This window comes from Streptomyces sp. JHA26 (assembly GCF_002005565.1).
Lineage (GTDB): Bacteria > Actinomycetota > Actinomycetes > Streptomycetales > Streptomycetaceae > Streptomyces.
Window position 1 is genome coordinate 57,672 of sequence record NZ_BDJC01000001.1, and the last position, 112,765, is coordinate 170,436.

Genomic DNA, 112,765 nt, shown 5'->3' on the forward strand with positions numbered 1-112,765 from the left:
CGGGTGACCGGCTTCTCGCCGGGCCGCCTCCTGGACCCCTGGGACGTCGGACTGCTCGCCCGGTACGGGGTGCGGGAGGAGGACTTCGACCCCGCCCTGTGGAAGCGCGCCGTCATCGACGGCAAGCTCTACGCCCTGCCCCTCGACATCCACGTCCAGCTCTGCTTCTACCGCAAGGACGTGCTGAGGAAGGCGGGACTGCTCGGGGACGACGGCCGGATGGTCCCGGTGACCTCCACCGAGGAGTGGTTCGAGGTCCTGAAGGAGGCCGGGAAGGCCACCGCGAAGGGACTGCAGACCATCGGCCTGTGGCACAGCGACCAGAACTTCCAGTGGTGGTTCTTCGTCGCCTTCTACACCCAGCTCGGCGGCACCTGGTTCGACGACGCCGACACCGAGGTCACCTTCGACACCGACAAGGCCGTGCGGGTCCTGGAGTTCCTGCGGCGGCACGTCGCCGAGGGCTACGCCAACCCCTCCTACGGCGGCACCGCGGGTGCCGAACAGTTCGTCAACGGCTCCCCCTTCGCCTGGGAGGGCAACTGGTCCGTGCCGGTCTTCGACACCGCGAAGCTCGACTACGGCGCCACCCCGCTGCCGCCCGTCTTCGGCACGCGGGCCACCCACGCCGAGTCCCACTCCTTCGTCCTGCCGCACCAGGCCGACCGCGGCGGCGCCGCCAACGAGGGCGCGCACCGGCTCGCCGCCTACGTCGTCCGGCACGCCCGGCAGTGGGCGGCCGGCGGGCACATCCCCGCCCACACCCCGACCCTGTCCACGGCCGCGTACCGGAAGCTGCAGCCGCAGAACGAGTACGTCTCGGCCATGGACCACCAGGCCACCGAGCCCAAGGTGTGGTTCGCCGGGTCCACCGGCATCCTCGCCCAGCGCGTCGGACCCATCGTCGTCTCCTCGACCACGGGTTCCGCGAAGCCCGAGGCCGCCGCCCGCCGGATGAAGAGCACGCTCACCGAACTGCTCGCCATGAAGAACCCCATGGACGGCCGCACCGCCGCACAGGGAAAGGCCGGCGCATGACCACCACCAGCGCTGAGACGATCATCCGCCCGGCACGTGCGAAGACCATCGCCGACAGCGTCGGCGTCCGCCGCGGGCAGGGCTTCCAGCACGGCGGCTGGTTCGTCGCCCCGTTCCTCGCGCTCTTCGCGCTCTTCGTGATCTGGCCGCTGCTGCGCGGCCTCTACCTCAGCTTCACCGACGCCGACATCTCCGGCGACGGCGCGGACCTCGTCGGCCTGGACAACTACCGCGAGGCCCTGAAGGACCCCCTGATGTGGGACTCGCTCGGCCACAGCGCGTACTTCACGCTGCTCGTCGTGCCCTGCATCACGGTCCTCGCCTTCTTCCTGGCGATGCTCGCCCACCACATCGAGCGCGGTAAGTGGCTGTGGCGGCTGTGCTTCTTCCTGCCGTTCCTGCTGCCGTCCACCGTCGCCGCCAACCTGTGGCAGTGGCTGTTCAACCCCGGCACCGGCATGGTCAACCACGTCCTCGGCCTCGACACGCCCTGGCTGACCGACAAGTCGTACGCCATGCTCGCGATCGTCATCACCACCCTGTGGTGGACCGTCGGCTTCAGCTTCCTGCTCTACCTCGCCGCCCTCCAGGGCATCCCCGCCCACCTCTACGAGGCCGCCAGGCTCGACGGCGCGAACGCCTGGCACCGCACGGTCCACATCACCCTGCCGATGCTGCGCAACATCACCGGGCTCGTCGTCGCCCTGCAGATCCTCGCCTCGCTCCAGGTCTTCGACCAGGCCGTCGTGATGCAGGACTTCGGCCCCGGCCCCGAGGAATCGACCCGCACCTTCGTGCAGTACACCCTCGAACAGGGCTTCACCAGCTACCGCGTGGGCTACGCCTCCGCGATCTCCGTCATCTTCTTCGTGATCATCGCGGCCGTCGCCCTCGCGCGGATGTGGCTGCTGCGCAACCGTGAGGAGGACGGCCGATGACCACCGCCGCGGCACCGGTACGGACCGAGGCCCGCAGGGCCTGGACGACCGGTCAGATCGTGCTCACCCTCCTCGGCGCGGCCGTCTCCGCGGTGTTCCTGGCGCCGCTGGCCTGGGCGCTGTTCACCTCCCTGAAGTCGGAGACCGAGGCCGTCGAGGTACCGCCGCACTGGCTCCCGGAGGCCTGGACCGGCCAGGCCTGGACGGCCGTGTTCGAGAACGGCGACATCACCGACTGGTTCGTCAACTCCCTGGTCGTCTCCGTGTGCGTGACGACGATCGTGCTGCTGGTGAGCGCCCTGGCCGGATACGGTTTCGCCCGCACGGAGTTCCGGGGCAAGGGCTTCCTGATGGGCCTGGTGATGGCGGGCCTCATGATCTCCCCGGCCGTGCTCGGAGTGCCCCTGTTCACCACGGTCCAGCAGATGGGGATGGTCGACACCTACTGGGGCATGATCCTGCCGCAGTGCGCGCCCGCCGCGATGGTCTACATCCTCTACAAGTTCTTCCAGGGCGTCCCGCGCGAACTGGAGGAGGCCGCCTTCATCGACGGCGCGGGCCGCTGGCGCGTCTTCTTCACGATCATCGTTCCGCTCTCGCGCCCCTCCCTGGCGGCGGTCGGCATCTTCACCTTCATCAGCTCGTGGAACAACTTCCTGTGGCCGTACATGGTGACCAACAACCCCGACCTGATGACCATGCCGAACGGCATCGCGACCGTCATGAACTCCTACGGCATCCAGTGGGCCCAGCTCATGGCCGGCGGTCTCCTGGCGGGCCTGCCGCTGATCGTCGTCTTCGTCTTCTTCCAGCGCCAGATCGTGGCGGGCGTCGCCCACACCGGCCTGGCCGGCCAGTGACGAAGCCGGCCACCACGCACCCGCACCCGCACCCGAGAACGCAGCGAAAGGAACCCATGCGCACCGCCCGTTTCACCCTGGACCCCGCCTTCACCGTAGGTGAGGTGAACCCCCGTCTCTTCGGCTCGTTCGTGGAACACCTGGGCCGCTGCGTGTACACCGGCGTCTTCGAGCCGGACCACCCCACCGCGGACGAGGCCGGCCTCCGGCAGGACGTCCTCGACCTCGTCAGGGAACTCGGCGTCACCACCGTCCGCTACCCCGGCGGCAACTTCGTCTCCGGCTACAGGTGGGAGGACTCCGTCGGCCCCGTCGAGGACCGCCCCCGCCGCCTCGACCTCGCCTGGCGCTCCACCGAGACCAACCGCTTCGGCCTCTCCGAGTACATCGCGTTCCTGAGGAAGATCGGCCCCCGGGCCGAGCCCATGATGGCCGTCAACCTCGGCACCCGGGGCGTCGCCGAGGCCCTGGAGCTCCAGGAGTACGCCAACCACCCCTCCGGCACCGCCCTGTCGGACCTGCGCGTCGAACACGGCGACAAGGACCCGTTCGGCATCCGCCTGTGGTGCCTCGGCAACGAGATGGACGGCCCCTGGCAGACCGGCCACAAGACCGCCGAGGAGTACGGCCGGATCGCCGCCGAGACCGCCCGCGCCATGCGCCAGATCGACCCCGGTGTCGAGCTCGTCGCCTGCGGATCCTCCAGCCAGTCCATGGAGACCTTCGCCGAGTGGGAGACGACGGTCCTGAAGGAGACGTACGACCTGGTCGACCACATCTCCCTGCACGCCTACTACGAGCCGCTCGACGGCGACGTCGACTCCTTCCTCGCCTCCGCCGTCGACATGGAGTCCTTCATCGAGAACGTGGTCGCCACCTGCGACCACGTCGGCGCCCGCCTGAAGTCGAAGAAGAGGATCAACCTCTCCTTCGACGAGTGGAACGTCTGGTACATGGCCAAGACCCAGGCCGAGGTGAGCGCCCTGGACTGGCCCGAGGCACCCCGCCTCCTGGAGGACAACTACAGCGTCATGGACGCGGTCGTCTTCGGCTCGCTCCTGATCGCCCTGCTCCGGCACGCCGACCGCGTCACCGTCGCCTGCCTCGCCCAGCTCGTCAACGTCATCGCCCCGATCATGACCGAGCCCGGCGGTCCGGCCTGGCGGCAGACGACGTTCTTCCCGTTCGCCCAGGCCTCGAGGTACGGCCGCGGCGAGGTGCTCGACGTCCGCGTGGACTCGCCGACGTACGAGACGAAGAGGTACGGCGAGGCCGACCTGCTGCACGCCACCGCCGTGCGCGCCGGGGACGGCACCGTGACCGTCTTCGCCGTCAACCGCTCCCGCACCGAGCCGCTGCCGCTCGACGTCGCCCTGAACGGCCTCGACCTGAGCGAGGTCGTGGAGCACAGCGCCCTCGCGGACGCCGACCCCGACGCCCGCAACACGCTCGCCGAGCCCGAGCGGGTCGTCCCGCACCCGGTCGACGGCACGGCCCTGGAGGACGGCCGGCTCACCGCCGTCCTGGAGCCGCTGTCCTGGAACGTGATCCGGCTCGGCTGAGCCGGCGTCAGGTCTCCCGGCAGCCGGGGGAGACGACCGGTTCCACCGGCACCCCTCCGGCCGCGCCGCCCAGCACGGTGAGCCGCACCGACCCCGGCCCCGCCGGGATGCCGCCGCCGGCCAGCACCGCCAGCGCGAGGGTGTTGGCGGCGGCACGCGTGCGCAGGACGCCGTTCGGCAGGACCAGCGTGTGCTGCGTGCCCGCCGCGCCGTTGACGTACTCGCCCATGTTCCAGCCGTTCAGGAAGACCTGGACGCGGTAGTCGCGGTCCGGGTCGTCGTCGAGGGTGAGCCCGATCGAGGCGTCGACGTCCGGCGGAACGTCCAGCCGGAACGTCGTCCGGTACCACGTGACGCCCTGCCGGCGGTGCGCGCGGGGGAAGGTCACGGACTCCCAGTCGCCGTCGTCGTACCCGGGCAGGTGCCAGCCCTTCCGTTCCCCGTACAGCCCGCCGTTGTTGAGCGGTCCGCGCACGGGGTCGGAGGCCGTCGCGCCCCGCAACCGCCAGTGCACCTCCGGCGAGGTGCCCCCGAAGGAGGCCGACACGAGCCCCCGGGCCGCCCGGTGGTCGTCCTCGCCGTGCTGCGTGCGCCGGACCAGGACGGACAGGACGGGGGAGTCCGGCCGCCCCTCGCGCAGCCGCCTCCGCAGCCCCTGCGGCAGACGGAAGCCGGCCGTGGCGGTCCACGTGCCCTTCCCCGTCTCCCGGTCCACGTGGTGGGTGCCCAGCGGCTCCCCGTCCAGCCAGGCCATGAGCATCCCCCGCGCGCCCGTGCCGTACGTGAGGGAGACGGACTCCAGACCGGCGGCGCCGGTGAGCCGGCCCCGGTACCAGACGTCGCCGTAGTGGAAGCCGTAGTCGTCGGCGAAGAGCACGGGCTGCTCGTCGGGCACGGGCGTCGGGCCGGCCGACGTCCTGCGGTCGGCGACCGTCCAGTCGGAGTCGTCGTGACCGGGCAGGGCCTCCGGGTTCTCGTCCCGGCACCGCCAGCCGTCGAGCACGGGCGGCACCAGTTCCGGCACGCCCGGCAGCGGCTGCCTCGACCGCAGGCTCCGGGCCCGGCTGACCGACGTGGGGACCGGGCGGCCGTTCCAGGTGACACCGGTGATGCCGCGCGGCGCCCACACCTCCAGCCCGTGCGCGTCGACCGTGTCGCCGGTCAGCCGCACCGTGTCGCCGTCCAGGGCGGCGTCGCGCAGCAGCGCCGGGCCGTACACGAGTCCCTTGCCCGACGGCGTCTCGTACGGCCACAGCCGCAGGGAGACGGCGTCGTCGGCGAAGAGCAGCAGCAGCGTGCGGTCGGAGCCGGCGCCGCGCACCCGCACCCGGGTCAGGCCGCCCGCCCCGAGCGGCGCCGTCACGTGCAACTGGTCCTTGTCGTACGCCCAGGCGGCCTCCTCGTCCAGCCGGGTGGGCCACGGCTCGTCGGGGCAGTCCAGCACGAGGTGGGCCATCTCGCCGGTCCGGCCCACGAAGGCGGCGATGTCCAGCCGCCCGACGCTCAGGGTCAGCATGGGCTGCACGGTGGCGTGGGCCAGCTTCCGTCCCCCGCCCAGGTCGAGCCCGGCGGCGAGCAGCCTGGCGTCCCGCGCGGGCACGGTGACCGGCACGTCCGTCCCGGCCATCGGCAGCGTGGACGTCACGTCCTCGGCGGTGTCGTTGCGCAGGACGTACACATGGGCGCCGGTGTCCGGGTTGGTCAGGTGCCGCACCTGGATCCGGGCGTCGCCGGCCCGGACCCCGGGTGCCGCGTCCAGCCGCGCCACGTCGGGGACGTGGCGCAGGAGGTGGCCGATCTGGTGGAGCGGGGCGAGCTTGCCGGTGGGCCTGCGCGCCTCGTCGATCGCCGCCGCGGGGTCGTACGTGGGCGCGGGCGCCGACGGCGCGGCCAGCCAGCCCCACGAGGTGCCGCCGAACACCGGGCCGGCGCCGTGCAGCGTGATGCCGTCGGCGAGGTGGGCGAGATGGACCCGCCGCGCCTCGGCCGCGTCCGCGGTCCGGTGCACCACCCCCCGGGCGAGCGGGGTGCCGTCGTGGAGGAAGGGCACGTCGATGCCGTCCGCGCGGATCCTCCGCCGCAGGCGGGCCGAGGTGCCGGGCCGCGGGGCGCCGAGCCGGTAGAGCAGGACGGTGCCGGTGCCCCGCGTGTACTGGTGCCGGGCGGCGACGGCGTCGACGCGGGCCAGCCACTCCTCGGCGTGCCGGAGGTACGCCGGACCGGTGGCGCGGGCCGCGTCCCCGGCCGCCGTCAGCCAGCCCGGCAGCCCGCCGGCGTCGACGTCCGCGTCGATGTGCGGGCCCGGCCGCAGGACGACGTACAGACCGGTCTCGGCGGCCGTGCGCAGGAACAGGTCCAGGTCCCGGACGCCGGTGAAGTCGTAGCGGCCCGGGGCGGGGGAGTGCTGGTTCCAGGCGACGGGCACGTCGACCGCGTTGAAGCCGTACGCCCGCATCTTCTGCAGCACGTCCCGCCACAGGGACGGGCTCGGCAGCCGGAAGGGGTGCAGTTCGCCGGCCCACAGCGCGAGGCGCCTGCCGTCGACCAGCAGGGAGTACCGGTCGAGGGCGACCCGGTGGCGCACCCCGTCGGCGCGGGGCGGTGCGGGCGGCGGCCCGGTCGGTACGGGGCCGGGGGCGCCGGAGGCCTGCACCGTCCCGCCGCTCATGCTGCCGCCGAGGGCGAGACCGAGGACGGTGGTGCCCGCGAGGGCGCTGAAAACTCGTCTGCTGAGCTCCAAGGGAGCCTCTCCTGTTGCCTGTACCGCTGGTGCCGGTGCGTCCGCCGGGACACCTGTGCCGGGCCCATTGTCCACAACGCCCCGCACCATGGGCGTATGAGGATCTCGGCACGGGCGGACTGCGCGGTACGGGCGGTTCTGGAACTCGCCGTCCGGCAGGGCGAGAGCCCCGTGAAGGCGGAGGCGGTCGCCACCGCCCAGGACATCCCGCACAAGTTCCTGGAGGGCATCCTCGGAGACCTGCGCCGGGGCGGCATCGTGCGGAGCCGGCGCGGCGGGGGCGGCGGGTACCTGCTGGCGCGAGGCGTCCGCGGTCACGGTCGCGGACGTGATCCGGGCGGTGGACGGCCCGATCGTCTCGGTGCGCGGCGAGCGGCCGACGGGCCTCGTGCACACGGGCACGGCGGGGCCCCTGCCGCCCCTGTGGGTGGCGCTGCGCGCCAACGTCCGCCGGATCCTGGAGGGCGTGACCATCGCGGACCTGGCGGCGGACGCGCTGCCGGAGCCGGTGCGGAAGCCGGCGGCGGAACCGGCGGCGTGGGAGAACCCGTAGGCCCGTGACGGGCCCCGCTTTTGGCCGGAGTTCCCCCTGTCCGGGACGAACGGGTTCCGCTTACGATGCGACCGCCCTGTGGATGACATGTGCACGACTATTCACATGGCACGCACATTCAACCAGTTCCCGTTCCGCTTCCACCCCCCACCGACCGGATGGGAGACCCATGGCCACCGGCCTGCTCCTGAGCGGCACGATCGCCGCGCTCCTCACCTCCGCGCTGCCCGCGCAGCACCAGCCCTCCGGCGGGTTCGACGACCCGCCCCCGGACAAGATCGTCATCAAGGTCGCCACGGTGAACGGCTCCGGCTGCCCCCAGGGCACGGCCGCCGTCGCCGTCTCCGAGGACAACACGGCCTTCACCGTCACCTACAGCGAGTACCTGGCCCAGGCCGGCGGCGACTCGGCGCCCACCGCGTACCGCAGGAACTGCCAGCTCAACCTGCTCGTCCACGTCCCGCAGGGCTTCACCTACGCCGTCGCGAGCGCGGACTACCGCGGTTTCGCCGCGCTCCAGCCGGGCGCCAGGGGCACCCAGCGGGCCTCGTACTACTTCCAGGGCTCCCCGAACACGGAGTACCGCGCCCACCCGTTCAACGGTCCCTACGACGACAACTGGCAGGCCACCGACTCCACCGACTGGGCCCAACTGGTCTGGGCACCCTGCGGGGTCCAGCGCAACTTCAACATCAACACGGAGCTGCGGGTGAGCGCCGGGACGGACCCGGACCAGGTCAGCTTCATGACGATGGACTCGACCGACGGCGGCATCAGCACCGTCTACCACCTGGCGTGGAAGGAGTGCCCGGAGTCCTGACCCCGGCGCCGTCAGGGGTCACGTCCCGCCCGGCCGGCACAGCAGGGGCTCGTCCGGTTCCGCGCGGGGGTGGTGGCCCTCGGAGCGGATGACGTCCTTGCCGACCTCGTCGGCGAGGTGGCGCGGGAGCCCCCGGCGATCGAGTCCGCCGGGGGCTCCCCGTACGGATACGCGCCCTCGTCGGCGCCCTCGAGGGTCGCCGGGTAGCCGTGATGCGGACCGGCCGCACGTCGTCGCGGGGGTGGCGAGCAGCGGCCTGCCGCCCAGCACCTGCTTCTGGAGCGCGGTCCGGGACCGCCGGCCGGCCGGGCGCCCGTCGAGGGCGTCGGGGGTCAGCCCGTGCGGCCCATGTCCGCTGCGTCCGGCCAGGCCCGCGGTCCCGGGCGACCCGTCGCCGGTACCGGGTCCAGGCCGTCGGTGCCCCGGACCTGGGCGGCCGTGAGGCCCCCGCGGGCCGGGACACCGGGCGGGGTGGGACCGGTGGGCACCGGATACCCGACCGACGCGGCAGCCGGGGCCTGGGCCGGAACCGGGACGGGCGCGGGCTGCGGGGCCGGTGCCGGGTGGGGGACCGGCCCCGGCCCGGGATACGGCACCGGCTGGGGCACCGGCGCGGGGCCGGGCGCGGCGGCCGCCGCCGGAGCGACCGGCACCGCGGCGGGGAGCGGCATGCCGGTGCCGGTGCCGGTGCCGGGGGCCGGAGCGGCGGCGAGCCCGGGGGCACCGGCACCGGTGGTCCGTGCGGTGATCGCGCGCATCCCGGAACCGTTGGTCTCGTACACCAGGCGGTCCACCGCCGCCGTGCCCGAGCTGTAGTCGGCCCCGGTGGCCGGCTCGGGCACGGCGGCTCCCCTCCCGGCCCCGTAGAGCACCTGTTCCAGACCGGACACCAGGCGACGCACGTCCACCTGGGGGCGCACCACGAGACGCAGGAAGCGGCTGGACGAACCGATCTTGTTGCCGCACTCGCGGACCAGGACCCGGTGCTCGGCGAGCATGCGGTCGCGCACGACGGTGCCCTCCGCGCCCACGGGGAGGCGGACGAAGAGGAAGTTGCCCTGGGAGGGGTAGACGGTCAGGCCGGGCAGCGCGGACAGTTGGGCGGCCATCTCCAGGCGGTCGCGGCGCACCTGGTGCAGGCTCTGCGCGTACTCGGGGCCGTGGTCGCGCAGCATGAACACCACGTGTTCCGCGAAGGAGTTGAGGTTCCACTTGGGCAGCATGGAGCGCACCCGGCCCGCCAGCGCCGGGTTGGCGACGAGGTAGCCGAAGCGGATGCCGTGCAGTCCGAAGTTCTTGCCGAGGCTGCGCAGCACCACGACGTTGGGGCGCAGCATCGCCTCCTGGACGACGCTGGGTTCGGCCTCCGCGTCGGCGAACTCCAGGAAGGACTCGTCGACCACGACGAGGTCCCGGTCGGCCATGGCGTCCATGAACTGCACCAGCGCCTGCTTGTGCAGGTAGCCGCCGTCGGGGTTGTTGGGGTTGCAGACCACCACGGTCCGGGTGCCCCTGGTCCGGACGAACTCGGCGTACCGGGCGAGGTCGAGGGCGAAGCCGCCGGCCTCCTGGAGCGGGAACATGTCGACCCGCTTGCCGGTCTCCATGGGCTGGTCGGTCCAGCGGCCGAAGGTGGGGACGGGGACGGCGAGGGACTCCCGGACCAGCAGGTGGTCGATCCAGGTGATCAGCTCCGTGGAGCCGTTGCCCATCGCCACGCACTGCGGCGGGAGTCGGAGCAGGCTGCACAGTTCGGCGGTGATGGTGTCGGCGCCGCTCGGGTAGTACGTGATGATGTCGCGCAGCCGGCCGGCCATCTCCTCGAACATCGCCGGGGTGGGGAAGTACGGGTTGCAGGGGATGCAGAAGTCCACCGGACCGGCGCCCGCCGCCTCGCCGCTCTCCCGCGTCAGCGCCGCCATCGAGGGGCTGTGCGCCGCGGTGCTGCGGAACAACGAGGTGACGTTGCCGGACAAGGAGACCTCCGTGAGTGGGCGGCCCGTGCGGGGGACACGGGCCGCCCAGGTATACGGAGGCGGACGGGGCACCGTTCAACACGTGTGAAGAAAGTGTGCCCGTGTGCTGTCGTCGGCTACGCGTCGAACGAGTGCACCGTCGTCGTCCGGTACGTCTCGCCGGGCCGCAGCACGGTCGACGGGAACGAGGGGTGGTTGGGCGAGTCCGGGAAGTGCTGGGTCTCCAGGCACAGGGCGTCGCCCTGGCGGTAGAGGGAGCCGCCGGTGCCGGTCAGGGTGCCGTCGAGGAAGTTGCCCGAGTAGAACTGCAGGCCGGGCTGGTCGGTGGCGATGCGCAGGGTGCGGCCGGAGGCGTGGTCGCGCAGGGTGGCGATGTGCTCGGGGCGGTCGGTGATGCCCTTGTCGAGCACCCAGTTGTGGTCGAATCCCTTGGCGGTGACCAGCTGCGGGTGGGCGTCGCGGATGTCCCGGCCGATCGGCTTGGCGCGGCGGAAGTCGAACGGGGTGCCCGCGACCTTCGCCAGCTCGCCGGTGGGGATCAGTCCCGCGTCGGTGGGCGTGAACCGGGAGGCGGCGATCGACAGCTCGTGGTCCTCGATGGTGCCGCTGCCCTCGCCGGCCAGGTTCCAGTAGACGTGGCTGGTGAGGTTGACGACGGTGGCCCTGTCGGTGGTCGCCTCGTAGTCGATGCGCCAGTCGCCGCGCCGGGTGAGGGTGTACGTCACCTTCGCCTTCAGCGTGCCCGGGTAGCCCATCTCGCCGTCGACGCTGGTGTAGTGCAGGACCAGGCCCACGTCGGAGCCCGCGGTGAACGGCTCGACGTCCCACACCCGGTAGTCGAAGCCCAGGGCGCCGCCGTGCAGGGAGTTCTCCCCGTCGTTGACGGAGAGCTGGTACTCCTTGCCGTCCAGGGTGAAGCGGCCCTTGGCGATGCGGTTGCCGTACCGCCCGATCAGGGCGCCGAAGTGCGGGCTGCGGGCGACGTAGTCCTCGAGGTTGTCGAAGCCCAGGGAGACGTTCGCGTAGCGGCCCCGGCGGTCCGGGATCTCCAGGGACTGCACGACGCCGCCGTACGACAGCACCTTCATCCGCGTGCCGCCGTTCTCCAGCGACCAGCGGTACACCTTCGTGCCGTCGGCGAGCCTGCCGAAGAGCTCCTTCACCGGCTTCCTGCCTCCCGTGGCGTGTGCCGTGCCGCCGAGCGTGGTGGCGGCGATGCCCGCGGCCGCGGCGGATGCCATGACCGTGCGTCTGCTCAGTTCCATTGCGGCTCCTGTACTTCCGTGGAAAGAAGCGGGCCCCGCCCGGAGCAGGCGGGGCCCGGAGTGACTACGAACCGACCTTGCGCTTGTTCCACACGTCGAACCCGACCGCCGCCAGCAGCACCAGGCCCTTGATGACCTGCTGCCAGTCGGTGCCGATGCCGACGAGGTTCATGCCGTTGTTCAGCACGCCCAGGACCAGACCACCGATGATCGCGCCGAGCACCGTGCCGACGCCGCCGCTCATCGACGCGCCGCCGATGAACGAGGCCGCGATGGCCTCCAGCTCGAAGTTGAGGCCGGCCTTGGGCGAGGCCGCGTTGAAGCGGGAGGCGAAGACGAGACCCGCCAGGGCCGCGAGCACGCCCATGTTCAGGAAGACCAGGAAGGTGACCTTCTTGTCCTTCACGCCCGACAGCTTGGCCGCGGGCAGGTTGCCGCCGATGGCGTAGATGTGGCGGCCGATGATCGCGTTGCGCATCAGGTAGCCGAAGCCGACGACCAGCACGCCCAGGATGAGCAGCACGATCGGGGCACCCTTGTAGCTGGCCAGCAGCAGCGTGACCACGAGGACGGCGGCGACCAGCGCGACCAGCTTGAGCAGGAACAGCTTGGCCGGCAGCACGTCCAGGGAGAACTCCTGCTGGCGCCTGCGGTCGCGGACCTCCTGGAGGACCACGAAGGCGATCAGCGCGAAGCCGAGCAGCAGGGTGAGGTTGTGGTAGTTGGTGTTCGGGCCGACCTCGGGCAGGAAGCCGTTGGCGATCTTCTGCAGGTCCTTCGGGAACGGGCCGAGCGTCTGGCCCTTCAGGACGATCTCCGTCAGACCGCGGAAGAGCAGCATGCCCGCCAGGGTCACGATGAACGACGGTATGCCGAGATAGGCGATGAAGAACCCTTGCAGGGACCCCGCGACCGCGCCGACGGCCAGGCACAGCACCACCGCGAGCGGCCAGGACAGATCGTGCTCGACCATCAGGACGGCGGCCATCGCGCCGACGAACGCCGTCAGCGAGCCGACCGACAGGTCGATGTGGCCCGCGATGATGACGAGCATCATGCCGATCGCGAGGATCAGGATGTAGCTGTTCTGCAGCACCAGGTTGGAGACGTTGCGCGGCAGCAGCAGGTCGCCGTCGGACCACACGGCGAACAGCGCCACGATCAGGCCGAGCGCGATCAGCATGCCGTACTGCCGCATGTTGCGGCGCATGCCGTCGAGTATCAGCCGCAGCAGGCCGCCCCCGTCGGCCGAAGCGCCCTTGCCCGGTGGTGCGGGGGCCGGGGTCTTGGCGGTCACGTCCGTGCTCATCGGGTTACCTCTTTGTCCTTCGTCATCTGACGCATCAGCGCTTCCTGCGACGCCTCGGCCCGCGAGAACTCACCCGTCAGCCGTCCCGCGGCCATCGTGTAGATGCGGTCGCACATGCCGAGCAGCTCCGGCAGTTCGGAGGAGATGAAGACGACCGCCTTGCCCTGGGCCGCCAGTTGGTCGATGACCGTGTAGATCTCGTACTTGGCGCCCACGTCGATGCCGCGGGTGGGCTCGTCCAGGATCAGCACCTCGGGACCCGCGAAGATCCACTTGCTGAGGACGACCTTCTGCTGGTTGCCGCCGGACAGCTTGCCCACCGGCTCGAAGACGGTCGGTGCCTTGATGTTCATGGAGGTGCGGAAGCCCTCGGCGACCTGCCGCTCCCCGTGCTCGTCGACCACACCCCGCTTGGCGACCTTGCCCAGCGCGGTCAGCGAGATGTTCCGGTTGATGGTGTCGATGAGGTTGAGGCCGTAGTGCTTGCGGTCCTCGGTGACGTACGCGATGCCGTGCCCGACCGCCTCCGGGACGGTCTTGGTGCGGACCTCGACGCCGTCGCGCAGCACCGTGCCGCCCGCGTACCGGCCGTAGGTGCGGCCGAACACGCTCATCGCCAGTTCCGTGCGGCCGGCGCCCATGAGGCCGGCGATGCCGACGATCTCGCCGCGCCGGACCTCGATCGACACGTCGTCGACGACCTTGCGCTGCTGGTCGAGGGGGTGGTGCACGGTCCAGTTGCGGATCTCCAGGGCGGGCGAGGTGCCCGCCTCCGGCTCGTGCGGGGTCCGCTCCGGGAAGCGGTTCTCCAGGTCGCGGCCGACCATCCCGGAGATGATCCGGTCCTCGGTGGTCCCCGCGTCCTTCACGTCGAGCGTCTCGATGGAGCGCCCGTCGCGGATGATCGTCACCGAGTCGGCGACCCGGCGGATCTCGTTGAGCTTGTGGGAGATGATGATCGAGGTCATCCCCTGCTCCTTCAACTGAAGGATCAGGTCGAGGAGCTTGCCGCTGTCCTCGTCGTTGAGCGCCGCCGTCGGCTCGTCGAGGATGAGCAGCTTCACCTTCTTCGACAGCGCCTTGGCGATCTCCACCAGCTGCTGCTTGCCGACGCCGATGTCGGCGACGCGGGTCTCGGGGTGCTCGTCGAGACCGACCCGGCGCAGCAGTTCGGTGGCGTGCCGGAGGGTTTCGTTCCAGTTGATCAGCCCGCGCTTGGCGTGCTCGTTGCCGAGGAAGATGTTCTCCGCGATGGAGAGGTACGGCACCAGCGCCAGCTCCTGGTGGATGATCACGATGCCGTGCTGTTCGCTCGCCCGGATGTCCCTGAACCGGCAGGTCTCCCCTTCAAAGAGGATCTCCCCTTCGTAACTGCCGTGCGGATGGACGCCGGAGAGCACCTTCATCAGGGTCGACTTCCCGGCGCCGTTCTCGCCGCAGATGGCGTGGACCTCGCCCTGACGGACGGTCAGGGTGACGTCCGACAGCGCCTTGACGCCGGGAAAGGTCTTGACGATCGAGCGCATTTCCAGGACGGGTCCCGCCATGGTCGTGCCTTCCAATCCTTGAAGGGGCCCGGTTACTTGAGCTGGTCCTCGGTGTAGTAGCCGCCGTCGACCAGGACCTGCTTGTAGTTGGACTTGTCGACGCTGACCGGCTGCAGCAGGTAGGCGGGGACGACCTTGGAGCCGTTGTCGTAGGACTTGGTGTCGTTGACCTCGGGCTTCTTGTCGTTCAGCACCGCGTCGACCATGTTCGAGGCGACCTTGGCGAGCTGGCGCAGGTCCTTGTAGACGGTCTGCGTCTGCTCGCCGGCGATGATCGACTTCACCGAGGCGACCTCGGCGTCCTGGCCCGTGACGACCGGCATGGCCTTGCTGCCGGAGCCGTAGCCGTCCGACTTCAGGGCGGACAGGATGCCGATGGAGATGCCGTCGTACGGCGAGAGCACGGCGTCGACGCGGGCGCTGCGGTAGCTGGAGGTCAGCAGGTCGTCCATGCGCTTCTGCGCGGTGCCGCCGTCCCAGCGCAGGGTGGTGACCTGGTTGAGGGCGGTCTGCTTGGACCGGACGACCAGCTGGCCCTTGTCCATGTACGGCTTCAGGACGTTCATCGCGCCCTGGAAGAAGTACTTGGTGTTGTTGTCGTCGTTGGAGCCGGCGAACAGCTCGATGTTGAACGGGCCCTTCTTGCCCGCCTTCAGACCGAGCTTGTCGACGATGTAACCGCCCTGGAGCTCGCCGACCTTCTCGTTGTCGAACGAGGCGTAGTAGTCGACGTTCTCGGTGCCGAGGATCAGCCGGTCGTAGGAGATCACCGGGATGTCGGCGTCCTTGGCCTGCTGGAGGACGTTGTTCAGGGACTTGTTGTCGATCGCGGCGACGATCAGGGCGTCCACGCCCTGCGTGATCATGTTCTCGATCTGGGAGACCTGCTGGTCGGGGTCGTCCTCGCCGTAGACGAGCTTGGTCTTGTACCCCTTGGCCTTCAGCTCCTTCTCGACGTTGGCGCCGTCGGCGATCCAGCGCTCGGAGGACTTGGTCGGCATCGCGATGCCGATGGTGGCGTCTTCGCCGCCGCCCTTCTTCTCCTCGCTGCCGCCCTCGCTGTTCTGGCCGCAGGCGGTCAGGGTCAGGGCGAGGGTGGCGGCCGAGGCGATGGCGGCGAGTGCGGCTCTGCGGTTGCGCATGGTCATCATCCTTGAGGTGGGTGCAGGGCTCGGTCTGGTGGTGCCGGCACGCTGGAAACGCTGAGGGTGGGTCGACCGAGAGCAGGTGTGTGGGATTGTGCGCGGACCTGTCTTCTTTTGTGAAGGGGGTTTCCGGAACGTTATGACGGAAGCGGGAACCGGTTGAGCGTGCCCGGCAGCCGTGAGCCCAGCGGGGCCATGTCCCCGTCCGCACCGTGCCGTTGGAGGAGGTCCAGGGCCAGCCGGCCGCGCCGCACCCGCTCCTTGGCGGTCGCCAGCGTCAGTTCCCGCAGGTGGTGCCCGTACGGGTAGATCCCCGGCGACTTGGAAAGGCCGAACTTCAGGTACAGCGGGGCGCCGCGCCGGATCAGCTCGGCCACCTCGTACATGCGCACGTAACCGCCGAGGTCGTCCGGCGCCTCGATGTACATGTCCATCGGCGCGGCCGACACCCGCCGGATCTCGGTCAGGTGATCCAGCGTCAGGTCGCTGGGCACGTTGATCGAGTCGGCGCCCAGCTGCTCGTACACCGCGTACGCGGCCGGGTTGACGGGGCCCACGAGCGCGGAGAGCTTGAGCGTGGTGTCGGCCGGGAGGATGCCGGCCGCCCGCGCCCGGTGCAGCGTCCACAGCACGCCCTCGTCGGCGACGAGGAGGCACTTGACGCCCAGTTCCGTGGCCCGGACGGCGTCCTCGACGCATCCGGCGACCGCGTCGTGGCCGCGCGCCCGCAGACCCGCGCCGCCGGAGTCGGTCCGGGTGGAACCGCCGATGTCCCAGGTGCCGCGCGGACCGGTGAACAGGCAGAGCTCGATGTCGCGTTCGGCGGTGGACTCGACCATCTCGGTGATCTCGGCGTCGGTCAGCATCCACACGCCGCTGCCCTGGCTGATCCGGTGGATCGGCACGTCCAGTCGCGAGGCCTCCTTGAGGACCACCGCCAGCGCCTCCGGCCCCTCGCAGGAGGGGATCTCGGTGCGCCAGCGGCCACCGCCCGGGAAGGTGTGCGGCGAGGCGTCGGCGGGGTCCAGGGCGGGCGCGGCCAGGCCGAGGTCGGTGAGCGCCTGCTCGCCGGGCCGACGGGCGGCCGCCTGGACGGAAGAGTCGGTCACGGGCTGTCCTTCGTGTTCGATGTGCCGCCCCGATGTGCCGGTTCGACATACCGGACAACGTTCGCGGCGAAGGGTGCGGAAAGCTCGGTTCGGGAGGGTGTACGCCGGTACGGGAGCCGTCAGGTCGCTGCCGTACCGGCGTACGGTTTCAGGGACGCAGCAGCACCTTGCCGACCTTCGGGTCGCCGGCGCCCACCAGCTCGATGGCCTGCGCGAACTCGTCGAGCGGCAGCTCGTGCGTCACCAGCGGCAGCGGGTCGAGCAGGCCGGCGGCGAAGACCCGCACGGTGTGCGCCCAGGCGTCCGGCGGCGCCCCGAAGACGGTGTGCACCTCCAGCTGGCGCACCACCAGGTCGGTCGGGTCCAGTCCGTCGGCGCCCGGCGCCGGGATGCCGGTCAGGACCAGGCGCCCGCCCCGGCGCAGCAGCGCGGCGGAGGTGCGGGCCGCGTCCGCGGACCCGGCGGTCTCGATCACGAGGTCGAAGTCGTCCGGTAGGGGCTGGTCCTTGGTGCGGAAGTCGGTCGCCCCGTACCGTCGCGCCAGCGCCTCCCGGTCCCCGCGCGTGCCGACCACCAGCAGCTCGGCCGGGGAGGCGGCGCGCAGGAACTGCACGGCGAACATGCCGAGCGTCCCGGTGCCGACGACGGCGACCCGCTCGCCGGGGCGGGCGTTCGCCTTGAGCGCGGCGGCGGCGATGCAGGCGGCCGGCTCCAGCAGGGCGGCGGCCGTGAGGTCCGCGTCGTCGGGCAGGACGTGCAGGAGGCGGGCGGGCAGGGTCAGCGTGGGTGCCATGGCGCCCGGCTGGGTGAAACCCGTCTCCTCGTACCCGGCGCCGCACAGGGTGGTCTCGCCCGCGTGACAGCGGTCGCACACCTGGCAGTTGCGGAAACCCTCGCCGACGACCTTGCGGCCCACGAGGGACCCGGGCACCCCGGCGCCGACCGCCTCGACGGTCCCGGACCACTCGTGACCGGGGACGAGCGGGTACCGCACGTACCCCTCGGGCCGGTTGCCCTGGTAGACCTCGCGGTCGCTGCCGCAGATCCCGGCGGCGTGCACCCGCACCAGCGCCTCGCCGGGACCGGGCTCGCGCGGCTCGTGCGCCACGAGCCGGTGCTCGCCGGGCGCCTCGACGACGACCGCGCCGCTCATGCCTGCGTCCCCTTGGGCTTGCGCTGCTCCCAGCCCTCGGCCCACAGGTCGAACCGCGCCTGCTGCTGCGGGAACTCGGCCGCCGCGTCGGTGTCCAGCTCCACGCCGAGACCGGGGGCGTCGGAGAGGTGGAAGCACCCGTCCTCCGGGTCCACCACCGGCGCTCCCTTGACCACCTTCTTGATCTCCGCGTCGGCGAAGTCGTTGAAGTGCTCCAGGATCTTGAAGTTCGGCGCGGTGAAGCCGACCTGGAGGGAGGCGGCGGTCAGCACCGGCCCGCCCACGTTGTGCGGGGCGACGAGCGTGTAGTGGGTCTCGGCGGTGGCGGCGAGCTTGCGGGTCTCCCAGATGCCGCCGATGTGGCCGACGTCGGGCTGGATGATGTCGACGGACTGGTCCTCGAACAGCTCGCGGAACTCGATCCGGTCGTGGATGCGCTCACCGGTGGCGACGGGGAGGTCCACCTTCTCGGCGACCTTCTTCAGCGCGCGCAGGTTCTCCGGGGGCACCGGCTCCTCCAGCCAGGCCGGCTTGAAGGGCGCCATCTCCTTGGCGAGCCGCACGGCGGTGGCGGGGGAGAAGCGGCCGTGCATCTCCAGCATCAGCTCGGCGTCGGGGCCGATGGCGTCGCGCACGGCCTCGATCAGCGACACGGCGTACAGGGTCTGCTGGTGGTCGAGCTCGAAGTGCCCGGTGCCGAACGGGTCGATCTTCAGCGCCCGGTACCCGCGCTCCATCACGCCCCGCGCGGCCTTGTGGTACGCCTCCGGGGTGCGCTCGGTGGTGTACCAGCCGTTGGCGTACGCCTTGACCTTGTCGGTGACCCTGCCGCCCAGCAGCTGCCAGACCGGGACGCCGAGGGCCTTGCCCTTGATGTCCCAGCAGGCCATCTCGACGACGGCGATACCGGACATCACGATCTCGCCGGCGCGGCCGTAGTCGCCGTACTTCATGCGGCGGGTCAGGTCCTCGACAGCGAACGGGTCGGAGCCGAGAATGTGGTTGACCTCGGCCTCCTTCAGGTAGCCGAGGAGGGCATCGGTGTGGCCCAGCATCCGGGTCTCACCGACCCCGGTGAGGCCCTCGTCGGTGTGCACCTGGACGTACGTCAGGTTGCGCCACGGCGTCCCGACCACGTGTGTGCTGATTCCGGTGATGCGCACGGCGGTTGCCCTTCGCTCTGTTCGGTATTTCGTCACTCGTTCGAAATGCTGGCGTGACAGTAAGGAGGGGGTGGCGGGGGTGTCAATGGGTCGGACACATAACGGTTTCGGCGGTTACGGCGGCGCGGGGTCACGGGGGGCGGAGGCTTTCACACACAACCTTCACAGGAGTCCCTGGGAACACGCCTGTCGCGGAACTTAACCTTCCCGCGTCATGGACTACTGCCACCCGTGCCGACGGCACCTCAACGGCGCCCTCGCCTGCCCTGGGTGCGGCACTCCTGCCGAACAACTCCCCGCGTCCCAGGGGCACTCGGAGGACGACGAGACGCGTCCCCCGCGGGACGCCGACGAACCCGGCGTCGCCTCCGACGCCGCGCGTCCGGCGGGCGGCGGCAGGACGAGCCGCCGGGACCGCAAGGCCGCCGCCCACCGCCGCCGGCGCCGGCGGACGCTGCTCGTCGCCGCGGGCTTCGTCCTCGCGGCCGGTGGGCTGAGCCTCGCCGAACTCGGCATGGACGCCGGGGGCTCCCCGGCGCGGCCGGCGGCCGCCGGTGGCGAGACGGCGGACGGCGCCTCGACGCGGGAGGTGGGGGAGACGGAGAGGGCGGGGGACGTGTCGGCGGTGCCGGTCGACGACACGTCGGTGACGGCACCGACCTCGGCCACCCCGTCCCCGAGTGCCTCCACCTCGGCCTCACCGTCGACGTCGGCCTCGGTGTCGGCGTCCCCGGGCGCGGACGAGTCGCAACCGCCGGCCGGCCCGGACTCCCCGTCGACACCCCCACTGCCGGATGCGACCCCGCCTGCGGAATCCCCGGCCGTCCCCTCCGACGCTCCGCCGACGACCACGCCGCCCACCCCGACGGCCTCACCGGACCCGACCCCCACGGAGACCTGCGACCGCTTCCTGTGGTGGTGCACGTAGCCACCCGGCCACGTGGCCGCCCGGCCACGGGGTCCCGGAGGTGACGGGGTTCCCGCGCAGGGGGGCCTGCGCGCGAGCGAACCCGAGCGCGGGGGAGAGCCCGAGCGCGGGCGCCGGGAGTCCCCCTCCGGGGAAGGCGCCCTGTCGGCGCCGGGCCGCGCGGTCCGCCCCTCGAGCGCGACGCCGGGCCACCGTACCCCCGTTCAGCCCCCCAGCATCCGGCGCAACGCGTCCCGCAGGGCGATCCGCTCCCCCTCCGACAGCCCCGCCAACGGCTCCCGCGCGAACCGCAGCGACTCCCGCAGGCCCCGCGCCACCCGCCGCCCCTCCTCCGTCGCCGCCGCCACCTTCACCCGCCGGTCGGCCGGGTCCGGGCGCCGCTCGACCAGGCCCCGTGCCTCCAGCCGGTCCACGATCCCCGTGACGTTCGACGGCTCGCACTTCAGCTTCTGCGCCAGCTTCCGCATCGGCAGCGGCTCCAGTGCGAGCAGGCTCAGCAGCTTGGCCTGGGCCCCCGTGAGGGAGCGCTCCGCGGCGGCCTCCTCGTAGTCCGCGTGGAAGCGGGCCACGACCTCGCCGATCAGCTCGACGACTTCGAGGGTGAGCGTGTCGGGTCGACGGGGAGCGTCGGGTGGTGTGGCCATGGGAACAAGGGTACCCATGTGTTTGACAAGCTGAAATATTCAGACGCATGGTTGTTTCAGACCCTGAAACATTTTCCCCGGTACTCAGGAAGGCGTCCCATGGCCGACTCCCCCGCTCTCCCCGCCGTCAACCGCGAATGGCACCTGCTCAGCCGCCCGGTCGGCTGGCCGAAGCCGGAGGACTTCGCCCTCGTCGAGGCCGAGGTCCCCACCCCGGGTGACGGCCAGGTGCTGGTCCGTAACCTGTACCTCTCCGTCGACCCGTACATGCGCGGCCGCATGAGCGCCGCCAAGTCCTACGTCGCCCCCTTCGAGCTCGGCAAGGTCATGCAGGGCGGCGCGGTCGGCGAGGTCGTCGCCTCCAACGCCGAGGGCATCGCTGTCGGCGACCACGTCCTGCACTTCTTCGGCTGGCGCGAGTACGCCGCCGTGGACGCGAGGAACGCCGTCAAGGTGGACCCGGAGGCCGCGCCGCTGTCGACGTACCTGGGCGTGCTCGGCATGACCGGCCTGACCGCCTACGCCGGTCTGCTGCGCACCGCCGCCTTCAAGGAGGGCGACACGGTGTTCGTCTCCGGCGCCGCCGGTGCCGTCGGCAGCCAGGTCGGGCAGATCGCCCGGCTCAAGGGCGCCGCGCGGGTCATCGGCTCGGCCGGCTCCGACGAGAAGGTCGAGCTGCTCACCGACGAGTACGGCTTCGACGCCGCCTTCAACTACAAGACGGGCCCGGTGAGCGAGCAGCTGCGCGCCGCCGCCCCCGACGGCATCGACGTCTACTTCGACAACGTGGGCGGCGACCACCTGGAGGCCGCCATCGGGTCGCTCAACCAGGGAGGCCGCATCGCGGTCTGCGGCATGATCTCGGTCTACAACAACACCGAGCCCGCCCCGGGCCCGAAGAACCTGGCCCGCCTGATCCAGACCCGCGGCCGCATCGAGGGCTTCCTCGTCGGCGACCACTACGACCTCCAGCCGCAGTTCGTCCAGGAGGTCGGCCCCTGGGTGCGCGAGGGCCGGCTGAAGTACCGCGAGACGGTCGTCGAGGGCATCGAGAACAACCTCGAGGCCTTCCTCGGCGTCCTGCGCGGCGACAACACCGGCAAGATGATCGTCAAGCTCTGAGCCGGACGGCGGACCTTCACGGAGTTTCCGGCATGCGGTAGCGTCATTCCGAAATCCGTCGTGATCGTGGGCGCGAGTCACGGCGGACCGAGGAGGAAGACACCCGCATGCCCATCCAGCAGTCCGAGGTCCTGTACACCGCCGTCGCCACCGCCGAGAACGGGCGCGACGGACGCGTCGCCACCGATGACGGCAAGCTCGACGTGGTCGTGAACCCGCCCGAGGAGATGGGCGGCAGCGGCGCCGGCACCAACCCCGAGCAGCTGTTCGCCGCCGGCTACAGCGCCTGCTTCCAGGGCGCGCTCGCCGTCGTCGCCCGCCAGGAGGGCGCCGACGTCTCCGGTTCGACCGTCACCGCGAAGGTCGGCATCGGCAAGAACGACGACGGCTTCGGCATCATCGTGGAGATCTCCGCCGAGATCCCCGCCGTGGACGCCGCCACCGCGCGGTCCCTGGTGGAGAAGGCCCACCAGGTCTGCCCGTACTCCAAGGCGACCCGCGGCGACATCACCGTGACGCTCGTCTGACCGGGCCCCTCGCGCCCGGCGGAGGCCGCACCCCCGAAAGCCCGGGGGCGCGGCCTCCGCCGCCCGGTAGAGTGCCGTCCATGCGTGATCTTGGGGCGGGATTCGGCCATCTCCTGAAGGGCCAGCGCTGGGTGGCCCGGCACGGCAAGAGCTACGGCTTCGGGCTCGTCCCGGGCCTGATCACCCTCGTCCTGTACGTGGGCGTGCTGGTCGCACTGGCGCTGTGGGGCGGGGACGCCGTCGCCTGGGCGACCCCCTTCGCCGACGACTGGTCGAGCCCCTGGTCCGGCCTCTTCCGCGGCTTCCTCACCGCCGTCCTGTTCGCCCTCGTCCTGCTCCTGGCCGTCCTCACCTTCACCGCGGTCACGCTGCTGGTCGGGCAGCCCTTCTACGAGAGCCTCTCCGAGCGGGTCGACCGGGACGTCTCCCCGGACGGCACCGCGCCCGAGTCGGACCTGCCGCTCTGGCGCGACCTGTGGGTCTCCGGCCGCGACAGCCTGCGCATCGTCCTGCGCGCCGCCGTCTGGGGCGTGCTGCTCTTCGCCGCCGGCTTCGTCCCGGTCGTCGGCCAGACGGTCGTGCCGGTGATCGGCTTCTTCGTCACCGGCTTCTTCCTCACCGAGGAGCTGACCGCCGTCGCCCTCCAGCGCCGCGGGGTCGAGCTGCGCGACCGCCTCGCCCTGCTCCGCTCCCGCAGGATGCTGGTCTGGGGGTTCGGCACACCGCTGGGCCTGGCCTTCCTGGTGCCGTTCGTCGCGGTGTTCCTGATGCCGGGCGCGGTCGCGGGCGCCACGCTCCTCGCCCGCGAGCTGCTGGGCGAGGAGACCCACGAGGACGGCACCGGACCCTCCGGCGACGACCCCTCCGGCCCCGCCCCGGCGCCCGGCACCGCGTTCACCGACCCCATCGGGCGCGACGGGCGTTTGTGAAAGGTTCGTACGAACCGCCCCGCCGAGAGCCCCCGCACGGGCCCTCGGGCCACCGCGGCGATTACCGTCGGACCGGGACGGCGCACGGCGCCTCCCGCGGGACAGCCCCGGCCCGGGACCTGACGGCCGGGCCGGGGCTCACGCGGGCTACCGCGCCGAGAACCCGTACACCGTCTCCGAGCGGAACACCTCGCCCGGACGCAGCACCGTGCTCGGGAAGTCCGGCCGGTTCGGGGAGTCCGGGAAGTGCTGCGTCTCCAGCGCGATGCCGTCCCCGGGCGCGAACGGCTCGCCCAGGTGGTCCGCGGTGTACAGCTGGAGGCCGGGCTCGGTGGTCGCCACCGTCAGGACCCGCCCGGACGCCGGGTCGTACAGCTCGGCGACCGGCACGGCCGCGTCCGTCACGCCCTTGTCGAGGACGAAGTTGTGGTCGTAGCCCGCACCGACCTTGCGGGCCTCACGGAAGTCGAAGCGCGTGCCCGCCACCTCGGCGGGCGCACCCACCGGGATCAGGTCCGCGTCGACCGGCGTGATCCGGGACGCGGCGATCCGCAGCTCGTGCCCGCCCGTGTGACCGGAGCCGCCCAGGTTGAAGTAGCTGTGGTTGGTCGGGTTCAGCACGGTCGGCGCGTCGGTGACCGCCTCGTACGCGATCCGCAGCGCCCCGGACCCGTCCAGCGTGTACGTCGCCGAGATCTCCAGGCGGCCCGGGAAGCCCTCCTCGCCGTGCGGACTGACCCGGCTGAGGCGGACGCCGTGCCCGACGGGCTCCACGTCCCACACGCGCTTGTCGAAGCCCCGCTCACCGCCGTGCAGCGAGTTCGGCCCGTTGTTGAGCGCCAGCGCGTACGTCCGCCCGTCCAGCGGGAAACGGCCGCCCGCGATCCGGTTGGCGTACCGTCCGACGAGCGCGCCGAAGTACGGCTCCGGGTGCGCCACATAGCCGTCCAGGTCCGCGAACCCCAGCACCACGTCCGCGGTGCGCCCGTCCCGATCCGGGACCTCGGCCGACTGCACGATCCCGCCGTACGACAGGATCCGCACCCGCACGCCGGACCGCTCCAGGGTCCAGCGGTGGACCGGCGTGCCGTCGGGAAGTGTGCCGAAGAGTTCGTTCATGTGCGGAACTCTAGGACACGCCCGGAACACGCGGGGAACGCGCCGGGGCGCTGTCCCCTCAGGGCTTCTCCGCGGTGACGACGCGGTAGGCGATCTCCGCCAGCCGGGCCTGCCCGTCCACGCTCGGGTGGAACCAGTCCCACCGGCTCAGCTGCCCGGTGCCGAACCGGAAGGCGTGCACCGCGCCCCCGTCGGTACGGCACTTGCGGTCCTTCGCGCAGACCTCCCGCAGGACCTCGTTGTAGTCCTCCACCCGGTCCCGCACCGTGTTGCGCCGCAGCGTCGCCGCCGGGTCCACGGCGTCCGCGTCGGCCAGCATCGACGGGCAGATGCCCAGCTTCCACACCTGCTTGCCCAGCGGGTCGGCGCGGCCCTCGGACCACAGCCGCTTCAGGTCCGGGATGCTCGCCACGAACACCTGCGCCCGGGGCAGTTCCCTGCGCAGCGTACGCATCGCGTCCTCGAACTGGGCCCGGAAGTCGGCCACCGGCGTCATCGCGTCGGTCGTGGTCCGGCAGGCGTCGTTCGCCCCGGCCATCACCGTCACCAGCTCCGGCTTCCGTGCCGCCGCGCGTCTCACCTGCCCCGTCAGATCCGCCATCCGGGCCCCGGTGACCGCGTAGTTCCAGCTCCGCCCGGCCGCCCTCGCCCCCAGCAGCCGTACGGCCAGGCTGTCGACCTCGGCACTGCTGCCGGTCGCCCACGACACCTCGGGACAGTCCGACAGGACCGCGCAGGCGTCGAAGCCGCGCGTGATGGAGTCGCCCACCGCGGCGATCGACCCCGGGCTCGTGTCCCAGGCCGGAGCCGGCTTCGGGGACGGCCGCCCGGACGCGGTGCCGGACGCGCCGGGGGAGTCGCCGCCGACGGCGTCGCAGCCGGCCACGCCCAGGACGGCGGCGGTCAGGACGGCGAACACGGCACGCGAACGGCGCCGTCGGCCACGCGTCCCGCGGTCCGTCCCCTGCCCCATGCCGACACCGTCCCTCGCCTCGTGCCTCCACCGTCCTCAACCCATGACACCGCGCCGGGGTTCCCGGGGGCGGTGATGAGACGGGTCACGTCCGCACAGGCGTCCTGCCGGGTGAATGGCGGGAGTTTCCCGGCACCAGGACCGACGGTACGTCACACTCCCCGCCCCGGCGCACGGTAGCCTCGCCCTCATGTGGCCCGCCCGGCCACGGCCGTTCCACCCGTTCCGAGATGTCCCGCTCAGCCCGGAGGTTCCGGTGACGACCCGTGGAGTTCTGTACGTGCACTCCGCGCCGCGCGCGCTCTGCCCGCACGTCGAGTGGGCCGTCGCCGGGGTGCTCGGCACGCGCGTCGGCCTGGACTGGATCCGGCAGCCCGCCTCGCCGGGCACCTGGCGCTCGGAGTTCTCCTGGCAGGGCCAGGCCGGCACCGCCTCCAAGCTCGCCTCCGCGCTGCGCGGCTGGCAGATGCTGCGCTTCGAGGTCACCGCGGAACCGTCCGCCGGAGCCGAGGGCGAGCGCTACAGCTGCACCCCCGACCTCGGCATCTTCCACGCCGTCACCGGCGTCCACGGCGACATCCTGATCCCCGAGGACCGGCTGCGCGCCGCCCTCGTCCGCTCCCAGGCCGGCGAGACCGACCTGGAGAAGGAGATCGCCAAGCTCCTCGGCAAGCCCTGGGACGACGAACTGGAGCCGTTCCGGTACGCCGGTGAGGGCGCCCCGGTGCGCTGGCTGCACCAGGTGGTCTGACGCCGCGCCCCGGCGGCGGCACGCGTGAGAGGCGCGAGGGCACGGGAAAGGGCCCCCACCGGCCGGTGGGGGCCCTTTCAGGCGCGTACGGACGTCGCTCAGACCGTCCGGAACGCCAGCACGACGTTGTGCCCGCCGAAGCCGAACGAGTCGTTCAGCGCGGCGATGCGGCCCTCGGCGGGCAGCTTGCGGGCCTCACCGCGCACGATGTCCGCGTTGGCCTCGGCCTCGGGGTCGAGGTTCTCGATGTTGATGGTCGGCGGCGCCACCCGGTGGTACAGGGCGAGGACCGACGCGACGGACTCCACGCCGCCCGCGCCACCGAGGAGGTGACCGGTCATCGACTTGGTGGCGGAGACCGCCATGTGGTCCACGTCGTCGCCGAAGACCTTGCGCAGCGCCTTCAGCTCGGCGATGTCACCGGCCGGCGTCGAGGTGGCGTGCGCGTTGACGTGCACGACCTCCGCCGGGTCCAGGTCGGTGCCGTCCAGCAGGTGCTGCAGGGCGGCGGAGATGCCGCGGCCCTCGGGCTCCGGCTGCACGATGTCGTGGCTGTCGGCGGAGATGCCCTGGCCGACCGCCTCCGCGTAGACGCGGGCACCGCGCTCGGCGGCGTGCTCGGCCGACTCCAGCACGAGGACGCCGGCGCCCTCACCGAGGACGAAGCCGTCCCGGGCGGTGTCGAAGGGACGCGAGGCGCCCTGCGGGTCGTCGTTGTTCTTGGACATCGCCATCATGTTGCCGAACGCGGCGATGGGCAGCGGGTGGATCGCCGCCTCCGTGCCACCCGCGACGACGACGTCGGCGCGGCCGGTGCGGATCATCTCGATGGCGTAGCCGATGGCCTCAGCGCCCGACGCGCAGGCGGAGACCGGCGTGTGCACGCCCGCCCGGGCGCCCACGGCCAGACCCACGTTGGCGGAGGGGCCGTTCGGCATCAGCATCGGCACGGTGTGCGGGGAGACGCGGCGGACGCCCTTCTCCTTGAGCACGTCGTACTGGTCCAGCAGGGTCGTCACGCCGCCGATGCCGGAGGCGATGACCGCACCGAGCCGGTCCGGGTCGACGGAACCGTCCTCACCGGCCTTGCCGGTGAAGCCGGCGTCCTTCCACGCCTCCTGGGCCGCGATCAGCGCGAACTGCGCCGAGCGGTCCAGCCGGCGGGCCTGGGGCCGCGGAATGATCTCGGAGGGGTCCACGGCGGCCGGGGCCGCGATGCGGACCGCCTGGTCGGCGGCCCACTCCTGCTCGAGGGGCTTGGCGCCGGACCTGCCGGCCACCAGGCCCTCCCAGGTAGAGGCTGCGTCGCCACCCAGCGGTGTGGTTGCGCCGATACCGGTGACGACCACGGTGCGATTGGTCGAGCTCACGGGAATTCTTTCTCCAACGGGATACGGATTCGTACGGCGCCACCGCCGGGTGGCGGGGCAGTCAGCCCAGAGGCAGTGATCGGTCGATCAGCTCTGGTGCTTGAGGATGTAGTCGGTCGCGTCGCCGACGGTCTTGAGGTTCTTGACGTCGTCGTCCGGGATCTTGACGTCGAAACGCTCTTCGGCGGCGACGACGACCTCGACCATGGACAGCGAGTCGACGTCCAGGTCGTCGGTGAAGGACTTGTCCAGCTGGACGTCCTCAACCGGGATACCGGCGATCTCGTTCACGATCTCGGCGAGACCGTCGACGATCTCCTTCTGAGTGGCGGCCATGGCGGCGCTCCTTCGTAGATGTTCCAGAGGGTGTGGCTCTTGTACTCCGCCCCGGACCGCGCGGTCCGGCACGGAGTGCCTAGGGGAGAGTAACGACCGTCGCGGCGTAGACGAGACCCGCCCCGAAGCCGATGACGAGCGCGGTGTCGCCGCTCTTCGCCTCACCGGTCGCCAGGAGCCGCTCCATCGCGAGCGGGATCGAGGCGGCCGAGGTGTTGCCGGTGGTGCGGATGTCACGGGCGACCGTGACGTGCTCCGGCAGCTTCAGCGTCTTCACCATCGAGTCGATGATCCGCACGTTGGCCTGGTGCGGAATGAAGACATCCAGGTCGTCCGAGCTGATCCCGGCCGCGTCCAGCGCCTGCTGGGCGACCTTCGCCATCTCGAACACGGCCCAGCGGAACACCGCCTGGCCCTCCTGCGTGATCGCAGGAAACTTCACGTTGCCCTCGTCGTCGACGGGCAGCTCGGAGACGTCGCCGATCCGGAAGCGGTCCCAGGGCACCGTCTGCTTGATCGTCTCGGACTTGTCGCCCTCCGAGCCCCAGACGGTCGGGCCGATCGCCGGCTCCTGGGACGGGCCGACCACGACCGCGCCGGCGCCGTCGCCGAACAGGAAGGCCGTGGCCCGGTCCGTCAGGTCGGTCAGGTCGGACAGCCGCTCCACACCGATGACGAGGACGTACTCGGCGGAGCCCTCGACGACCATGCCCTTGGCGAGGGTCAGACCGTAGCCGAAGCCCGCGCAGCCCGCCGAGATGTCGAAGGCCGCGGCCTTGTCCGTGCCCAGCTTGTCGGCGATCGCGGTGGCGATGGCCGGGGTCTGGCTGAAGTGCGACACGGTCGACACGACCACCGCGCCGATCTGCGAGGCGTCGATCCCGGCGTCCGCGATGGCCTTGCCGGACGCCTCGATCGACATCGCCGCGACGGTCTCCTCGGGCGAGGCCCAGTGCCGCGTCTCGATGCCGGAGCGCGAGCGGATCCACTCGTCGGACGAGTCGATCTTCTCGAGGATCACCTCGTTGGGCACGACCCGCGTCGGGCGGTAGCCGCCCACGCCGAGGATGCGCGCGTACGGGGCGCCCTTGCTGGGCTTGATCTTCGGCATGCTCTCGGGCTCCTTGTCAGGCCTGCTCGGCGACGAGCGCGCGGGCCGCGTCGAGATCGGCTGGGGTCTTCAGGGCCAGCGTCTTCACGCCGGGCAGCGCGCGCTTGGCCAGGCCGGTCAGCGTGCCACCGGGGCACACCTCGATCAGCGCGGTGACGCCGAGTTCCCCGAAGGTCTCCATGCACAGGTCCCAGCGGACCGGGTTGGCGACCTGGCCGACCAGCCGCTCCAGCACCTCGGCACCGGTGGCGACGGCCCGCCCGTCCTTGTTGGAGACGTACGTCACCTTCGGGTCGGCCGGCGTCAGCTCCTCGGCGGCCTCCGCGAGCGCGTCCACCGCGGGGGCCATGTGGTGCGTGTGGAAGGCGCCGGCGACCTTCAGGGAGACGACCTTGCGGACGCCCTCGGGCTTGTCCTCGTTCAGCGCCGCCAGCTGCTCCAGGGTGCCGGCCGCCACGATCTGGCCCGCGCCGTTCATGTTGGCCGGGGTCAGGCCGAGCTTCTCCAGGTGCGCCACGCTCACCTCGGGGTCGCCGCCGAGCAGCGCCGCCATGCCCGTCTCGGTGACCGCGGCGGCCTCGGCCATGGCCAGGCCCCGACGGCGTACGAGGGTCAGCGCGGCGGTGTCGTCGAGGACGCCCGCGAAGGCGGCGGCGGTGATCTCGCCGACGCTGTGGCCCGCGACCGCGCCCGGCGTGATGTCACCGAGTGCCGCGGCGGACAGCAGACCGGCGGCGACCAGCAGCGGCTGCGCCACGGAGGTGTCGCGGATCTCGTCCGCGTCGGCCTTCGTGCCGTAGTGGGCGAGGTCGAGTCCGATGGCGTCGGACCACGCGGCGACGCGGTCGGCGGCGCCGGGGAGTTCGAGCCATTCAGTCAGGAAGCCGGGCGTCTGGGCGCCCTGGCCGGGAGCGACGAGTACGAGCACTCTCACACTCTCTCTTGAGGACGGCCACGACCGCCCGTGGGGACAAGGACGAAGAACACGAGGGGGTTTTGTGGACCCCCGACAAAAGACTAGAGTTGCGGATCTCCATCCGCCAGACGCCCCAGGATGAGCGCGATCCGCAGTGTGAACGCAGACCGTACATCAGAGGGCGACCAACCGGTGACGTCAGTCACACGTCGGAGCCGGTAGCGCACGGTGTTCGGGTGAACGAAGAGCATCCGCGCGGCACCTTCGAGACTGCTCGCCTGCTCCAGATAGACACTGAGCGTCTCCAGGAGCGCGGCCCCGGCATCCTCCAGCGGTCTGTAGATCTCCTCCACCAACTGCTCGCGGGCCGAAGGGTCGGAGGCGATCGCGCGCTCCGGCAGCAGATCGTCCGCCAGCACCGGGCGCGGGGCGTCCTGCCAGGCCGTGCACGCCTTGAGGCCGGCCGCGGCGGCCTGCGCGGACCGGGTCGCGGCCAGCAGGTCCGGCACCACCGGCCCGGCCACCACCGGCCCCTGCGCGAACGGCCCGATCAGCGACCTGGCCACGGCCAGCGGATTGTCGCTGCCGCCCGCGATCACCACCAGCCGGTCGCCGAGCACCCCGGTCAGCACCTGGAGCTTGGCGTGCCGGGCCGCACGCCGGATGGCCTCCACGGTGAGCTCGGAGTCCCCGTCGGGGGCGGTGCCCAGCACCACGCACACGTGCTCGGGGGAGTTCCAGCCCAGCGCCGCCGCCCGGGACACGGCGCCCTCGTCGGCCTCGCCGCTGAGCACGGCGTTCACCACCAGCGACTCCAGCCGCGCGTCCCAGGCACCGCGTGCCTCGGCGGCCTGCGCGTACACCTGGGCGGTCGCGAAGGCGATCTCCCGGGCGTACACCAGCAGTGCCTCGCGCAGCACGGACTCGTCGCCGGGCGCGGCGACCTCGTCGATCGCGGACTCCATCACCTCGATGGTCGTCCGCACCATCTCCACGGTCTGCCGCAGCGTGATCGCCCGGGTCAGCTCGCGCGGCGCGGTGCCGAAGACGTCGGTGGAGATGGCCTGCGGGGCGTCCGGGTGCCGGAACCACTCGGTGAAGGCGGCGATACCGGCCTGGGCGACCAGCCCGATCCAGGAACGGTTCTCCGGGGGCATCGCCCGGTACCACGGCAGCGTCTCGTCCATCCGCGCGATCGCCTGCGCGGCGAGCGATCCGGAGGACTGCTCCAGCCGCTTCAGGGTCGCGGAGTGCGGATGGACGGCGCGCGCCGTGGGCTCGGGCTTGCTGGTTTCGGGTTCGGGCACGGGGACAAGACTGCCTTATCCGGACGGGTGGTCGTGCGGCCGGGTCTACGGTGGACGGTGTGATGGACGTACGGCGCGCCGACGAGCGCTACCCCGGCGGCGACCGGTCGGCCGGCATCGAGTCGCACCACGCCTTCTCCTTCGGCACCCACTACGACCCCGACAACCTCCGCTTCGGCGCGCTGATCGCCTGCAACGAGGAGCGCCTCGCCCCCGGCGCGGGCTTCGACGAGCACCCGCACAGCCACACCGAGATCGTCACGTGGGTGGTGGAGGGCGAGCTGACCCACCGGGACACCGCGGGCCACGAGACGCTGGTGCGCGCCGGGGACGTGCAGCGCCTCAGCTCGGCAGGCGGCGTCCGCCACGTCGAGCGCAACGACGGCTCGGCCCCCCTGACCTTCGTCCAGATGTGGCTGACCCCGCGCGAGCCCGGCGGAGACCCGTCCTACGAGATCGTCCGCGGCATCGCCGACTCCACCCCGTACGCCGTCCCGGAGGCGGGCGCGGTGCTCCACGTGCGGCGCCTGACCGCGGGGGAGCGCACGGCGGTGCCGGACGCGGCGCACGTCTACGTCCACGTCGTGCGCGGCGACGTACGTCTCGGCGACGAGGAGCTGGGCCCGGGCGACGCGGCCCGTGTCACGGATGCCGAAGGGGTGGACGCGGTGGCACTGACGCCGGCCGAGGTACTGGTCTGGGAGATGACCTAGACCTCGGCGAGCACCGCGTCCGTGAACGGCGGCCACGCCTCGACCGCCCACGGGCCGAAGGCGCGGTCGGTCAGCGCCACGCAGGCCAGGCCGGCGTCGGGGTCGATCCACAGGAACGTGCCCGACTGGCCGAAGTGCCCGAAGGCGCGCGGCGAGGACGAAGCGCCCGTCCAGTGCGGGGACTTCGCGTCGCGGATCTCGAAGCCGAGGCCCCAGTCGTTGGGGTTCTGGTGACCGTAACCCGGCAGCACGCCCTTGGTGCCCGGGTACTGCACCGTCATCGCCTCGGCGACCGTGCGCGGGTCCAGCAGCCGCGGCGCCTGCACCTCGGCGGCGAACCGCAGCAGGTCCTCGACCGTCGAGACGCCGTCCTTCGCCGGGGAACCCTCCAGGGTGGTGCCCGTCATGCCCAGCGGCTCCAGCACCGCCTGCCGCGCGTACTCGGCGAACGGGATGTCCGTCGCCTTCGCGATGTGGTCGCCGAGCTGCTCGAAACCGGCGTTGGAGTACAGCCGGCGCTCCCCGGGCGGAGCGGTCGTCCGGTGCTCGTCGAAGGCCAGCCCCGAGGTGTGCGCGAGGAGGTGACGGACCGTCGAACCGACCGGACCGGCGGGCTCGTCCAGCTCGATCGCGCCCTCCTCGTACGCGACGAGCGCCGCGTACGCCGCGAGCGGCTTGGTGACCGAGGCGAGGGGGAAGCGCCGCGAGACGGGTCCGTGCGACCCCAGGACCGTGCCGTCGGCGCGCACGACGCCCGCCGCCGCGGTGGGAACGGGCCAGTTCTCGATCGACGCGAGGCTCTTCAAGGACATGCCCCGAGCCTAAGCGGCCCACGGGCACGGCCGCATCGAGGGGTCCCGCCCCTCTCCCGCCCGCCGTGCTTGCCTGGAGTGCACTCCAAGGTCATAGCGTGGGGGCCATGACGGTGATGCAGACCACGGCAGGCCCCGTCCGGCCGGACGCCACCAGAACGGACATCTGCTCCGCCCCGCCCCGGCGCCACCCGCGCCCCGACGGCCAGGACCGCTACACCATCAGCGAGGTCGTCGCCTTCACCGGACTGACGGCCCACACCCTGCGCTGGTACGAGCGGATCGGCCTGATGTCCTCCATCGACCGCTCGCACACCGGGCAGCGCCGCTACAGCAACCGCGACCTCGACTGGCTCGACTTCGTCGGCAAGCTGCGCCTGACCGGCATGCCGGTGGCCGACATGGTCCGGTACGCGGAGCTGGTGCGCGAGGGCGAGAGCACGTACCTCGACCGGCGCGAACTCCTGGAGTCGACCCGCCGTGACGTGCTGGCGCGGATCGCGGAGCTCCAGGACACCCTCGCCGTGCTCGACCGCAAGATCAGTTTCTACGGGGACGCGGGACGCGCCCGCGAAGGGGAGAGGACCCGATGACCGGCAACAGGATCCCGACGGTACGGCTCGGCGACGGCGGCCCGGAGGTGGGCGTCCAGGGCCTGGGCTGCATGGGCATGAGCTTCGCCTACGGCCCCTCGGACGCCGAGGCGTCGCGGGCGTCGCTGGAGCGGGCGCTGGAGCTGGGCGTCACGCTCTACGACACGGCCGACGCGTACGGCGCGGGGGAGAACGAACGGTTCCTGGCGCCGTTCTTCGAGGCGCACCGCGACGAGGTCGTCATCGCGACCAAGTTCGCCCTGTCGATCCCGCCGGACGACCCCACGAAGCGGATCATCCGCAACGACGAGCCGTACGTCCGCGAGGCGGTGGAGGCGAGCCTGCGCCGCCTGGGCGTGGACGTCATCGACCTCTACTACATGCACCGGCGCGACGTGAACGTGCCGATCGAGGAGACCGTCGCCGTCATGGCCGACCTGGTCCGCGAGGGCAAGGTCAAGCACCTGGGCCTGAGCGAGGTGACGGGCGACGAGCTGCGGGCCGCGCAGGCGGTGCACCCGATCGCCGCCGTGCAGTCGGAGTGGTCGCTGTTCAGCCGGGACATCGAGGCGGGCGTGGTGCCCGCCTCCCGCGAACTGGGCGTGGCCCTGGTCCCGTACTCGCCGCTCGGCCGGGGCTTCCTCACCGGCGCCTTCACCGACGCCGACCGGGACCTGACGGCCGACGACTTCCGCCGTCAGCACCCCCGCTTCACCGGCGACAACGCGGCGGCCAACGCGGCCCTGCTCGACCCGGTCCGCACGGTCGCCGACGCGCACGGCGCCACCCTCGGCCAGATCGCGCTGGCCTGGGCCCAGCAGCGGGCGCAGGTGCACGGCCTGCCGGTGGTCCCGATCCCGGGCACCCGCAAGCCGGCCCGGGTGGAGGAGAACACGGCGGCGACGGGGATCACCCTGACGGACGAGGAACTGGCCCTGCTGGAACCGATCGCGTCCAAGGTCGCGGGCGACCGCTACGCGGACATGACGTTCGCGTCGGCGGGCCGGGAGTAGCAGAGCCCCGGAGGGGCGCGGGGTCGCACGGACGTGCGGCCCCGCCGCGCGGGCGCGAGCACCCCGCCACGATCCGCACCCGACGACGGGACGGAAGCCGGCGGACGCTGGGGCCACTTTCGCAACAGGCTAGAGCTCCGCCAGCAGCTCCGCCTTCTTCGAGGAGAACTCCTCGTCCGTCACCAGCCCCTGCTGGTGCAGCTCCCCGAGGTGCCGGATCCGCTCGGCGATGTCCGCGGGGTCCCGCCGGGGCGCCGGTACCGGTACCGGCGCCCCGGCACCCTGCTCCCGCACCGCCGCCAGCACCGCCGCGGCGAACGGCAGCGACTCGTGCACCGGCCCGTACCCGAGCCCGAACACGACCGACGCGGGGTCCTGGTCGGCCTGCGGCGCGAGGGGCGCGGCGTCCCGCGGCAGCAGCCGCAGGTACCCCTCGAAGGCCTCGGGGGACCGCCACTCCACCCCGCCCAGCCCGGCGACCGGGAAGCTCTGGTCGCCGGCCTTCCACTTCGCCGACGACGCGCCCGTCCAGGACCAGCGGAACGTCACCGCCGTACCGTCGAAGGACGCCTTCCCGTCGTACGCCTTGAACTGCAGCGGTGCCTCGGGCGCCGCCACCAGGAACCGCTCGGACCTGCCGGACCCGCCCAGCAGCCCGCGCAGCTCGTCGGCGTAGTACTCCGCGAGGGTCTCCCGGTCGGCGGGCAGCACCAGCCGGTACGGGTCGCAGCCCTCCTTGAGCTGGCCGGCCGCCGCCTCCATCAGCGGATCGGCGCCCGGGCGCGGCTCGGCGCGCAGCACGACGGTGCCGCGCCTCCCGGGCGTCAGCGTCACCCCGGCGAGCGCCTCCAGCGGGACGCGGCGTTCCCCCAGAGCCTGGAACAGTTTGGGTGTTCGAATCCCCCGTTCGTAGCGGATGAGCACGGAGTCGGACTCGAACTCCCAGGCGGCTTGAAATCCGGCCAGTACGTCACCCATGCGGCTCATCGTATGCGGCACGAGCTTCTTCGTCCCCTCCCCGTGCAAACCGGAGTTTCTGCTCTTCTACGCGCGTCAGGCCGCCACTGCTGCGGACAAATCCGCCCGGCATGTGTCGTCCTCGTGGGCGCAGGCGAGCGTGCGGTACGCGCCGACGCCGATCTCGGCGAAGTTCTCGAGGCTCTCCGTGCCCGGCACGAAGTACCCGGCGTGTCCCTGGGCGCCCCGCGCGGACAGCACGCGCGCCCCGAACGCCGCGGACACCGGGTCGGCGCCGTGTCCCAGCCCGCCGAACTCCAGGTTCGGCACGTCCTGGATCCAGTCGTCGGCGTCCCGCATCGACCACACACGGGCGGAGGTGCGCAGGTGGGAGGCCTTCTCGACCCGCATGCCGGGGCTGCCGGCCACGGCGATGTCGCTGACCCGGCCGGGCAGTTCGTCGGCGGCGACGCCGCACACGACCGAGCCGTAGCTGTGGCAGAACAGCGCGACGGGCGCGCGGCCGGGCAGCGCCCGCAGCAGCGCGTTCAGCCGGACGGCGCCCTGTTCGGCGCGCGACGCCGTGGCCGCCTCCATGCCGAGGCCGCTGGGGGACGTGTAGTCGGCCCAGGCGATCACCGCCGTGCGCGTGGACGGGCTCGCCGCGCGTTCGGCCGCGTACAGCGACTCGGCCATGCCGACGGGCGCCGAGTACTTGCGGCCGGTGCGCTGGAAGGTGAGCAGCTCGGTGTCCACGCCGGGGACGACGACGGACACGCGGTCGGCGCGGTCCAGGTCCCCGAACACCTCGGCGATCCGGCCCGAGCCCGCCGGGTCGAAGGCGAGGATGTGGCGGCCGGGGTCGAGCAGTGACGCGTAGCGGTGCATGCGCCGGGCCGCCTCCCGCTGCCCGGAGGGGGAGAGGCGCTTGTCGTGCATGCGCCGCCGCTCGACCGTGCGCGCCGTGCGGAGCGCCGCGCGGTTGGCCCGGTAGCGCAGCTCGACGGGCGCGCCGTTCATGTTGCCGACGGCCAGGGGGTAGCGGCGGGCCAGGCTCGCGCGCTGGGCGGCGGTGAGCGAGGCGAAGAAGCGGGACAGCCGGGCGGGGGCCGCCTGCGCGTCGGGCAGCCGGCGTCCGTCCAGCCGGCCGTGCTCCCAGGCCGTGACCGAGGCCTCGAGCGCCGTGGGGCCCCGGTGGTTGCGCAGGGCGGTCCAGCCGGTGGTCGCCAGCATCACGAACACCACGGCCAGGGCGAGCAGGGCGCGCCAGACGTTCGATTGCGAGGAGGTGTCGAAGGAAGTCACTGGGAGGACACACTAGGAGAACGGTGGAGTCCCGCGTGAATCGAGTGACACGGATCACGTTTCACCCCTGTGTCACGGGGTTGTCCGCCAGCTCCCGGCGAGCGCCGGTTCCACCTGGTCGAGGTACGAGGCCGTCAGGTCGCGCAGCGCCGCGAGGCCCGCGTCGTCGCGTTCCGACCAGATCCGCTCGGTCACCCGCATCACCGCGCCGAAGACGGCCACGACCACGCGCGGCCGCGGGTCCGCGTCCGGGTCGAGGCCCTCGCGGGCGGCGACGACCCGGGCGATCTCCTCCTCCAGCTCGGTCGCGCGCCGCAGGTGGGCCGCGAGCAGGGCGGGCGTCGACTCGACCACCCGGTAGAAGCGCATGTGCAGGTCGAGGGGCACCAGCCGCTCGACGGCGTCGCCGATGGTGTCCCAGCTCTCCATCAGGGCGCCGCGCAGCGCGTCCAGCGGCGCCTCGCCGGGCGGGCGGCGGCGTACGGCGTCGACGAAGTGCGCCTCGGCGAGCTTCGACACGAAGAACGCCGCCTCCTCCTTGCTCGTGAAGTAGCGGAAGAAGGTGCGCTGCGAGACGTCGGCGGCCTCGACGATGTCGTCGACGGTCGTCTCCTCGTAGCCGCGCTCGGTGAACAGCTCCAGGGCGGAACGCAGCAGTGTGTCCCGGGTGCGCTGCTTCTTGCGTTCGCGCAGGCCCGGCCGGGGAGCCGACGGGGCGTCTCCCGCTGCCACCGGCGTGTCCGCCGTCTTCAAAAGGTCTCTCCCTGTCTCCCGTGCCCGTCCGTTTCCGCAGATCAGGCTCCGTTCAGGCTATACGGGCATGACATGTCAGTTACTGACTGGTGAATTGGTTTGTCAACTGTCAGCGGCTGTCATTAGCCTCGAAGGTATGACTAGTCAGACCACCATCGACAAGACCGGGCCGGGGAGCGGACCGTCCACGCCGTCGGACGCCACGCCTGCCTCGGGGTTGCGCGGCCATCCGTGGGTCACCCTCGTCACCGTCGCGGTAGGCGTCATGATGGTGGCCCTCGACGGCACCATCGTGGCCATCGCCAACCCGGCGATCGGCAAGGACCTGGGCGCCAGCTGGTCCCAGCTCCAGTGGATCACCAACGCCTACTTCCTCGCCCTCGCGGTCTCCCTGATCACCGCGGGCAAGCTCGGTGACCGCTTCGGCCACCGGCAGACCTTCCTCATCGGCGTGGCGGGCTTCGCCGCCGCCTCCGGCGCCATCGGGCTGTCCGACAGCATCGCGATGGTCATCACCTTCCGTGTCTTCCAGGGCCTGTTCGGGGCACTGCTGATGCCCGCCGCGCTCGGCCTGCTGCGCGCCACCTTCCCGGCCGAGAAGCTCAACATGGCCATCGGCATCTGGGGCATGGTCATCGGCGCCTCCACCGCGGGTGGCCCGATCCTGGGCGGCGTGCTGGTCGAGCACGTCAGCTGGCAGTCGGTGTTCTTCATCAACGTGCCGGTCGGTGTCCTCGCCCTGGTGCTCGGGGTGCTGATCCTGCTGGACCACCGGGCCGAGAACGCCCCGCGATCCTTCGACATCCTCGGCATCGTCCTGCTCTCCGGCGCGATGTTCTGCCTGGTGTGGGCCCTCATCAAGGCGCCGGAATGGGGCTGGGGCGGCCGTGACACCTGGCTGTTCATCGCCGTCTCCGTCGTGGCCTTCACCGCCTTCGCCTTCTGGGAGACGAAGGTGAAGGAGCCGCTGGTCCCGCTGGCGATGTTCCGTTCGGTGCCGCTGTCGGCGGGTGTCGTCCTGATGGTCCTGATGGCCATCGCCTTCATGGGCGGCCTCTTCTTCGTCACCTTCTACCTGCAGAACGTGCACGGCATGAGCCCGATCGACGCCGGTCTGCACCTGCTGCCGCTCACCGGCATGATGATCGTCGGCTCGCCGCTGGCCGGGGCGATGATCACCAAGGTCGGTCCGCGCGTCCCGCTCGCGGGCGGCATGGCGTTCACCGCGGTCGCCATGTACGGCATGTCCACGCTGGAGACGGACACCGGCAGCCTGACGATGTCGATCTGGTTCGCCCTGCTCGGCCTCGGTCTCGCGCCCGTCATGGTCGGGGCGACCGAGGTCATCGTCGGCAACGCGCCGATGGAGCTGTCCGGCGTGGCCGGTGGCCTCCAGCAGGCCGCGATGCAGATCGGCGGCAGCCTCGGTACGGCGGTGCTCGGTGCCGTGATGGCGTCCAAGGTCGACAGCGACCTGGCGGGGAACTGGGCCGAGGCGGGTCTGCCGAAGCTCGGCCCCGAACAGCACGACCAGGCCGCGCAGCTCGTGCAGCAGGGTGTCGCCCCGGTGGCCGAGGGCACCCCCGCCCCGATCGCCGCGAAGATCGCGGACGTCGCGCACGACACCTTCATCTCCGGCATGAGCCTGGCATCGCTCGTCGCCGCGGGCGTCGCCGCCGTGGCGGTGCTGGTCGCGTTCCTCACCAAGCGCGGTGACAACGCCGAGGCCGGCGCGGGCGTGGGCCACATCTGACGGGGCGCCCGGCCCCGTCGCCCGGTTCGTCCATCAGGGTGACAGGGCCGGCGAACCCTCCCCACCGGAGGGCCCCGCAGGTCACAGTGGGTCACGTCCTCCGCAGGACATGGGGGACGAGAGGCTGCGGCGCGCTGCTGGAGGGGGGCAGCGCGCAGGCGGCACACCGCAGCGGGACGGCCCACCCGGACGCGGGCGTCCCCGCCGCCGGACCGGCCGGCCGGGACGACGGAGTGCTCCGACCGGCCGGCGAGCCCGGAACCGAACGCGGACGAGGAGGGGCCCCGGCACCGCCGGGGCCCCTCCTCGTACCGGCCGACTCGCCCGCCGCTACGCGTCACCGCCCGCGACCCCGGGGTCGGCCGCCGTCACGTCCCGCAGCCGGTACCGGTCGACCGCCTGCTTCAGCGCCGACCGGTCGATCCTGCCCTCCCGGGCCAGCTCGGTCAGCACGGCCACCACGATCGACTCGGCGTCGATGTGGAAGAAGCGCCGGGCCGCACCGCGCGTGTCCGCGAAGCCCCAGCCGTCGGCGCCCAGCGACTGGTACGTCCCCGGCACCCACCGCGCGATCTGGTCCGGCACCGACCGCATCCAGTCGGACACCGCCACGAACGGCCCCTCGGCACCGGCCAGCTTCCGCGTCACGTACGGCACCCGCTGCTCCTCCTCGGGGTGCAGCAGGTTGTGCTCCTCGCACGCCACCGCCTCGCGGCGCAGCTCGTTCCACGAGGTCGCCGACCACACGTCGGCCCGCACGTTCCACTCGTCGGCGAGGATCCGCTGCGCCTCGACGGCCCACGGCACCGCGACGCCGGACGCCATGATCTGCGCCGGGATCGCGCCGCCGGTGCCCTCGCTGAAGCGGTGGATGCCCTTGAGGATGCCCTCGACGTCCACGTTCTCGGGCTCGGCCGGGTGCCGGATCGGCTCGTTGTAGACGGTGAGGTAGTAGAAGACGTCCTCGCCGTGCGGGTGCTCCTCGTCCGCGCCGTACATCCGGCGCAGGCCGTCCTCGACGATGTGCGCGATCTCGAAGCCGAAGGCCGGGTCGTACGCCACGCACGCCGGGTTCGTCGAGGCCAGGAGCTGCGAGTGGCCGTCCGCGTGCTGGAGGCCCTCACCGGTCAGGGTCGTGCGGCCGGCGGTCGCGCCCAGCACGAATCCGCGCGCGAGCTGGTCGCCCATCTGCCAGAACTGGTCGCCGGTGCGCTGGAAACCGAACATCGAGTAGAAGACGTAGACCGGGATGAGCGGCTCGCCGTGCGTGGCGTACGCCGAGCCCGCCGCGATCAGCGAGGCCGTGCAACCGGCCTCCGAGATGCCGTCGTGCAGCATCTGCCCGTTCGGCGCCTCCTTGTAGGCGAGCAGCAGGTCCCGGTCCACGGACTCGTACTGCTGCCCGAGCGGGTTGTAGATCTTCGCACTCGGGAAGAAGGAGTCCATGCCGAACGTGCGGTACTCGTCCGGCGCGATCAGCACGAACCGCTTGCCGAGCTCCTTGTCCCGCATGAGGTCCTTGAGGAGCCGCACGAAGGCCATCGTCGTCGCGATGGACTGCTGCCCCGACCCCTTCTTCACGGTCGCGTACGTCTGCTCGGGCGGCATCGGCAGGGGCTTGGAACGCACCACACGGGTCGGCACGTAGCCGCCGCAGCCCTTGCGGCGGTCGTGCATGTACTGGATCTCCTCCGTGTCCCGGCCCGGGTGGTAGTACGGCGGCGGGCCGGACTCCAGCTCCTTGTCGGAGATCGGCAGGTGCAGCCGGTCGCGGAAGCGCTTGAGGTCGTCGACCGTCAGCTTCTTCATCTGGTGCGTGGCGTTGCGGCCCTCGAAGTTCGGCCCCAGTGTCCAGCCCTTGATCGTCTTGGCCAGGACGACCGTCGGCTGGCCCTTGTGCTCGACGGCCGCCTTGTAGGCCGCGTAGATCTTCCTGTGGTCGTGACCGCCGCGGCCCAGGTGCAGGATCTGGTCGTCGGTCATGTTCTCGACCATCGCGCGCAGCCGGTGGTCGTCGCCGAAGAAGTGCTCGCGGATATAGGCGCCGGACTCGGTGGCGTAGGTCTGGAACTGGCCGTCCGGCGTGGTGTTCATCTTGTTGACCAGCACGCCGTCGCGGTCCTGGGCGAGCAGCGGGTCCCAGGTGCGGTCCCACACCAGCTTGATCACGTTCCAGCCGGCGCCCCGGAAGATCGACTCCAGCTCCTGGATGATCTTGCCGTTGCCGCGCACCGGGCCGTCCAGGCGCTGCAGGTTGCAGTTGACCACGAAGGTCAGGTTGTCCAGGCCCTCGCGGGCGGCGATGGACAACTGGCCCAGCGACTCCGGCTCGTCCATCTCGCCGTCGCCGAGGAACGCCCACACGTGCGACTTCGAGGTGTCGGCGATGCCGCGCGCGTGCAGGTAACGGTTCATGCGCGCCTGGTAGATGGCGCCGATCGGGCCGAGGCCCATCGACACGGTGGGGAACTCCCAGAAGTCCGGCATCGAGCGCGGGTGCGGGTACGACGACAGCATGTACGGCGCCTTGGACTTCTCCTGGCGGAAGCCGTCCAGGTGCTGCTCGGTCAGCCGGTCCAGCAGGTAGGCGCGGGCGTAGATGCCCGGCGAGGCGTGCCCCTGGAAGAAGACCTGGTCGCCGCCGTCGCCCTCGTCCTTGCCGCGGAAGAAGTGGTTGAAGCCCACGTCGTACAGCGAGGCGGAGGAGGCGAAGGTGGCGATGTGGCCGCCGACGCCGATGCCGGGCCGCTGCGCGCGCGAGACCATCACGGCGGCGTTCCAGCGGGTGGCGTTGAGGATCCTGCGCTCGATCTCCTCGTTGCCGGGGAAGAACGGCTCGCTCTTGGTCGGGATGGTGTTGACGTAGTCCGTGCTGCGCATCTCGGGCACGGCCACGCGCTTCTCGCGGGCCCGCTCGATCAGCCGCAGCATCAGGTAGCGGGCCCGCTCCCGGCCGCGCTCGTCGACGGCGGCGTCCAGGGAGTCGAGCCACTCCTGGGTTTCCTCGGGGTCGAAGTCAGGAACCTGACTCGGCAGGCCGCCAATGATGATCGGATTGCGATCGGATGCGGAAGCCACGCTGTTCCTTCGCTGTCGGAGGGCCACTTCTGCCGGGGCGTCTGCGCCGATTCCCCATCGTGTACCTCGCGGAGGCAAACGTCATCTGTACCGTGGGGTAACCGGTTCCCCCATGGGAGCCGGGGGCACGTCCATGCGAGTCTCGTACCCATACATGGTTCCCAAATACGCAAACGGGGCACAAGGGTGTGGTGTACGTCACCTTCGGCTCGGGCGGCGCGGCTGGAGTTGCGGCGACACGGCCGGGATCGTCACCGTTTCGGCGGTCCCAGTCGCCGGGTACTTGCGCGATCCGTCCCGCCCGTGTGGACTACGGCCAGGCTTCGCGCACGCGCGTGGCTGAAGACTTCCCAGGCCCCGGACGGGCCCGGGGGGACTCCCCAACCAAGACATGATCAGGAGGCAACCCGTGAGCGCGACCGCGGACCACGCGGAGGAGCGGACCAACCCTGCCGCCAGGCTGGGTTTCCAGCCCGGGCAGGTGGTCCAGGAGATCGGCTACGACGACGACGTCGACCAGGAGCTCCGCGAGGCCATCGAGGGCGCCGTCGAGGGCGAGCTGGTGGACGAGGACTACGAGGACGTGGCCGACGCCGTCGTGCTGTGGTTCCGTGACGACGACGGCGACCTGACGGATGCGCTGGTGGATGCCACCACGTACATCGAGGAGGGCGGGGCGATCCTGCTCCTCACGCCGAAGACCGGCCGTGCCGGGTACGTCGAGGCCAGCGACATCTCGGAGGCCGCCACGACGGCCGGCCTGACGGCGTCCAAGAGCGTCAGCGTCGGAAAGGACTGGAGCGGCAGCCGGCTGGCCACCCCCAAGGCGGCCAAGTCGAAGCGGTAGCCGGTCCGGCTCCGCATCACCCGACCCGTGTACGGGCCGACCGCCGTCGGCCCGTACACGGGTCCGTGACGGTCCCTGCGTAGGGTGTTTCCAGCGAGAACCACCCCTCGAAGGGACGAACAGGACCATGGCGATCCAGGTCGGCGACAAGGCCCCCGACTTCGAACTCAAGGACAACCACGGCGCGACCGTGAAGCTGTCCGACTTCCACGGCCGGAAGAACGTCGTGCTGCTCTTCTACCCGTTCGCCTTCACCGGCGTGTGCACGGGCGAGCTGTGCGAGGTGCGGGACAACCTGCCGCAGTTCTCCGACCGCGACACCCAGGTGCTCGCCGTCTCCAACGACTCCATCCACACGCTGCGCGTCTTCGCCGAGCAGGAGGGCCTGGAGTACCCGCTGCTGTCCGACTTCTGGCCGCACGGCAACGTCTCGCGCGCCTACGGCGTCTTCGACGAGGACAAGGGCTGCGCCGTCCGCGGCACCTTCATCATCGACCGGGAGGGCGTCGTCCGCTGGACCGTCGTCAACGGCCTGCCGGACGCCCGCGACCTGACCGAGTACGTGAAGGCGCTCGACGCCCTCTGACCGGCACCGCGCGATCCGCCGGCTCCCGGGCCTGCGGGGAGCGGGAACCCGTCACTAGGATCGACTCGTTGATCCGACAGCCACAACACGTCATCCAACGCACTACGGGGCTTCCCGGCCCCTGGACACCAAGGGAGGACTCGTGGGAGTCAGCCTCAGCAAGGGCGGCAACGTATCGCTGACCAAGGAGGCCCCGGGACTGACCGCGGTCATCGTCGGTCTGGGCTGGGACGTCCGCACCACGACCGGCACCGACTTCGACCTCGACGCCAGCGCGCTGCTGCTCAACAGCTCCGGCAAGGTCGCCAGCGACGCGCACTTCGTGTTCTTCAACAACCTCAAGAGCCCCGACGGCTCCGTCGAGCACACCGGCGACAACCTCACCGGTGAGGGCGAGGGCGACGACGAGCAGATCAAGATCAACCTCGCCGGCGTGCCCGCCGACGTGGACAAGATCGTCTTCCCGGTGTCGATCTACGACGCCGAGAACCGCCAGCAGTCCTTCGGCCAGGTGCGCAACGCCTTCATCCGCGTCGTCAACCAGGCCGGCGGCGCCGAGATCGCCCGGTACGACCTGAGCGAGGACGCCTCCACGGAGACCGCCATGGTCTTCGGCGAGCTGTACCGGCACGGGGCGGAGTGGAAGTTCCGTGCCATCGGCCAGGGCTACGCCTCCGGTCTGCGCGGCATCGCCCAGGACTTCGGCGTGAACGTCTGAGTCACCGCTCCACCCGAGGCGACGGCCTCGACCGTCCGGCGCCGCACGGTTTGCGTGCGGCGCCGGACGCGCAGAAAACCCGAGAACCATCACCCGGGGAGGGACCATCACATGGGCGTCACTCTTGCCAAGGGGGGCAACGTCTCCCTGTCCAAGGCCGCACCGAACCTCACGCAGGTGCTGGTCGGTCTCGGCTGGGACGCGCGTTCCACCACCGGAGCACCCTTCGACCTCGACGCGAGCGCACTGGTGTGCAGCGGGGGCCGGGTGCTCGGGGACGAGTGGTTCGTCTTCTACAACCAGCTCAAGAGCCCGGACGGCTCCATCGAGCACACCGGCGACAACCTGACCGGTGAGGGCGAGGGCGACGACGAGTCGCTGCTCGTCGACCTCTCCAAGGTGCCCGCCCACTGCGACAAGATCGTCTTCCCGGTCTCGATCCACATGGCGGACGAGCGCGGCCAGACCTTCGGGCAGGTCAGCAACGCCTTCATCCGGGTGGTCAACCAGGCCGACGGCCAGGAACTCGCCCGCTACGACCTGAGCGAGGACGCCTCCACGGAGACCGCGATGATCTTCGGTGAGCTCTACCGCTACCAGGGCGAGTGGAAGTTCCGTGCAGTGGGGCAGGGGTACGCGTCGGGACTCCGCGGCATCGCTCTAGACTTCGGAGTCAACGTTTCGTAAAGCCGAGTACGGCGCGGGGGAGCCCCGTACACACACGATTGGGTAGCCAGTGCTTCTGAAAACCTTCGGCTGGTCGTTCGCGGTCACCGCGCTCGGCCTGGTCGCGGCGGTCTTCTACGGGGGGTGGACCGCTTTCGGGATCGTGGCGATCCTCTCCGTCCTGGAGATCTCGCTGTCCTTCGACAACGCGGTGGTCAACGCCGGGATCCTGAAGAAGATGAACGCCTTCTGGCAGAAGATCTTCCTCACCGTCGGTGTCCTGATCGCCGTCTTCGGCATGCGCCTGGTCTTCCCGGTCGTCATCGTGGCCATCAGCGCCCAGCTCGGACCGATCGAGGCCGTCGACCTCGCGCTCACCGACAAGGACCGCTACCAGCAACTGGTCACCGACGCCCACCCGTCGATCGCCGCCTTCGGCGGCATGTTCCTGCTGATGATCTTCCTCGACTTCATCTTCGAGGACCGGGACATCAAGTGGCTCCAGTGGCTGGAGCGGCCGCTGGCCAAGCTGGGCAAGGTCGACATGCTGTCGGTCTGCATCGCCCTGATCGTGCTGCTCGTCTCCTCGATGACCGTCGCCACCCACGCCCACCTGCACGCGGGCCACGCCGACAAGGCGGAGACGGTGCTGATCTCGGGCATCGCGGGTCTGATCACCTACATGATCGTCGGCGGTCTCTCCGGCTACTTCGAGGACAAGCTCGAAGAGGAGGAGGACCGCGAGCACGAGGCCGAGGAGGAGGCCGCGCGCACCGGCAAGCCCAAGTCGGCCGTCGCGCTGGCCGGCAAGGCCGCGTTCTTCATGTTCCTCTACCTGGAGGTCCTGGACGCGTCGTTCTCCTTCGACGGCGTCATCGGCGCCTTCGCCATCACCAACGACATCGTCCTGATGGCCCTCGGCCTCGGCATCGGCGCCATGTACGTCCGGTCCCTGACCGTCTACCTGGTCCGCCAGGGCACCCTGGACGACTACGTCTACCTGGAGCACGGCGCGCACTACGCCATCGGCGCCCTGGCCGTCATCCTCCTCGTCACCATCCAGTACGAGATCAACGAGATCATCACCGGCCTGGTCGGCGTGGTCCTGATCGGCTGGTCCTTCTGGTCCTCCGTGCGCCGCAACAAGGCGCTCGCGGCGGCCGAAGGACCGGGCGGCGGAGAGAAGGCGGAGGTCTCCTCCGGGGTGTGACCCCGACGATCCCGGGCCGGTGCGCCCCCGGTGCGCCCGCGCCACCGGTGTGAACCCGGCCCGGACGAGGAACGCTCTGTGCGGGGCGGCCGACGAGGACGACTCCTCGGGGCCGCCCCGTCGGCGGTGGAGGGAACGTGGGGGCGGGAATGGGCTTCTTGGACAGGCTGTGGCGCGGCCGGGACGGCGATTTCGACTCGGGCAGCGCGGCCACCAACGCCATCGAACTGACCAAACGGCACAACCAGGTCTCCCTGACCAAACAGGGCGCGGCCACGGGGCACCTGCGCATCAACCTCAGCTGGCGGATGCGCACCTCGGACATCATGGGCAACCAGCGCGAGAGCCTGCTGCGCCACCCCTTCAAGGCCCTCAAGCCCCCCGAGGTCGTCGGCCACAGCCAGAGCATGGTCAACGTCGACCTCGACCTCGGCTGCCTCTACGAACTCCAGGACGGCACCCGGGGCGTCGTCCAGCCGCTCGGCGGCTACCTGGGCGACGTCAACGCCCCGCCCTACGTCAAGCTCAGCGGCGACGACCGCTTCGGCTCGGCCTCCGGCGAGACGATCTACGTCAACCTCGACCACAAGGACGACATCAAGCGCCTGCTGCTCTTCGCCTACATCTACGACCAGACGCCGGCCTTCGACCGTACGCACGCCATCGTCACGCTGTACCCGAGCAACGGGCCGCGCATCGAGATAGGCCTCGACGAGCGGCACCCGCAGGCCCGCTCGTGCGCCGTGGTGATGATCGAGAACGTCAAGGGCGAGATCCTGGTCCGCCGCGAGGTGAAGTTCGTCTACGGCTTCCAGGGAGAGCTGGACCGGCTCTACGGGTGGGGGCTGCAGTGGGGGCGGGGCTACAAGACCAAGGTCGAGCGATGAGCCCCGCCCCGGCCGGCCCCGGCGCGCCCTACCGGCCGACGAACTGCGGCCCCTGCGGCGGCAGCCGGAAGTCCGGGTCGGGCGCAGCGGCGGCGGCCGGCGGATAGCCGTAGCCGGGCTGGGCGGCGACCCCGGAGGTGGCGGGCGGCGTCTGCGGATAGCCGTAGGTCGCGGCGGCCGGCTGCGGGTAGCCGTAGGCGGGCTGCGCGGCCGGGGGCTGCTGCGGGTAGCCGTACGCGGGCTGGGCCGGCACCCCCGGGGGCTGCTCCGGCGGCAGCGGGTGCGAGACCTCGGGCGCGGCCGGGACGGGCAGCGGCTGCACGGTCGTCGGCTGCTCCGGGTCGACCACGGGACGGGCGGACGTCCGCGCGGCCGGCTCCGGCGCGGGCGCGGCCTCCGGTTCCCCGGCCGCCTCGGACTCGTCCACCGAGATGCCGAAGTCGGTCGCCAGGCCCTTCAGCCCGTTCGAGTAGCCCTCGCCGAGCGCCCGGAACTTCCAGCCCTCCCCGCGCCGGTACAGCTCGCCGCAGATCAGCGCGGTCTCCTGACCCGTCTCCGGCTTCACGTCGAAGCGGGCCAGCGGATCCCCGTCCGGGTCCGCCGCGTCGTACAGCAGGATGCGCAGGTCCCGTACGCGGTCGAAGGCCACCCCGTCCGCCGAGGCGACCAGCAGGACCCGGCCCACCGAGGGCTCGACGCCGGAGAGGTCTGTCTGGATCGTGTCGGTCAGACCTTCGGGGACCCGCTTCTTGCCGAGCCGCCAGACCTGCCCGGACGGATGCCGGGGCTGGTTGTAGAAGACGAAGTCCTCGTCGGAGCGCACACGGTCGTCGGGGCCCAGGAGCAACGCGGAGGCGTCGACGTCGGGGACCCCCTGCCCGGGTGACCAGCGCAGCACGGCGCGTACCGTGGTGGCTTGCAGCGGGATGTTCGACCCCTTCAGCATCGCGTGCGTCATGCCGTCATCCTGCCCTCTCGGTCCTGCTCACGACAACGCGGGGGCGGGTACCCGGCGACTGTCCGGGCCGTGCCCGCGAGGCCCCGGCCGCCCGCCGCCGATCCGGCGGGGACACCTGGTATTCATGCCCCGGGGGAACCGCCGACATGAATACCTACGTACTATTACCGGCCACCTTGGACGGCCGACCGATCACCCAAACACCGCGGGGGAGTATTTATGCGTCATTTCGGGCACATCGCCCCTGAGGTGCGCCGACGCCTCTTCCACCAGGAGCCCTGCGCGTTCACCGCGGACTCACCGGCCCGGCTGCTGTCCGCGGCCCTGGGCGCCACGCTCTACAGCCCGGCCACCCGGCCGAAGCTCGCCGACGACGTCCTCAAGCAGGGGGCGCGCGGGGTGGTGTCGATGGTGCTGTGCCTGGAGGACTCGATCGACGACGCCGACGTGGCGGCCGGCGAGGAGAACCTCGTACGACACTTCACGGACCTGGCGAACCGCCCCCGAGCAGACGTGCCGCTGCTGTTCGTCCGGGTCCGCACCCCCGGACAGATAACCGACCTCGTGCGGCGCTTCGGCCCGGCGGTGCGGCTGCTGTCCGGATTCGTGCTGCCCAAGTTCACCGAGGAACGCGGCACGGCCTTCCTGGAGGCGCTCACCACGGCCGAGGCGGCGAGCGGCCGGCGCCTGTTCGCCATGCCGGTGCTGGAGTCGCCGGACCTGCTGTACCGCGAGTCGCGCGTGCAGACGCTGGAGGGCATCTTCCGCGCGGTCGACAAGTACCGCGACCGGGTGCTCGCCCTGCGCCTCGGCGTGACCGACTTCTGCTCCTCCTACGGGCTGCGCCGGGCCCCCGACATGACGGCCTACGACGTCCAGGTCGTCGCCTCCGTGATCGCCGACGTGGTGAACATGCTCGGCCGGGCCGACGGCACCGGGTTCACCGTGACCGGGCCGGTGTGGGAGTACTTCCGGGTCCAGGAGAGGATGTTCAAACCGCAGCTGCGACAGAGCCCGTTCCTGGAGGTACAGGCCGTGGAGCTGCGCCAGAAGCTGATCGAGCACTCCATGGACGGCCTGCTGCGGGAGATCGCGCTGGACCACGCCAACGGCCTGCTCGGCAAGACCTGCATCCACCCCTCGCACGTGCTGCCGGTGCACGCCCTGTCCGTCGTCAGCCACGAGGAGTTCAGCGACGCCCAGGACATCCTGCGCCCCGAACGCGGCGGCGGAGGCGTGCTGAGGTCGGCGTACACGAACAAGATGAACGAGGTGAAGCCGCACCGCGCCTGGGCGGAACGGACCCTGCTGCGCGCCGAGGTCTTCGGCGTGGCCAACGAGGACATCGGCTTCGTGGAACTCCTCGCCGCCGGCCTGTCCGACTGAAACCGTCCGACCGAACCCGTCCGACCGAACGCAAGGAACCGATGAACGACGCAGTGGACCACGGGAGTCACGAGCACACGGCCGAGGGGCCGCGTGCCGGGGAGCACGCCGGCGTCTGGTCCGGCAGCTGGGTCGCGGAGCGGCTCGGCGTCGAACTCGCGGGCGACGACGCCCTCACCGGCATGCTGGGACTCGCCCTGCGCCGCAACCCCAAGCGCGCCCACCTGCTCGTGTCCAACGTGCTCGGCAAGCACGTCCCGCAGTCCCCGTCCGTCGTGTACGGCCACGGCCTCGCCCTCGGCCGCCGCGTCCGCGACCTGCTGGGCGCCGAGGAGACCGGCCGGGCCGTCGTCCTCGGCTACGCGGAGACCGCCACCGGCCTCGGCCACTCGGTCGCCGACGGCCTGGGCGACGCCCCGTACCTGCACTCCACCCGCCGCCCCGTCACCGGGGTCGCCCGCGCGGGCGGCTTCGAGGAGTCCCACTCGCACGCCACCTCCCACCTGCTGCTGCCCGAGGACCCGGCGCTGCTGGCCGGCGACGGGCCCCTGGTCCTGGTCGACGACGAGTTCTCCACGGGGAACACGGTGCTGAACACCGTGCGCGATCTCCACGAGCGGTATCCGCGGAAGCGGTACGTGGTGGTCGCCCTGGTGGACATGCGGTCCGCGGCGGACGCGGGGCGGCTCGAGGAATTCGCCCGGGAGATCGGCGCGCGGGTGGATCTCGTGACGGCCGCCTCGGGAACGGTGCGGTTGCCGGAAGGGGTGCTGGAGAAGGGGCAGGCACTGGTCGCGCGGTACGAGGCGGAAGGCGCCGGGGCCGGCGGTCCGTCGCCCGCGGCACCGGCCCCCGGCCACCCGCACGCGCACGGCCACCGCACCCGCCCCCACGCCACCCCCGTGGACCTGTGCTGGCCCTCCGGCCTCCCCGACGGCGGCCGGCACGGCTTCACCCCCGCCCACCGCGCCCGCCTCGAAGCCGCCCTCCCCGCCATGGCCGCCCGGATCACCGAGGCGCTGCCCGCGGGCGTCCGCCGCGTGCTCGTCCTCGGCTCCGAGGAGCTGATGTACGCCCCGCTGCGCCTGGCCTGCGAGCTGGAGCGGACCGCCGGGGCCGAGGTGTGCTACTCCACCACCACCCGCTCGCCCGTCCTCGCCGTCGACGACCCCGGGTACGCGATACGCACCCGCCTGGTCTTCCCCGCGCACGACGACCCCGCCGACGGCCCCGGCGAGCGCTACGCCTACAACGTCGCGGGCGGCGGCTTCGACGCCGTCGTCGCCGTCGTCGACTCGGCCGCCGACACCCCCGCGCTGCACGCGCCGGGCGGACTGGCGGACCGGCTCGCCGCACACGTCCCGCACGTCCTGCTCGCGGTCGTCCCGTCGTACGTCCCGCCCGCCTCCGAAAGGCCCCCGATGCTGCCCGAGCCCCTGCGCGGCCCCGCCTTCTCCTCGTACGCCCCCGACGAGGTCGGCTGGCTGCTCCAGGACCTGTCGGACGTGACGCTGGAGGCGCCGACCGAGGAGCGCGAGGAGGCGATCCAGCGGGGCGGCGCCCACTACGCCGAGTCGCTGCCCGTGGAGTACCAGCCCAGCGAGCAGTACCAGGAACTGTTCCACGCCGCGCTGGAGGCGTCCGCCGCCCGGCTCGCGCGAGCCGTCGGCGCCGTCACCGAGATCGTGCTCACCGAGCGGTCGCCGCGTCCCGTCCTGGTCTCCCTCGCCCGCGCGGGCACCCCCGTCGGCATCCTGATGCGCCGCTGGGCGCAGTACCGCCACGGCCTCGACCTCCCCCACTACGCCGTGTCGATCGTCCGGGGCCGCGGCATCGACGCCAACGCGCTGCGCCGGCTGGCCGCCGACCACGACCCCGCCGACGTCGTCTTCGTCGACGGCTGGACCGGCAAGGGCGCCATCACCCGCGAACTCGCCGCCGCGCTGCGCGACTTCGAGGAAACCGACGGCATCACCGGCTTCGACCCGGAGATCGCCGTCCTCGCCGACCCGGGCTCCTGCGTGCGCACCTACGGCACCCGCGACGACTTCCTCATCCCGTCCGCCTGCCTCAACTCCACCGTCTCCGGCCTGATATCCCGCACCGTGCTCCGCGCCGACCTGGTCGGCCCGCACGACTACCACGGCGCCAAGTTCTACCGCGAACTCGCCGGCGCCGACCTCTCGGTGGCCTTCCTCGACGCCGTCTCCGCCCGCTTCCCGGACGTCGTCGACACCGTCGACGCCCAGGTCAAGGAACTCCTCGCCGCCGACCGCACCCCCACCTGGGAGGGTTGGGCCGCCGTCGAGCGGATCAGCGAGGAGTACGGCATCCACGACGTCAACCTCGTCAAGCCCGGTGTTGGCGAGACCACCCGCGTGATGCTGCGCCGGGTGCCCTGGAAGGTGCTCGCCCGGACCGGCGCGGGCACCGACCTGGACCACGTGCGGCTGCTGGCCGAGCAGCGGGGCGTACCCGTGGAGGAGGTCGACGGCCTGCCCTACACCTGCGTCGGGCTGATCCACCCGCAGTACACGCGCGGCGCGACCGGCGCCGACGGCAGGGCGGTGACCCGCTGATGCCGGTGCTCGTCGCGAGCGACCTCGACCGCACGCTGATCTACTCCGCCGCCGCCCTGGGGCTGACGATGCCCGACCCCGAGGCGCCCCGGCTGCTGTGCGTGGAGGTCTACGAGAGCAAGCCCCTGTCCTACCTGACCGAGACGGCCGCCGGACTGCTGGGCGACCTCGGCGACACGGCCGTCTTCGTGCCGACCACCACCCGCACCCGCGAGCAGTACCGGCGGATCAGCCTCCCCGGCCCGCCGCCGAAGTACGCGATCTGCGCCAACGGCGGCCACCTGCTGGTCGACGGCGTCTCCGACCCCGACTGGCACGCACGGGTGACCGCACGGCTGGCCGACGAGTGCGCGTCGCTGGACGAGGTCAGCGACCACCTCGTGCGCACCGCCGACCCGGTGTGGGTGCGCAAGCAGCGCGTCGCCGAGGACCTGTTCGCCTACCTCGTGGTCGAGCGCGAGCTGCTGCCCGAGGACTGGGTGAAGGAACTCGCCGTCTGGGCCGAGAACCGGGGCTGGACCGTGTCCCTGCAGGGCCGCAAGATCTACGTCGTGCCCAGGCCGCTGACCAAGAGCGCCGCCGTGCGCGAGGTCGCCCGCCGCACCGGCGCCGAGCTCATCCTGGCCGCCGGCGACTCCCTCCTCGACGCCGACCTGCTGCTGGCCGCGGACCGCGGCTGGCGTCCGGGCCACGGCGAACTGGCCGACTCCGGCTGGACGGCGCCGACGATCGAGGCCCTGCCCGAGCGCGGGGTGCTGGCGGGGGAGCGGATCCTGCGGGAGTTCCTCACGGCGGCGCACGGACGCTAGAGGCCGCGTCCGGCGCCGCTCACCGCCGGTCGGCCCTGCGGCGGTTGCCGCGGCCCGGACGCAGCAGCCGCAGGATCACGAAGGCCACCACGGCCAGCGCGGCGGCGGCGAGCACGACCTTGGAGTACGCGGAGACGACGGTGCTGACCCGGTGCCAGTTGTCGCCGAGGAAGTAGCCCGCGAGCACGAACACCGTGTTCCAGATCGCGCTGCCCGCGGTGGTCAGCGCCGTGAACACCGGCAGGGGCATGCGTTCCACGCCCGCCGGGACGGAGATCAGGGAGCGGAAGACGGGGAGCATCCGGCCGAAGAACACGGCCTTCGTGCCGTGCCGGCGGAACCACTCCTCCGTCCGTTCGACGTCCGAGACCTTCACCAGCGGCAGCCGGGCCGCCACGGCGACGGTCCGCTCCCGGCCGAGCAGCGCCCCGATGCCGTACAGCGCGAGGGCGCCCACCACCGAACCGGCGATGGTCCACACGAGCGCGGCGGCCAGGTTCATGCCGCCGGTGCTGGCCGCGAAGCCCGCCAGCGGCAGGATGACCTCGCTGGGGATCGGCGGGAAGAGGTTCTCCAGGGCGACGGCCAGCCCGGCCCCGGGCGCGCCGAGGGTGTTCATCAGGTCGCTGATCCACTGGGGCGCGCCGCCCGTCGCCTGCGCCGCGATGACTGCCATGTCTCCACGCTAGGCGGGCGAACCTGAAGAGATCCTGAGCAGCCGGGGCGGCCCTGGGCGCCCCGGCGTCACCGGTCAGCCGCAGCAGCCTCCGCCGCAGCAGCCGCCGCCGCCTCCGCCGTCCGCGCGGGGCGCCGGGGCCGGGGCGGAGGCCGAGCCGCCGACGGCGACCGTCGACAGCAGCTTCACCGTGTCGTCGTGGCCCGCGGGGCAGGGCGCGGGGGCGGAGGACTCGGCCATGGGACGGCTCAGTTCGAAGGTGTCGCCGCAGCTGCGGCAGCGGTACTCGTAGCGAGGCATGCGCACAGGTTAACCGGCGCTCCCGGGCGGCCGGACCCGGCGGCGGAAGCCGGTCTCAGTGCCCGCTTCCCCGTTCCTCGCGGATGTGCGTCACCACGTCGGCGACCGTCCGGCGGACCGCGTCCGTCTCCGTCAGGAAGTGCCAGTAGTCGGGGTGCCGGCCCTCCAGCGTGAGGATCGCCCGTTCCAGCCGGGCCACGGCGTCGTCCAGGGGACGCGCGTGCCGGGGGTCGGGGGTGTTGCGGCCCGCCATGGCGAGCCGCTGGGCGTCGCGGATCGCGAACCGGGTGCGTTCGATCTCCTGCTGCGGGTCCTTCTGCACGGCGTTCAGCTGCCGCAGCCGGTCGCCGGCGGCGGAGACGGCCTCGTCGGTGCTGTTCAGCAGGGCCCGGACCGTCGACAGCAGGGCGGTGGCGTCGGGCCAGCGCTGCTCGTCGCGGGCACGCTGCGCCTCGGCCAGCTTGTCCTCGGCCTGCCGGACCGTTTCGGCGGCGTGGTCGGGCACGTGCTGCAGGTCCTGCCAGCAGGCGGCCGTGAACCGCCGCCGCAGCTCGCTCAGTACCGGCTCGACCTGCCCGGCGCGGGTGGTCAGGGCCTGGGCGCGGGTGCGCAGGGACACCAGCCGGTGGTCGGTCTCGGTGGCCCGCTCGGGCAGCCGTTCGGCCTCGGCACGGACCGCCCCGGCCTCCCGGGTGACCCGCTCGGCCCGCTCCAGGGTCTGCGGTACGCCGTGCTGTCCGGCGCCCTGGTTCAGCCGGGTCAGCTCCGGGCCCAGGTCGGCGAGGCGGGCGGCGAGGTCGTCGGCCTTCAGCCCGGCGCCCCGTGCGGCGTCCAGGGCGTCGGAGGCGGCGAGCAGGGTCTGCCGGGCGCGCTCGACGGCGGGGGCGAGCCGGGCCAGCTGGGTCTCGGCCTTGCCGAGCAGCGGGCCGAGCCCGTCGGCGAAGCGGTCCAGTTCCTGCTTGACCCGGCCCAGTTCGTCCTTGGCGGCGGTCAGTTCGGCGCGGGCACGGGAGGCGGCCGACGCCTCCAGGTCGTCCCGGTCCAGGTCGTGGGCGTCGACGGCGTTGATGTACCGGCCGCTGGCCTCGTCGATGCGCCGGCCCAGCGCCGCGAAGTGGTCGACGGCGCGCCGGGCGGCGGGGGAGGAGTCGACGGCCGCGATCGTCTCGATCGAGATCCGCAGGTCCCGCTGGGCGGTGTCCAGCTCGTAGAAGGCCGCGGCGGCGGCGTCCTTCGCGGCCTGCGCCTCGGCCCGCTGGCTCTCGGCCCGGCCGCCGAACCAGCGCCGGGTGCCGCCGCCGGCGAACGCGGCGGGCAGGGCGAGCGCGGCGAGCAGCGGCAGGCCCAGCAGGGTCAGCGTGTCACGGAGCGCGCCGGGCGGGCGGCGCCGCGGGGACCGGTGCGGCAGGCGCGGCGCGCGCGGCACCATCGGCGAGTGCGGCTGCGATGGTGTCGCCGTCACATCCCTCTCCCGTGTCGTCCGTCCTGCCCGGGTTCATTCTCCCACCCGTAAGAGACGAACACACGGGCTGGTCAGTTCGCGGTTCGGACCGTGACTTCGCCGTCCTGGGTCCGTGCGTTCACCACGTGGGAGCTCGCGCCGTCCCGGGGCACGGACACGTCGACCGCCCCGTCGTCGCTGTCGGCGGACACCTTGTACGTGGCCCGGGGCAGGTCGACGGTGACGGAGCCGTCGTCGCTGCGGGTCTCCACCAGGTCGGGCACGGCCCCGAGTTCGAGGTGGACCGAGCCGTCCTTGGTGGTGGCGTCCACCCGGCGCGAGGAGACCTCCGCGCGCAGCGATCCGTCGTCGCTGCGCAGTGCCAGCGGCCCGGTGGTGTCGCTGACGTGCACGGACCCGTCCGCCGTGCGGATGTCCAGCGCGTCCCGGAAACCCTGCGCCCGGACGCTGCCGTCGTCGGTCCGCACCGTGACGGTGATGCCGCGGGGCACCTCCACGCGGTGCTTGGTGGCGCAGTCGGCGACCAGGCCGGAGCAGCGGGTCCGCAGCTTCAGCCGGTCGCCGTCCATGCTCCAGGTCACCTCGGGGCCGGAGCCGAGGGTGACCGAGCCCTTGAACCACCGGGTCACGTCGACCTTTCCGGAGGCGTTGCCGTCGGCGGCGACGATCTCCAGCGCGGAGTCGTCGGCGTCGACGGTGAGGGTGGTGCCCTGGAGGGCGAAGGCCCGGTGGTCGGGGTCCTTGTCGTCCTCGGCGGAGGAGCAGGCGGCGAGCCCCGCGACGAGGACGGCGACGGTGCCGGCGGCGGCGAGTGCTCGGACCGGAAGGATGCGGCGGGACATGTCGGTTTCCCCCAAGGACGGACGACGAGGTGCCGCGGGGCGGACCCGTGGCGCGGGCCCCGGCGCGGCGAGGTCCCCCGACCGTACGGAGAGGCGGCTCCCGGCGGAATCCGGGCCGCTCCCGGATCCGGGGTGGGGGTAACCCCCGGCCGTGGATGCGGCCTGTGACGCGTTTGCCGGACGGGGCCCCCGGCCATGTAGGCTGTCGACTCGTCCCGGGTGCGTAGCTCAGGGGTAGAGCGCCTGCCTTACAAGCAGGATGTCGGCGGTTCGAAACCGTCCGCGCCCACCAGGACCGGCGTCAGCGCCGGCCGAGAGGCCCCCGGAGATCTCCGGGGGCCTCTCGTGTGTGCCTGCCGCTTTCGCAACAGGTCCTAGGGGGCGTCGTCCTGCTCCGGCCGGGTCTCGTGCGCGTGCTTCAGCCGTGTGCGCGCGTCCACGCGGTCGGGGCCGGTGATCTCGGTCCAGTAGCGGTGGGTGCTGACGAAGACGGCGAGCTCGCGCTCGCGCTGCCGGAGCTTGTCCACCTCGGCCTGCTCGTCCTCCGACCAGCCGGGCGAGGCGGGGCGCTCGACCTTGCGCCAGCCGTTGTCGTCGCTGAAGCCGTCCAGCGGCTCGACGGACCAGGGGAGCCTCTTCAACAGGGCCGACAACTCGGCCCGGACCTGATGCAGTTCCTCCTGACCGGCGAGGAGGTCACTGGGGAAGTCATAGGTCGTAGCCACCCCCCAATGATACGACTGTTCGATTTTGAAGTGTGCGTTCCCTTCGGTGGTTCACGCGAACGAGTGGCCCGGCCGCGGGTGCCGCACGTGCCGGGACCGGGGGGAGACTGGAGCCATGTGCCGCAGCATCAAGACGCTTCGCCCGCCCGCGCTGGCCGAGGAGGCCACCGGGGACGAGATCAGGGCCGCCGCCCTCCAGTACGTGCGCAAGGTGTCCGGGTTCCGGGCGCCGGCCGCGCACAACCGGGAGGTCTTCGACCGGGCCGTGGACGCCGTCGCCGCCGCCACGGTCGACCTGCTGGAGGGCCTGGAGGTACGGGGAGGGGTCGGAGTGCGCCGGGCGGGATGACGCCGCCGTGACCGGTCCTAGGATGCCTCGCCGGCCTGCGGCTGGCGGCGCATCAGGTACGCCGCGCCCGCCCCCGCGCCGAACAGCGCGAGCAGGGACACCCCCGTCGCCAGCCAGCTCGCGCCGAGCCACTGGCCGCCGAAGTAGCCGAGGGCGACGCTGTAGGCGGCCCAGGACAGTCCGGCGAGGGCGGACCAGGGCAGGAACTCGCGGATCTTGCGGTGGGCGGCTCCGGCGACGAGGGACACGACCGAGCGGCCGGCCGGGGCGAAGCGGGCCAGGACGACGAGCGCGCCCCGGGCGCCCCCGCTGCGGGCGAGCGCCCCGCCGAGACGCTGCTGCGCCGTGGACAGCCGGCGGGACCGGGCGATCGCACGGTCCAGACGGGCCCCGCCGCGCCAGGCCAGGCGGTAGACCACCAGGTCGCCGAGGACGGAGGCGGTCGTGGCGCACAGCAGGAGGACCAGGATGTCGGGGACGTCGTGCGGCACCCGTCCGGCCGCCGCCGCACCCGAACCCGCGGCCGCCGCCGTGGCCGCCGTGATCACCAGCACGCCGCTCGGCAGGACTGGCAGGACGACGTCGAAGAGCACCGAGAGGGCCACCAGCACATAGATCCACGGGCTGCTGACCAGCGCCGCGACATTCCCGAAACCCTCGACCACCGCACACTCCCGTGAAGCCCCCGTGGACCGGACCGTGCCGCGGTACGCGGGGAGACGGCAGGAGCGGTCGATGACAGCCATACAGCGTACGCCCGGGGTGTGACAGGGGGTTCACAGGGGGCTCGCGGGCACGACACGGGGCGTTCACCCGGCCGCCGCACGTCCGCGGCGGCCGGGTGAACGCCCCGTACGAGGTGGGCGCCGCCCGGTCGGCTCAGGCCGCGACGGGCGTCTGCTCCGCGGCCTGCTCCTCCGGCTCGGACGTGCGCCGGGCCAGGACGCGGTCCAGGCCGAAGGCGCCGGAACCGGTGAAGGCCAGCAGCAGGAAGGCCCAGCAGAACATGGCGGAGGCCTCGCCGCCGTTCTCCATCGGCCACAGGGCCTCCGGCTGGTGCACCCGGAAGTAGGCGTACGCCATGGAGCCCGAGGCGATGACCGCGGCGGCGCGCGTGCCGAGGCCCAGCAGGACGAGGGTGCCGGCGACGAGCTGGATCACGGCGGCGTACCAGCCCGGCCAGGTGCCGGCCTCCAGCGTGCCGCCACTTCCCGAGGCGCCGCCGAGCACGCCGAAGAGGGAGGCGGCGCCGTGGCAGGCGAAGAGCAGACCGACGACTATGCGGAACAGGCCGAGGACGTAGGGCTGGGCACTGTCGAGGCGTCCGGACATGTGGGGGGTGCTCCTTCGGTCGGACCGGCTCGTGGGCCGGTGGGGACGGAACCGAGTGGGCTGCCCACGTTAGGTGAGCCTAATCAGTACTTGCAAGTTCAACATTTGGCCATAGCCTGACGTGTGGTCACCTGCTTCTCGCCGCTCCGAGACCAGGTGGGAGCGCTCCCATGCTTGTGAAGCGATCCTTGAGCGTGACTCAATTCATACCCCGCTCCGCCTCCACCCCAAGCCTGAAACGCGTCTCCGGCCGGAAGCGTGTCCCGAGCCCGGACGCGGCCACGCCGGTTCTCGAGCCCGGACGCGGCCACGCCGGTTCCTGAGCCGGGACGCGGCTACGCCAGCTCCCGGTCCGTGACCGTCCGCAGGGAGGTCGCCCCGTCCCGGTCCGTCCGGGCCTGTTCCAGCCGCAGCCGCGCCGACCGCCCCCGCAGGGTCAGCGTCATGAGCTGGTTGCCGAACCAGGGCCCGCCGGTCCTGCGCCAGGAGACCGCCGGCGGCGCACAGCGCCCGTGCCGGGCGATGCGCCGCCCGAGGGCACGCGCCGGGGCGCTCCAGCCGAAGCGGAAGCCGAGCCGCATCGAGAGCGGGACCGAGTTGTGCACGGGGGAGCAGGTCAGCTGCGCGACCCGGGCGTCGGGCCCCCGGCCCGGCCAGGACGGCTCGGCCACATAGGCGTGGTGGACGTCCCCCGACAGCACGTTCACCGTCGCGGGCGCCCCCGGCCCCGTCCCGGCCTCGGCGATCAGATCGGCGAGCGCGTCGAAGGAGGCCGGGAAGGCCGGCCAGTGCTCCAGGTCCGCCCCGCGTCTGATCCGCTCCCCGAGCCGCGCCCAGCGGGCGCCCCGCTCGCCGCCGCACACCGAGGCGTTCCAGGCCTCGAGGTCGTGCACCAGGTGGGGCAGCAGCCAGGGCAGGGAGGTGCCGATGAGGAGGTGGTCGTAGGCGGCGTCCTCGTCGTCGCCCCGCCCGTCCAGCACCTGCTCGCGCAGCCAGGCGGCCTCGCCCGGGTCGAGCATCGCGCGCCGGTCCTCGGCCAGGACCCGGGCGGCGCGGGAGTCCACCATCACCAGTCGCACGCGGCCGAAGTCGCGCCGGTAGCTCCAGCGCACGGAGGCCGGGTCGGCGTCGGCCCGGGCGGCGAAGTCGCGCAGCGCGTCGGTGCCGTCGGGGGCCGCGCGGACGGCCGCGTAGAGCGGGTCGGCGGCCAGTTCGGCCGGGGAGAGGTTCCCCAGGTGCTGGTACACCCAGTACGACATCAGACCGCTCAGGATCCGCTCGCGCCACCAGTCGGTGGCCCGCATGTCGGCGACCCAGGCAGCGGAGGTGTTCCAGTCGTCGATCACGTCGTGGTCGTCGAAGACCATGCACGAGGGCACGGTGGACAGCAGCCAGCGCACCTCCGGGTCGCTCCACGACTCGTCGTAGAGCCGGGTGTACTCCGCGTAGTCCGCGACCTGGCCGCCCGGGGACTCCGCCAGGTCGCGGCGCCCGGCGATCCAGCGGCGGGTCGCGTCGGAGACCTCGTCGGCGTACACCTGGTCGCCGAGCAGCAGCAGCACGTCGGGCCGCGCGCCCCCGGGGTCGGCCGCGATGCGGGCCGCCAGGGTGTCCAGGGCGTCCGGTCCCACCGGGTCCTTGCCGCCGGCCGGCGGCGCGGCCCAGCGACAGGAGCCGAAGGCGACGCGCAGGCCCTCCTCGGCGGCGGGCGTGGCGATCACCGGGGGCGGGAAGCGGGAGTCGGGCGGCGGCCACACGCGGGCGCCGTCGAGCAGCACCTCGTACTCCGTCGCCGTCCCGGGCGTCAGGCCGGTCACCGGGACCAGGACGTAGTGGTGGCCCGCGATCTGGAACGTGCGGGCCGTGCCCTCCGCGCCGTCGGCGCAGCGCACCTCGGCGGTGCAGGGGCGGCTCGTCTCGGCCCAGACCGTCGCGGACGATCCGTCGTTGTACCTCAGCAGTGGTCCCAGGCGCAGTCCCGCCATGGCGATCCCTCCTCCGTCGCCCCGTACGGTACGGAACGACGGAGGGTGTGGGGGAGTGTCCGCGCCGAAGCCGCGAGCAGCCTCAGCAGCCTGCGAGCTGGTTCTGCAGCGCCGACTTCTCGGCGGAGTCGACGGAGAGGCCGTAGTAGTACTTCACCTGCACCCACGCGCGCACGTAGGTGCACCGGTAGGCGGTGCGGGAGGGCATCCAGGTGGCCGGGTCCTGGTCGCCCTTGGCCTGGTTGACGTTGTCGGTGACGGCGAGGAGCTGCGGGCGGGTCAGGTCGTTGGCGAACGCCTGGCGCCGGGAGGTCGTCCAGCCGCTCGCGCCGGAGTCCCAGGCCTCGGCGAGCGGGACCAGGTGTTCGATGTCGAGGTCGGAGGCGGCGGTCCAGGTGGCGCCGTCGTAGGGGGAGTACCAGCTGCCCCGGGTGGCGGCGCACGCGGAGTCGGTGACGACGCCCGAGCCGTCGCGCTTGAGGACCGTCTCGCGGGTGTTGCAGGTGCCCGACTGGGTGATCCAGTGCGGGAAGAGGTCGCGGTCGTAGCCGGTGCGGTTCTCGGTGGCCACGGTGAGGGAGGCGAGGTAGGAGCGGGCGGTGGCGGCGCTCACCGGGGTGGGCAGGGCGGCGGAGGCGGCCGGGCCGTTGAACAGCCCGGCGGAGGCTATGAGACCGGTGAGCGCGGTGAGCACGGCGAGACGTCGACGCGCGTAGAACCTGGGCATGCGAACTCCCTCGGGGTGTGGGGGTTTCGGGCGCGAGCGGGGGAATGCTCGCGGCGCCGCATGGCGCACAGATGTGCGGCCGGTAAGAAGCTAGTGACGTGTGCATGGCACGTCTATGAGCGCGACGGGATTTTCGCCCCTCGAAGGGGTGTGGGGGTTCGCGTACGATGGGCGGTGCAGAAGGGGAGTAGCTCTTCGCCGGACCGTCGACATACTGCTCAGCTCGTCTGAGCCGGCGCCCGGAGGCGGACCCCGCTCACGGGGCCGCCAGCGAGACCTTCGGCAAGCAGTGCACGCCCGCGCCGTACGGCGGGGGCGACCGTGTGCTGCCGTGCCGAGGTGTCGTTCGCGCAGGACCAGCACTCTCGGTGGGGCGGCCCCGACCGATAGAGGATTCCTTGATCAGCCTGACCGTGACGGCGCTCGTCTTCGGCGTCGTCTTCCTCGCCGAGCTGCCGGACAAGACCGCGCTCGCCGGCCTCGTCCTCGGCACCCGCTACCGGGCCTCGTACGTCTTCGCCGGCGTGGCCGCCGCGTTCCTGCTGCACGTCGTGCTCGCGGTCGCGGCCGGCAGCGTGCTGACCCTGCTGCCGCAGCAGATCGTGCACGCGCTGACGGGTGTGCTGTTCCTGGGCGGCGCCGCGGTGCTGCTGATGAAGAAGGGCGACGAGGAGGAGGAGATCCGCAAGCCCGAGGACCAGTCCTTCTGGAAGGTCGCCGGGGCGGGTTTCATGCTCATCCTGGTCGCCGAGTTCGGCGACCTGACGCAGATCATGACGGCCAACCTCGCGGCCCGTTACGACGACCCGCTCTCCGTCGGCCTGGGCGCCGTGCTCGCGCTGTGGGCGGTGGCCGGGCTCGGCATCGTCGGCGGGAAGGCCCTGATGAAGCGGGTGCCGCTGGCGCTGATCACGAAGGTCGCGGCGGTGCTGATGCTGGGCCTCGGCGTGTGGAGCCTGTGGGAGGCGGTCGCCGGCTGAGGGGCGAACGGCGGGTGAACGTCCACCGGACGCGGTGGCGCGAGCCCGTCCCATTTTGTACCGTGGAGGAACAAAGTGGCTCCCGTCCGTTCTCCCTGACCGGCGGACGGGGCCGCCTTGTCCCCTCCCCGTGTTTGGAGTCTGCCGATGACGGCCACCACCGTTCTGCCCGCCCGTGCCCTGCTGCTCGACATGGACGGCACCCTCGTCAACTCGGACGCCGCCGTCGAGCGCGTCTGGCGGCGCTGGGCCGACCGGCACGGACTGGACGGCGACGAGGTCATGAAGGTCGTCCACGGACGGCAGGGCTACGCCTCGATGGCGCTGCTGCTGCCGGACCGGCCGATGGCGCAGAACCACGCCGACAACGCGCGGATGCTCGCCGAGGAGACCGCCGACACCGAGGGCGTCGTGGAGATCCCCGGGGCACGGGAGTTCCTCGCCTCGCTGCGGGGGCTGCCGCACGCGCTGGTGACCTCCGCCGACGTCGCGCTGTCCACCGCACGGATGGCCGCCGCCGGGCTGGCCCTGCCGGACGTCCGGGTCACCGCGGAGTCGGTCGGTGCGAGCAAGCCCGATCCGGAGGGGTTCCTCAAGGGCGCGGCCGAACTGGGCGTCGACCCCGCGGACTGCATCGTCTTCGAGGACTCCGGGGCGGGGATCACGGCCGGGCGGGCGGCGGGGATGCGCGTCGTCGGGGTCGGACCGAGGGCCGGTGCGCACGGGCCGGACGTGGTGGTGCGGGACCTGACGCAGGTGCGGGTGGAGGCCGACGGGCGCGGGGGGCTGCGGCTGCACATCGGCTGACGGCCGGCCTCTGGGCGGGAGCGGAAGCCGGCGCCGAGGGGGAGCGTTCCGGGGTACCCGGTGCCGGCGCGAGCGCCGGGGTGCGGGTGGGGCGCGCGGTCCGGTGCGGGTGGGACGCACAGTTCGGCATGGGTGGGACGTACGGTCCGGTGTGGGCGGGGTGTCTCCCCCGCTCCCGGTCTCGACCACGGTCCCGCTCGAGCGGGGCCCCATCTCCCACCCGTACCGCCCTGGCGGCACGATCCGTCAGGGCCGGTGGGTCTCCGACTCCAGCATGCGGCGGGTGGCCTCGCCGTAGACGCCCAGTTCGTCGGAGCGGATGCCGCGGGACCACTGGTAGGTGCGGACCGAGTCCTCGACCTCGCGGTCGTACGTGCCGTCGTCGGCGCCCGTGTACAGGTACAGCTGGGCCAGGCGCTGCTGGAGTTCGGTGACCTCGGCGCCGCGGTCGCCGCGGTGCAGGGTGCCGCCGCCGTCGCGGTCGCCGTCCTCCCCGTCGTCGTCGGGGGCGAAGGCGGGGGCGCTCGGCGTGACCGTGGTCGGCTCGGGCGACCGGGACGGTGTCGGCGAGGCGCTCGACGCCGAGGGGGACGGCGAGGGCGAGGGGCTCTCGCTCGCCGACGCGGAAGCGGACGCCGACGGGGACGCCGACGCGGACGTGGCGACCGGTTCGGCGGACGAGGCGCTCGGCCGCGGTGCCGTCGAGGACGCCGTGGCCGACGGGACCGGGACGCTCGCCCGGACCTCGTCCGGCAGGGCACCGTCCCGCGACGGCGACTCGTAGGAGAACAGTCCGCTCGCGTACCCGGCCGTCCCCACCACGGCCACGACCGCGGCGGCGGCGCCGATCAGCACGCCCCGCCGCCGTCCCCGCGGCGGGCGGTCACCGGTGCCGTCCGGCACGGGCTCCAGCGGCGCCGTGGAGGCCGGGTCGTCCGCCGCCGAGGCGTCGAACAGGCGCAGGTCGTGGTCGCTGGGCGCACCGGCGGAGGCCGCCGACGGCGCGGAGGTCGCCCCCGCGGCCGGAGACGCGTCGGACGGCCCGGCGCCGACGGCACGCAGCGTCATGGTGGCGTCCGGCTCCGGCTCCGGCACCGTGGGCTCGCCGGTGCCGTTCAGCTCGACGTACGGCCGTATCCGCAGCGGATCGAAGTCCTCCGCGGCGGCCGCCTGCGCCGTACGCGCGTCGCGCAGGGCGTCGGCCGCGCGGGGGCCGCAGGCACAGGACGGCGTGTTGTCCGCCTCCCTGGGCGCTCCACACTCCGGGCACGCGTGCTCCGAGGGCCGCCCCTGCGGCTCCTGAGGCCCCCGCGAGGGCCCCTGCTGCTGCTCCAACGCTCGTCCCTCCCCTCGCGACTCCCCTCGCGAACTCCAGAGATTATGCAGATCTTCTTCACGAATGCGCGCACGCACCCCCGGAACACCGGCCTCCCGCAGGACTGAACAGGCCATAACCGGTCACACCGTTCAGGATGGAGGATGGGTGACGACACCCGTGGGACGGCGCCGGGAGGTCATCGATGGCAGCGGATGTGCGCGAAGCGACGGAGCAGGTACGGCCCGAGGACCGCGAACAGGTCTCCGGCGGCGTGCTGGTCTCGATCGGCGCCCTGCTCCTCGGCATGCTGCTCGCCGCCCTCGACCAGACCATCGTGTCGACGGCGCTGCCCACCATCGTCAGCGACCTGGGCGGACTGGAGCACCTGTCCTGGGTGGTCACCGCGTACCTGCTGGCCGCGACCGCCGCGACCCCGCTGTGGGGCAAGCTCGGCGACCAGTACGGCCGCAAGCGGCTGTTCCAGACGGCGATCGGGATCTTCCTGGTCGGCTCCGCGCTGTGCGGCGTCGCGCAGAGCATGCCCCAGCTGATCGCCTTCCGCGCCTTGCAGGGCCTGGGCGGCGGCGGGCTGATGGTGCTGTCGATGGCGATCGTCGGCGACCTGGTCTCCCCCCGTGAACGCGGCCGCTACCAGGGCCTGTTCGGTGCCGTCTTCGGCGCGACCAGCGTGCTGGGGCCGCTGCTCGGCGGGGTCTTCACCGAGCATCTGAGCTGGCGGTGGGTCTTCTACGTCAACCTGCCCGTCGGCATCGTCGCGCTCGCCGTGATCGCGGCGGTCCTGCACATCCCGCGCCGGGCCACCCGGCACGTCATCGACTACCCGGGCACCCTGCTCATCGCCTCCGTCGCCACCTGCCTGGTGCTGGTCGCCTCGCTCGGCGGCACGACCTGGGCGTGGGGGTCGCCGCAGATCATCGGCCTGGCGGTGCTGAGCGTCGTCCTGGCCGCCGCGTTCGTGGCGGTGGAGCGCAGGGCCGCCGAGCCCGTCCTGCCCCTCAAGCTCTTCCGCGTCCGCACCTTCACGCTCTCCGCCGTCATCAGCTTCGTCGTCGGCTTCGCGATGTTCGGCGCGATGACCTACCTGCCCACCTTCCTCCAGGTCGTGCAGGGCGTCAGCCCGACCATGTCCGGTGTGCACATGCTGCCGATGGTGGTCGGCGTCCTGCTGGCCTCGACCGGCTCCGGGCAGATCGTCAGCCGCACCGGCCGCTGGAAGGTGTTCCCCGTCGCGGGCACCGCCGTCACCACCTTCGGCCTGCTCCTGCTGCACCGGCTCGACGAGAACAGCCCGACCGCCGAGATGAGCGTCTACTTCTTCGTCTTCGGCCTGGGCCTCGGCCTGGTGATGCAGGTCCTCGTCCTCATCGTGCAGAACGCCGTCCCCTACGAGGACCTGGGCGTCGCCACCTCCGGCGCCACCTTCTTCCGCTCCATCGGCGCGGCCTTCGGCGTCGCCGTCTTCGGCACGGTCTTCGCGAGCCGCCTCGGCGCCGAGCTCGGCGACGCCTTCCGCGGCGCGCAGCTGCCGCCCGGCGTCTCCGCGGACTCGCTCGAGGCCGACCCGCGCGGCATCGGCGCCCTGCCCCCCGCCCTGCGCCCGGAGGCCCTGCACGCCTACGCGTCCGCCATCACCGACGTCTTCCTGTACGCCGCCCCCGTCGCCCTCCTCGGCTTCCTGCTGGCCTGGTTCCTCAAGGAGGACCGGCTGCGCGGCTCGGTCACGGCGCCCGACGGCACCCAGACCTTCGCCAGCAACCCGGTCGAACGGTCCTCGCACGACGAGGTGTGCCGCGCCCTGTCGGTGCTCGGCACCCGCGAAGGTCGCCGGGAGATCTACCGCAGGATCACCGAGCGGGCGGGCTACGACCTGCTGCCCGCGGCGAGCTGGATGCTGCTGCGGGTCAGGAAGTACGGCCGGGTGGAACCGGCCGTGCTCGCCGAGCGCAGCCCCGTGCCGCTGACCGCCGTCATGGCGGCCGCCCGCCAGGTGGAGGAACGGCACCTCGCCGTCCGCCAGGGCCTCGACCTGGTCCTCACCGACCGGGGACGCGAGTACGCCGAACGCCTGGCGAAGGCCCGCGAGGACTCCCTGGCCGAACTCCTGGGCGACTGGTGGGGGCCGGACCGCCCGACCGACCTGGTGCGGCTGGTGAGGGAACTCACCGGTGAGCTGTGCGGCTCGGAACGGGAGCGCCCGCACGACCGGCGCGCCCTGACCCGGGCCGGCTGAACGACCCCGTCAGACGACGGTCCGGGCCAGCGGCTTGGCGAACCAGTGCTCGGCGTACGGGTTGTCGTTGTACGCCTCGGTCTCCGTGTAGCCGAGCCGCGCGTACAGGGAGCGGGCCTCGACGAGGTCGCCGCGCGTGTCGAGGACGATCCGCGCGGCCCCGAGCTCCCGTGCGGCCTCCTCGGCGGCTCCGACGAGCAGCGCGGCGCCGCCCCGGCCGCGCAGGTCCTCCCGGAGGAACACCCGGGTCAGCTCGGCGGTGGTGCCGTCGAGCAGCCGCACACCCGCGGTGCCGGCCGGCTCACCGGCGTACCGCGCCACCAGCAGCCGGCCCCGCGGCGGGGCGAGGTCGGCGCCGGACCGCGCGGCGATCTCCCGCTCCAGCTCGTCCGGGTCGGTGCGCCGGCCCTCGTGCAGCAGGTACCAGCGGTCGCTGACCTCCGTGTAGTACGCGCGCCACAGGGCGGCGGCGACGGGGGAGTCGTACGGTTCCGGGGCGATGGTCCAGGTCATGACCCGCCATTGTCGGGACCGGTCGGTCAGGTGCGCGAGCGTATTTTCCCACCGGTGCGGCGCCGGCGCTCCCCGCGCGCCGTTTGAGGGGCACCTGCGCGGCAACACGGAGGGCGAACCGGCCGCTCGGAGAGCCGGTTGGGCCGAGAACCCGGAAGGCACTCATGTCCACAGGCGTGATCATCGCTCTGATCGTGATCGTGGCGGCCGTGCTCGTCGTCGCGGCCGTCCTGGCCTCGCGTGCGCGGGGCTCCCAGCACGGCGGGAACCTGAAGCGGCGTTTCGGGCCCGAGTACGACCGGGCCGTGGCCCGGCACGACGGCGACACCAAGGCCGCCGAGCGCGAACTGGCCGAGCGTGTCGAGCGGCACGGGTCGCTGCACACGCGGCCGCTGGACCCGGCCGAGCGCGAGCGGTTCGAGGCGCGCTGGACGGCCGTCCAGGAACGCTTCGTCGACGCCCCGCGCGAGGCGGTCGCCGAGGCGGACCGGCTGATCGCCGAGGTGGCCGGCGCCCGCGGCTTCCCGGACGGCGGACAGTACGAGGAGCAGCTCGCCGCGCTGTCCGTGCACCACGCCCACCACGTCGACGGCTACCGGCGCGTGCACCGCGTGACCCACGCCCGGGTGGACGGCGCGCAGGACGGCGGCGCGGGCACGGAGGAGATGCGCGCGTCCCTCGTGGAGGCGCGCGCGCTGTTCGAGGACCTGCTCGGCCCGGCCCGCCACGACGGCGGCCGGCACCGTGCCGGGGCGGACGACGGCGCGGCCGCGCCGGCCCGCACGCAGCACCAGCCCTGGTCGTTCGGCAAGCACCGCCCGAAGGAGAGTTGAGACACATGTCCGACGTGACCCGCCGACCCGGCGGCGACCCCGTCGAGCGAGACGCGCAGACCCCCGACGCCCGCGGAGGAACCGCCCCGGGCACGAGCCCGACGGGCGGCACCGGCACCTACGACGGCACCGCCCCCTACGGCACCGGCACCCACGCCGACCACGGCACCGGCCCGACGGGCGGTGCGGGCCCGGCGCCCGGCACCTACACCGACCACGGCGCCGGCACCCGCGACGACGTCACCCCCGGCCCGCGGACCGACGCCGCCGGGGGCGCCGCGGGCGCGCACGGGCTGCTCCCGCACGAGGAGTGCGACAGGCTCGGGCAGCGGCTCCAGCACGCCGTGGCGGAGTTCGTCGACGCCCCGCGGGCCTCCGTCGAGGAGGCCGACCGCGTCCTGGAGGAGCTCGCCGCCCGTTTCGCGGACGCCGTCGCGCACCGCCGCCGCACCCTGCGCACCGCGTGGCAGGACACCGGCGGGGAGACCCGCGCGACGAGCACCGACACCGAACAGCTCCGGCTGGCCCTGCGGGACTACCGCGAGCTGGCCGACCGCCTGATGCACGTGTGAGGCACGCGCGTCACCGCTCCGCCCGGCGCTCCCGCCACCGCCGTACGACCTCGTCGACGTCGTAGGGCTTCTTGCCCAGCGGGGGCCCGGGCGGCGGCTTGAACATGACGTCGCGGATCTTGACGTTGATCTGCTCGACGATCCTGCGGGCCGCCCCCTCCGTCGGGGCGTCCAGCGCCGCCGCCAGCGCGTCCTCCGCCTCCTTGCGCAGGGCCAGCGTCGGCGGCAGCACGGAGAGGCCCTCGCGGGCCATCTTCCGCTTGACCCACCACAGTTCGTCGTACGTGCTCTCCACGTCGCTCGGGAGGGGCTTGCCCACCCCCGGCAACCGGTCGAACTCGCCGCGCGCGTCCGCGTCGCGGATCTGTTTGTCGACCCAGGACACGAAGTCGACGCCGGGTGGCTTCCGCTCGGTCATGACCCCATTGTGCCGGACACCGCGTCACCGGCCGATCTATCATGCGGCGGCGACAACAAGCCATTGCCAGCCGGAACGTCCCGAAGGAGCGCACGTGCTCGAACTGACCATGGCCGCCGTCACCGCGGCGGACGCGGGCGCCACCGCCGGCATGCAGATGGCCGACGCGCCCAGCGAGCCGGGCGCGGTGCTGCGGGTGGGCCGGGACAGGTCCGTGTGCCGGCTGGCGACGCCGGACGACTGGCTGTTCGTCTCCCGGGTGCACCTGGAGTTCCGCTGCGGGCCCGACGGCACCTGGCAGCTGACCTGGCTGCGCGGCTCGCAGCCGGACCCGTCATCGGAGGTCCGGCTGACCGTCGGCGCGCACACGCAGGCCCTCGTCTACGGCGGCACCGCCGCGCTGCCCAGGGGCGGCAGCGGCGAGATCGTCGTCCAGGACCGCACCGAGCCGCGCAGCGTCAACGTCGGCTTCTACCACGAGGCGTAGGGTCCGCGTCCGCGCCCGGCCGCTCAGGTCAGGACGCGGGCCAGCGCGAAGCCGTCGTGGCCCTTGCTGCCGACCGTCTGGATCGCGGTGCCGCTGAGCCGCGGATGGCTGCCGATCATCTCGATGGCGGCGCGGGTGCCGCGCACGTCCTCGGCGTCGTCGCCGGCGTCGGCCACGCGCCCGCCGCGGACCACGTTGTCGAGGACGATCAGGCTGCCGGTGCTGGTGAGCCGCAGCGCCCACTCCAGGTAGTGCGGGTTGTTGCCCTTGTCGGCGTCGATGAAGACCAGGTCGAAGGGCGGCGGGTTCTCGTCGGCGAGCTTCGGCAGCGACTCCAGCGCCGGGCCCACGCGCACGTCGACGACGGAGTCCAGGCCGGCGCGGGCGATGTTGCGGAGGGCGACCTCGGCGTGCCGGTCGCTGTACTCCAGGGTGACCAGGCGGCCGTCGGCGGGCAGGGCGCGGGCCAGCCAGATGGTGCTGTAGCCGCCGAGGGTGCCGATCTCCAGGACGGTGCGGGCGCCCTGGACCTGGGCGAGGAGGTGGAGGAGCTTGCCCTGGGTGGGGGTGACGGCCACCGGCGGCAGCCCGGCGGCGTCGCTCTCCCGCAGGGCGGCCTCCAAGGCGTCGTCCCCCGGTGCGAGATGGCTGGTGAAGTAGGCGTCGACGTCGTCCCAGAGCCGTGAGTCGCTCATGCCGGGGATGCCTCCCGTACGCGTGGTTAGCACTTCTAAATAGATGCGCTAACGAATATAGACGCACGGAAGGGCCCACGCCCCGCAGTCGGCCGGGGTCCGCCGGACGTGTCCCGCGAGGCGCGTCCGCGCGGTGGGTTTCCGGGCGACGCCGGGTCCCGGCGGGTGCGGGCCTCCGGTGGGACCGGGTCCCCAGTGGCACAGGCCCCGCCCCCACCGGGCTCCGGTGAGGGCGGGGCCCGGTGCGGGCGGGTGTCAGGGGGCGGGGGGACCGGGGCCCCGGCCCCGCGCTCCCGGTTCCGTCCCCTCCCCGCAGGGGTCAGGCCGCCTCGGCGTGCTCCACCGCGGGCGCCGAGCCCGGCAGGGGGCGGCCGGCCGACTCCGCCATGAACCACACCGCCACGCCGCCGATCACGGCCGCGGCCATCATGTAGTAGGCGGGCATCATCATGTTGCCCGTCGCCCCGATCAGCGCCGTCACCACCAGCGGGGTGGTGCCGCCGAAGAGGGACACGGAGACGTTGAAGCCGATCGACAGCGAGCCGTAGCGCACCCGCGTCGGGAACAGTGCGGGCAGGGCGGACGGCATCGACGCGGTGAAGCAGACCAGCAGCAGCCCCAGCGCGGCCATGCCGAGACCCACGGCGAGCAGGCTGCCCTCGCGGATCAGCAGCAGCGCCGGGACGGACAGCAGCAGGAAGCCGGCGCAGCCGGCCGCGATCACGGGCCGGCGCCCGACCCGGTCGGTGAGCGCGCCCGCGAACGGCTGCACGATCATCATCAGCACCATCACGGCCAGCACGACCAGCAGCCCGTGCGTCTCGTCGTACTTCAGCTCGCTCGTCAGGTAGCTCGGCATGTACGACAGCAGCATGTAGTCGGTGACGTTGAAGACCAGCACCAGGCCGACGCACAGCAGCAGCGTCCTCCACTGCCCCGTGATCATCTCCCGCAGCGGCACGCGGGGCCGCGCGGCCTCCGCCTTCTCGGCCTCGGCGGCGAACGCCGGGGTCTCCTCCAGCCGCATCCGCAGGTACAGCCCGATGAGGCCCATCGGCCCGGCGATCAGGAACGGGATGCGCCAGCCCCAGGAGGTGAGGTCGCCGTCGGACAGCAGGGCCGTCATCAGGGTCACCAGCCCCGCGCCGCCGATGTAGCCGGCGAGCGTGCCGAACTCCAGCCAGCTCCCGAGGAACCCGCGCTTCCTGTCCGGCGCGTACTCGGCGATGAAGGTGGAGGCGCCCGCGTACTCGCCGCCCGTGGAGAAGCCCTGCACCAGGCGGGCCACCAGCAGCAGCACCGGCGCCCACACGCCGATCGACGCGTACGACGGGATCAGGCCGATGGCGAACGTGCCCGCCGCCATCATGATCATCGTGACCGCGAGGACCTTCTGCCGCCCCACCCGGTCGCCGAGCGGTCCGAAGACCATGCCGCCGAGCGGACGGACCAGGAAGGCGGCGGCGAAGGCGCCGAAGGTGGAGAGCATCTGGGCGGTCGGACTTCCCGAGGGGAAGAAGACCTTGCCGAGCGTCACGGCGATGTAGCTGTAGACGCCGAAGTCGAACCACTCCATGGCGTTGCCGAGCGCCGCCGCCTTCACGGCGCGCTTGACGAGGGCGGGGTCGGTGGCGGTGACGCCGGCGGCGGACGACGACGCGCCCGTGCGGGCCGGCTTCTCGAGGGACGGGTGGGATACGACGGTGGCAGCCGACAAAACTCCGCTCGCCTACCTTTCGACGGGGACAGGGACACCGCGACCCGCACGGCGGCACTGTCGCCGGGCCGGTGAGGCCCGCGGAAACACGCCACAGGCCGAAAAGCGACCATAGGCGGTGGTGTGCCGCTTACGCCCGGTAAGCTGCTCGTTGCACAGTGCATCAATATGACGTGCACGCAGGGACGTCTCGTCGGTACGGTGCGCGTTCCGCCCCTTCGGCCTGTGATCCTTCTCGCTCCGTACCGGCCGGTGGCGGGCTCCGGGGCAGGGTGGGAGGCGTCCGGATCGCGCTCGCACTATCGTCGTGCGGACGAAAGGCAGACAAAAGCGGACAGCGGGTAGGCGGCAGGCGGCCATGGGCCCGACCGGCGGCGGACGGCGGTCAGGTGGAACGGGGGCTGCCCGCGTCTCCCTCAGGGGGCGGTGCGAGCCTCATAGGGTTCGCAGGGACAAGTACCGCGCACACGGGCGCGCGGACGAGCGGGGCGGGAGGCCGACGGGGCGTGGCGAATGCGGAGCACAGTGGGCGACCGGCGGAGGCTTTCGGAGCCCCGGCCGTCGATGCGACCAGGGCACGGCTGCGTGCGGCGCGGCTGGGACTGTGGCTGGTCGCCGCCGTCCTCGCCGTACGCCAGCTCGCCTCGGTCGTCGGCACCCCGCGCGGGGAGCGGCTGACGGACCTGGAGACCTGGGTCGGGGAGAACGGGGTCCTGCACGTGGAGGGGTCGCTGTACGACTCCACGCAGTTCACCGGCACCCCCTTCGTCGGCCTCGTCCTCAAACCGTTCACGAAGGCCGCCGAGCAGGCCCTCGGCTGGGGCTGGACCTTCGGCTCGCTGCTGCTGGTCGTGGCCCTCGGCCTGGTCGCCGCCCGCGCCCTGCCCCGGCCGGTCGGCCGCCGCACGGCGCTGCTGGCGGCGCCCGTCGCCGTCAGCCTGCTGATGCTGTCGCTGCCGGTGCGCAACGCGCTGTGGCTCGGCCAGACCAGCATCCTCCCCGTCCTGCTCGTCCTGCTGGGCTGCTTCGCCGTCCGCGGCGAGCACGGCGAACGCCTCGGCGGCGTGCTGATCGGCGTCGCCGCCGCCTTCCAGCCGACGGTGCTGCTGTTCGTGCCCCTGCTGTGGTTCACCGAGCGCAGACGGGCCGCCGTGTCCACGGCCGCCGCGTTCGCCGTCTGCACGGCGACGGCCTGGGTGGTGATGGCGCAGGACTCGTACACCTACTGGGTGCACCACCTGGCGGGCGTGGGTCTCGGCGGAGCGGCCGACGACCTCGCCAACCAGTCCCTGCACGGCGCCCTGCTGCGGTTCGGCCTCTCCGGTCCCGTGGAGATCACCCTCTTCCTCGCCCTCGGTGCCGCCGTCGCGGTCCTCGCCCTGCGCCGCGCCGTGCGCTACGCCCGCGACGGACAACTCCTGCTCGCCGTCGCCGTCACCGGCTGCGCGGCGGTCGCCGTCTCGCCGACCACCTGGCAGCACCAGCTGCTGTGGGTGCTGCTCGCGGTCGTCGGCCGGGTCGGCAAGCGCGCCTCCGACCGGTACGTGTGGCCGGTCGCCGTCGTCCTGGTGATGACGCTGCCCGCCAAGATGATGCTGCCGGACATGGCGGCGCTGTACCCGCTGCGCGACAACATCGTCCTGCTCGCGGCGCTGGCCGCCGCCGTCGCCGTGCCGTTCCTCCCCCGCACCTCGCCCTACTACGACTCCCCGGTCCCGACGAGCTACGCGCCGCCGGTCCCCACCCGCTTCCGGCGCGTCCCCCTGCTGCCCTTCCTGCGCCGGGTCCTCACCCGCCCCAACCTCCTCCTGGAACTCCTCCTCATCCGGGTCACCTACGCCGCCTACTCCCGGGTCCGGCTCGCGGCGACCGGCGGCAGCAACTCGGCCGGCCGGGAGCGGGCGGAGGAGCACGGCCACCAGATCCTCGACCTCGAACGCCTCCTGTACATCGACATCGAGCACACGGTCAACCACGCGGTGGTGAAGATCGACTGGCTGCGGGACTTCTTCGACTTCTACTACACGTCGTTCCACTTCCTCGTCCCGCTGACCGTGCTCGGCGTCCTGTACTGGCGCCGGCCGGTGGACTACCGCTGGGCCCGCGCCTCCCTCGGCTTCACCACTCTGCTGGCCCTGGTCGGCTTCTGGCTGTACCCGCTGGCCCCGCCGCGCCTGATGCCGGGACTCGGGATCATCGACACGGTGCACGGCGTGCAGGACTTCTCCAAGCCGGACTACGGCACGCTCACCCACCTCACCAACCAGTACGCGGCGATGCCCTCGCTGCACTTCGGCTGGTCGCTGTGGTGCGGACTGGCGATCGCGGTCATCGCCCCGAAGACGTGGATGAAGGCCCTCGGCCTGCTCCACCCCCTCTTCACGGTCTCGGCGATCGTGGCGACCGGCAACCACTGGGTGCTGGACGCGGTGGGCGGCGCGCTCGTGGTCGGCGCGGGCTTCGGGCTGACGTACCTGTTCCAGGGGCCGCGCGCCCGGACGGTCACGGCGGCGGCGCAGGGACGGGTCCCGGCCCCCGGTCCCCGGACCCCGGCCGACGAGGTCAGCAGCGGTCCGGCGTCGTCGGCGAAGGAAGGTACGCCGAGCTGATCCGGTACTCGCCCGCCGCCGGGACGGTCAGCCGCGTGAACTCGCCGTCCCGGGTCAGGCACCCGCCGTCGGCCCGCAGCCACGGCGACCACGCGATCTTCACGGTGACCGGGCCCGGCCGTTGCGCGCGCAGCACCAGCTCGGTGCCGGTGGTCGTCACGACGCTGCCGGGCGCGGAGACGAGCGGTACGGCGTCCCGCACCCGGTAGACCCGCCAGTGCTCGTCCTGCCAGACCGGCTCCAGCCACTCGGGCCGCGATCGCGGGTCCCGCACGAGCGCGGCCTCGGCCTCGGCGGGGCCGTCCGGCCTGGCGAGCGGCAGGACGACGAGGCCGACGGCCCAGCGGTCCAGCCACGCCCGGTAGGCGGCCGCGGAGAAACTGCCGTCGTAGAAGAGGCGGCCGCGTTCGACGTCCAGCTGCCGGTTCCAGCCGCGGGCCATGTTGACGTGCGGGGCGAGCCGGGCGGCCTCGCGGTGGTTGCGGGCCGGCACGACCTCGACGCGGGTGCGGTCGGCCCCGAGCCCCTCCAGCGCCCGCACGACCCCGTCCGTCTCGGCGGCCCAGGCGGGCACCTCGGTCGACACCCGCAGATCGTCCACGGTCTTCTTCCCCACCCACCCGGTGGACCAGACGAGCGCGACGACCAGGAGAGCGCTCGTGACGCGCCGCAGCCGGTCCGCCGTGAGCAGGGCGGCGAGCAGCGCGGCGGGCGCGAACAGCTCGACGAAGCGCTCGACGTTCGTCCCGATCGGCGAGGCGATCAGATACGTCAGCACGGTCCCGACCGCGTACACGGCCCCGCTCCACCGCGCCACCCGCCAGGTGCGCGGCGCCAGCACGGTGACGGCCAGCCCGAGCACGACGGGCGGCCAGATCCGCCCCGCGGGCATCGGCTGCTCCCCGGTGAAGGGGAAGAACAGCGTGGTGAGGCCGACGACGGCGGCGGGCGGGACGAGCAGGACCAGGGCCCGCCCCCAGTCCCGCACCATCAGGAACCCGGCCCCGACCACGGCCAGGAACAGCCCGGCCACCGGGGAGGCCATGGTGGCGAGCGCGGCGTAGGCGGCGGCGAGGGCGAGCCGCCGCTCGCGGACCAGCGGCACGCACGCGGCCAGACCGAAGGCGACGCCCAGGGCGAAGGTGGTCCGCCCCGAGGCGACGTTGCACCACAGGGCGAGCGAGGCGAGCAGCGCGGGCCACAGCGGCCGGCGCACCCCCGCCCGCCTGATCAGAACCGCCGCCAGCCACGTGGCGGCCAGCCCGGACGCCACGGTGACCGTGCGCACGCCGAGCGCGGCCATCACGTACGGGGATATCAGGCTGTAGTTGGCGGTGTGCATCCCGCCGTACCAGAACAGCCCGTACGCCGAACCGCCGTGCCGCGCCGCGAAGTCCGCCCACGCCTGCTGCGCGGCGAGGTCACCGCCGCCGGTGGCGAGGTGGACCCACCACAGCCCGTACAGGGGCAGGGTGGGCAGCGTGGCGAGCAGCGGGACGCGATACCGGTGCCAGAGGGCACGCGGCGTGCCGGTCCGATGTCTGTCGGACTCCTTCGCGGGCCGGGAGACGGTGAGTTCGGCAGGGACCACGGTCGGGGTTTCCGTTCGGCTTCGTCAGGGGTGCCCGGTGCGGACACACGTGCGAAGACGATAAATCGAACAGAAACGTTGACCCGACCCGCCCCGGACCGGGCGCCCGGTGCGGAGGACCGGCCGGGGAAGGCGGCGGGGCGGCGGGGGCGGCAGGACGGTGCGGGGCGGGTCGGTCCGGGTGCGAGGGGCACCCCCCCCGCCGGGGGGAGCGGGGGGTGCCCGGTGGTCACACCGTTGCGGTGTGACCGGTGACGGGGCAGGTGCCGGCCGCCGTCGAGGTGAAGCCGGCGGTCCTGGCGGTGGGCGCCGTGCCGCCGATCTGCTGGAGGATCTCGTCGGAGAGGAGGTCCTCCTTGCCCTTGAGGGCGTCCGCGACCTTGAGGTCGGTGTTGAAGACCATCTCGGCGGCGACGTTGTCCTGGACGATGCGGGCCAGGTTGTCCAGGGCGACGGCGATCGGGTCCGAGGGGGTCTCCACGGTCGGCAGGTCGATCAGGTGGGTGTCCACCTTCGCCTGGTTCATGGTGCGGCGGATGATGATGGACGCCTGGTTCAGCTCGGCCGTGGTCCAGATCGACAGCACCGTGACGTAGAGGTCGCTCCACGCCTTCTCGCCGATCAGCGTGCGCCACCGCTTCATGAGGCTCTCGATGCCGGTGATCTGCGCGGTGGCGGCGAAGGTCATGTTGACGCGGATGGACGGGTAGACCGTGGCGGCGAACCGGTTGAACGACACCATGTCGAACGACTGCGCCTTGACGGACGCGTCGATGAACGCGACGGCCTCGCTCAGGATCTTGGCGCAGGAGTTCTCGAGGTCGAGCGGGAGGTTCGCGGTGGGGAGCTTCGTGTACGCCGACTGGAGCGTGGTCCGGAAGGCGGTCAGCGGGGTGGTCCAGCCCTTGTCGCCCGGCGCCCTGGTGACGACCATGTCGAGGTCGTGCGGGTCGATGCGGTCCGCGTTGGGGATGTTGGGGACCTGGTCGCTGAGGTAGGAGGCGAGGATCGAGAACAGGCCCAGGGGAACGTGGGCGATCGACTTGGCCAGTTCGAAGTACTCCGGGACCGGGTCGACGGTCTCGACCTGCCTGCCGTCGTTGATGAGGGTGAAGCGTCCGCCGACCGCGTTGTTCGAGACGACGACGACCGGGCTGAGCTGCGTGGTCAGTTCGCTCTTGAGGGTTGCGTAGTTGGCGCGCATCTTCGCGTTGACGGCGCGTATCGCGTCGCGTGCGGCCTTCTCGTCGGTGGCGGTGGTTCCGGTGGTGGCCGCCGAGGCGGTGGAGGCGGTCTGGCTCGTGAGCAACGTCGCCGCCCCGACGGCCGACGCGGTACCCAGAAATCCTCTACGTGTTGCCATGCCCCGTTTTCCTGCTTTCTCGGATGGGTGGAGGTGCCTTTTCGGCGATGTGGGGGGGAGGCGTGGGGGGAGATCAGGGTGGGGGGAGATACAAAGATGACGGTGGTGCTGAGGGGGGATCAGACGGTCAGGTCAGGGACTTCTGCGACGGGACCACGACTCCGTAGAGGTCCTGGACCGTGGCGAGAGCGGCCTCGTGGACCTGCTGTGCGGGAATGCCGTCCGGGTCGCCCTTCAGGGGCAGCGGCCGGGTCGCGGAGGCGTCCGCCACCACGGTCGGCTTGTTCCCGTTGAGGAAGGCGCCCTGGGTGGTGAACAGCGTGCACATGTTCGTCATGAAGCCCGCGATGATGACGTTCTCGCGGCCGGCCTTCTTCACCTGCGCGGCGAGGTCGGTGCCGTGGAAGCCGTTCGGGACGCTCTTCTCCACGACGGGCTCGCCCTTGACGGGCTTGAGCGCCGGGATGATCTGGCCCGCCTTCGACTTCAGGTCGTAGCCCTTGTCGACGATGTGGATGACCGGCGTGCCCGCCGCGCGGGCCCGCTTCAGGAGAGCCGCGGCGTTGTCCACCGCCGGCTTCCACCCGTCGAGTTCCATCACGCCCTCGGTGTAGGTGTTCTGGTAGTCGACGAGGATGAGCGTCGCGTCGGAGAGCGTGGCCGGGGTCTCGTCGAGATGGTTGAGCTCGCGCAGCGTCGTGGTGTCCTTCGCGACGTTCGCCGCGGTGGTGGCGGAGGCCGACGGCTCGCCCTTGGGGGAGGCGGCCTCGGAGTCGCCGCCGCACGCGGTGGCGGTGAACGCGAGAACGACGGCGGCACCGAGCGCGACGGCCGGACGGCGCAGCTTCATCGGACGAGCTCCTTCTGCGAGGGGACGACGACGCCGTACAGGTCGGCGATGGTGGCGAGGGCGGCGTGGTGCACCTGGCGGGCGTCCACCTCGGTGCCCGCGACCGGCAGGGCGCGGGTGGCGCTGGCGTCGGCCACCACGGTGGGGCGGTTGCCGCGCAGGAAGGCGCCCTGGGCGGTGAAGGCCACGCACATGTGCGTCATGAAGCCGGCGATGACGACGTCCTCGTTGCCCGCGGCGTCGACGTGCTCGGCGAGGTCCGTGTCCACGAAGGCGTTCGGCGCCTTCTTGACGACGACGGGCTCGCCGTCGATCGGTGCGACGCTCGGGTGGATCTGCCCGATCTCGGCCCGGACGTCGTACGGGGTGCCCTCGCCGCCGTCGTTGACGACGTGGATGACCTTCGCGCCCTCCCGGCGGGCGCGGGCCAGCAGTTCGGCCGCGGCGTCCAGCGCCTCACGCCAGCCGTCCAGCTCCATGACGCCGGTCGTGTAGGTGTTCTGGTAGTCGACGAGGATCAGCGTGGACGCGGCGAGCTTCGCCGGGGTCTCGTCGAAGCCGTTGAGTTCGCGCAGCGTCGTTCTGGGCATGGGGAACCACCTGAAGTCACGTGTAGGGGGAGGCAGTTCACCGGTGCGGTGACCTGCGCCTACGACGTTATGGCCACCCGCTGGTGTCGGCAATGTCGTCTAACATGCAGAAACCGACATGGCCGTTGCCGTCGAGCGTGGGGGGTTCCATGAGCACCGTCGGACGACTGATCGTCATCGTCCTCTTCGAGGACGTCGACCTGCTCGACGTCACCGGACCGCCGGAGGTGTTCTCCCTCGCGCGCCGCGAGACGGACGAGGCGGCGGGCTACGACGTCGTCCTCGCCGCCGAGACCATGGCCCCGGTCACCACCGGCGCCGGGGTCCGGGTCCTGCCCGACGTCACCTTCGACGACCTGGCCGCGAGGAGCATCGACACCCTGATCGTGCCCGGCGCCGTCGAGGTGGACGACCGGCGCCGCGTGCACCCGCTCACCGACCCCGCCGTGGTGGAGCGGGTCCGGCAACTCGCCGCCCGCACCCGGCGGGTCACCTCCGTCTGCGTCGGGGCGCACATCCTCGCCGCCGCCGGACTCCTCGACGGCAAGCGCGCCACCACCCACTGGTCGACCGCGCGGCAGCTCGCCGCCGAGCACCCGGCCGTCGAGGTCGACGCCGACCCGATCTTCATCCGCGAGGGCGACGTGTGGACGGGCGCGGGGATCAGCGCCTGCCTCGACCTGTCCCTCGCGCTCATCGCCGACGACCTCGGCGAGGACGTCGCGCTGCGCGTGGCCCGGCAGCTCGTGATGTACCTGAAACGGCCGAGCGGACAGAGCCAGTTCAGCGTCCCCTTGGAGCAGGTCTCCACGACCCGGCGCATCGAGGACCTGCGCCACCACATCATGCGCCACATCGCCGAACCCCTCACGGTCGCGGACCTCGCCGCGTGCGCCCACGTCAGCGACCGGCAGCTCACCCGCATCTTCAAGAACGAACTCGGCACGACCCCGCACGCCTACATCGAGTCGGCCCGCGTCGAGGTGGCGCGCCACCAGCTCGAATCCACCGACGCCACCCTGGAACGGGTCGCCACCGCCTGCGGATTCGGCACCGTCGACACCCTGGTCAGGGCCTTCCGCCGCCGGCTCGACACGACACCGACCGAGTACCGGCGCCGGTTCCGCACCGGACCGGCGCGGGCGCGCTGACACCGGCCCGGCGGCGTCGTCCGGACGCACGAAGGCGGCGACCCCGGGGATCGGGGGCCGCCGCCTTCGGGCTGTGGGGGCCGGTGTCAGTACCAGCTGTTGGCCTGCCAGAAGTTCCAGGCGTCGCAGGCGCCGCCGTAGCGGTCCTTCATGTAGTCCAGGCCCCACTCGATCTGGGTGGCCGGGTTGGTCTTCCAGTCCGAGCCCGCCGAGGCCATCTTCGAGCCCGGCAGGGCCTGGACCAGGCCGTAGGCGCCGCTGGAGGCGTTGGTGGCGTTGACGTTCCAGCCGCTCTCGTGCTCGACGATCTTCGAGAAGCACCGGTACTCGGCCGGGTCACCGATCATCTTCTGCGCGGTCGCCTGCGCCGAGGAGGCCGGCGTCGCGGCCTGAGCGGGCCCGGCGGCGATCAGGGAGCCGCAGGCGGCCGCGGCCAGGGCGGCGCCCGCGAGGGCCTTCTTCGGGGCGGCGACGGTGCGGAGGAGGGAAGCGGCGGTCAACGGGGTGCCTTTCTTCGGGGACAGGGGCGTCGGCGCAGCCCGGCCGGATCCGCGCGGTGCGCGGCGGGGGGCGTGCGTCGGCGCCGTGGCCCCTGAGGGGCGTCGGCGCCTGGCGACCGGTTCAGAGAAACAGGCCGACCCTTCGCCCGCAATCGTCCCTTTCGCCGGGGAAGGTCGTAGGCGGGGGCCGGGGCGGCCGTGTGGGAGCCGGGGGCCCGGCCCGTCGGCTACGACCCCGCTTCGTAGGTGAGCCGGGTCACGTGGGGCGGCTCACCCCGTCGGCCTTCTCGAACGTGACCGGGGTCTCGAAGGCCGCCCGGCGGGTGGCGCGGCGCAGCGCCTTCAGGACCGGCGTGCCGAGCGCGAGGGTGAGCACGACCGTCATGGCGGCGCGGCCACCGTCCCAGCCGAGGGACGTGGCCAGGCAGTAGGCGGCGAAACGGGCCAGGTTGTCGAGGACCGGGGCGTCCGGGTCGAAGGCGATGTCCGAGGCCAGCGTGTTCATGAACGTCCAGCCGGCCAGGTTCATCACCGTGCCGTAGGCGAACGCGGCCAGGAAGCCGTAGGCGGCCAGCAGGAGCAGCTCCCCGCGGCCGCGCAGCCGGTCGGGGAAGGGCAGCAGGCCCGCGCCCATCGTGAACCAGCCCATCGACAGCATCTGGAACGGCATCCACGGCCCCACCCCGCCCGTGAGCAGCGCGGACGCGAACATCGTGACCGAGCCGAGGACGAAGCCGAAGCCGGGGCCGAGGACCCGGCCGCTGAGGACCATCAGGAAGAACATCGGCTCCAGACCGGCCGTCCCCGCGCCGATGGGGCGCAGCGCCGCCCCCGCCGCCGCCAGTACGCCGAGCATCGCCACGGCCTTGGGACCGAGCCCCGACTCCGAGATCGTCGCCGCCACCACCGCCACCAGCAGCACCAGCACGCCCGCGAACAGCCACGGGGCGTCCTGGGCGTGGGCGTTCAGCGAGGCGTCCGGCGGGGCGAGGAAGGGCCAGCCGAAGCCCGCCACGCCCACCGCACTGACCAGCACCAGGGCGGCGACGGACCGGGGGCCCAGACGGACGGCACGGACCTGGCGCTGCGCAGGAGCACCGCCGCTCATGACAGCGCCTCCCGCACCTGCGCCACCGTCAGCCACTTCCGCGGCGCCAGCACCTTCGCGACCTGCGGGGCGAACGACGGCGACGCCACCACCACGTCCGCCGCCGGGCCGTCGGCGATCACCTCGCCCTCGGCGAGCAGGACCACCCGGTCGGCCAGCTCGGCGGCGAGTTCCACGTCGTGCGTGGCCAGCACGATCGCGTGACCGTCGGCCGCCAGGGAGCGCAGGATGCCGGCCAGGCGGGCCTTCGCCGCGTAGTCCAGGCCGCGCGTCGGCTCGTCCAGGAGGAGGAGGGGAGGACGGGCGGTCAGGACGACGGCCAGCGCGAGGGTCAGGCGCTGGCCCTCCGAGAGGTCGCGGGGGTGCGTGCCGTCGGCGACGCCGGGGAGCAGCTCCGTCAGCAGGGCGCGGCAGGTGCCGGGCGCCGCGTCCGCGTCCCGGTCGGCGGCCGCGCACTCGGCGGCGACCGTGTCGGCGTACAGCAGGTCGCGCGGCTCCTGCGGGACCAGGCCGACCCGGCGCACCAGCTCGCGCGGCGCCGTGCGGTGCGGCACGGCGTCGCCGGCGCGGACCGAACCGGCGGACGGTTCGACGAGGCCGACCAGCGTGGAGAGGAGGGTGGACTTCCCGGCGCCGTTGCGGCCCATGAGGGCGACCGTCTCGCCGGGGGAGACGGTGAGGCCGACGTCGCGCAGCGCCTGGACGCGGTCGCGCCGGACGGCGAGGGAACGGACCTCGGCGGCGTACGGGGAGGGGGCGGCGTCCGGGGCCTTCCTGCGGCGGCGCCAGCGGGAGGCGGGTGCGGGACGGGGCGCGGGGAGCGCGGGGGCCGAGGGGGCGCACTCCGCAGGGCGCCGGTCGGCGAGCCGCTCCCGCAGCGGGGCCGCGCGGCGGCGGGCGTCCCGGATCGTCAGCGGCAGCGGGGACCAGCCCGCCAGCCGGCCCAGGTCCACCACCGGCGGGTACACCGGGGACACGGCCATCACCTCCGCCGGGGGCCCGATGACCGGTGCCGCGCCCGGGGACGGGAGCAGGACGACCTGGTCGGCGTACTGGATGACGCGCTCCAGCCGGTGCTCGGCCATCAGGACCGTCGTCCCGAGGTCGTGGACCAGGCGCTGGAGGACCGCCAGGACCTCTTCCGCGGCGGCCGGGTCCAGGGCGGAGGTCGGCTCGTCCAGGACCAGGACGTCCGGGTGCGGGGTGAGCACCGAGCCGATGGCGACGCGCTGCTGCTGACCGCCGGAGAGCGTGGCGATGGGACGGGACCGCAGGTCGGACAGGCCCAGCAGGTCGAGGGTCTCCTCGACGCGGCGGCGCATCACGTCCGGGGCGAGGCCCAGGGACTCCATGCCGTAGGCGAGTTCGTCCTCGACGGTGTCCGTCACGAAGTGGGACAGCGGATCCTGGCCGACCGTGCCGACCACGTCGGCGAGCTCGCGCGGCTTGTGGGTGCGGGTGTCGCGGCCGGCCACGGTGACCCGGCCGCTCAGGGTGCCGCCGGTGAAGTGCGGCACGAGGCCGCCGACCGCGCCGAGCACGGTCGACTTGCCGACGCCCGACGGCCCGGCCAGCAGGACGAGTTCGCCCTCGGGGACCTCGAAGTCCACGCCGCGGACGGTGGGTTCCGCCGCGCCGTCGTACGTGACCGACACGTCCTCGAAGCGGATCACGACGGCTCCTTCACGGCGGTGGGGACGGGGGCGGGGGCGACGAACGCCGGGAGCAGGCCGACGAGCACGGCCGCCGCCGGCCACAGCGGGAGCGACGGCGCGACCAGCGGGACCACGCCCGGGTGCAGCGCCGCCGGGTCGCGGGCGGCGGCCACGGACAGCGAGGCCGCGACGGCCACGCCGGAGGCGGTGACCAGCCAGGCGCGGGCGTCCCAGCGGTCGGGGCGGTAGCGGGTGCGCGGGGTCCGCCGGCCGCCGAGCCACAACCCCCCGAGCGCGGCGGCCAGTCCGGCGAGGAGGACGGGGACGGCCGTACGTGCCGCCGGCGGCGGTCAGCACGCCGTACGTCCCCGCGCAGACGCCGAGCAGGCCGCCGAGGGTGAGGGCGGCGGTGGTACGGCGTACGGCGGCGGGCACCCGGGCGGTGCGGCCGTAGCCGCGGGCGTCCATCGCGGCGGCGAGGGCGACGGAGCGCTCCAGGGCGCCCTCCAGCACCGGCAGCCCGACCTGGAGCAGGCCGCGTACGCCCGTGTCGGGGCGGCCTCGCAGGCGGCGGGCGGCGCGCAGGCGGTGGACGTCGGCGACGAGGTTCGGGGCGAAGGTGAGGGCGACGACGACGGCCACGCCCATCTCGTACAGGGCGCCCGGGAGGGACTTGAGGAGGCGGGAGGGGTTGGCCAGGGCGTTCGCGGCACCGACGCAGACGAGGAGGGCGGCCAGCTTCATCGCGTCGTACAGCGCGAAGGCGAGGCCCTCGGCGGTGACGCGGCCGCCGAGACGGATGCCCTGCGCCCAGTGGGGGAGGGGAACCTCGGGGAGGGTGACGAGGGTGTGGGTGCCGGGGATGGGGGAGCCGAGGATCGTGGTGAAGGCGAGGCGGATGAGGAGGACGGCGAGGGCGAGTTTGACGAAGGCGCCGTAGGAGCGGGACCAGGGGGCGTGGGGGCGGCGGGCGGTGACGACGTAGGCGGAGACGGTGACGAGGAGGGCGAGGAGGAGCGGGTTGGTGGTGCGGGTGGCGGCGGTGCCGAGGGCCAGGGCCCAGAGCCACCAGGCGCCGGGGTGGAGCTGGGCGGAACGGTGGCGGCGGGCGGGCGCCGGTCGTGCGGTGGCGGTGCGCCGGCGGGGGCGGGGGGCGGGGGCGTTCGCCCGCACCGAGGGGGCGTCTTCCCCGGAGGGGACACCCCCGGCGCCCACCCTCCCCCGCTCTCGGCCTCGCTCGAGCGGGGGGACCCCCGTCGCCCCACGGCTGCCCGCGGGCCGGGCGGGGTGCTCGGCCGCGTCGGTCGGGTCAGGAGTCGGCATTCCTGCGCCGCCTCGACTGCCAGACCGCCGCCGCGGCCAGGGCCGCGACGATGGCCGTGCCGGTGACGAGGCCGGTCGACGGGCCGCCGTCGCCGTCCTCGTCCTGCGCGGGCTCCTGCGCGGGGGCCGCGCTCGTCGTCGGGTCCTGCTTCTGCGACACCTGCTCCCCGCACCCCGTCCGCGGGTAGCCCGCGATGGCGCACAGCAGTGCGTTGGTGTCGTAGCGCAGGGGACCGGCGACCGCGGCCAGGGCGTCGGCCGTCGTCGCGTCGGAGGCGACGCGGGCGCAGGCCGTACGTCCCGCCGGCGGCGTCTCGCCGGACGGGGCGTCGGCCGCCGTACCGAAGTCCAGGACGAGCGCCACCCGCTTCTCGCCGTCCCGCGCGGGCGTCTTCGCGCAGATCGTCGCGAAGTCGGCCGTGCCGCGCGGCTGTGCCGCGTCGCCGGAGTCCTCGCTCACCGAGAAGCGGAAGCCCTGGACGTCGCCGTCGGAGGGACGGGCCATGGAGGGGCCCTGGGTGGCGTACGTCCAGCGTTCGCCGTCGCGGTCCCAGAAGGACCAGTAGCGGTAGCCGGTGGCCTGCGCCGGGCCCGCGCCCGTGACGATCACGAGCACGGCCGTCAGTAGAAGGGTGAGGCGGCGTATCACGGCTGCTGCTTCCGGTTGCGGCCGCTGAGGACGAAGCCGATGCCGATGCCGAAGACGAGGCAGACGCCGACGAACCACCAGACGCCGAAGGGGGAGTCGTCCTTCTCGTCCTTCTTCTCGTCCTGCGCCTCGTCCTTCTTCCCGTCCGAGCCGGTGGCGCGGTCCTTGACGCCCTGCGGCGTCGGCCCCGTGGCGTTGAGCCGCTCGACCAGGTCGGTGCCGCCGAAGGCGCGGGGGTCGGTGCCCGTGGCGTGGGCGGCGAAGATCAGCTGGGCGTAGGCGGCCGGCCCGCTCTGCGCGGCCCAGGTCGCGGCGTTCTTCTCCAGCCAGGCCAGCGGCTTCGCGGCGCTGCCGGCCCCGCCCTGCGCGGCGAGCGCGACGACGGCGTCGGCGGTGTTGCCGTAGTCGGGCTGGGCCTCGGCACCGGCGAGGGCGGACGTCAGGTGGCCGTCCTTCGCGACCGCCCGCGCGAGGTGGGCGGCGCCGTTCGCGGCGGCCTGCTCCCGCGTGGGCCGGTCCCCGCCGGCGCAGCCGGCGTCGCCGCCCGCCGCCTTGCCCGGCTCGGCGACCAGGCCCTTGCCGAGCGCGCCGAGGACGCCGGCGGCGGTCGCGTCGTCGTTGGCGAGGAGCTTGCCGTCCTTGTCGGGCTGGAAGGCGAAGGCGCCCGCGCCCTTGCTCTCCGAGCAGGGCAGGGCGAAGGTCAGCAGGGCGTCGTAGGGCGACTTGCCGTCCTTCGTGACGGTCTCCGGCTTCGTGCCGGTGGCGGTGAGGGCGCCGATGACCACGGAGGTGGAGTTGGCGTCGCTGGGGCCGCCGGGGGTGTAGCCCCAGCCGCCGTCCTTGTTCTGCACGGACTTCAGCCAGCCGAGGGCGTCCTCGACGGCGTCGCCGTGCCCGCCGACGGCCCACAGGGCCTGGACGGCGGCGGCCGTGCTGTTGGTGTCGACCATGGTCTTGGCGTCGCAGGGCTTGGCGGTGTCGGCCCGGTAGGGCGCGAAGGCGCCGTTGTCGCACTGCTGCCCGGTGAGCCACCGCACGGCCGTCGCCGACGGGACGACGCCCACGGTGTCCTGGGCGAGCATCGCGAGCGACTGGCGCCACACGCCGTCGTACTGCGGGTCGGCGGTGCCGTACAGCCCGGCGGGCGTGGACGCGGAGGCGGACGGTGACGGGTCGGCGGCGACCGCGGGCGCGGCGGCGGCGCCCAGCACGGCTATGGCGGCGAGAGCCGCGGCGCTGCGACGGCGGACGTTCATGATCGGCGGGTGCCTTTCCCTGCGCGGGGCCGGACAGCACGGGGCACCCCCGGCGGCTCGGCCCCGTATGCCTCGACGGTGCCCGTGCACGGCGGGCGCCGGGCACGTGAGCCGGTCACGGTTCCGTCCGGGGCGATCCGGCTCACCGCCCGCGGACCTGCTCGGGGGACGGCTCACGGTTGCGGGTCAGCGCCGGAATTGCACCGGCTTCCCCCCGTACGGGCGTGATACGACGCCGCTACTTTACCCGGCCGTAAGAAGGGCGGGGCGGGGCGCCTAACGGCACTCCCCGGGCGTCCCCGCCTCCGTCAGGTCGATCAGGCGGCACGCCGTGTCGATGTCCGCCTTCACCTCGGCGATGGAGGCACGGCCCGAGAGCCAGGTGATCAGGGTGGAGTGCCAGGTGTGTTCGACGACGCGGACCGCGGAGAGCTGTTCGGGGGTCGGATCGGCCAGGCCGCCCATCGCGTCCAGGATGATCGCCGTCGTCTGGCGGGAGACCTGGTCGACCTCCGGGGAGACGCTGCGGTCGGCGAAGGTGAGGGCACGGGCCATCGCCTCGGCCAGCTGCGGTTCGCGCTGCAGGGCGCGGAAGGCCCGCATCAGGGTCTGGGCCACCCGCTCCGCCGCCGTCTCGCCCGTCGGCGGCTGTCTGCGCAGCGTCGCGTGCAGGCGCTCCAGCTGGTCCTGCATGGTCGCCACCAGCAGGTGGACCTTGGAGGGGAAGTAGCGGTACAGCGTGCCGAGGGCGACCTGCGAGGACTCCGCGACCTCGCGCATCTGCACGGCGTCGAAACCGCCCCGGCCGGCCAGCCGGGCGCTCGCCTGGAGGATGCGGCGGCGACGCGCCTCCTGCCGTTCCGTCAGGGGCGGGGAGGACGCGGCGCGGTGCACGGGGGCGGCCGTCGTGCCCGCCACCGGGTGGTCCACCTCGGTCACCTTCTTCCCCTTCCTCCCCCCGCCCGGCCCGGCGGGCGCACCGGCGTGACCGCCGTCGTGGCGTGAATCACCTGATCCACTCGTCACAGCACCCCTACCTGCCGGTAGATTCGAACCCTCTGGCGATCAAGTCTGAAACTTGTTCTAGATTAACGTCCCGGCATAGTGTCGCGGGACGAAGCAGGGAGAGAGGGGCCCAGAGTGACCGCTGAGGCCAGTCAGGCGGGTCCCCGTCAGGAGCCCGCCGCCGACGGCTTGCGACCGCTCCGCATCGCGCTCCTCACCTACAAGGGGAACCCGTTCTGCGGCGGCCAGGGCGTCTACGTCCGCCACCTCTCGCGGGAACTGGCCCGTCTCGGCCACCGGGTCGAGGTCATCGGCGCCCAGCCCTACCCCGTGCTGGACGAGGGCCTGGAGGACCGGCTCTCCCTCACCGAACTCCCCAGCCTCGACCTGTACCGCCAGCCGGACCCCTTCCGCACTCCGAAGCGCGACGAGTTCCGCGACTGGATCGACGCCCTCGAGGTCGCCACCATGTGGACCGGCGGCTTCCCCGAACCGCTGACGTTCTCCCTGCGCGCCCGCCGCCACCTGCGCGCCCGCCGCGGCGAGTTCGACGTCGTCCACGACAACCAGACCCTCGGCTACGGCCTCCTCGGTGACGTCGGCGCACCCCTCGTCACCACGATCCACCACCCCATCACCGTGGACCGGCAACTGGAGCTGGACGCCGCCGACAGCCGCAAGCGCCGGTACTCGGTGCGCCGCTGGTACGCCTTCACCCGCATGCAGAAGCGCGTCGCGCGCCGCCTGCCCACCGTGCTCACCGTCTCCGGCACCTCCCGCCAGGAGATCGTCGACCACCTCGGCGTACGGGGCGACCGCATCCACGTCGTCCACATCGGCGCCGACACCGACCTGTTCTCGCCCGACCCGTCGGTGCCGCAGGTCCCCGGCCGGATCGTGACCACCTCCAGCGCGGACGTGCCGCTCAAGGGCCTGGTCTTCCTCGTCGAGGCACTGGCGAAGGTCCGCACCGAGCAGCCCGACGCCCACCTCGTCGTCGTCGGCAAGCGCCCCGCCGAGGGACCCGTCGCCCAGGCGATCGAGCGGTACGGCCTCGACGGCGCCGTCCGGTTCGTCAAGGGCATCTCGGACGCCGAACTCGTCGACCTGGTCCGCTCGGCCCAGGTCGCCTGCGTGCCCTCCCTGTACGAGGGCTTCTCGCTGCCCGCCGCCGAGGCCATGGCCACCGGCACCGCGCTGCTCGCCACGACCGGCGGGGCCGTCCCGGAGGTCGCCGGACGCGACGGGGAGACCTGCCTCGCCGTGCCGCCGGGCGACGCCGGCGCGCTGGCCGCCGGACTGAACCGACTGCTCGGCGACCCGGCACTGCGGGCCCGGCTCGGCGCGGCCGGACGCGCACGCGTGCTGCGGCACTTCACCTGGGCCCGCGCCGCCGAGGGCACGGTCGCCCGCTACCGCGAGGCCGTCGGCCCCTCCTCCCCGAACACCCCGAGCACCCCGAGCACCCCGAGGATCGTGACCGCGACCCCGGCCACCAGTGACACCGGCGTCTACCCCGAAAGCAGGGCCACGTGCTGACCGTCGACTTCTCCCGGTTCCCGCTCGCCCCCGGCGACCGCGTCCTGGACCTCGGCTGCGGCGCCGGCCGGCACGCGTTCGAGTGCTACCGGCGCGGCGCCCGGGTCGTGGCGCTGGACCGGAACGGCGAGGAGATCCGCGAGGTCGCCAAGTGGTTCGCCGCGATGAAGGAGGCCGGTGAGGCGCCGGCCGGTGCCACCGCCACCGCCATGGAGGGCGACGCGCTGGCCCTGCCCTTCCCGGACGAGTCCTTCGACGTCGTCATCATCTCCGAGGTGATGGAGCACATCCCCGACGACAAGGGCGTCCTCGCCGAGATGGCCCGCGTCCTCAAGCCCGGCGGCCGCATCGCCATCACCGTGCCCCGCTACGGCCCCGAGAAGGTCTGCTGGACGCTGTCCGACGCCTACCACGAGGTCGAGGGCGGCCACATCCGCATCTACCGGGCCGACGAACTCCTCGCGCGCATCCGCGAGGCGGGCCTGAAGCCCTACGGCACCCACCACGCGCACGCGCTGCACTCGCCGTACTGGTGGCTGAAGTGCGCCTTCGGCGTCGACAACGACAAGGCGCTGCCCGTGCGGGCGTACCACAAGCTGCTGGTCTGGGACATCATGAAGAAGCCGCTGGCGACCCGCGTCGCCGAGCAGGCCCTCAACCCGCTGATCGGCAAGAGCTTCGTGGCCTACGCGACCAAGCCCCACCTGGCACCGGTGGACGCCACGTGACGTCGCCCGGCAGCCCCCGCACCCCCCGCACGGAACACCTCGTCCTGCCCGGCGTCCTCACCGACGAGCAGGCCGCGGCCACCGTCCGCGGCATCCTCGCCGTGCAGCGCGAGGACGGTGCCATCCCCTGGTTCCGCGGCCACCACCTCGACCCCTGGGACCACGTCGAGGCGGCGATGGCCCTCGACGCGGCCGGCGAGCACGACGCCGCCGCGCGGGCGTACGCGTGGCTGGCCCGGCACCAGAACCAGGACGGCTCCTGGTACGCCGCCTACGCCGACGGCGACTTCGCCGACGTCACCGACCGCGGCCGGGAGACCAACTTCGTCGCCTACGTCTGCGTGGGCGTCTGGCACCACTACCTCGCCACCGGCGACGACACGTTCCTGGACCGGATGTGGCCGGTCGTCGTCGCCGCGACCGAGTTCGTGCTGCTCCTCCAGCAGCCCGGCGGGCAGATCGGCTGGCGGCGCGACGACGACGGCACCCCGGCGAAGGACGCGCTGCTGACCGGCAGCTCCTCCGTCCACCACGCGCTGCGCTGCGCCCTCGCCATCGCCGAGCAGCGGGAAGAGCCGCAGCCCGACTGGGAGTTGGCGGTGGGCGCGCTGCGGCACGCCATCCGGCGCCACCCCGAGCGGTTCCTGGACAAGGACCGCTACTCGATGGACTGGTACTACCCGGTGCTGGGCGGCGCGCTGACCGGCACCGAGGCCCGGTCACGCATCGAGGAGAGCTGGGACCGCTTCGTCGTCCCCGGCCTCGGCGTGCGCTGCGTCGTCCCCAACCCGTGGGTGACGGGCGGCGAGTCGGCCGAACTCGCCCTCGCGCTGTGGGCGGTGGGCGAGTCCGACCGCGCCCTGGAGATCCTCCAGTCCATCCAGCACCTGCGGGATCCGGACAGCGGCCTGTACTGGACGGGGTACGTCTTCGACGACCAGGTCGTCTGGCCGCGCGAACTGACCACCTGGACGGCCGGTTCCCTGCTGCTCGCCGTCGCCGCGCTCGGCGGTCACGAGGCGACCTGCCAGGTCTTCTCGGGCGACCGGCTGCCCAGGGGCCTCGACCCGGACTGCTGCGTCTGACCGGGGCGCCGGGCGGTCAGCGGTGGCCGAGCCGGTTGGCGATGGCGTGGCCGACGAAGAGGTAGACCACGGCGGCCAGGCCGTACCCGGCCACGACGCGCGCCCAGGCCTCGTCGAAGGTGAACAGGTCACGCGACCAGCCGGCCAGCACGTCGGCCGCGTCATGGACGAACCGCACCAGGTCGTTGGCCCGGTTGGCATCCAACAGGTACATCACTATCCACAGGCCGAGGATGAAGGCCGTGACGTCCGCGACGATCGCGACGGCCCGTCCCGCGGAGCTGGAACCGTGGTATCTAGACATGCCTTGCGTATGGCCCCGCGGGCCCGGCGGAAACCTGCGGACGGGCGGACGAGAGACGGCCCCCCGGCCGGAACCGCGTCCGGACAGGGGGCCGTTGGGGCGTTCGGCGACCGCGAGGGGGTCAGCCGCGCTGGATGCCCGAGGTGTCCTGCAGGACGCCGCGACGGCCGTCCTGCGTCTGGGCGACGAGGTTCGCGCCGCGCTGCTCGACGGCCAGGTACCAGGTGCCCGGCGCCAGTTCGGCGATCGGCGTCGGCGAGCCGTCCTCCGCGAACAGCGGACGCGGCACCGGCACGGCGAACCAGAACGGCGAGAAGTCCCCGGCCGGCTGCGGCTGCTGCGCCTGCGGGGCCTGCGGCTGACCCGGCTGCGGCTGGCCGCCGAACGACGGCTGGCCGGGCTGACCCGGCTGTGCGCCGTACGGCTGCTGCGGCGCACCCGCGCCCGGGTAGCCGTAACCCCCCTGCGGCTGGGCGCCGTAGGGCTGCGGCGCGGCCGGACGGGGCGCCGGGACGAGCGCGCCCTTGAGGGCGGGGACGAGGGGGGTGGCCAGGGCGGCGACGGCCAGCAGCAGGGCGGCGATCAGACCGAGGACGAGCCCGGAACCGACCTCGATGCCGGAGCCCAGCTCGTCGAACGGGCCGGCCGGGTCGATGATCGTCCAGAACGCGGTCCACGCGGAGAAGACCGTCAGCGCGACGCCGAGCTGACCGAGGTCCAGACCGGCGACCTTGCGCGGCTGGGGCATGGCACGGGCGAGGACGATCAGCACCGCACCGATGATGCCGCCGACGTACATGCTCATCACGAGGCCCAGGTCGTCCCAGGCGTTGGGGATGTCACTGCCTTCGCCGTCGTACGTGGCGAGGAACGACGCGATGAACAGCAACACCGCTGCTCCGATCACCACGCCGTCGCCTCGAGTGAGGGAGCGGATATTCACTTCAGGTCCTTCTAGGTCGTCTCGTCGTCGGTAGAGGCGTCGCTGTCACCATGTCGCCGTCGGGCCCTGATGGGAAGCGCGGGGGTGACCCCTCATCGTACGGACGACACTATCGTCCGTACGCGGGGCTGTCCGCAGGGATCCGGGCGGCGACCACTACCCGCGCAGGAAACTCACGATTCCCTCAGACATCCCCTGTGCCGCCTTCTGCCGCCAACTGCCGCTGGTCAGCAGAGCCGCGTCCTGGCTGTCGCGCATGTTGCCGCACTCGATGAACACCTTGGGAACCGTTGACAGATTGAGACCGCCCAGGTCCGTGCGCGTGACCAGACCGGTGCCGCCGCCCAGGTAGTTGGCGGGCGCGCTGCCCGTGACGCGGACGAAGTTGCCCGCGATGCGCCGGCCGAGCTCGGCGGAGGGGGCGACGATGGCACGGGTGTCGGCGGCGCCCTCGTGCACCGCGCCCGGCAGGATGACGTGGAAGCCGCGGTTGCCGGCCCCCGCGCCGTCGGCGTGGAGGGAGATCGCGGCGTCCGCACGCGCCTCGTTGCCGATCCGGGCCCGCTCGTCCACGCAGGGCCCGTAGGGGCGGTCGCCGTCCTGGGTCAGCTTCACCGTGGCGCCCTGCTCCTCCAGGAGCGCACGCAGCCGGTGGGCCACGTCGAGGGTGAACTCGGCCTCGGGCCAGCCCGCGTTGGTGGACGTGCCCGTCGTGTCGCATTCCTTGCGGTTCGTCCCGATGTCCACCTTGCGGTTGATCTCGGACGGGTGCCGGAAGTTGTCCGGGTTGTGCCCGGGGTCGATGACGACGACCTTGCCCTTCAGCGGCCCCGACCCGGCGGCGGGCGCGGACGTCTGCGGACGCCCGGAGGCGGAGGGCTTGCCGTCCGCGGACGGGGAGGTCGTACCGGTGGGTGTCCCGGAGTCCTCGGTGGAGGAGGCGGAACCGCTGGAGGGCGACGCCGACGCACCGGCCGCCCGGTCCGTGCCACCGCCCCCGCCGTCCGGGCCGCCGACCGCGGCGTACACGCCCCATCCGAGCAGCGCACCGGGGACGAGCGCGGCGATCGCCACGGTCAGCGGGCGGCGCAGCGGGGAACGGCGGGGCTGGGGCGGATCGAGGTCCGGGCCTGTGTACGACACGTCAGCCACCATAGAGGCCGTGGGCGTGCTCCGCAGGGCCCGCCCGGTCAGTCGTCGCCGGACTGCTGCTCGTGCCGGTAGGTGCCACGGGCCAGCTCCTGCAGCAGCTCGTGCTCGGTCTTGCCCGTCACCCGGGCCATGGTGCGCAGCAACTGGGCGCACAGCGCCGCCGCGCCGTCCATCAGGGCCTCCGTCGCCTGGGGGTCCTCGCGGCGCCGCTCGGCGACGTACTCGGCCAGCAGGTCGTCCCCGGAGACGTAGGCGGTCATGAACTCGATGCCGGTGCGGACGCGGTCGTAGTCACTGCTCATGGCCGAACGATCGCACACGGACGCGCCCCGGGGGCGGCGGACGCCGTCAGATCCCCCTGCCCGTCCGCCGCAGGACGCGCAGCGAGTCGGTCGCCGAGACCTCGGTGAACGCGCCGGACGCGAGGGCGCGGAGGTAGACGCGGTAGGGGGCCTGGCCGGTGAACTCGTCGGCCGGGTCCGGGAAGACGTCGTGGATGACCAGCAGGCCGCCCTCGGCCACGTGCGGGGCCCAGCCCTCGTAGTCGGCGTTCGCGTGCTCGTCGGTGTGACCGCCGTCGACGAAGACCAGGCCGAGGGGGGAGTTCCAGAGGGCCGCGACCTGGGGCGAGCGGCCGACCAGGGCGACGACGTGGTCCTCCAGCCCGGCGCGGTGCAGGGTGCGGCGGAAGGTGGGGAGCGTGTCCATCACGCCGAGCTCCGGGTCGACCGTCTCCGGGTCGTGGTAGTCCCAGCCGGGCTGCTGCTCCTCGCTGCCCCGGTGGTGGTCGACGGTGAGCGCGGTCACCCCGGCCCGGCGGGCCGCGTCGGCGATCAGGAGGGTGGAGCGCCCGCAGTACGTGCCGACCTCCAGGAGCGGCAGTCCCAGCCCGCCCGCCTCGGCCGCCGCCGCGTACAGCGCCCGTCCCTCGTGCGCGGGCATGAACCCCTTCGCGGCGTCGAAGGCGGCCAGGATCTCCGGCGTGGGTACCGCGGGCATGGGGGTCCTCCGGTCGTACGTGCGTGCTGGCGCCCCATGCTGCCGCACCCCCTGCCGCGCGGTGCGACAGGGGGTGCGGACGGGCGGCCGGGCCGCGCCGGGCGGAGGTGCGGGTCAGGCGGGGACCGTGTCGCCCGGCAGGGACAGGTCCAGGTCGACCGGGCGCTCGTCGCCCCCGTGGGTCGCCGCGTGGGCGAGCGGACCGTGGCCCGCGGCGCGGGCGGCCAGCACGTACGGGCCCCCGGCCGGGACGGCGAGCGTGTAGCTGCCGTCCCCGGCGGTCAGGGTCGCGCCCGCCTGACGGCCGTGGCGGTCGATCAGCGTGACCTTGGCACGGGCCACGGGCGCGCCGTCGGCGGCCAGCACCCGGCCGCGGAAGCCCCGCAGCACCTCCTCGGCGCGGGCCAGGTTCGCGTCCTCCTCGCTGCTCGCGCGCAGCTGCGTGGTGGCCGCCGGGCGCCTGCGCGGCAGGAAGAAGGCCAGCACGAGGCCGGCCGCGACCGCGGCGGTCGCGATCAGGAAGGAGACCCGGAAGCCGTGCATGGTCGGGATCGCCACGCCCCCGACGGTGGTCGAGGTGTTGGCGAGCACCATGCCGATGACGGCGCTCGACACCGACGTGCCGATGGACCGCATCAGGGTGTTGAGGCCGTTGGCCGCGCCCGTCTCCGAGGCCGGGACCGCGCCCACGATCAGCGCGGGCAGCGACGAGTAGGCGAGGCCGATGCCCGCGCCGAGCAGCACCGAGGTGACGACGGTCTGCCAGGCGGCGCTCATCAGTCCGAGACCGCCGCCGTAGCCGACCGCGATGACCAGCAGGCCGATGATCAGCGTGGTGCGCGGGCCGTAGCGGGCGGACAGCCGGGCGTACACCGGTGCCGTGAACATCATCGTCAGGCCCAGCGGCGCCACGCACAGACCCGCGACGACCATCGACCGGCCGAGGCCGTAACCGGTGGCGGAGGGCAGCTGGAGGAGCTGGGGCAGGACGAGGGAGACGACGTAGAAGGCGACGCCGACCATGATCGAGGCGAGGTTGGTCAGCAGCACCTCGCGGCGGGCCGTGGTGCGCAGGTCGACCAGCGGCGCCGCGACGCGCAGCTCCATCAGGCCCCACAGCAGCAGGATCACGACGGCGGCGGCGAACAGTCCGAGCGTGGTGGCCGAACCCCAGCCCCAGTCGCTGCCCTTGGTGATCGGCAGCAGGAGCAGCACCAGGCCGGCGGAGAGACCGAGCGCGCCGGGCAGGTCGAAGGAGCCCTTCGCGCGCAGCGGGGACTCCGGCACGACGAGGAGGGTCAGGGCGATGGAGAGGACGCCGAGGCCGGCGGCGCCGTAGAACAGGGCGTGCCAGTCCGTGTGCTGCGCGACCAGTGCGGCGGCGGGCAGCGCGAGACCGCCGCCGACGCCGATCGAGGAGCTCATGAGGGCCATCGACGAGCCGAGCCGCTCGCGCGGCAGCATGTCGCGCATGAGGCCGATGCCGAGGGGTATCGCGCCCATTGCGAAGCCCTGGAGCGTACGGCCGACGATCATGGGCAGCAGGGCGTCGGTGACGGCGCTGACCAGCGCGCCGGCCACCATCACGGCCAGGCTGACGATCAGCATGCGCCGCTTGCCGTACAGGTCGCCGAGGCGGCCCATGATCGGCGTGGCGACGGCTCCGGACAGGAGCGTGGAGGTCAGGACCCAGGTGGCGTTGCTGGGCGTGGTGTCCAGGAGTCGGGGCAGGTCCTTGATGACCGGCACGAGCAGGGTCTGCATCACCGCGACGACGATGCCCGCGAAGGCGAGCACCGGGACGGTGGCCCCGCTCACTGGCCGGGCGGGCTCGTCGGTCGTCGTGTGGGACATGGGGTGAGGCCTCCAGGCCGGGGTCGGCGAACGCGTCGTTCTGCTTGATATGTGCAGGCTGAACCTCGTACGCCCGGGCACCTATTCCGTTGCTTCGAGTCCCTAACTATTTCTTGACCTTCTCTTGACACACGCCTGTCCGAGGGGCCGGGGGCTGAGGGGCCGGGTGTCCGAGGGACCGGGTGCCCGAGGGGCCGAGGGGATCCCGTCCGCGACCGTCCCGGCGGGCGCGTGCGACGTGCCGGGCACCGTGATCGTGCCGTCCGCGTATCGTGTGCGTCCCGCACGGACGAAGCCGCGGAGCCGGCGGGAGCGGGCGACGGATGCGGTTGTCCGCACGTCGGCAGGACGGACGTCACGGGTGACCGCCGTCCACGACCGGACCACCCGACGACGTACGGAGACGCATGCCCATCGACGCAGCCCGGGCGCTCGCCGCCGCACCCCGCGTCCGCGAGATCACCTGGGACCACGGGGACGTCCAGCTGTACCACCTCGGCATCGGTGCCGGCGTCCCCGCCACCGATCCGCGCGAGCTGCGCTACACCCTGGAGTCCCGGCTGCGCGTCCTGCCGAGCTTCGCCACCGTCGCGGGCGGCGGGCCCCCGGGGGTGATCCACGCGCTCTCCGTGCCCGGTGTCGACGTCGACCTCGCCCGCGTCCTGCACGGCGGACAGAGCCTGCGCGTCCACCGGCCCGTCCCGGTGCGGGGCCGGGCCACAGCGGCCTCGCGCGTCGTCGCCGCGTACGACAAGGGCACGGCCGCCGTCCTCGTCCTGCGCACCGAGGCCGCGGACGCCGAGGGCCCGCTGTGGACCGAGGAGGCCGAGGTCTTCGTCCGGGGAGAGGGCGGGTGGGGCGGCGAACGCGGCCCGTCCGGGCGTCCGGCGCCGCCGCCGGACGGGGCCCCCGACCTGATCGTGGAGCGCCCCGTGCGCGAGGACCAGGCCCTGCTGTACCGGCTGTCCGGCGACCTCAACCCCCTGCACGCCGACCCCGCGTTCGCCGCGCGCGCCGGCTTCGACCGGCCCGTCCTGCACGGTCTGTGCACCTACGGCAGCACGCTCAAGACGGTCGTCGACACGCTGCTCGACGGCGACGTGACCCGGGTGCGCGCGTACCGCACGCGCTTCGCCGGGGTCGTGTACCCCGGGCAGACCCTGCGGGTGCGGCTGTGGCGGGCGGGCGACACCGTCGTACGGGCCTCCGTGAGCACCGTCGTGACGGACCCTCGGGAGCGGGGCGGCGACGAAACGGTCGTCCTCGCCGACACCGTCGTGCACCACGACTGAGCGCGGGGTCCGGACCGACGACGACGGCCCCGCCCGTCGCGTGCGACGGGCGGGGCCGTGTCTCTCGTGGTGTCCGACGTGCCGTCAGGCCGCCGGTTCGGTCTCCTCCACCGGCTTGCGGTGGCGGCCGCGCGGCCGGGCCGCGCCGTCGTGGCTGGAGACCGGTCCACGGTGCCGGCCGTGGCCGGTGTCGGTCTCGCGAACGTCGGCACCGGCGGCCTGGATCGGCTGGGTCGTGCTGGCGTCGTTCATCGGAAGGAATTCACCCCGTCAACATGATCTTTCCTACAGCCGGGCGAGTGTAACCGGCACACCACGGCCCGAATCCAGGCGACCACGCCGACCGGGACTAGTTCGTTACAAGCCGTGCCAACGGGGCCTGTTGGAGCGGAACCGGACGCGACGGGACAGGGGCCGGGGCCTCCGTCTCCGCCGCCCCGGCCGGAGCCGGATCCGCCGCGCCGTCCGCCCGTCCGTCCTCGGTGAAGGGCACCGCCAGCCGCGCCACCCCGCACGGCGATTCCCGCGTGGCGTACGGCAGATGCAGCTCGCCGCCCGCCGTCCACACACCGGCCCCCGTCAACCAGCCCTCGGGCGCCGCGAGATGCCGCACCCGCCGCTCGGCGGGCCGCCACACCGCGACCCAGCTGCCCCGCGCGCCGTCCACCCGGAACGCCACCCCGCAGCGCTCCGGCGTGAGCATCTGACCCGGCTGGACCGCGAACGGCGTCACGGCGCAGTCCGGAAGCCGCAGGCACTCCGGGAACCGCACCGGCAGGGTGCTGCCCAGCACGCCCCAGCCCAGCCGGGCGTGCCCCGGCGAGGGCGCGTCCGAGCGGATCAGCACCAGTCCGCTGTCCGGGTCGGCCAGCAGTATCCGGTCGTCGCTGTCCGCGGCGATCTGCAGCAGCGGCGACACCTCGCCGCCGCACCCCAGGTCCACCACGACCGCCTTGGTGCGCCCGCCGGTCTCCCGGTCCACGGCCAGCATCCGTCCCTCGCGGTCCAGCCAGACCCCGCCCGAACAGCGACCCGGGATCTCCGCGAGGTGCTCCGGCCCGAAGGCGCCCCCCACCACCTGCCACAGCGCCGTCGAACGCGGGCCGACGGCCAGGGCGTACGCCCGCTCGCCGCCCGGCACCGGCGGCAGCAGCCGCAGCCCGGTGGTGCCGTCCGGGCACTCGACCGCGCCCAGCGGCTGCTCACCGGTGCCGGGGCCGGTCGGGTACAGCAGGGCGAACAGGTGCCGCCCGGCCGCGACGCGGTGGACCAGGACCCGGCCGTCGGCCATCGGCTGCACCTCGGTGCCGGGCTCCTCCGGCTGGTCGCCGGGCAACGGCACCGCGTACGGCTCCGGACCGTCCAGGGTCCAGCGCTCCGGGTACCAGGAGTCGCCGGCCGGGGCGAGGCGCGCGGCGTAGGCACCCTCCGTGGTGATGGCGCAGGCCGCCCGGGGCGTCCCGTCGTCCCCCGGACCACCGTCCCCGCGATCCGCCGAAGGCTCGGTAGCACAGACCGTCATCGTTCGGTCACCTCCGGCGACGAAGCTAGTTTCGTACGCACGGCCGGGGGAGCGGAGACCGCCCCCATCACACGTACGTGTGGCACAGGAACGATTCGCCTGAGGGAAGGGTGAGGGGTGTGCTGCACGGCGCCGGTGCGGCCCGGGACGGCACGCGGCGGGTACAGCGGCCCAGAAGCTCCAGGTAGCCTTGCGTTCGTGCCCCGTCTGTCAGAAGTCATCGCCGCGCTGGAGAACCTGTGGCCCGCCGAGCGGGCCGAGTCCTGGGACGCCGTCGGCACCGTCGTGGGCGACCCCGACCAGGAGGTCTCCCGGGTCCTGTTCGCCGTCGACCCCGTCCAGGAGATCGTCGACGAGGCGGTGGAGCTGGGCGCCGGCCTGCTCGTCACCCACCACCCGCTGTACCTGCGCGGGACGACGACGGTCGCGGCCTCCACCTTCAAGGGCCGCGTGGTGCACACGCTCATCAAGAACGACGTCGCGCTGCACGTCGCCCACACCAACGCCGACACCGCCGACCCGGGCGTCTCCGACGCACTGGCCGGCGCGCTCGACCTGCGCGTCGTACGCCCCCTGGTGCCGGACCCGACCGACCCCGAGGGCCGCCGGGGCCTGGGCCGCGTCTGCGAACTGGAGCACCCGCTCACCGTCCGCGAACTCGCCGCCCGCGCCGCCGAACGACTGCCCGCCACCGCGCAGGGCATCCGCGTCGCCGGCGACCCCGAGGCCGTGGTCCGCACGGTCGCCGTCAGCGGCGGTTCCGGCGACAGCCTCTTCGACCACGTACGGGCGGCCGGCGTCGACGCCTTCCTCACCGCGGACCTGCGTCACCACCCGGCCTCGGAGGCCCGCGCCCACAGTCCTCTCGCGCTGCTCGACGCGGCACACTGGGCCACCGAATGGCCCTGGTGCGAGCTGGCCGCAGCCCAGCTCGACGAGATCTCCGACCGCAACGGATGGGACCTCAGGGTCCACGTCTCCAGGACGGTCACCGACCCCTGGACCGCCCACGCGGCGTCCACCACCACAGCCGACACCATGGGAGCCCCCAACTGAACGCCGCGCCCGCCGACCAGATCCGACTCCTCGACGTCCAGGGCCTCGACGTCCGCCTCCAGCAGCTCGCGCACAAGAAGCGGTCGCTGCCCGAGCACGCCGAGATCGAGTCGCTGACCAAGGACCTCACCCAGCTGCGCGACCTGCTCGTCGCCGCGCAGACCGAGGAGAGCGACTGCGCACGCGAGCAGACCAAGGCCGAGCAGGACGTGGACCAGGTGCGCCAGCGCGCCGCCCGCGACCAGCAGCGCCTGGACTCCGGTGCCGTCACCTCCCCGAAGGACCTGGAGAACCTCCAGCGCGAGATCGCCTCCCTCGCCAAGCGGCAGGGCGACCTCGAGGACGTCGTCCTGGAGGTGATGGAGCGCCGCGAGTCCGCGCAGGAGCGCGTCGGCGAGCTGACCGAGCGGGTCGCCTCCGTCCAGGCGAAGATCGACGACGCCGCCGGGCGCCGGGACGCGGCCGTCGAGCAGCTCGACGGCGAGGCGGCCTCGGTGACCAAGGAGCGCGAGGTCGTCGCGGCCACGATCCCCGCGGACCTGCTGAAGCTCTACGACAAGCTGCGCGAGCAGCAGGGCGGCGTCGGCGCGGCCAAGCTGTACCAGCGCAGCTGCCAGGGGTGCCGCCAGGAACTGGCCATCACCGAGCTGAGCGAGATCCGCTCGGCGGCGCCCGACACGGTCGTACGCTGCGAGAACTGCCGCCGCATCCTCGTGCGCACGGCCGACTCCGGACTGTAGGGGGCCGGTCGGTGGCGGGCGCGGGGGCGGACCCGGCGGCGGGTCCGGCGCGGGAGTTCGTGGTGGAGGCCGACGGCGGGTCGCGGGGCAACCCGGGACCCGCGGGCTACGGCGCGGTGGTGAGCGACGCGGTGACGGGGGAGACCCTGGCCGAGGCCGCCGAGTACCTCGGCGTCGCCACGAACAACGTCGCCGAGTACCGGGGCCTGCTGGCCGGCCTGCGCGCCGCGCACGCGCTGGACCCGTCGGCGTCCGTCCACGTGCGGATGGACTCCAAGCTGGTCGTCGAGCAGATGTCGGGCCGCTGGAAGATCAAGCACCCCGACATGAAGCCGCTCGCGGCCGAGGCGGCGCGCGTCTTCCCGCCGGGCCGGGTGACCTACGAGTGGATCCCCCGGGCGAGCAACAAGCACGCCGACCGCCTGGCCAACGAGGCGATGGACGCGGGGGCCCGCGGCGAGCAGTGGTCGCCGTCGACGTCGACGGCGGACCTGGACACGAGGGGCGCCGACGGAGCCCGCGCCGTCCGGGGCGGTCGTGCCGAGGACGAGCCGGGCGTCCGCTCCTCCGGCACCACCGCCGATGCCGGCACCACCGCCGATGCCGACGCCTCGGCCGACGGCGACGTACGGGCCGCCCGGACCGTGGCCTCGCCCGGCTGGGGCCCGCCCGACCTGGACGCCCCCGCCACCTTCGTGCTGCTCCGGCACGGGGAGACGCCCCTGACGCCGCAGAAGCGGTTCTCCGGGAGCGGCGGCAGCGACCCGTCGCTGTCCGACGTCGGCCGCGAGCAGGCCGCCAGGGTCGCCGAGGGCCTCGCCCGGCGCGGCACGATCCAGGCGATCGTCGCCTCGCCGCTGGCCCGCACCCGCGAGACCGCCGCCGTCGTCGCCGCCCGCCTCGGCCTGGAGGTGACGGTCGACGAGGGCCTGCGCGAGACCGACTTCGGTGCCTGGGAGGGGCTCACCTTCGCCGAGGTCCGCGAGCGCTACCCGGACGACCTGAACGCCTGGCTGGCCTCCCCGGACGCCGCGCCGACCGGCGGCGGCGAGAGCTTCGCGCAGACCGGCGCCCGCATCGCCGCCACCCGCGACAGGCTGGTCGCCGCCCACGCGGGCCGCACCGTCCTGCTGGTCTCGCACGTGACGCCGATCAAGACGTTCGTCCAGCTCGCCCTCGGTGCCCCGCCCGAGTCGCTGTTCCGCATGGAACTGTCGGCGGCCTCGCTGTCGGCCGTGGCGTACTACGCCGACGGCGGCGCCAGCGTCCGCCTGTTCAACGACACGTCCCACCTGCGCTGAGCCCCGCCGCCGCGCGGGCCAGCGCCTCGACCCGCGCCCAGTCGCGCCCGGCGACGGCGTCCTTCGGCAGCATCCAGCTCCCCCCGACGCAGCCGACGTTGGGCAGCGCGAGGTACTCCGGCGCGGAGTCCGGTCCGATGCCGCCGGTCGGGCAGAAACGGGCCTGCGGCAGCGGGGCGGCGAGCGCCTTGAGATAGGCGGTGCCGCCCGCGGCCTCGGCGGGGAAGAACTTCATCTCCCGCACCCCGCGCTCCAGCAGCGCCACCACCTCCGACGTGGTCGACACCCCCGGCAGGAACGGCACCCCGGACGCCCGCATCGCCTCCAGCAGCGCGTCCGTCCACCCCGGGCTCACCAGGAACCGCGCCCCGGCCGCCACCACCTCGCCGACCTGCTCCGGCGTGATCACCGTGCCCGCGCCGACCACCGCGCCCGGCACCTCGCCGGCGATGGCCCGGATCGCCTCCACGGCGACCGGCGTCCGCAGCGTGACCTCGATCGCGGGCAGCCCGCCGGCGACGAGCGCACGGGCGAGCGGTACGGCGTCCGCGAGGTCGTCGACGACCACGACGGGGACGACGGGCGCGAGGTCCAGTACCGATGGGGGCGGGGAGGAGGGCAGCGGTGAGGAGGGCAACGGTGAGGTCATGACCTCATCGTGCCCTCGGATGCGCATCCTCTGCAATTGTCGTTGCACATGGTGCAATACGTGTCCGGGTGGGCCGGCTCAGTGGACCTCCTCCACCAGCACATCCAGCGACCACGGCTTCCCCGCCTTCGCCGGTGCCTCGGCCTCCACCACGTACCCCAGGTCGCGCAGCGCCTCCACCAGCTCCGCGGGCCCCTCGGGCGCGCTCCCGGACGACAGCAGGCTGCGCACGATCCGCCCCTTCGTCGCCTTGTTGAAGTGGCTGACGACCTTCCGGGTCGGCGCGTGCAGCACCCGCACCGAGGCGGTCCGCCCGGCCACCTCACCCTTCGGCCTCCACGCCGCCGCGTACGCCGCCGACCGCAGGTCCAGCACCAGCCCGTCACCGGCGGCCCCGGGCAGCACCTCGGCCATCGACGCCCGCCAGAAGGCGCCCAGCGCCCCGAGCCCGGGCAGCTTCACGCCCATCGAGCAGCGGTAGGAGGGGATCCGGTCGGTCACCCGCACGGCACCCCACAGTCCGGAGAACACCAGCAGCGACCGGGCCGCCCGTTCCCCGGCGGCCGGGTCGAGGGAGGCTAGGTCCAGGGCGTCGTAGAGCACACCGGTATAGACCTCCCCGGCGGGCCGCGCCCCGGCCGTCCGCAACTCCGCGTTCTTGGCCACCTCGCCGCGCAGCCCCTCGCTCAGCCCGAGCACCTCGCGCGCCTTCTCCTCGTCGGCGGCGCACAGCTCGACCAGCTCGGCGAGCACGGCCTCCCGAGCAGGCGTCAGCCCCGGAAGGGACAGCGTCTCGGGCTTCAGCGGGGCACCCGGGCCGGACGCGGCCTTCCCCTCGGACGGCGGCAGCAGGACAAGCACACGGACTCCTTCATTCCGAACTCCTGGTCAGGGTACGGGGTGCGTCCGGCGGTCCCGGTGGCCCATACTCACCCGGGACGATCACGGGGAGGGGCCTCTCATGCGACACAAGGGCAGGGCGCGGGCCGTCGCGGCAGCGATGACGGCCGTGGTCGTCGTCGGCCCGACGAGCGGCTGCTCGTCCCACGACACGGCGCAGGACGACGAGACGCGGGAGCACTACTGCTCCGCGCTGGGGACCTGGCAGCGGACGAAGGCCCGCTCCGAGAACGCCGACGTCGCCGGGTACGCGGCCCTCGCCGCCGCACGACGGCTCGACCGAGAGGGCCTCGACCGCTCCGGCAGCCACGTCCTCCAGGACACCGCCCTGGCCGTCGACACCGCCGACACCGCCGCCGAGGGCCGCGTGGCGTCCTACTGCACCGACGCCGGCTTCGAGACGTACGTCCGCTGAGCCGCGCCCCCGGGGACGGTGATCCTGTGCCACGATCGAGAGAACGGTTCCCGATCTCTCGGACAGGTGATCAGCCCATGTCCCAGTCTGGCGAGCGACCGAAGGAGGGGCGTGACATGACTGCCATGGCACACGAACCGATCACGCAGGACCTCTTGCTGGAGTGGTTTCTCGACCTGGACGCCCCGGAGGGCTTCCGGGCGGAACTGATCGAAGGGGAGATCGTCGTGACACCGCCGCCGGACGGGGACCACGAGCACTGCATCAGCAGGATCGTGACGCAGGTGATCAGGCGCTCCCGTGTCGACATGGACTTCTCCGGCAACAAGGGCCTCAAGCTGAAGAACGCCGACGGCCTCCTCGCGGACCATGTGATCCCCGACGGCACCTTCGCGCCCGAGAGGTCCAGGCTCTATCGCGGAGCCGAGCCCTGGATGCCGTGCGACGGCGTCTCGCTGGTGCTGGAAGTGACCTCCGGCAAGCCCCTGGCCGACCGTGAGGTCAAACGCCATGCGTACGCGCGCGGCGGTATCCCGCTCTACCTGCTCGTCGACCGTCAGGAGTCGTCGGTCACGTTGTTCGGCGATCCGGGCCACGACGACTACCGGCAGCACTGCACCGTCGCCTTCGGCAAGTCGCTGACCCTGCCCGCCCCCTTCTCCTTCGACCTGGACACCGCTGACTTCCTCTGATCTCGTGGGCGAGGGGTGAGGAGCGGTGGACGCACGCGAACAGGCACGGTGGACCAGGGCCCGGCTGGGCACGGACGGACCGCCCCTCGACCTCCTCACCGCCCGTTTCGACCGCCACGTCTACGCCCCGCACGCCCACGACGAGTTCACGGTCGGCGTCACCGTCGGCGGCCTGGAGGTCATCGCCTACCGGGGCGGACACATCCACTCGGGACCGGGATCCCTCGTCGTCCTGGAACCCGGCGAGATGCACACCGGCGGCCCGGCCGCCCCCGAGGGCTACTCGTACCGCGCCCTGTACGCGGCGCCGGCCCTCCTCACCGACGGCACGCGCGGCGACGCCCTCCCGCACTTCCGCGAGCCCGTCCTCCAGGACCCCGAACTCGCCCGCGCCCTGCGCGCCGCCCACACTGACCTCGCCCGCTGCCCCGACCCCCTGGAGGCCGAGTCCCGCATCCCGTGGCTGCTCACGGCCCTGGCCCGCCGCCACTCCACGGCCCGCGCCGCCTGCGACACGGTCCCGGGAGCCGACCGCGTCGCCCGCGTCGTACGCGACCGCCTCGCCGACGAACTCCTCGCCCCGCCCTCCCTGGCGGCACTCGCCACCGACCTGGGCCTGTCCCGGTACCAACTCCTGCGCGCCTTCCGCACGACGATGGGGATACCGCCGTACGCCTGGCTCGCCCAGCACCGGGTGGCCAGGGCGCGCGGACTCCTAGACGCGGGGCTGCGGCCCGCCGAGGCGGCGGCCCTGGTGGGCTTCGCCGACCAGGCGCACCTGACGCGCTGGTTCCGCCGCGTCCTCGGCGTGACCCCGGCGGCGTACCGCAACAGCGTTCAAGACGGCGGGTGAGGGCGGCCCGCAGACTGCCGCCATGACTGCACGCGGCTGGGCCCTGTTCTCCCTGATGGGAGTGGTCTGGGGCATCCCCTATCTGATGATCAAGGTGGCGGTGGAGGACCTCTCCCCGTCCGTGGTCGTGTTCACCCGGTGCGCGCTCGGCGCCGCCCTCCTGCTCCCCTTCGCCCTCCGCCAGGGAGGCCTCGCCCGGACGGTCCGGGCGCACTGGGCACCGATGCTGGCCTTCGCCGTCATCGAGATCATCGGCCCCTGGTGGACCCTCACCGACGCCGAACGCCACCTCTCCAGCTCCACCGCCGGCCTGCTCATCACGGGCGTCCCCATCGTCGCCGTCCTCCTGGCCCGCTTCTTCGGCGCCGAGGAACGGGTCGGCGCCCGCCGGATCACCGGACTCGGCGTCGGCCTCGGGGGCGTCGCCGTCCTCACCGTGCCGCACCTCACCGGCGGCGACGCCCGCTCGCTCGCCGAGGTGCTGGTGACGGTCGTCGGCTACGCCACCGCGCCCCTCGTAGCCGCCCGCCACCTCAAGGACGTCCCCACCCTCCAGCTCATCACCCCCTGCCTCACCCTGGCCGCCGTCGTCTACGCCCCCGCCGCCTTCCTGACCCGGCCCGCCGCCCTCCCCCCGGGCGAGGTCCTGGCGGCCCTGGCCGGCCTCGGCGTCGTCTGCACCGCGGTCGCCTTCGTGGCCTTCCTGGAGCTGATCAGGGAGGTCGGACCGACCCGGGCCGGCGTCATCACCTACGTCAACCCGGCGGTCGCCGTCGCCGCGGGCGCCCTCTTCCTGGACGAGGACCTGACCCTCGGCATCGGCGTCGCCTTCACCCTGATCCTGGCCGGCTCGGTCCTCGCGACGGCCGCCGCCGGTCCGCGGCCGGGGGCCCGCCGGGTACCATGGTCGGCACGGCAGACGAGCCGGGCGGGCGGCCGCGTGGAGTCCCTTGCGGGACTTCCCGAGGAACGTCCGGGCTCCACAGGGCAGGGTGATGGCTAACGGCCACCCGGGGTGACCCGCGGGACAGTGCCACAGAAAGCAGACCGCCGGAGGCTTCGGCCCCCGGTAAGGGTGAAACGGTGGTGTAAGAGACCACCAGTGCCCAGGGCGACCTGGGCAGCTAGGTAAACCCCACCCGGAGCAAGGTCAAGAGGAGACGCCTCCTCGCACGAGGGGGCGGCTCTGCGCGGACGTTCGAGGGCTGCCCGCCCGAGTCCGCGGGTAGACCGCTGGAGGCCGGTGGCAACGCCGGTCCTAGATGGATGGCCGTCGCCGGCGGGCCCGCGAGGACCCGCCGGAACAGAACCCGGCGTACAGCCCGACTCGTCTGCCACACCCCTCCGGCCCAGGCCGGAGGGGGTGCCCAGGCTGCCCTTCGGCTCCGGGGTCGCATCGGGTGGGCAGACCGTTTCCCGGGGCAACCCACCCTCGCGCCACGACGGTTCGCCCCGTCGCGCCGAAGGGCCTTGCCCGTGCGGTGCGGTCGGGGTCGAGTCCCGCATCGGCGTCATGCGGCCGCGCGCCACCTGTTGTTGAAACGGCCGCGCGACGGCGGCCCGCACGTCCGCCACGTCCTGGGCGAGAACCCCATGAGTTCCTGATCAATAAGGCTCTTGGGGCCGAGGCGATTCCACGGAGGGTGCCGAGCCCTGCCCGGCACCCCGCTCGACGACCCGAGAAGACCTGCGGCGGAACATCAACTCGAACATGACTGTTCAGGTTAGGCGGTGATGCGCTACGTTAACTCATACAGCCTGTATGAATTAGGAGGCCTGTTGATGGCCCACGCCGCCCACACCACCGCCGAGACGCATCCCGGGCCAACGGCTCACCCGCGGCGCTGGATGCTGCTCACGCTTCTCTGTCTCGCTCAGTTCATGCTGATCGTGGACGTGACGGTGATCAACGTCGCGCTCCCCGGCATCGGCGCCGATCTCCACCTCAGCCGTGAGACCCTGACCTGGGCGGTCACCGCCTACACGCTCTGCTTCGGCAGCCTCATGCTGCTGGGCGGCCGTCTGGCCGACGCCTTCGGCGCCCGGCGCCTGCTGCTGACCGGTCTGGCGCTGTTCACCCTCGCCTCACTCGTGACCGGCCTGGCGGAGAACGCCACCGTCCTGATCGGTGGACGGCTCTCGCAGGGCGTCGGCGCGGCCCTGATCTCCCCGGCCGCGCTCGCCACGCTCACCCGCACCTTCCACGGTTCCGAGCGCAACAAGGCGTTGGGCATCTGGGCCATGCTCGGCGGCATCGGCTTCGCGGTCGGTGCGATCCTCGGCGGCCTGCTCACCGCCGGCCCGGGCTGGAGCTGGGTCTTCTTCATCAACGTCCCGGTCGGCCTGGGCGTCTTCCTCCTGCTCCCCCGGCTCCTGCCCGCGTCCGCGCCGCACGGCGACCGCCGCGTCGACCTGCCGGGCGCCGTCCTGGTGACCGCTGCGACCGGATCGCTCATCTACGGCCTGATCAAGGCGGGCGACGCGGGCTGGGGTTCGGCCGACACACTGGTGCCGCTGTTCGGTTCCGTCGTCCTCTACGCCGTCTTCCCCCTCGTCGAGCGGAGGGCCTCCGCCCCGCTGATGGACCTCCGCGTCCTCGCCAAGCGTCCGGTCGCCGCCGGCTCGTTCCTGATGCTCATCGCCACCGGTCTGCTGCTCGGCTTCGTCTTCCTCGGGTCCCTCTACCTCCAGGACGTGCGCGACCTCTCCGCCCTGTCCGCCGGAGCCCTGCTGCTGCCCGTCGCCGTCGCGACCGCGATCGGCGCCCACCTCGCGGCGCACCTCGTCGCCCACGCGGGAGCGCGTCCCGTCGCCGCCGGCGGACTGCTCGTCTCGGGCGGCGGAGGGCTGGTGCTCGCCCTGGTCGACGGCACCGCCGGCACGGTCGCCGGCCTGGCCGTCGGCGCGATCGGCATCATCACCGTCTTCGTCTCCGCGACCACCACCGCGCTGGGCTTCATCTCCCACCACGAGGCCGGCGTCGCCTCCGGAGTCGTCAACACGTTCCACGAAGTCGGCGGAGCCGTGGGCGCCGCGATCGTCTCGACCGTCGCCGCCACCGGCATCGCCGAGCATTCCGCAACCGGCTTCCACGCCGCCTACACCGTCCTGGCCGTCGTGGCGGCGGTGGCAGCGGTCGTCGCGCTGGTGGTGGTCCCCCGAGGCAAGGCCGAAGTCCCCGAGGGCGTCCACGTCCACTGAAAGGAACGACTCACGGTCTCTAGACTTCCTCCCATGGACTCCGGACACCACAACGGCGCCGCGAAGGCCCGAGGGGGCAGATCCGCCCACCCCCGCCGGGCCGACGCGGAGCGCAACATCGCCGCGATCCTCGCCGCCGCCACCACGTGCTTCGCCAAGAACCCCCACGCGAGCATGACCGAGATCGCGGCGACGGCCGGAGTGGGCCGGGTCACCCTCTACGGCCACTTCTCCTCACGCGAGGCGCTCCTCAGTGAATTGATGGAGCGCGCCCTGGGCGAGGTCGCCGCGGTTCTCGCCGCCACCGACCTCGACCAGGGGCCGGCCGACGAGGCCCTCCGGTCCCTCATCCGTTCCTCCTGGCAACTGCTCGACCGCAACCTGCGCATGCTGCACGCCGCCCGCCGTGCCCTGCCCGCGGAAGCCGTCCACGATCACCACGTCGAGATCCTGTCGGCGATGGAACGGCTCATCACCCGAGGGCGGCAGGAAGGAGTGTTCCGGGACGACCTCCCCTCCCACTGGCTGGTCGGCACCGTCTACGCCCTGGTCCAGGCGGCCGGAGACCAGGTCGAAGCCGGCCGGTTCACCTCCGAGGAGGCCCTCGGTGCTCTCGAGGCGACCCTCGCCTCGGCCCTCCGCGGCGGAACCGCCCGGTGAATACGGGCCGGCCGGTCACCCGGCCGGCCGGGTGAGAGGACCGCCGGGCACCGGCGGTGCCCCATCGGGCAGTTCACCCTGTCCCCGGGTCCGGTGACTCCCCGTCACGGGCGCGCTAGCGTCCGAGCGTGAGCCGATACACCCCGCCGACACCGCGCCACGCCGCGGTGCCTTCACGGAGCCGGCCCGGCACGTGAGCAAGGACAGGGAAGGCACGGCGTACCCCCGGGCGGTGGGGACGGCCGGGCACGACGACGGCCTCCGGCCGGACCCCGCGGCACCGCCCCCCGATCCGGCGGAACACCGCCCGGCCCGGCCCGGACCGCAGCCGCCCGTCACGCAGCCGCCCGTCACGGAGCCGCCCGTCACGGAGCCGGTCATCCCCTCACCGGCCGGGAACCCGTCGGCCGCCGGCACGACCGGTACGGCCGGCGCCCGCACCTCCCCGCGCCGTCGCCGCGGACCCGGTCCCCTCGTCCTGATCGTGCTGCCCGGCCTGGTGACGCTCACCGGGGTCCTCGCCCTCGCCGCCCGGTACGGCCTCCCCGGCACGGACCTGGCACAGGACCCGGACCCGGGCCGGTCGTCCGTCGGCAACGTGGACGGCTCCTACGTCCCCTGGCTGCGCCGGGCGACCGCGGACTGCCCGGGCGTCACCCCCGCCCTCCTCGCCGCCCACATCGACCAGCTCTCCGGATGGCAGGGCGACACCGCGAGCCTCACCGAGCGGGGCATCGCCCGGTTCACGGACGCCGACTGGAAGACCTGGGGCCGCGACGAGGACGGCAACGGCACCTCCTCGCCGCGCGACGCGGTGGACGCGATCATGGCGCTGGGGCGCAAGGACTGCTCCCTGGCGAAGGAGGTGACCGCCCTGCGTACCGAGGGCATCGTCAACGGTGACCTTGCCGACCTCACGCTCGCCGCCTACCGGAGCGGGACGGACCAGGTCGAGAAGGCGGGCAAGGTCCCCGCCCCGGCCCGCGCGTTCGTCGCCGAGGTCAAGAAGCGGCTGCCGCAGTACGACGCCCTGGTCCGGCAGAACCCCGAGCAGGAGAGCGGCCGGGCCCCCGGCGCGCTGCTGGTGCCGCCCGTCACCGTGCTCACCGTCACCTCGCCGTTCGGTTCGCGCTCCCACCCGCTGACCGGGGTCACCAAGCTCCACACGGGCGTCGACTTCGGTGCGCCGCAGGGGGCCCAGGTGTCCGCGGCGCGGGAGGGGCGGGTCGAGTTCGCGGGCACGACCCCGGCCTACGGCAACCGCGTGGTGATCGACCACGGCACGATCAACGGCAAGCGGCTGCAGACCACCTACAGCCATCTGGCCGTCCTCCAGGTGTCCGCCGGCCAGAACGTGTCCGCCGGCCAGTCCGTCGGGCTGGTCGGCTCCACCGGCCTGTCCACCGGCCCGCACCTCCACTTCGAGGTGCTTTACGACGGCCAGTACACGGACCCGGTCGCCTGGCTCGACAGCGGCGGCTGAACTCCGTCCCCGTCCTCGAGGGGTTTCCTGGGCGGGGCAGGGGGTTCCCAGGTCTGCGACGTGGTGTGCCGCGCAGGGTTGTCGATCAGCCACCAGTTCCGGCAGGGTGCTCGGCGGCCGGCTGCGCGAACGGTGACAGGGGGGAGCCCGGGTGACGTCCGGCACCCGACGTTCCGTAGTCTCCTGGCTGTTTCGCGCAGCACCCGGTGCAGGAGGAGGCGGACCGCATGGCCCCCACGCGATACGACCAGCGGGTCCGGGTGTTCGTCCAGGTCCGCGGCGGTGAGCACGACTGGCGGGAGGCGGAGGCCCGCTTCGAGGCGCACGGCTGGCCGGTGCGCGACGCGCACCCCGCGGGCCAGGGGCCGCTGGGCGCGGCGCTGGAACCCGACCCCGGATCCCGTGTGTACGAGATAGAGGTCCGCCTCTTCGGCGCGGCCAAGGGCAGTGACCGGGGCGCGGCCGACCGGGTCCGCAAGGTGCTGCGCGGCGCCCGCCTCGAAGGCTACGTCCGCCGGGCCGAACCGCTCGAGCGGGACCGGGAGCTGTTCCCTCACTGGAGGGTCGTCAGCACCGCCCACCGGCGTCCGGGCAGGCAGCCGGCCTGGCGGAGGCACCTCACCCGCGCCGTCACCCGGCTCGGCGGACACGACACCGGCGCGTTCGTCGCCAGCGGCCCGCGCCAGGCCCTGCGGCTGGCCCGCGCGGACGCCCCCGCCGGAGCCCCCCGCCCCGCCGTGGCCGTCAGGCCGCTGGACGGGCGGCGGCGTGAACCCGCTCCTTACCGGCGGGAGGAGCGGCTGGAGCGCTCGGTGTACACGCTGATCCTGCGGGCCCTGCTGGCGGCGGGCGCCCTCACACTGGCCTCGGCGGCGGTCCCCGGTGCCCCGCGGTGGATCCTGGGGGCCGTGGCGCTCTTCGCGGCGTGCGGAGCCCTCTGGTCCGGCTGGGACATGAGCGGGGAGGGCAAGCGGTACGAGGGCGTCGCCGTCGCCGTGCTCTGCCTGCTGGTTCTCGCCGCTTCCGGGACGGGCCTCCTCGGCGGCGACGACACGGCGTGGACCGCACGCCGCATCCTCACGACCGCGGTGGTGGCCGTCGTCCTCGCGGGGCTGTGGCTCCTGGTGCGGCAGTGGACGTGGGGCGAGTGGGTCGCCTGGGCGGTTCCGCTGGCGGTGACCCTGACCGTCTCCGCGTTCGTGGCGGCGGGATCCGTCCTGCACGCCCTGTACGCCGACGGTCTCTCCTTCGGCCCGGAGGATCTCGACGTGCCCCCGGTCTGGCAGTTCGCGGCCGCGGTGAAGCTGCTGGTGATGCTGAGCCTCGTCATGGTCGTCCCGGCCTGGTGGGGGTTCGCCAAGCACCGGCACCACCGGTACGCCGTCCCGGGGGACGGCACGAACGTCATCCTGAACGTGTGCCTCTTCGTGGCGATGCTCGCGGGCGCGGGGCTGCAGGCGTTGCACTCCGCCGGGACGGCCGTGGACCGGACGGTCGCGGCGGCCGCGCGCGGCGAGGACCCGCCGTCGTACTTCGGCGTCGAGCCGGAGTGGACCTGCGTACGGCTCGTCGTGCCGGCCGGTGAACTGGCCGGGGAAGGACCGCCGTTGAAGCCGACCAGGCCCTACCTCTCCTTCGGCGTCGCGGGAGAGACGGCGGTCCTGTGGGACCCGGTCACCCGCGAACCGGTGAAGCTGCCGGCGAACCAGGTGTGGCTGGGGCCGGCGGAGTCGGGGAAGGTCACGTGCCCGGAGCGGCCACCCGGAGCATCGAAACATTCGTAAAGACCTCCCCACGTTTCTGATCTACAGGGTGACCCGACCTGTCAGGAAACGCTTCATCGCTGGTGAGTGCATATCTGAGCAGCCGGTATCCGCTGACTCTTCGATCCTTCGACGCTCGAACCTTTCGAAACAAGTACCGA

Annotated in this window: 103 protein-coding genes, 1 tRNA gene, 1 other RNA gene, 3 pseudogenes and 1 riboswitch (1 of these 109 running past the window's edge); of the genes and pseudogenes, 50 read left to right on the top strand and 58 right to left on the bottom strand. The window is 72.9% G+C overall.

Translation table 11 applies throughout. The features are described 5' to 3' along the window. The 4 genes in view from JHAT_RS00235 to JHAT_RS00250 are tightly spaced (at most 56 nt apart) and all read left to right on the top strand, a layout consistent with a single transcriptional unit that may run on beyond the window. A protein-coding gene (locus JHAT_RS00235; protein ID WP_077795931.1) for an extracellular solute-binding protein crosses the window boundary here: on the top strand, positions 1 to 1,038 show its 3' portion. Its footprint begins 321 nt before the window's first position; the window shows 1,038 of its 1,359 coding nt (coding positions 322–1,359); its start codon lies beyond the left edge, outside the window; its stop codon occupies positions 1,036 to 1,038. Then, the gene (locus JHAT_RS00240; protein ID WP_077795932.1) at positions 1,035 to 1,976 is read left to right on the top strand and encodes a carbohydrate ABC transporter permease; all 942 of its coding nucleotides are present in this window, start codon (positions 1,035 to 1,037) and stop codon (positions 1,974 to 1,976) included. The genes JHAT_RS00235 and JHAT_RS00240 overlap by 4 nt, the downstream gene beginning before the upstream one ends. Then, positions 1,973 to 2,836, top strand: coding sequence for a carbohydrate ABC transporter permease (locus tag JHAT_RS00245; RefSeq protein ID WP_077795933.1), 864 nt, complete (start codon positions 1,973 to 1,975; stop codon positions 2,834 to 2,836). Before JHAT_RS00240 ends, JHAT_RS00245 begins: the two co-directional genes overlap by 4 nt. Before the next feature lie 56 nt (positions 2,837 to 2,892). Beyond that, positions 2,893 to 4,398, top strand: coding sequence for an alpha-N-arabinofuranosidase (locus JHAT_RS00250; protein WP_077795934.1), 1,506 nt, complete (start codon positions 2,893 to 2,895; stop codon positions 4,396 to 4,398). 7 nt (positions 4,399 to 4,405) lie between these two features. On the opposite strand, the gene JHAT_RS00255 is transcribed toward JHAT_RS00250, so the two are convergent. Next, the gene (locus JHAT_RS00255) at positions 4,406 to 7,138 is read right to left on the bottom strand and encodes a beta-galactosidase (protein ID WP_253195355.1); all 2,733 of its coding nucleotides are present in this window, start codon (positions 7,136 to 7,138) and stop codon (positions 4,406 to 4,408) included. Between the two features lie 96 nt (positions 7,139 to 7,234). Here JHAT_RS00255 and JHAT_RS00260 point away from each other — a divergent pair. Both JHAT_RS00260 and JHAT_RS00265 read left to right on the top strand, forming a co-directional pair. Continuing rightward, positions 7,235 to 7,691: pseudogene (locus JHAT_RS00260) on the top strand (RrF2 family transcriptional regulator). A gap of 169 nt (positions 7,692 to 7,860) precedes the next feature. Beyond that, on the top strand, positions 7,861 to 8,511 hold the full coding sequence (locus JHAT_RS00265; protein WP_077795935.1) for a DUF4360 domain-containing protein: 651 nt from the start codon (positions 7,861 to 7,863) through the stop codon (positions 8,509 to 8,511). Positions 8,512 to 8,843: 332 nt separating this feature from the next. Here the strand turns inward: JHAT_RS00265 and JHAT_RS00275 are convergent, their stop codons facing one another. The 8 genes from JHAT_RS00275 to JHAT_RS00310 all read right to left on the bottom strand — a co-directional run bounded on the left by JHAT_RS00275 (position 8,844) and on the right by JHAT_RS00310 (position 19,178). Next, positions 8,844 to 10,487, bottom strand: a complete 1,644-nt coding sequence (locus JHAT_RS00275) for a histidinol-phosphate transaminase (protein ID WP_077795936.1) — start codon at positions 10,485 to 10,487, stop codon at positions 8,844 to 8,846. A gap of 116 nt (positions 10,488 to 10,603) precedes the next feature. After that, a complete protein-coding gene (locus tag JHAT_RS00280; RefSeq protein WP_171990674.1) occupies positions 10,604 to 11,752 on the bottom strand; it encodes an aldose epimerase family protein in 1,149 nt (382 codons plus the stop codon). Positions 11,753 to 11,816: 64 nt separating this feature from the next. Beyond that, on the bottom strand, positions 11,817 to 13,061 hold the full coding sequence (gene mmsB / locus JHAT_RS00285) for a multiple monosaccharide ABC transporter permease (protein ID WP_077795937.1): 1,245 nt from the start codon (positions 13,059 to 13,061) through the stop codon (positions 11,817 to 11,819). After that, complete coding sequence (mmsA, locus tag JHAT_RS00290) at positions 13,058 to 14,608, bottom strand: multiple monosaccharide ABC transporter ATP-binding protein (protein ID WP_077795938.1); 1,551 nt, start codon at positions 14,606 to 14,608, stop codon at positions 13,058 to 13,060. Before mmsA ends, mmsB begins: the two co-directional genes overlap by 4 nt. Before the next feature lie 32 nt (positions 14,609 to 14,640). Beyond that, positions 14,641 to 15,750, bottom strand: a complete 1,110-nt coding sequence (gene chvE / locus JHAT_RS00295; protein WP_077796130.1) for a multiple monosaccharide ABC transporter substrate-binding protein — start codon at positions 15,748 to 15,750, stop codon at positions 14,641 to 14,643. 140 nt (positions 15,751 to 15,890) lie between these two features. Continuing rightward, positions 15,891 to 16,862, bottom strand: a complete 972-nt coding sequence (locus JHAT_RS00300; RefSeq protein WP_077795939.1) for a hypothetical protein — start codon at positions 16,860 to 16,862, stop codon at positions 15,891 to 15,893. Positions 16,863 to 17,010: 148 nt separating this feature from the next. Next, on the bottom strand, positions 17,011 to 18,015 hold the full coding sequence (locus JHAT_RS00305; protein WP_077795940.1) for a zinc-binding dehydrogenase: 1,005 nt from the start codon (positions 18,013 to 18,015) through the stop codon (positions 17,011 to 17,013). After that, positions 18,012 to 19,178: a mandelate racemase/muconate lactonizing enzyme family protein gene (locus JHAT_RS00310; RefSeq protein WP_077795941.1), complete on the bottom strand. Its 1,167-nt coding sequence runs from the start codon at positions 19,176 to 19,178 to the stop codon at positions 18,012 to 18,014. Before JHAT_RS00310 ends, JHAT_RS00305 begins: the two co-directional genes overlap by 4 nt. Positions 19,179 to 19,392: 214 nt before the next feature. On the opposite strand from JHAT_RS00310, the gene JHAT_RS34485 reads away from it, so the two are divergent. Further along, positions 19,393 to 20,106, top strand: coding sequence for a hypothetical protein (locus JHAT_RS34485; RefSeq protein WP_171990675.1), 714 nt, complete (start codon positions 19,393 to 19,395; stop codon positions 20,104 to 20,106). 203 nt (positions 20,107 to 20,309) lie between these two features. Here JHAT_RS34485 and JHAT_RS00325 read toward each other — a convergent pair whose 3' ends face one another. Continuing rightward, complete coding sequence (locus JHAT_RS00325) at positions 20,310 to 20,750, bottom strand: MarR family winged helix-turn-helix transcriptional regulator (protein WP_077795943.1); 441 nt, start codon at positions 20,748 to 20,750, stop codon at positions 20,310 to 20,312. A gap of 99 nt (positions 20,751 to 20,849) precedes the next feature. On the opposite strand from JHAT_RS00325, the gene JHAT_RS00330 reads away from it, so the two are divergent. The 3 genes from JHAT_RS00330 (at position 20,850) to JHAT_RS00340 (ending at position 23,328) form a co-directional block, all read left to right on the top strand. Continuing rightward, a complete protein-coding gene (locus tag JHAT_RS00330) occupies positions 20,850 to 21,872 on the top strand; it encodes an NADP-dependent oxidoreductase (RefSeq protein ID WP_077795944.1) in 1,023 nt (340 codons plus the stop codon). Between the two features lie 107 nt (positions 21,873 to 21,979). Beyond that, positions 21,980 to 22,399: an organic hydroperoxide resistance protein gene (locus JHAT_RS00335; RefSeq protein ID WP_077795945.1), complete on the top strand. Its 420-nt coding sequence runs from the start codon at positions 21,980 to 21,982 to the stop codon at positions 22,397 to 22,399. Between the two features lie 80 nt (positions 22,400 to 22,479). Then, positions 22,480 to 23,328, top strand: a complete 849-nt coding sequence (locus tag JHAT_RS00340) for an EI24 domain-containing protein (protein WP_077795946.1) — start codon at positions 22,480 to 22,482, stop codon at positions 23,326 to 23,328. 147 nt (positions 23,329 to 23,475) lie between these two features. On the opposite strand, the gene JHAT_RS00345 is transcribed toward JHAT_RS00340, so the two are convergent. Both JHAT_RS00345 and JHAT_RS00350 read right to left on the bottom strand, forming a co-directional pair. Then, positions 23,476 to 24,447 (bottom strand): aldose epimerase family protein, encoded by a 972-nt coding sequence (locus JHAT_RS00345; protein WP_077795947.1) that lies wholly within the window; start codon positions 24,445 to 24,447, stop codon positions 23,476 to 23,478. A gap of 58 nt (positions 24,448 to 24,505) precedes the next feature. Further along, positions 24,506 to 25,420 (bottom strand): SGNH/GDSL hydrolase family protein, encoded by a 915-nt coding sequence (locus JHAT_RS00350; RefSeq protein WP_077795948.1) that lies wholly within the window; start codon positions 25,418 to 25,420, stop codon positions 24,506 to 24,508. A 256-nt stretch (positions 25,421 to 25,676) separates the two neighbouring features. Between JHAT_RS00350 and JHAT_RS00355 the strand changes: the two genes are divergently transcribed. Further along, positions 25,677 to 26,171: a DUF3145 domain-containing protein gene (locus tag JHAT_RS00355; protein WP_077795949.1), complete on the top strand. Its 495-nt coding sequence runs from the start codon at positions 25,677 to 25,679 to the stop codon at positions 26,169 to 26,171. Between the two features lie 98 nt (positions 26,172 to 26,269). Here the strand turns inward: JHAT_RS00355 and JHAT_RS00360 are convergent, their stop codons facing one another. The 5 genes from JHAT_RS00360 to fasR all read right to left on the bottom strand — a co-directional run bounded on the left by JHAT_RS00360 (position 26,270) and on the right by fasR (position 31,211). Next, a complete protein-coding gene (locus JHAT_RS00360) occupies positions 26,270 to 27,541 on the bottom strand; it encodes a beta-ketoacyl synthase (protein WP_077795950.1) in 1,272 nt (423 codons plus the stop codon). A gap of 87 nt (positions 27,542 to 27,628) precedes the next feature. Continuing rightward, on the bottom strand, positions 27,629 to 27,877 hold the full coding sequence (locus tag JHAT_RS00365; protein WP_077795951.1) for an acyl carrier protein: 249 nt from the start codon (positions 27,875 to 27,877) through the stop codon (positions 27,629 to 27,631). A 79-nt stretch (positions 27,878 to 27,956) separates the two neighbouring features. Beyond that, the gene (locus tag JHAT_RS00370; RefSeq protein ID WP_077795952.1) at positions 27,957 to 28,988 is read right to left on the bottom strand and encodes a ketoacyl-ACP synthase III; all 1,032 of its coding nucleotides are present in this window, start codon (positions 28,986 to 28,988) and stop codon (positions 27,957 to 27,959) included. A gap of 16 nt (positions 28,989 to 29,004) precedes the next feature. Continuing rightward, positions 29,005 to 29,916: an ACP S-malonyltransferase gene (locus tag JHAT_RS00375; RefSeq protein WP_077795953.1), complete on the bottom strand. Its 912-nt coding sequence runs from the start codon at positions 29,914 to 29,916 to the stop codon at positions 29,005 to 29,007. 89 nt (positions 29,917 to 30,005) lie between these two features. Then, entirely contained in the window at positions 30,006 to 31,211 is a 1,206-nt protein-coding gene (gene fasR / locus JHAT_RS00380; RefSeq protein WP_077795954.1) for a fatty acid biosynthesis transcriptional regulator FasR, read from the bottom strand. Positions 31,212 to 31,273: 62 nt separating this feature from the next. Here fasR and JHAT_RS00385 point away from each other — a divergent pair, with 62 nt between their 5' ends. Continuing rightward, the gene (locus JHAT_RS00385; protein WP_077795955.1) at positions 31,274 to 31,924 is read left to right on the top strand and encodes a pirin family protein; all 651 of its coding nucleotides are present in this window, start codon (positions 31,274 to 31,276) and stop codon (positions 31,922 to 31,924) included. Here the strand turns inward: JHAT_RS00385 and JHAT_RS00390 are convergent. Further along, complete coding sequence (locus JHAT_RS00390; protein ID WP_077795956.1) at positions 31,921 to 32,736, bottom strand: serine hydrolase; 816 nt, start codon at positions 32,734 to 32,736, stop codon at positions 31,921 to 31,923. The genes JHAT_RS00385 and JHAT_RS00390 overlap by 4 nt on opposite strands. A 107-nt stretch (positions 32,737 to 32,843) precedes the next feature. Between JHAT_RS00390 and JHAT_RS00395 the strand changes: the two genes are divergently transcribed. After that, positions 32,844 to 33,329: a MerR family transcriptional regulator gene (locus tag JHAT_RS00395; RefSeq protein WP_171990676.1), complete on the top strand. Its 486-nt coding sequence runs from the start codon at positions 32,844 to 32,846 to the stop codon at positions 33,327 to 33,329. Next, positions 33,326 to 34,342, top strand: a complete 1,017-nt coding sequence (locus tag JHAT_RS00400) for an aldo/keto reductase (RefSeq protein WP_077795958.1) — start codon at positions 33,326 to 33,328, stop codon at positions 34,340 to 34,342. Before JHAT_RS00395 ends, JHAT_RS00400 begins: the two co-directional genes overlap by 4 nt. Positions 34,343 to 34,471: 129 nt before the next feature. Here JHAT_RS00400 and JHAT_RS00405 read toward each other — a convergent pair whose 3' ends face one another. The 3 genes from JHAT_RS00405 to JHAT_RS00415 form a co-directional block, all read right to left on the bottom strand. After that, positions 34,472 to 35,320, bottom strand: coding sequence for a DUF4429 domain-containing protein (locus tag JHAT_RS00405; RefSeq protein WP_077795959.1), 849 nt, complete (start codon positions 35,318 to 35,320; stop codon positions 34,472 to 34,474). Between the two features lie 75 nt (positions 35,321 to 35,395). After that, positions 35,396 to 36,604 carry an alpha/beta hydrolase gene (locus JHAT_RS00410; RefSeq protein ID WP_077795960.1) on the bottom strand — a complete coding sequence of 403 codons (1,209 nt, stop codon included), beginning with the start codon at positions 36,602 to 36,604 and terminating at the stop codon, positions 35,396 to 35,398. A 72-nt stretch (positions 36,605 to 36,676) separates the two neighbouring features. Then, positions 36,677 to 37,357 (bottom strand): TetR family transcriptional regulator, encoded by a 681-nt coding sequence (locus JHAT_RS00415; RefSeq protein WP_077795961.1) that lies wholly within the window; start codon positions 37,355 to 37,357, stop codon positions 36,677 to 36,679. Positions 37,358 to 37,493: 136 nt separating this feature from the next. Here JHAT_RS00415 and JHAT_RS00420 point away from each other — a divergent pair, with 136 nt between their 5' ends. Beyond that, the gene (locus JHAT_RS00420) at positions 37,494 to 39,110 is read left to right on the top strand and encodes an MFS transporter (protein WP_077795962.1); all 1,617 of its coding nucleotides are present in this window, start codon (positions 37,494 to 37,496) and stop codon (positions 39,108 to 39,110) included. A 330-nt stretch (positions 39,111 to 39,440) separates the two neighbouring features. Here JHAT_RS00420 and aceE read toward each other — a convergent pair whose 3' ends face one another. Next, complete coding sequence (aceE, locus tag JHAT_RS00425; RefSeq protein WP_077795963.1) at positions 39,441 to 42,188, bottom strand: pyruvate dehydrogenase (acetyl-transferring), homodimeric type; 2,748 nt, start codon at positions 42,186 to 42,188, stop codon at positions 39,441 to 39,443. Between the two features lie 409 nt (positions 42,189 to 42,597). Between aceE and JHAT_RS00435 the strand changes: the two genes are divergently transcribed. The 6 genes from JHAT_RS00435 to JHAT_RS00460 all read left to right on the top strand — a co-directional run bounded on the left by JHAT_RS00435 (position 42,598) and on the right by JHAT_RS00460 (position 47,102). Beyond that, positions 42,598 to 43,035 (top strand): DUF3052 domain-containing protein, encoded by a 438-nt coding sequence (locus JHAT_RS00435; protein WP_171990677.1) that lies wholly within the window; start codon positions 42,598 to 42,600, stop codon positions 43,033 to 43,035. A gap of 127 nt (positions 43,036 to 43,162) precedes the next feature. Further along, positions 43,163 to 43,621, top strand: coding sequence for a peroxiredoxin (locus JHAT_RS00440; RefSeq protein WP_077795966.1), 459 nt, complete (start codon positions 43,163 to 43,165; stop codon positions 43,619 to 43,621). 142 nt (positions 43,622 to 43,763) lie between these two features. Continuing rightward, positions 43,764 to 44,339 carry a calcium homeostasis/redox stress adaptation protein gene (locus JHAT_RS00445; protein WP_077795967.1) on the top strand — a complete coding sequence of 192 codons (576 nt, stop codon included), beginning with the start codon at positions 43,764 to 43,766 and terminating at the stop codon, positions 44,337 to 44,339. 111 nt (positions 44,340 to 44,450) lie between these two features. Beyond that, positions 44,451 to 45,026, top strand: coding sequence for a TerD family protein (locus tag JHAT_RS00450; RefSeq protein ID WP_077795968.1), 576 nt, complete (start codon positions 44,451 to 44,453; stop codon positions 45,024 to 45,026). 49 nt (positions 45,027 to 45,075) lie between these two features. Then, positions 45,076 to 46,215 carry a DUF475 domain-containing protein gene (locus tag JHAT_RS00455; RefSeq protein WP_077795969.1) on the top strand — a complete coding sequence of 380 codons (1,140 nt, stop codon included), beginning with the start codon at positions 45,076 to 45,078 and terminating at the stop codon, positions 46,213 to 46,215. A 149-nt stretch (positions 46,216 to 46,364) separates the two neighbouring features. Continuing rightward, positions 46,365 to 47,102, top strand: a complete 738-nt coding sequence (locus JHAT_RS00460) for a Tellurium resistance (protein WP_077795970.1) — start codon at positions 46,365 to 46,367, stop codon at positions 47,100 to 47,102. A 28-nt stretch (positions 47,103 to 47,130) separates the two neighbouring features. Here JHAT_RS00460 and JHAT_RS00465 read toward each other — a convergent pair whose 3' ends face one another. After that, positions 47,131 to 48,060, bottom strand: coding sequence for a TerD family protein (locus tag JHAT_RS00465; protein WP_077795971.1), 930 nt, complete (start codon positions 48,058 to 48,060; stop codon positions 47,131 to 47,133). A gap of 219 nt (positions 48,061 to 48,279) precedes the next feature. Here JHAT_RS00465 and JHAT_RS00470 point away from each other — a divergent pair, with 219 nt between their 5' ends. Genes JHAT_RS00470 through JHAT_RS00480 form a run of 3 tightly spaced genes read left to right on the top strand, consistent with a single transcriptional unit; the run spans position 48,280 to position 52,834 of the window. Further along, positions 48,280 to 49,446: an HpcH/HpaI aldolase/citrate lyase family protein gene (locus JHAT_RS00470; protein WP_077795972.1), complete on the top strand. Its 1,167-nt coding sequence runs from the start codon at positions 48,280 to 48,282 to the stop codon at positions 49,444 to 49,446. A gap of 41 nt (positions 49,447 to 49,487) precedes the next feature. Continuing rightward, positions 49,488 to 52,025, top strand: a complete 2,538-nt coding sequence (locus tag JHAT_RS00475; protein ID WP_253195357.1) for a phosphoribosyltransferase — start codon at positions 49,488 to 49,490, stop codon at positions 52,023 to 52,025. Further along, positions 52,025 to 52,834: an HAD family hydrolase gene (locus tag JHAT_RS00480; protein WP_077795973.1), complete on the top strand. Its 810-nt coding sequence runs from the start codon at positions 52,025 to 52,027 to the stop codon at positions 52,832 to 52,834. Before JHAT_RS00475 ends, JHAT_RS00480 begins: the two co-directional genes overlap by 1 nt. A 19-nt stretch (positions 52,835 to 52,853) precedes the next feature. On the opposite strand, the gene JHAT_RS00485 is transcribed toward JHAT_RS00480, so the two are convergent. From JHAT_RS00485 to JHAT_RS00500, 4 genes are all read right to left on the bottom strand, one after another. Then, positions 52,854 to 53,510 (bottom strand): DedA family protein, encoded by a 657-nt coding sequence (locus JHAT_RS00485; RefSeq protein WP_077795974.1) that lies wholly within the window; start codon positions 53,508 to 53,510, stop codon positions 52,854 to 52,856. Between the two features lie 75 nt (positions 53,511 to 53,585). Next, the gene (locus tag JHAT_RS00490) at positions 53,586 to 53,810 is read right to left on the bottom strand and encodes a zinc ribbon domain-containing protein (protein WP_077795975.1); all 225 of its coding nucleotides are present in this window, start codon (positions 53,808 to 53,810) and stop codon (positions 53,586 to 53,588) included. A gap of 55 nt (positions 53,811 to 53,865) precedes the next feature. Next, a complete protein-coding gene (locus JHAT_RS00495) occupies positions 53,866 to 55,272 on the bottom strand; it encodes a hypothetical protein (protein ID WP_077795976.1) in 1,407 nt (468 codons plus the stop codon). A gap of 71 nt (positions 55,273 to 55,343) precedes the next feature. After that, positions 55,344 to 56,114, bottom strand: coding sequence for a DUF4097 family beta strand repeat-containing protein (locus JHAT_RS00500; protein ID WP_077795977.1), 771 nt, complete (start codon positions 56,112 to 56,114; stop codon positions 55,344 to 55,346). Between the two features lie 217 nt (positions 56,115 to 56,331). Here JHAT_RS00500 and JHAT_RS00505 point away from each other — a divergent pair. After that, positions 56,332 to 56,406 (top strand) — tRNA-Val (locus JHAT_RS00505). A gap of 82 nt (positions 56,407 to 56,488) precedes the next feature. Here the strand turns inward: JHAT_RS00505 and JHAT_RS00510 are convergent. Beyond that, positions 56,489 to 56,839 carry a hypothetical protein gene (locus tag JHAT_RS00510; protein WP_077795978.1) on the bottom strand — a complete coding sequence of 117 codons (351 nt, stop codon included), beginning with the start codon at positions 56,837 to 56,839 and terminating at the stop codon, positions 56,489 to 56,491. A 115-nt stretch (positions 56,840 to 56,954) separates the two neighbouring features. Between JHAT_RS00510 and JHAT_RS00515 the strand changes: the two genes are divergently transcribed. Continuing rightward, positions 56,955 to 57,188 (top strand): DUF2277 domain-containing protein, encoded by a 234-nt coding sequence (locus JHAT_RS00515; protein ID WP_077795979.1) that lies wholly within the window; start codon positions 56,955 to 56,957, stop codon positions 57,186 to 57,188. A 17-nt stretch (positions 57,189 to 57,205) separates the two neighbouring features. On the opposite strand, the gene JHAT_RS00520 is transcribed toward JHAT_RS00515, so the two are convergent. The 4 genes from JHAT_RS00520 to JHAT_RS00535 form a co-directional block, all read right to left on the bottom strand. Continuing rightward, entirely contained in the window at positions 57,206 to 57,853 is a 648-nt protein-coding gene (locus tag JHAT_RS00520; RefSeq protein WP_077795980.1) for a DedA family protein, read from the bottom strand. A gap of 214 nt (positions 57,854 to 58,067) precedes the next feature. Continuing rightward, the gene (locus tag JHAT_RS00525; RefSeq protein WP_077795981.1) at positions 58,068 to 58,520 is read right to left on the bottom strand and encodes a DoxX family protein; all 453 of its coding nucleotides are present in this window, start codon (positions 58,518 to 58,520) and stop codon (positions 58,068 to 58,070) included. Positions 58,521 to 58,855: 335 nt separating this feature from the next. Then, complete coding sequence (locus JHAT_RS00530) at positions 58,856 to 60,505, bottom strand: alkaline phosphatase D family protein (protein WP_077795982.1); 1,650 nt, start codon at positions 60,503 to 60,505, stop codon at positions 58,856 to 58,858. An 82-nt stretch (positions 60,506 to 60,587) separates the two neighbouring features. Next, the gene (locus JHAT_RS00535; RefSeq protein WP_077795983.1) at positions 60,588 to 61,232 is read right to left on the bottom strand and encodes an HNH endonuclease family protein; all 645 of its coding nucleotides are present in this window, start codon (positions 61,230 to 61,232) and stop codon (positions 60,588 to 60,590) included. A gap of 398 nt (positions 61,233 to 61,630) precedes the next feature. Here JHAT_RS00535 and JHAT_RS00540 point away from each other — a divergent pair, with 398 nt between their 5' ends. Then, on the top strand, positions 61,631 to 62,212 hold the full coding sequence (locus JHAT_RS00540) for a TMEM165/GDT1 family protein (protein ID WP_077795984.1): 582 nt from the start codon (positions 61,631 to 61,633) through the stop codon (positions 62,210 to 62,212). 147 nt (positions 62,213 to 62,359) lie between these two features. Beyond that, positions 62,360 to 63,019: an HAD family hydrolase gene (locus JHAT_RS00545; RefSeq protein WP_077795985.1), complete on the top strand. Its 660-nt coding sequence runs from the start codon at positions 62,360 to 62,362 to the stop codon at positions 63,017 to 63,019. A 246-nt stretch (positions 63,020 to 63,265) separates the two neighbouring features. On the opposite strand, the gene JHAT_RS00550 is transcribed toward JHAT_RS00545, so the two are convergent. Then, on the bottom strand, positions 63,266 to 64,354 hold the full coding sequence (locus JHAT_RS00550) for a peptidoglycan-binding protein (protein WP_253195358.1): 1,089 nt from the start codon (positions 64,352 to 64,354) through the stop codon (positions 63,266 to 63,268). 185 nt (positions 64,355 to 64,539) lie between these two features. Here JHAT_RS00550 and JHAT_RS00555 point away from each other — a divergent pair, with 185 nt between their 5' ends. Next, a complete protein-coding gene (locus JHAT_RS00555) occupies positions 64,540 to 66,588 on the top strand; it encodes an MFS transporter (protein ID WP_077795987.1) in 2,049 nt (682 codons plus the stop codon). 9 nt (positions 66,589 to 66,597) lie between these two features. Here the strand turns inward: JHAT_RS00555 and JHAT_RS00560 are convergent, their stop codons facing one another. Then, positions 66,598 to 67,101, bottom strand: coding sequence for a GNAT family N-acetyltransferase (locus JHAT_RS00560; protein ID WP_077795988.1), 504 nt, complete (start codon positions 67,099 to 67,101; stop codon positions 66,598 to 66,600). A 164-nt stretch (positions 67,102 to 67,265) separates the two neighbouring features. Between JHAT_RS00560 and JHAT_RS00565 the strand changes: the two genes are divergently transcribed. Then, positions 67,266 to 67,934 (top strand): hypothetical protein, encoded by a 669-nt coding sequence (locus JHAT_RS00565; RefSeq protein WP_077795989.1) that lies wholly within the window; start codon positions 67,266 to 67,268, stop codon positions 67,932 to 67,934. A gap of 5 nt (positions 67,935 to 67,939) precedes the next feature. Then, positions 67,940 to 68,506 carry a hypothetical protein gene (locus JHAT_RS33580; RefSeq protein ID WP_107481782.1) on the top strand — a complete coding sequence of 189 codons (567 nt, stop codon included), beginning with the start codon at positions 67,940 to 67,942 and terminating at the stop codon, positions 68,504 to 68,506. 10 nt (positions 68,507 to 68,516) lie between these two features. On the opposite strand, the gene JHAT_RS00575 is transcribed toward JHAT_RS33580, so the two are convergent. After that, positions 68,517 to 68,924 carry a DUF1992 domain-containing protein gene (locus JHAT_RS00575; protein ID WP_077795990.1) on the bottom strand — a complete coding sequence of 136 codons (408 nt, stop codon included), beginning with the start codon at positions 68,922 to 68,924 and terminating at the stop codon, positions 68,517 to 68,519. Between the two features lie 94 nt (positions 68,925 to 69,018). Between JHAT_RS00575 and JHAT_RS00580 the strand changes: the two genes are divergently transcribed. Next, positions 69,019 to 69,411: an FHA domain-containing protein gene (locus JHAT_RS00580; RefSeq protein ID WP_077795991.1), complete on the top strand. Its 393-nt coding sequence runs from the start codon at positions 69,019 to 69,021 to the stop codon at positions 69,409 to 69,411. A 23-nt stretch (positions 69,412 to 69,434) separates the two neighbouring features. Here the strand turns inward: JHAT_RS00580 and JHAT_RS00585 are convergent, their stop codons facing one another. Beyond that, on the bottom strand, positions 69,435 to 70,106 hold the full coding sequence (locus JHAT_RS00585) for an O-methyltransferase (RefSeq protein ID WP_077795992.1): 672 nt from the start codon (positions 70,104 to 70,106) through the stop codon (positions 69,435 to 69,437). A 319-nt stretch (positions 70,107 to 70,425) separates the two neighbouring features. Then, positions 70,426 to 71,823: a glycine betaine/L-proline transporter ProP gene (gene proP, locus JHAT_RS00595; RefSeq protein WP_077795994.1), complete on the bottom strand. Its 1,398-nt coding sequence runs from the start codon at positions 71,821 to 71,823 to the stop codon at positions 70,426 to 70,428. Between the two features lie 506 nt (positions 71,824 to 72,329). On the opposite strand from proP, the gene JHAT_RS00600 reads away from it, so the two are divergent. Continuing rightward, complete coding sequence (locus tag JHAT_RS00600; RefSeq protein ID WP_171990678.1) at positions 72,330 to 74,432, top strand: bifunctional glycosyltransferase 87/phosphatase PAP2 family protein; 2,103 nt, start codon at positions 72,330 to 72,332, stop codon at positions 74,430 to 74,432. Here the strand turns inward: JHAT_RS00600 and JHAT_RS00605 are convergent. From JHAT_RS00605 to JHAT_RS00620, 4 genes are all read right to left on the bottom strand, one after another. Next, entirely contained in the window at positions 74,386 to 76,023 is a 1,638-nt protein-coding gene (locus JHAT_RS00605) for a hypothetical protein (RefSeq protein WP_077795996.1), read from the bottom strand. The two genes, JHAT_RS00600 and JHAT_RS00605, sit on opposite strands and share 47 nt — an antisense overlap. Positions 76,024 to 76,252: 229 nt before the next feature. Then, complete coding sequence (locus JHAT_RS00610) at positions 76,253 to 77,386, bottom strand: hypothetical protein (protein WP_077795997.1); 1,134 nt, start codon at positions 77,384 to 77,386, stop codon at positions 76,253 to 76,255. Between the two features lie 127 nt (positions 77,387 to 77,513). After that, the gene (locus JHAT_RS00615) at positions 77,514 to 78,236 is read right to left on the bottom strand and encodes an isochorismatase family protein (RefSeq protein WP_077795998.1); all 723 of its coding nucleotides are present in this window, start codon (positions 78,234 to 78,236) and stop codon (positions 77,514 to 77,516) included. Continuing rightward, positions 78,233 to 78,826, bottom strand: a complete 594-nt coding sequence (locus JHAT_RS00620; RefSeq protein ID WP_077795999.1) for an isochorismatase family protein — start codon at positions 78,824 to 78,826, stop codon at positions 78,233 to 78,235. Before JHAT_RS00620 ends, JHAT_RS00615 begins: the two co-directional genes overlap by 4 nt. A gap of 149 nt (positions 78,827 to 78,975) precedes the next feature. On the opposite strand from JHAT_RS00620, the gene JHAT_RS00625 reads away from it, so the two are divergent. Beyond that, the gene (locus tag JHAT_RS00625) at positions 78,976 to 79,977 is read left to right on the top strand and encodes a GlxA family transcriptional regulator (protein ID WP_077796000.1); all 1,002 of its coding nucleotides are present in this window, start codon (positions 78,976 to 78,978) and stop codon (positions 79,975 to 79,977) included. A gap of 86 nt (positions 79,978 to 80,063) precedes the next feature. On the opposite strand, the gene JHAT_RS00630 is transcribed toward JHAT_RS00625, so the two are convergent. From JHAT_RS00630 to JHAT_RS00660, 7 genes and pseudogenes are all read right to left on the bottom strand, one after another. Next, the gene (locus JHAT_RS00630) at positions 80,064 to 80,477 is read right to left on the bottom strand and encodes a transglycosylase SLT domain-containing protein (RefSeq protein ID WP_077796001.1); all 414 of its coding nucleotides are present in this window, start codon (positions 80,475 to 80,477) and stop codon (positions 80,064 to 80,066) included. A 256-nt stretch (positions 80,478 to 80,733) separates the two neighbouring features. Next, positions 80,734 to 81,585, bottom strand: a complete 852-nt coding sequence (locus JHAT_RS00635; RefSeq protein WP_077796002.1) for an ECF transporter S component — start codon at positions 81,583 to 81,585, stop codon at positions 80,734 to 80,736. Further along, a complete protein-coding gene (locus JHAT_RS00640) occupies positions 81,582 to 83,258 on the bottom strand; it encodes an ABC transporter ATP-binding protein (RefSeq protein ID WP_077796003.1) in 1,677 nt (558 codons plus the stop codon). Before JHAT_RS00640 ends, JHAT_RS00635 begins: the two co-directional genes overlap by 4 nt. Next, positions 83,255 to 84,455: pseudogene (locus JHAT_RS00645) on the bottom strand (energy-coupling factor transporter transmembrane component T). The gene JHAT_RS00640 and the pseudogene JHAT_RS00645 overlap by 4 nt, the downstream one beginning before the upstream one ends. A gap of 94 nt (positions 84,456 to 84,549) precedes the next feature. After that, positions 84,550 to 85,212 (bottom strand): SCO2322 family protein, encoded by a 663-nt coding sequence (locus tag JHAT_RS00650; RefSeq protein ID WP_077796004.1) that lies wholly within the window; start codon positions 85,210 to 85,212, stop codon positions 84,550 to 84,552. Further along, positions 85,209 to 86,468: a prenyltransferase/squalene oxidase repeat-containing protein gene (locus JHAT_RS00655; protein WP_077796005.1), complete on the bottom strand. Its 1,260-nt coding sequence runs from the start codon at positions 86,466 to 86,468 to the stop codon at positions 85,209 to 85,211. Before JHAT_RS00655 ends, JHAT_RS00650 begins: the two co-directional genes overlap by 4 nt. A gap of 130 nt (positions 86,469 to 86,598) precedes the next feature. Then, positions 86,599 to 86,682, bottom strand: a riboswitch (cobalamin riboswitch). A gap of 62 nt (positions 86,683 to 86,744) precedes the next feature. Further along, positions 86,745 to 87,398 (bottom strand): TetR family transcriptional regulator, encoded by a 654-nt coding sequence (locus tag JHAT_RS00660; RefSeq protein WP_171990690.1) that lies wholly within the window; start codon positions 87,396 to 87,398, stop codon positions 86,745 to 86,747. Positions 87,399 to 87,608: 210 nt separating this feature from the next. Between JHAT_RS00660 and JHAT_RS00665 the strand changes: the two genes are divergently transcribed. Genes JHAT_RS00665 through JHAT_RS00675 form a run of 3 tightly spaced genes read left to right on the top strand, consistent with a single transcriptional unit; the run spans position 87,609 to position 90,825 of the window. After that, the gene (locus JHAT_RS00665; RefSeq protein WP_077796007.1) at positions 87,609 to 89,012 is read left to right on the top strand and encodes a glycosyltransferase family 4 protein; all 1,404 of its coding nucleotides are present in this window, start codon (positions 87,609 to 87,611) and stop codon (positions 89,010 to 89,012) included. Continuing rightward, positions 89,006 to 89,740, top strand: coding sequence for a class I SAM-dependent methyltransferase (locus JHAT_RS00670; RefSeq protein WP_077796008.1), 735 nt, complete (start codon positions 89,006 to 89,008; stop codon positions 89,738 to 89,740). Before JHAT_RS00665 ends, JHAT_RS00670 begins: the two co-directional genes overlap by 7 nt. Further along, positions 89,737 to 90,825 carry a prenyltransferase gene (locus tag JHAT_RS00675; protein WP_077796009.1) on the top strand — a complete coding sequence of 363 codons (1,089 nt, stop codon included), beginning with the start codon at positions 89,737 to 89,739 and terminating at the stop codon, positions 90,823 to 90,825. The genes JHAT_RS00670 and JHAT_RS00675 overlap by 4 nt, the downstream gene beginning before the upstream one ends. A 16-nt stretch (positions 90,826 to 90,841) precedes the next feature. Here JHAT_RS00675 and JHAT_RS00680 read toward each other — a convergent pair whose 3' ends face one another. From JHAT_RS00680 to JHAT_RS00705, 6 genes are all read right to left on the bottom strand, one after another. Continuing rightward, positions 90,842 to 91,129, bottom strand: a complete 288-nt coding sequence (locus JHAT_RS00680) for a hypothetical protein (RefSeq protein WP_077796010.1) — start codon at positions 91,127 to 91,129, stop codon at positions 90,842 to 90,844. Positions 91,130 to 91,250: 121 nt separating this feature from the next. After that, the gene (locus JHAT_RS00685) at positions 91,251 to 92,072 is read right to left on the bottom strand and encodes a hypothetical protein (protein WP_077796011.1); all 822 of its coding nucleotides are present in this window, start codon (positions 92,070 to 92,072) and stop codon (positions 91,251 to 91,253) included. A gap of 156 nt (positions 92,073 to 92,228) precedes the next feature. After that, positions 92,229 to 93,215: an N-acetylmuramoyl-L-alanine amidase gene (locus tag JHAT_RS00690; protein WP_077796133.1), complete on the bottom strand. Its 987-nt coding sequence runs from the start codon at positions 93,213 to 93,215 to the stop codon at positions 92,229 to 92,231. A 47-nt stretch (positions 93,216 to 93,262) separates the two neighbouring features. Continuing rightward, positions 93,263 to 93,526 (bottom strand): hypothetical protein, encoded by a 264-nt coding sequence (locus JHAT_RS00695; RefSeq protein WP_077796012.1) that lies wholly within the window; start codon positions 93,524 to 93,526, stop codon positions 93,263 to 93,265. A 46-nt stretch (positions 93,527 to 93,572) separates the two neighbouring features. Further along, positions 93,573 to 94,223: a class I SAM-dependent methyltransferase gene (locus JHAT_RS00700; RefSeq protein WP_077796013.1), complete on the bottom strand. Its 651-nt coding sequence runs from the start codon at positions 94,221 to 94,223 to the stop codon at positions 93,573 to 93,575. Between the two features lie 114 nt (positions 94,224 to 94,337). Beyond that, on the bottom strand, positions 94,338 to 96,077 hold the full coding sequence (locus JHAT_RS00705; RefSeq protein ID WP_077796014.1) for an MFS transporter: 1,740 nt from the start codon (positions 96,075 to 96,077) through the stop codon (positions 94,338 to 94,340). Positions 96,078 to 96,484: 407 nt separating this feature from the next. Here JHAT_RS00705 and JHAT_RS00710 point away from each other — a divergent pair, with 407 nt between their 5' ends. Beyond that, positions 96,485 to 97,369, top strand: coding sequence for a MaoC/PaaZ C-terminal domain-containing protein (locus JHAT_RS00710; RefSeq protein ID WP_077796015.1), 885 nt, complete (start codon positions 96,485 to 96,487; stop codon positions 97,367 to 97,369). A gap of 84 nt (positions 97,370 to 97,453) precedes the next feature. Here JHAT_RS00710 and JHAT_RS00715 read toward each other — a convergent pair whose 3' ends face one another. Both JHAT_RS00715 and JHAT_RS00720 read right to left on the bottom strand, forming a co-directional pair. After that, complete coding sequence (locus tag JHAT_RS00715; RefSeq protein WP_077796016.1) at positions 97,454 to 97,621, bottom strand: hypothetical protein; 168 nt, start codon at positions 97,619 to 97,621, stop codon at positions 97,454 to 97,456. Positions 97,622 to 97,718: 97 nt separating this feature from the next. Continuing rightward, entirely contained in the window at positions 97,719 to 98,891 is a 1,173-nt protein-coding gene (locus JHAT_RS00720; RefSeq protein WP_077796017.1) for a hypothetical protein, read from the bottom strand. Between the two features lie 198 nt (positions 98,892 to 99,089). Here JHAT_RS00720 and JHAT_RS00725 point away from each other — a divergent pair, with 198 nt between their 5' ends. The 3 genes from JHAT_RS00725 to JHAT_RS00735 are packed head-to-tail and all read left to right on the top strand — an operon-like array spanning position 99,090 to position 101,988. Further along, on the top strand, positions 99,090 to 99,947 hold the full coding sequence (locus JHAT_RS00725) for a Nif3-like dinuclear metal center hexameric protein (protein ID WP_077796018.1): 858 nt from the start codon (positions 99,090 to 99,092) through the stop codon (positions 99,945 to 99,947). Further along, positions 99,944 to 100,687, top strand: coding sequence for a zinc ribbon domain-containing protein (locus JHAT_RS00730; RefSeq protein ID WP_107481788.1), 744 nt, complete (start codon positions 99,944 to 99,946; stop codon positions 100,685 to 100,687). The genes JHAT_RS00725 and JHAT_RS00730 overlap by 4 nt, the downstream gene beginning before the upstream one ends. A gap of 11 nt (positions 100,688 to 100,698) precedes the next feature. Next, a complete protein-coding gene (locus JHAT_RS00735; protein ID WP_077796019.1) occupies positions 100,699 to 101,988 on the top strand; it encodes a bifunctional RNase H/acid phosphatase in 1,290 nt (429 codons plus the stop codon). On the opposite strand, the gene eda is transcribed toward JHAT_RS00735, so the two are convergent. Both eda and yaaA read right to left on the bottom strand, forming a co-directional pair. After that, positions 101,963 to 102,637: a bifunctional 4-hydroxy-2-oxoglutarate aldolase/2-dehydro-3-deoxy-phosphogluconate aldolase gene (gene eda, locus JHAT_RS00740; RefSeq protein ID WP_077796020.1), complete on the bottom strand. Its 675-nt coding sequence runs from the start codon at positions 102,635 to 102,637 to the stop codon at positions 101,963 to 101,965. The genes JHAT_RS00735 and eda overlap by 26 nt on opposite strands. A gap of 78 nt (positions 102,638 to 102,715) precedes the next feature. Then, positions 102,716 to 103,498: a peroxide stress protein YaaA gene (gene yaaA, locus JHAT_RS00745; protein WP_077796021.1), complete on the bottom strand. Its 783-nt coding sequence runs from the start codon at positions 103,496 to 103,498 to the stop codon at positions 102,716 to 102,718. A 100-nt stretch (positions 103,499 to 103,598) separates the two neighbouring features. Between yaaA and JHAT_RS00750 the strand changes: the two genes are divergently transcribed. The 9 genes and pseudogenes from JHAT_RS00750 to JHAT_RS00795 all read left to right on the top strand — a co-directional run bounded on the left by JHAT_RS00750 (position 103,599) and on the right by JHAT_RS00795 (position 112,625). Then, a complete protein-coding gene (locus JHAT_RS00750) occupies positions 103,599 to 103,952 on the top strand; it encodes a hypothetical protein (RefSeq protein WP_077796022.1) in 354 nt (117 codons plus the stop codon). Positions 103,953 to 104,068: 116 nt separating this feature from the next. Continuing rightward, entirely contained in the window at positions 104,069 to 104,644 is a 576-nt protein-coding gene (locus JHAT_RS00755; protein ID WP_253195359.1) for a Uma2 family endonuclease, read from the top strand. Positions 104,645 to 104,669: 25 nt separating this feature from the next. Then, positions 104,670 to 105,497 (top strand): AraC family transcriptional regulator, encoded by an 828-nt coding sequence (locus JHAT_RS00760; RefSeq protein WP_077796024.1) that lies wholly within the window; start codon positions 104,670 to 104,672, stop codon positions 105,495 to 105,497. A gap of 22 nt (positions 105,498 to 105,519) precedes the next feature. Next, positions 105,520 to 106,347 (top strand): annotated as a pseudogene (locus tag JHAT_RS35875) (DMT family transporter); the annotation flags it as partial. 70 nt (positions 106,348 to 106,417) lie between these two features. After that, positions 106,418 to 106,831, top strand: an RNA gene (gene rnpB / locus JHAT_RS00775) — RNase P RNA component class A. 448 nt (positions 106,832 to 107,279) lie between these two features. After that, positions 107,280 to 108,698, top strand: a complete 1,419-nt coding sequence (locus JHAT_RS00780; RefSeq protein WP_077796026.1) for an MFS transporter — start codon at positions 107,280 to 107,282, stop codon at positions 108,696 to 108,698. Positions 108,699 to 108,731: 33 nt separating this feature from the next. Then, positions 108,732 to 109,358, top strand: a complete 627-nt coding sequence (locus JHAT_RS00785) for a TetR/AcrR family transcriptional regulator (protein WP_077796027.1) — start codon at positions 108,732 to 108,734, stop codon at positions 109,356 to 109,358. A gap of 379 nt (positions 109,359 to 109,737) precedes the next feature. Beyond that, positions 109,738 to 110,841: a M23 family metallopeptidase gene (locus JHAT_RS00790; protein ID WP_107481789.1), complete on the top strand. Its 1,104-nt coding sequence runs from the start codon at positions 109,738 to 109,740 to the stop codon at positions 110,839 to 110,841. Positions 110,842 to 111,068: 227 nt separating this feature from the next. Further along, positions 111,069 to 112,625, top strand: a complete 1,557-nt coding sequence (locus tag JHAT_RS00795) for a hypothetical protein (protein ID WP_077796028.1) — start codon at positions 111,069 to 111,071, stop codon at positions 112,623 to 112,625. The last annotated feature ends 140 nt before the right edge of the window (positions 112,626 to 112,765 follow it).

Coding starts and splice junctions, on each gene's coding strand:
- JHAT_RS00240 (WP_077795932.1), top strand. CDS start 1,035: ATGACCACCACCAGCGCTGAGACGATCATCCGCCCGGCACGTGCGAAG.
- JHAT_RS00245 (WP_077795933.1), top strand. CDS start 1,973: ATGACCACCGCCGCGGCACCGGTACGGACCGAGGCCCGCAGGGCCTGG.
- JHAT_RS00250 (WP_077795934.1), top strand. CDS start 2,893: ATGCGCACCGCCCGTTTCACCCTGGACCCCGCCTTCACCGTAGGTGAG.
- JHAT_RS00265 (WP_077795935.1), top strand. CDS start 7,861: ATGGCCACCGGCCTGCTCCTGAGCGGCACGATCGCCGCGCTCCTCACC.
- JHAT_RS00280 (WP_171990674.1), bottom strand. CDS start 11,752: ATGGAACTGAGCAGACGCACGGTCATGGCATCCGCCGCGGCCGCGGGC.
- mmsB (WP_077795937.1), bottom strand. CDS start 13,061: ATGAGCACGGACGTGACCGCCAAGACCCCGGCCCCCGCACCACCGGGC.
- mmsA (WP_077795938.1), bottom strand. CDS start 14,608: ATGGCGGGACCCGTCCTGGAAATGCGCTCGATCGTCAAGACCTTTCCC.
- chvE (WP_077796130.1), bottom strand. CDS start 15,750: ATGCGCAACCGCAGAGCCGCACTCGCCGCCATCGCCTCGGCCGCCACC.
- JHAT_RS00305 (WP_077795940.1), bottom strand. CDS start 18,015: ATGAGCGGCGCGGTCGTCGTCGAGGCGCCCGGCGAGCACCGGCTCGTG.
- JHAT_RS34485 (WP_171990675.1), top strand. CDS start 19,393: ATGGACTACTGCCACCCGTGCCGACGGCACCTCAACGGCGCCCTCGCC.
- JHAT_RS00325 (WP_077795943.1), bottom strand. CDS start 20,750: ATGGCCACACCACCCGACGCTCCCCGTCGACCCGACACGCTCACCCTC.
- JHAT_RS00330 (WP_077795944.1), top strand. CDS start 20,850: ATGGCCGACTCCCCCGCTCTCCCCGCCGTCAACCGCGAATGGCACCTG.
- JHAT_RS00335 (WP_077795945.1), top strand. CDS start 21,980: ATGCCCATCCAGCAGTCCGAGGTCCTGTACACCGCCGTCGCCACCGCC.
- JHAT_RS00340 (WP_077795946.1), top strand. CDS start 22,480: ATGCGTGATCTTGGGGCGGGATTCGGCCATCTCCTGAAGGGCCAGCGC.
- JHAT_RS00345 (WP_077795947.1), bottom strand. CDS start 24,447: ATGAACGAACTCTTCGGCACACTTCCCGACGGCACGCCGGTCCACCGC.
- JHAT_RS00350 (WP_077795948.1), bottom strand. CDS start 25,420: ATGGGGCAGGGGACGGACCGCGGGACGCGTGGCCGACGGCGCCGTTCG.
- JHAT_RS00365 (WP_077795951.1), bottom strand. CDS start 27,877: ATGGCCGCCACTCAGAAGGAGATCGTCGACGGTCTCGCCGAGATCGTG.
- JHAT_RS00370 (WP_077795952.1), bottom strand. CDS start 28,988: ATGCCGAAGATCAAGCCCAGCAAGGGCGCCCCGTACGCGCGCATCCTC.
- JHAT_RS00385 (WP_077795955.1), top strand. CDS start 31,274: ATGGACGTACGGCGCGCCGACGAGCGCTACCCCGGCGGCGACCGGTCG.
- JHAT_RS00390 (WP_077795956.1), bottom strand. CDS start 32,736: ATGTCCTTGAAGAGCCTCGCGTCGATCGAGAACTGGCCCGTTCCCACC.
- JHAT_RS00395 (WP_171990676.1), top strand. CDS start 32,844: ATGACGGTGATGCAGACCACGGCAGGCCCCGTCCGGCCGGACGCCACC.
- JHAT_RS00400 (WP_077795958.1), top strand. CDS start 33,326: ATGACCGGCAACAGGATCCCGACGGTACGGCTCGGCGACGGCGGCCCG.
- JHAT_RS00405 (WP_077795959.1), bottom strand. CDS start 35,320: ATGGGTGACGTACTGGCCGGATTTCAAGCCGCCTGGGAGTTCGAGTCC.
- JHAT_RS00420 (WP_077795962.1), top strand. CDS start 37,494: ATGACTAGTCAGACCACCATCGACAAGACCGGGCCGGGGAGCGGACCG.
- JHAT_RS00440 (WP_077795966.1), top strand. CDS start 43,163: ATGGCGATCCAGGTCGGCGACAAGGCCCCCGACTTCGAACTCAAGGAC.
- JHAT_RS00450 (WP_077795968.1), top strand. CDS start 44,451: ATGGGCGTCACTCTTGCCAAGGGGGGCAACGTCTCCCTGTCCAAGGCC.
- JHAT_RS00460 (WP_077795970.1), top strand. CDS start 46,365: ATGGGCTTCTTGGACAGGCTGTGGCGCGGCCGGGACGGCGATTTCGAC.
- JHAT_RS00465 (WP_077795971.1), bottom strand. CDS start 48,060: ATGACGCACGCGATGCTGAAGGGGTCGAACATCCCGCTGCAAGCCACC.
- JHAT_RS00470 (WP_077795972.1), top strand. CDS start 48,280: ATGCGTCATTTCGGGCACATCGCCCCTGAGGTGCGCCGACGCCTCTTC.
- JHAT_RS00475 (WP_253195357.1), top strand. CDS start 49,488: ATGAACGACGCAGTGGACCACGGGAGTCACGAGCACACGGCCGAGGGG.
- JHAT_RS00480 (WP_077795973.1), top strand. CDS start 52,025: ATGCCGGTGCTCGTCGCGAGCGACCTCGACCGCACGCTGATCTACTCC.
- JHAT_RS00485 (WP_077795974.1), bottom strand. CDS start 53,510: ATGGCAGTCATCGCGGCGCAGGCGACGGGCGGCGCGCCCCAGTGGATC.
- JHAT_RS00490 (WP_077795975.1), bottom strand. CDS start 53,810: ATGCCTCGCTACGAGTACCGCTGCCGCAGCTGCGGCGACACCTTCGAA.
- JHAT_RS00500 (WP_077795977.1), bottom strand. CDS start 56,114: ATGTCCCGCCGCATCCTTCCGGTCCGAGCACTCGCCGCCGCCGGCACC.
- JHAT_RS00515 (WP_077795979.1), top strand. CDS start 56,955: ATGTGCCGCAGCATCAAGACGCTTCGCCCGCCCGCGCTGGCCGAGGAG.
- JHAT_RS00525 (WP_077795981.1), bottom strand. CDS start 58,520: ATGTCCGGACGCCTCGACAGTGCCCAGCCCTACGTCCTCGGCCTGTTC.
- JHAT_RS00530 (WP_077795982.1), bottom strand. CDS start 60,505: ATGGCGGGACTGCGCCTGGGACCACTGCTGAGGTACAACGACGGATCG.
- JHAT_RS00535 (WP_077795983.1), bottom strand. CDS start 61,232: ATGCCCAGGTTCTACGCGCGTCGACGTCTCGCCGTGCTCACCGCGCTC.
- JHAT_RS00545 (WP_077795985.1), top strand. CDS start 62,360: ATGACGGCCACCACCGTTCTGCCCGCCCGTGCCCTGCTGCTCGACATG.
- JHAT_RS00555 (WP_077795987.1), top strand. CDS start 64,540: ATGGCAGCGGATGTGCGCGAAGCGACGGAGCAGGTACGGCCCGAGGAC.
- JHAT_RS00560 (WP_077795988.1), bottom strand. CDS start 67,101: ATGACCTGGACCATCGCCCCGGAACCGTACGACTCCCCCGTCGCCGCC.
- JHAT_RS00565 (WP_077795989.1), top strand. CDS start 67,266: ATGTCCACAGGCGTGATCATCGCTCTGATCGTGATCGTGGCGGCCGTG.
- JHAT_RS33580 (WP_107481782.1), top strand. CDS start 67,940: ATGTCCGACGTGACCCGCCGACCCGGCGGCGACCCCGTCGAGCGAGAC.
- JHAT_RS00575 (WP_077795990.1), bottom strand. CDS start 68,924: ATGACCGAGCGGAAGCCACCCGGCGTCGACTTCGTGTCCTGGGTCGAC.
- JHAT_RS00585 (WP_077795992.1), bottom strand. CDS start 70,106: ATGAGCGACTCACGGCTCTGGGACGACGTCGACGCCTACTTCACCAGC.
- JHAT_RS00610 (WP_077795997.1), bottom strand. CDS start 77,386: ATGGCAACACGTAGAGGATTTCTGGGTACCGCGTCGGCCGTCGGGGCG.
- JHAT_RS00615 (WP_077795998.1), bottom strand. CDS start 78,236: ATGAAGCTGCGCCGTCCGGCCGTCGCGCTCGGTGCCGCCGTCGTTCTC.
- JHAT_RS00620 (WP_077795999.1), bottom strand. CDS start 78,826: ATGCCCAGAACGACGCTGCGCGAACTCAACGGCTTCGACGAGACCCCG.
- JHAT_RS00625 (WP_077796000.1), top strand. CDS start 78,976: ATGAGCACCGTCGGACGACTGATCGTCATCGTCCTCTTCGAGGACGTC.
- JHAT_RS00635 (WP_077796002.1), bottom strand. CDS start 81,585: ATGAGCGGCGGTGCTCCTGCGCAGCGCCAGGTCCGTGCCGTCCGTCTG.
- JHAT_RS00655 (WP_077796005.1), bottom strand. CDS start 86,468: ATGAACGTCCGCCGTCGCAGCGCCGCGGCTCTCGCCGCCATAGCCGTG.
- JHAT_RS00680 (WP_077796010.1), bottom strand. CDS start 91,129: ATGTCTAGATACCACGGTTCCAGCTCCGCGGGACGGGCCGTCGCGATC.
- JHAT_RS00695 (WP_077796012.1), bottom strand. CDS start 93,526: ATGAGCAGTGACTACGACCGCGTCCGCACCGGCATCGAGTTCATGACC.
- JHAT_RS00700 (WP_077796013.1), bottom strand. CDS start 94,223: ATGCCCGCGGTACCCACGCCGGAGATCCTGGCCGCCTTCGACGCCGCG.
- JHAT_RS00705 (WP_077796014.1), bottom strand. CDS start 96,077: ATGTCCCACACGACGACCGACGAGCCCGCCCGGCCAGTGAGCGGGGCC.
- JHAT_RS00710 (WP_077796015.1), top strand. CDS start 96,485: ATGCCCATCGACGCAGCCCGGGCGCTCGCCGCCGCACCCCGCGTCCGC.
- JHAT_RS00715 (WP_077796016.1), bottom strand. CDS start 97,621: ATGAACGACGCCAGCACGACCCAGCCGATCCAGGCCGCCGGTGCCGAC.
- JHAT_RS00720 (WP_077796017.1), bottom strand. CDS start 98,891: ATGACGGTCTGTGCTACCGAGCCTTCGGCGGATCGCGGGGACGGTGGT.
- eda (WP_077796020.1), bottom strand. CDS start 102,637: ATGACCTCACCGTTGCCCTCCTCACCGCTGCCCTCCTCCCCGCCCCCA.
- JHAT_RS00750 (WP_077796022.1), top strand. CDS start 103,599: ATGCGACACAAGGGCAGGGCGCGGGCCGTCGCGGCAGCGATGACGGCC.
- JHAT_RS00755 (WP_253195359.1), top strand. CDS start 104,069: ATGACTGCCATGGCACACGAACCGATCACGCAGGACCTCTTGCTGGAG.
- JHAT_RS00780 (WP_077796026.1), top strand. CDS start 107,280: ATGGCCCACGCCGCCCACACCACCGCCGAGACGCATCCCGGGCCAACG.
- JHAT_RS00785 (WP_077796027.1), top strand. CDS start 108,732: ATGGACTCCGGACACCACAACGGCGCCGCGAAGGCCCGAGGGGGCAGA.
- JHAT_RS00795 (WP_077796028.1), top strand. CDS start 111,069: ATGGCCCCCACGCGATACGACCAGCGGGTCCGGGTGTTCGTCCAGGTC.